The sequence below is a fragment of the Paenibacillus sp. FSL H8-0079 genome (assembly GCF_037991315.1).
GTDB lineage: Bacteria > Bacillota > Bacilli > Paenibacillales > Paenibacillaceae > Paenibacillus.
Genome location: NZ_CP150300.1, coordinates 4554800 through 4670142 on the forward strand (window position 1 = coordinate 4554800; position 115343 = coordinate 4670142).

General features: G+C 46.7%; 99 protein-coding genes and 1 other RNA gene (2 of these 100 running past the window's edge). 13 read left to right on the forward strand and 87 right to left on the reverse strand.

Translation table 11 applies throughout. The features are described 5' to 3' along the window. From murD to MHI06_RS20505, 18 genes are all read right to left on the reverse strand, one after another. Positions 1-892 carry the 5' portion of a UDP-N-acetylmuramoyl-L-alanine--D-glutamate ligase gene (murD, locus tag MHI06_RS20420; protein WP_169481618.1) on the reverse strand. Its footprint begins 530 nt before the window's first position, so the window shows 892 of its 1422 coding nt (coding positions 1-892); it begins with the start codon at positions 890-892; the stop codon falls past the left edge of the window. Positions 893-895: 3 nt separating this feature from the next. Beyond that, positions 896-1864 carry a phospho-N-acetylmuramoyl-pentapeptide-transferase gene (gene mraY, locus MHI06_RS20425; protein ID WP_169481619.1) on the reverse strand — a complete coding sequence of 323 codons (969 nt, stop codon included), beginning with the start codon at positions 1862-1864 and terminating at the stop codon, positions 896-898. A 12-nt stretch (positions 1865-1876) separates the two neighbouring features. Continuing rightward, on the reverse strand, positions 1877-3289 hold the full coding sequence (gene murF / locus MHI06_RS20430; RefSeq protein ID WP_340402156.1) for a UDP-N-acetylmuramoyl-tripeptide--D-alanyl-D-alanine ligase: 1413 nt from the start codon (positions 3287-3289) through the stop codon (positions 1877-1879). Next, the gene (locus tag MHI06_RS20435) at positions 3289-4776 is read right to left on the reverse strand and encodes a UDP-N-acetylmuramoyl-L-alanyl-D-glutamate--2,6-diaminopimelate ligase (protein ID WP_340398918.1); all 1488 of its coding nucleotides are present in this window, start codon (positions 4774-4776) and stop codon (positions 3289-3291) included. The genes murF and MHI06_RS20435 overlap by 1 nt, the downstream gene beginning before the upstream one ends. Before the next feature lie 140 nt (positions 4777-4916). Beyond that, positions 4917-6869, reverse strand: coding sequence for a stage V sporulation protein D (locus MHI06_RS20440; RefSeq protein ID WP_169481621.1), 1953 nt, complete (start codon positions 6867-6869; stop codon positions 4917-4919). A 93-nt stretch (positions 6870-6962) separates the two neighbouring features. Then, a complete protein-coding gene (locus MHI06_RS20445) occupies positions 6963-9296 on the reverse strand; it encodes a penicillin-binding transpeptidase domain-containing protein (RefSeq protein WP_340398919.1) in 2334 nt (777 codons plus the stop codon). A gap of 12 nt (positions 9297-9308) precedes the next feature. Then, entirely contained in the window at positions 9309-9737 is a 429-nt protein-coding gene (locus MHI06_RS20450; protein WP_340398920.1) for a hypothetical protein, read from the reverse strand. Between the two features lie 27 nt (positions 9738-9764). Continuing rightward, positions 9765-10715, reverse strand: a complete 951-nt coding sequence (rsmH, locus tag MHI06_RS20455) for a 16S rRNA (cytosine(1402)-N(4))-methyltransferase RsmH (protein WP_169481624.1) — start codon at positions 10713-10715, stop codon at positions 9765-9767. Between the two features lie 18 nt (positions 10716-10733). After that, positions 10734-11171, reverse strand: coding sequence for a division/cell wall cluster transcriptional repressor MraZ (mraZ, locus tag MHI06_RS20460; RefSeq protein ID WP_017687291.1), 438 nt, complete (start codon positions 11169-11171; stop codon positions 10734-10736). Between the two features lie 272 nt (positions 11172-11443). Next, a complete protein-coding gene (locus MHI06_RS20465; RefSeq protein WP_340398921.1) occupies positions 11444-12709 on the reverse strand; it encodes an adenosylhomocysteinase in 1266 nt (421 codons plus the stop codon). 45 nt (positions 12710-12754) lie between these two features. Further along, complete coding sequence (gene bshC, locus MHI06_RS20470; RefSeq protein WP_340398922.1) at positions 12755-14386, reverse strand: bacillithiol biosynthesis cysteine-adding enzyme BshC; 1632 nt, start codon at positions 14384-14386, stop codon at positions 12755-12757. A 157-nt stretch (positions 14387-14543) separates the two neighbouring features. Beyond that, positions 14544-16313 carry an ABC transporter ATP-binding protein gene (locus MHI06_RS20475; RefSeq protein ID WP_169481627.1) on the reverse strand — a complete coding sequence of 590 codons (1770 nt, stop codon included), beginning with the start codon at positions 16311-16313 and terminating at the stop codon, positions 14544-14546. A 17-nt stretch (positions 16314-16330) separates the two neighbouring features. Next, complete coding sequence (locus MHI06_RS20480; protein ID WP_340398923.1) at positions 16331-17257, reverse strand: ABC transporter permease; 927 nt, start codon at positions 17255-17257, stop codon at positions 16331-16333. Positions 17258-17259: 2 nt separating this feature from the next. After that, positions 17260-18192, reverse strand: a complete 933-nt coding sequence (locus MHI06_RS20485) for an ABC transporter permease (protein ID WP_169481628.1) — start codon at positions 18190-18192, stop codon at positions 17260-17262. Positions 18193-18382: 190 nt separating this feature from the next. Then, positions 18383-20080, reverse strand: a complete 1698-nt coding sequence (locus MHI06_RS20490; RefSeq protein WP_340398924.1) for a peptide ABC transporter substrate-binding protein — start codon at positions 20078-20080, stop codon at positions 18383-18385. A 153-nt stretch (positions 20081-20233) separates the two neighbouring features. Continuing rightward, a complete protein-coding gene (locus MHI06_RS20495; protein WP_169481630.1) occupies positions 20234-20608 on the reverse strand; it encodes a DUF3397 domain-containing protein in 375 nt (124 codons plus the stop codon). Beyond that, a complete protein-coding gene (locus MHI06_RS20500; RefSeq protein WP_340398925.1) occupies positions 20608-21567 on the reverse strand; it encodes a 2-dehydropantoate 2-reductase in 960 nt (319 codons plus the stop codon). The genes MHI06_RS20495 and MHI06_RS20500 overlap by 1 nt, the downstream gene beginning before the upstream one ends. 150 nt (positions 21568-21717) lie before the next feature. After that, positions 21718-22368, reverse strand: a complete 651-nt coding sequence (locus MHI06_RS20505; RefSeq protein WP_017687282.1) for an RsfA family transcriptional regulator — start codon at positions 22366-22368, stop codon at positions 21718-21720. Positions 22369-22683: 315 nt separating this feature from the next. Here MHI06_RS20505 and MHI06_RS20510 point away from each other — a divergent pair, with 315 nt between their 5' ends. Together MHI06_RS20510 and MHI06_RS20515 are read left to right on the forward strand one after the other, a co-directional pair. Then, positions 22684-22920, forward strand: coding sequence for a DUF2626 domain-containing protein (locus MHI06_RS20510; protein ID WP_017687281.1), 237 nt, complete (start codon positions 22684-22686; stop codon positions 22918-22920). Positions 22921-23103: 183 nt separating this feature from the next. Continuing rightward, positions 23104-24183, forward strand: coding sequence for a hypothetical protein (locus tag MHI06_RS20515; RefSeq protein ID WP_340398926.1), 1080 nt, complete (start codon positions 23104-23106; stop codon positions 24181-24183). Positions 24184-24242: 59 nt separating this feature from the next. Here MHI06_RS20515 and MHI06_RS20520 read toward each other — a convergent pair whose 3' ends face one another. Together MHI06_RS20520 and MHI06_RS20525 are read right to left on the reverse strand one after the other, a co-directional pair. Further along, positions 24243-25511 (reverse strand): extracellular solute-binding protein, encoded by a 1269-nt coding sequence (locus MHI06_RS20520; RefSeq protein ID WP_340398927.1) that lies wholly within the window; start codon positions 25509-25511, stop codon positions 24243-24245. Between the two features lie 221 nt (positions 25512-25732). Continuing rightward, positions 25733-27067, reverse strand: a complete 1335-nt coding sequence (locus tag MHI06_RS20525) for a PhoH family protein (protein ID WP_169481635.1) — start codon at positions 27065-27067, stop codon at positions 25733-25735. Positions 27068-27219: 152 nt separating this feature from the next. Between MHI06_RS20525 and MHI06_RS20530 the strand changes: the two genes are divergently transcribed. Then, positions 27220-27915 (forward strand): YhcN/YlaJ family sporulation lipoprotein, encoded by a 696-nt coding sequence (locus MHI06_RS20530; protein ID WP_340398928.1) that lies wholly within the window; start codon positions 27220-27222, stop codon positions 27913-27915. A gap of 7 nt (positions 27916-27922) precedes the next feature. Here the strand turns inward: MHI06_RS20530 and MHI06_RS20535 are convergent, their stop codons facing one another. The 6 genes from MHI06_RS20535 to MHI06_RS20560 form a co-directional block, all read right to left on the reverse strand. Continuing rightward, positions 27923-28375 carry a pyridoxamine 5'-phosphate oxidase family protein gene (locus tag MHI06_RS20535; RefSeq protein ID WP_169481637.1) on the reverse strand — a complete coding sequence of 151 codons (453 nt, stop codon included), beginning with the start codon at positions 28373-28375 and terminating at the stop codon, positions 27923-27925. Between the two features lie 98 nt (positions 28376-28473). Next, the gene (locus tag MHI06_RS20540; RefSeq protein WP_340398929.1) at positions 28474-29535 is read right to left on the reverse strand and encodes an LCP family protein; all 1062 of its coding nucleotides are present in this window, start codon (positions 29533-29535) and stop codon (positions 28474-28476) included. A gap of 90 nt (positions 29536-29625) precedes the next feature. Further along, positions 29626-29922: a YlaH-like family protein gene (locus MHI06_RS20545; protein ID WP_047843765.1), complete on the reverse strand. Its 297-nt coding sequence runs from the start codon at positions 29920-29922 to the stop codon at positions 29626-29628. 304 nt (positions 29923-30226) lie between these two features. After that, positions 30227-32071, reverse strand: coding sequence for a translational GTPase TypA (gene typA, locus MHI06_RS20550; RefSeq protein ID WP_340398930.1), 1845 nt, complete (start codon positions 32069-32071; stop codon positions 30227-30229). 176 nt (positions 32072-32247) lie between these two features. Next, positions 32248-32742, reverse strand: a complete 495-nt coding sequence (locus tag MHI06_RS20555; RefSeq protein ID WP_169481640.1) for a hypothetical protein — start codon at positions 32740-32742, stop codon at positions 32248-32250. Between the two features lie 297 nt (positions 32743-33039). Beyond that, entirely contained in the window at positions 33040-33699 is a 660-nt protein-coding gene (locus MHI06_RS20560) for a TerC family protein (RefSeq protein ID WP_169481641.1), read from the reverse strand. Between the two features lie 87 nt (positions 33700-33786). On the opposite strand from MHI06_RS20560, the gene MHI06_RS20565 reads away from it, so the two are divergent. Further along, positions 33787-34497 (forward strand): TerC family protein, encoded by a 711-nt coding sequence (locus MHI06_RS20565; protein ID WP_062835479.1) that lies wholly within the window; start codon positions 33787-33789, stop codon positions 34495-34497. A gap of 121 nt (positions 34498-34618) precedes the next feature. Here MHI06_RS20565 and thiI read toward each other — a convergent pair whose 3' ends face one another. The 6 genes from thiI to MHI06_RS20595 all read right to left on the reverse strand — a co-directional run bounded on the left by thiI (position 34619) and on the right by MHI06_RS20595 (position 39469). Further along, positions 34619-35860: a tRNA uracil 4-sulfurtransferase ThiI gene (gene thiI, locus MHI06_RS20570; protein ID WP_340402157.1), complete on the reverse strand. Its 1242-nt coding sequence runs from the start codon at positions 35858-35860 to the stop codon at positions 34619-34621. Positions 35861-35866: 6 nt separating this feature from the next. Beyond that, a complete protein-coding gene (locus tag MHI06_RS20575; RefSeq protein ID WP_340398931.1) occupies positions 35867-37015 on the reverse strand; it encodes a cysteine desulfurase family protein in 1149 nt (382 codons plus the stop codon). Between the two features lie 170 nt (positions 37016-37185). Next, entirely contained in the window at positions 37186-37938 is a 753-nt protein-coding gene (locus tag MHI06_RS20580) for a lytic transglycosylase domain-containing protein (protein WP_340398932.1), read from the reverse strand. A gap of 188 nt (positions 37939-38126) precedes the next feature. Further along, on the reverse strand, positions 38127-38468 hold the full coding sequence (locus MHI06_RS20585; RefSeq protein WP_340402158.1) for a hypothetical protein: 342 nt from the start codon (positions 38466-38468) through the stop codon (positions 38127-38129). Positions 38469-38575: 107 nt separating this feature from the next. After that, a complete protein-coding gene (locus MHI06_RS20590; protein WP_076211597.1) occupies positions 38576-38794 on the reverse strand; it encodes a DUF1540 domain-containing protein in 219 nt (72 codons plus the stop codon). Positions 38795-38962: 168 nt separating this feature from the next. Beyond that, positions 38963-39469 carry a YpuI family protein gene (locus tag MHI06_RS20595; protein ID WP_062835484.1) on the reverse strand — a complete coding sequence of 169 codons (507 nt, stop codon included), beginning with the start codon at positions 39467-39469 and terminating at the stop codon, positions 38963-38965. 283 nt (positions 39470-39752) lie between these two features. Between MHI06_RS20595 and MHI06_RS20600 the strand changes: the two genes are divergently transcribed. After that, positions 39753-41627, forward strand: a complete 1875-nt coding sequence (locus tag MHI06_RS20600; protein ID WP_340398933.1) for a S8 family peptidase — start codon at positions 39753-39755, stop codon at positions 41625-41627. A gap of 106 nt (positions 41628-41733) precedes the next feature. Here the strand turns inward: MHI06_RS20600 and MHI06_RS20605 are convergent, their stop codons facing one another. Both MHI06_RS20605 and MHI06_RS20610 read right to left on the reverse strand, forming a co-directional pair. Beyond that, a complete protein-coding gene (locus MHI06_RS20605) occupies positions 41734-41991 on the reverse strand; it encodes a hypothetical protein (RefSeq protein WP_036615016.1) in 258 nt (85 codons plus the stop codon). Between the two features lie 86 nt (positions 41992-42077). Further along, positions 42078-43598, reverse strand: a complete 1521-nt coding sequence (locus MHI06_RS20610) for a PLP-dependent aminotransferase family protein (protein ID WP_340398934.1) — start codon at positions 43596-43598, stop codon at positions 42078-42080. Between the two features lie 107 nt (positions 43599-43705). Here MHI06_RS20610 and MHI06_RS20615 point away from each other — a divergent pair, with 107 nt between their 5' ends. Then, complete coding sequence (locus MHI06_RS20615) at positions 43706-44935, forward strand: PLP-dependent aminotransferase family protein (RefSeq protein WP_340398935.1); 1230 nt, start codon at positions 43706-43708, stop codon at positions 44933-44935. Between the two features lie 247 nt (positions 44936-45182). Here the strand turns inward: MHI06_RS20615 and rnpB are convergent. The 24 genes from rnpB to MHI06_RS20735 form a co-directional block, all read right to left on the reverse strand. After that, an RNA gene (gene rnpB / locus MHI06_RS20620) (RNase P RNA component class A) lies at positions 45183-45592 on the reverse strand. A gap of 82 nt (positions 45593-45674) precedes the next feature. Next, positions 45675-46790: a Nif3-like dinuclear metal center hexameric protein gene (locus MHI06_RS20625; RefSeq protein ID WP_340398936.1), complete on the reverse strand. Its 1116-nt coding sequence runs from the start codon at positions 46788-46790 to the stop codon at positions 45675-45677. Continuing rightward, on the reverse strand, positions 46766-47524 hold the full coding sequence (locus tag MHI06_RS20630; RefSeq protein ID WP_340398937.1) for a class I SAM-dependent methyltransferase: 759 nt from the start codon (positions 47522-47524) through the stop codon (positions 46766-46768). Before MHI06_RS20630 ends, MHI06_RS20625 begins: the two co-directional genes overlap by 25 nt. A 184-nt stretch (positions 47525-47708) precedes the next feature. Beyond that, positions 47709-48848, reverse strand: a complete 1140-nt coding sequence (gene rpoD, locus MHI06_RS20635) for an RNA polymerase sigma factor RpoD (protein WP_017687256.1) — start codon at positions 48846-48848, stop codon at positions 47709-47711. A gap of 43 nt (positions 48849-48891) precedes the next feature. Next, complete coding sequence (gene dnaG, locus MHI06_RS20640; protein WP_036615029.1) at positions 48892-50712, reverse strand: DNA primase; 1821 nt, start codon at positions 50710-50712, stop codon at positions 48892-48894. Between the two features lie 47 nt (positions 50713-50759). Then, entirely contained in the window at positions 50760-51248 is a 489-nt protein-coding gene (locus tag MHI06_RS20645) for a DUF188 domain-containing protein (RefSeq protein ID WP_076332315.1), read from the reverse strand. Positions 51249-51456: 208 nt separating this feature from the next. Next, a complete protein-coding gene (gene glyS, locus MHI06_RS20650) occupies positions 51457-53532 on the reverse strand; it encodes a glycine--tRNA ligase subunit beta (RefSeq protein WP_340398938.1) in 2076 nt (691 codons plus the stop codon). Next, entirely contained in the window at positions 53525-54412 is an 888-nt protein-coding gene (glyQ, locus tag MHI06_RS20655; protein WP_145323243.1) for a glycine--tRNA ligase subunit alpha, read from the reverse strand. The genes glyS and glyQ overlap by 8 nt, the downstream gene beginning before the upstream one ends. 409 nt (positions 54413-54821) lie before the next feature. After that, the gene (gene recO / locus MHI06_RS20660) at positions 54822-55574 is read right to left on the reverse strand and encodes a DNA repair protein RecO (protein WP_036674806.1); all 753 of its coding nucleotides are present in this window, start codon (positions 55572-55574) and stop codon (positions 54822-54824) included. 33 nt (positions 55575-55607) lie between these two features. Further along, positions 55608-55748 carry a YqzL family protein gene (locus MHI06_RS20665; RefSeq protein WP_340398939.1) on the reverse strand — a complete coding sequence of 47 codons (141 nt, stop codon included), beginning with the start codon at positions 55746-55748 and terminating at the stop codon, positions 55608-55610. Positions 55749-55852: 104 nt separating this feature from the next. After that, positions 55853-56752: a GTPase Era gene (era, locus tag MHI06_RS20670; protein ID WP_047843779.1), complete on the reverse strand. Its 900-nt coding sequence runs from the start codon at positions 56750-56752 to the stop codon at positions 55853-55855. 36 nt (positions 56753-56788) lie between these two features. Then, positions 56789-57202: a cytidine deaminase gene (locus MHI06_RS20675; RefSeq protein ID WP_105410375.1), complete on the reverse strand. Its 414-nt coding sequence runs from the start codon at positions 57200-57202 to the stop codon at positions 56789-56791. A gap of 262 nt (positions 57203-57464) precedes the next feature. Next, positions 57465-57836, reverse strand: a complete 372-nt coding sequence (locus MHI06_RS20680) for a diacylglycerol kinase family protein (RefSeq protein ID WP_340398940.1) — start codon at positions 57834-57836, stop codon at positions 57465-57467. Next, on the reverse strand, positions 57836-58333 hold the full coding sequence (gene ybeY / locus MHI06_RS20685) for an rRNA maturation RNase YbeY (protein WP_036674804.1): 498 nt from the start codon (positions 58331-58333) through the stop codon (positions 57836-57838). Before ybeY ends, MHI06_RS20680 begins: the two co-directional genes overlap by 1 nt. Positions 58334-58367: 34 nt before the next feature. Next, positions 58368-60617 carry an HDIG domain-containing metalloprotein gene (locus MHI06_RS20690; protein WP_340398941.1) on the reverse strand — a complete coding sequence of 750 codons (2250 nt, stop codon included), beginning with the start codon at positions 60615-60617 and terminating at the stop codon, positions 58368-58370. 16 nt (positions 60618-60633) lie between these two features. Next, a complete protein-coding gene (locus MHI06_RS20695) occupies positions 60634-61605 on the reverse strand; it encodes a PhoH family protein (RefSeq protein ID WP_169481654.1) in 972 nt (323 codons plus the stop codon). A 6-nt stretch (positions 61606-61611) separates the two neighbouring features. Beyond that, positions 61612-62805: a sporulation protein YqfD gene (yqfD, locus tag MHI06_RS20700; RefSeq protein WP_340398942.1), complete on the reverse strand. Its 1194-nt coding sequence runs from the start codon at positions 62803-62805 to the stop codon at positions 61612-61614. After that, positions 62802-63095: a sporulation protein YqfC gene (yqfC, locus tag MHI06_RS20705; RefSeq protein ID WP_145323259.1), complete on the reverse strand. Its 294-nt coding sequence runs from the start codon at positions 63093-63095 to the stop codon at positions 62802-62804. The genes yqfD and yqfC overlap by 4 nt, the downstream gene beginning before the upstream one ends. A gap of 180 nt (positions 63096-63275) precedes the next feature. Then, complete coding sequence (locus tag MHI06_RS20710) at positions 63276-63875, reverse strand: hypothetical protein (RefSeq protein WP_047843783.1); 600 nt, start codon at positions 63873-63875, stop codon at positions 63276-63278. A 13-nt stretch (positions 63876-63888) separates the two neighbouring features. After that, positions 63889-64899, reverse strand: coding sequence for a flotillin-like protein FloA (gene floA / locus MHI06_RS20715; RefSeq protein WP_169481656.1), 1011 nt, complete (start codon positions 64897-64899; stop codon positions 63889-63891). 162 nt (positions 64900-65061) lie between these two features. After that, positions 65062-66384, reverse strand: coding sequence for an NfeD family protein (locus tag MHI06_RS20720; protein ID WP_169481672.1), 1323 nt, complete (start codon positions 66382-66384; stop codon positions 65062-65064). Positions 66385-66668: 284 nt separating this feature from the next. Continuing rightward, positions 66669-67112, reverse strand: coding sequence for a GatB/YqeY domain-containing protein (locus tag MHI06_RS20725; protein WP_062835503.1), 444 nt, complete (start codon positions 67110-67112; stop codon positions 66669-66671). 15 nt (positions 67113-67127) lie between these two features. Beyond that, positions 67128-67301, reverse strand: a complete 174-nt coding sequence (gene rpsU / locus MHI06_RS20730; protein WP_005547957.1) for a 30S ribosomal protein S21 — start codon at positions 67299-67301, stop codon at positions 67128-67130. Positions 67302-67490: 189 nt separating this feature from the next. Beyond that, a complete protein-coding gene (locus tag MHI06_RS20735) occupies positions 67491-67850 on the reverse strand; it encodes a histidine triad nucleotide-binding protein (protein ID WP_340398943.1) in 360 nt (119 codons plus the stop codon). Between the two features lie 327 nt (positions 67851-68177). On the opposite strand from MHI06_RS20735, the gene MHI06_RS20740 reads away from it, so the two are divergent. From MHI06_RS20740 to MHI06_RS20750, 3 genes are read left to right on the forward strand one after another with little or no spacing between them, the layout of a single operon-like run. Continuing rightward, positions 68178-68822, forward strand: coding sequence for a class I SAM-dependent methyltransferase (locus tag MHI06_RS20740; protein WP_169481658.1), 645 nt, complete (start codon positions 68178-68180; stop codon positions 68820-68822). Between the two features lies 1 nt (position 68823). Beyond that, entirely contained in the window at positions 68824-69747 is a 924-nt protein-coding gene (locus tag MHI06_RS20745) for a cysteine synthase family protein (RefSeq protein ID WP_169481659.1), read from the forward strand. A gap of 1 nt (position 69748) precedes the next feature. After that, positions 69749-70882, forward strand: a complete 1134-nt coding sequence (locus tag MHI06_RS20750) for a bifunctional cystathionine gamma-lyase/homocysteine desulfhydrase (RefSeq protein ID WP_340398944.1) — start codon at positions 69749-69751, stop codon at positions 70880-70882. A 280-nt stretch (positions 70883-71162) separates the two neighbouring features. Here MHI06_RS20750 and MHI06_RS20755 read toward each other — a convergent pair whose 3' ends face one another. The 6 genes from MHI06_RS20755 to MHI06_RS20780 all read right to left on the reverse strand — a co-directional run bounded on the left by MHI06_RS20755 (position 71163) and on the right by MHI06_RS20780 (position 86015). Beyond that, positions 71163-71507 carry a hypothetical protein gene (locus MHI06_RS20755; RefSeq protein ID WP_169481169.1) on the reverse strand — a complete coding sequence of 115 codons (345 nt, stop codon included), beginning with the start codon at positions 71505-71507 and terminating at the stop codon, positions 71163-71165. 358 nt (positions 71508-71865) lie between these two features. Next, a complete protein-coding gene (locus MHI06_RS20760; protein ID WP_340398945.1) occupies positions 71866-75285 on the reverse strand; it encodes an SMC family ATPase in 3420 nt (1139 codons plus the stop codon). Then, entirely contained in the window at positions 75282-76466 is a 1185-nt protein-coding gene (locus MHI06_RS20765) for an exonuclease SbcCD subunit D (RefSeq protein WP_340398946.1), read from the reverse strand. Before MHI06_RS20765 ends, MHI06_RS20760 begins: the two co-directional genes overlap by 4 nt. Positions 76467-76520: 54 nt before the next feature. Beyond that, the gene (addA, locus tag MHI06_RS20770) at positions 76521-80939 is read right to left on the reverse strand and encodes a helicase-exonuclease AddAB subunit AddA (protein WP_340398947.1); all 4419 of its coding nucleotides are present in this window, start codon (positions 80937-80939) and stop codon (positions 76521-76523) included. Next, positions 80936-84439, reverse strand: a complete 3504-nt coding sequence (gene addB / locus MHI06_RS20775; RefSeq protein ID WP_340398948.1) for a helicase-exonuclease AddAB subunit AddB — start codon at positions 84437-84439, stop codon at positions 80936-80938. The genes addA and addB overlap by 4 nt, the downstream gene beginning before the upstream one ends. 199 nt (positions 84440-84638) lie before the next feature. Further along, positions 84639-86015: a class I SAM-dependent rRNA methyltransferase gene (locus MHI06_RS20780; protein ID WP_340398949.1), complete on the reverse strand. Its 1377-nt coding sequence runs from the start codon at positions 86013-86015 to the stop codon at positions 84639-84641. Between the two features lie 695 nt (positions 86016-86710). On the opposite strand from MHI06_RS20780, the gene MHI06_RS20785 reads away from it, so the two are divergent. Continuing rightward, the gene (locus tag MHI06_RS20785; RefSeq protein ID WP_340398950.1) at positions 86711-87712 is read left to right on the forward strand and encodes a Na/Pi symporter; all 1002 of its coding nucleotides are present in this window, start codon (positions 86711-86713) and stop codon (positions 87710-87712) included. Between the two features lie 57 nt (positions 87713-87769). Here the strand turns inward: MHI06_RS20785 and MHI06_RS20790 are convergent, their stop codons facing one another. The 18 genes from MHI06_RS20790 to gpr form a co-directional block, all read right to left on the reverse strand. Next, entirely contained in the window at positions 87770-88204 is a 435-nt protein-coding gene (locus tag MHI06_RS20790) for an NUDIX domain-containing protein (RefSeq protein ID WP_340398951.1), read from the reverse strand. Positions 88205-88310: 106 nt separating this feature from the next. Further along, entirely contained in the window at positions 88311-89657 is a 1347-nt protein-coding gene (mtaB, locus tag MHI06_RS20795; protein WP_340398952.1) for a tRNA (N(6)-L-threonylcarbamoyladenosine(37)-C(2))-methylthiotransferase MtaB, read from the reverse strand. Positions 89658-89659: 2 nt separating this feature from the next. Beyond that, entirely contained in the window at positions 89660-90424 is a 765-nt protein-coding gene (locus MHI06_RS20800; protein WP_169481178.1) for an RsmE family RNA methyltransferase, read from the reverse strand. Between the two features lie 139 nt (positions 90425-90563). Next, positions 90564-91244 carry a site-2 protease family protein gene (locus MHI06_RS20805; protein ID WP_340398953.1) on the reverse strand — a complete coding sequence of 227 codons (681 nt, stop codon included), beginning with the start codon at positions 91242-91244 and terminating at the stop codon, positions 90564-90566. A gap of 3 nt (positions 91245-91247) precedes the next feature. Beyond that, positions 91248-92213, reverse strand: coding sequence for a 50S ribosomal protein L11 methyltransferase (gene prmA / locus MHI06_RS20810; protein ID WP_340398954.1), 966 nt, complete (start codon positions 92211-92213; stop codon positions 91248-91250). A gap of 160 nt (positions 92214-92373) precedes the next feature. Continuing rightward, entirely contained in the window at positions 92374-92766 is a 393-nt protein-coding gene (locus MHI06_RS20815) for a hypothetical protein (RefSeq protein ID WP_169481181.1), read from the reverse strand. After that, on the reverse strand, positions 92759-92938 hold the full coding sequence (locus MHI06_RS20820) for a YfhD family protein (protein ID WP_062835520.1): 180 nt from the start codon (positions 92936-92938) through the stop codon (positions 92759-92761). Before MHI06_RS20820 ends, MHI06_RS20815 begins: the two co-directional genes overlap by 8 nt. Positions 92939-92966: 28 nt before the next feature. Beyond that, positions 92967-93335 (reverse strand): hypothetical protein, encoded by a 369-nt coding sequence (locus MHI06_RS20825; RefSeq protein WP_017687219.1) that lies wholly within the window; start codon positions 93333-93335, stop codon positions 92967-92969. A 243-nt stretch (positions 93336-93578) separates the two neighbouring features. Beyond that, the gene (dnaJ, locus tag MHI06_RS20830) at positions 93579-94703 is read right to left on the reverse strand and encodes a molecular chaperone DnaJ (protein ID WP_062835521.1); all 1125 of its coding nucleotides are present in this window, start codon (positions 94701-94703) and stop codon (positions 93579-93581) included. Positions 94704-94832: 129 nt separating this feature from the next. Continuing rightward, positions 94833-96677: a molecular chaperone DnaK gene (dnaK, locus tag MHI06_RS20835; protein ID WP_340398955.1), complete on the reverse strand. Its 1845-nt coding sequence runs from the start codon at positions 96675-96677 to the stop codon at positions 94833-94835. Between the two features lie 160 nt (positions 96678-96837). After that, a complete protein-coding gene (gene grpE, locus MHI06_RS20840; protein WP_340402159.1) occupies positions 96838-97404 on the reverse strand; it encodes a nucleotide exchange factor GrpE in 567 nt (188 codons plus the stop codon). 41 nt (positions 97405-97445) lie between these two features. Continuing rightward, positions 97446-98477, reverse strand: a complete 1032-nt coding sequence (gene hrcA, locus MHI06_RS20845; RefSeq protein WP_036615092.1) for a heat-inducible transcriptional repressor HrcA — start codon at positions 98475-98477, stop codon at positions 97446-97448. A 254-nt stretch (positions 98478-98731) separates the two neighbouring features. Continuing rightward, the gene (locus MHI06_RS20850; protein ID WP_017687214.1) at positions 98732-99202 is read right to left on the reverse strand and encodes an N-acetyltransferase; all 471 of its coding nucleotides are present in this window, start codon (positions 99200-99202) and stop codon (positions 98732-98734) included. Positions 99203-99320: 118 nt separating this feature from the next. Further along, a complete protein-coding gene (gene hemW, locus MHI06_RS20855) occupies positions 99321-100505 on the reverse strand; it encodes a radical SAM family heme chaperone HemW (protein ID WP_036668565.1) in 1185 nt (394 codons plus the stop codon). A gap of 222 nt (positions 100506-100727) precedes the next feature. Further along, the gene (lepA, locus tag MHI06_RS20860; RefSeq protein ID WP_169481185.1) at positions 100728-102542 is read right to left on the reverse strand and encodes a translation elongation factor 4; all 1815 of its coding nucleotides are present in this window, start codon (positions 102540-102542) and stop codon (positions 100728-100730) included. Positions 102543-102688: 146 nt separating this feature from the next. Further along, entirely contained in the window at positions 102689-103045 is a 357-nt protein-coding gene (locus tag MHI06_RS20865; RefSeq protein ID WP_169481186.1) for a hypothetical protein, read from the reverse strand. 54 nt (positions 103046-103099) lie between these two features. After that, on the reverse strand, positions 103100-104395 hold the full coding sequence (locus MHI06_RS20870; protein WP_340398956.1) for a stage II sporulation protein P: 1296 nt from the start codon (positions 104393-104395) through the stop codon (positions 103100-103102). 144 nt (positions 104396-104539) lie between these two features. Beyond that, on the reverse strand, positions 104540-105541 hold the full coding sequence (gene gpr, locus MHI06_RS20875; protein ID WP_340398957.1) for a GPR endopeptidase: 1002 nt from the start codon (positions 105539-105541) through the stop codon (positions 104540-104542). Between the two features lie 175 nt (positions 105542-105716). Here gpr and rpsT point away from each other — a divergent pair, with 175 nt between their 5' ends. Beyond that, positions 105717-105989 (forward strand): 30S ribosomal protein S20, encoded by a 273-nt coding sequence (gene rpsT / locus MHI06_RS20880; protein ID WP_169481189.1) that lies wholly within the window; start codon positions 105717-105719, stop codon positions 105987-105989. A gap of 188 nt (positions 105990-106177) precedes the next feature. Here the strand turns inward: rpsT and holA are convergent, their stop codons facing one another. The 3 genes from holA to MHI06_RS20895 form a co-directional block, all read right to left on the reverse strand. Beyond that, positions 106178-107194 carry a DNA polymerase III subunit delta gene (gene holA, locus MHI06_RS20885; RefSeq protein WP_169481190.1) on the reverse strand — a complete coding sequence of 339 codons (1017 nt, stop codon included), beginning with the start codon at positions 107192-107194 and terminating at the stop codon, positions 106178-106180. Positions 107195-107450: 256 nt separating this feature from the next. After that, positions 107451-108737, reverse strand: a complete 1287-nt coding sequence (locus MHI06_RS20890; RefSeq protein ID WP_340398958.1) for a zf-HC2 domain-containing protein — start codon at positions 108735-108737, stop codon at positions 107451-107453. Then, on the reverse strand, positions 108734-109282 hold the full coding sequence (locus MHI06_RS20895; RefSeq protein ID WP_017687205.1) for a sigma-70 family RNA polymerase sigma factor: 549 nt from the start codon (positions 109280-109282) through the stop codon (positions 108734-108736). Before MHI06_RS20895 ends, MHI06_RS20890 begins: the two co-directional genes overlap by 4 nt. Before the next feature lie 350 nt (positions 109283-109632). Here MHI06_RS20895 and MHI06_RS20900 point away from each other — a divergent pair, with 350 nt between their 5' ends. Further along, positions 109633-109935 (forward strand): hypothetical protein, encoded by a 303-nt coding sequence (locus tag MHI06_RS20900; RefSeq protein WP_062835531.1) that lies wholly within the window; start codon positions 109633-109635, stop codon positions 109933-109935. A gap of 136 nt (positions 109936-110071) precedes the next feature. Here MHI06_RS20900 and MHI06_RS20905 read toward each other — a convergent pair whose 3' ends face one another. Then, positions 110072-111640, reverse strand: coding sequence for a copper amine oxidase N-terminal domain-containing protein (locus MHI06_RS20905; RefSeq protein ID WP_340398959.1), 1569 nt, complete (start codon positions 111638-111640; stop codon positions 110072-110074). 1176 nt (positions 111641-112816) lie between these two features. Here MHI06_RS20905 and MHI06_RS20910 point away from each other — a divergent pair. After that, on the forward strand, positions 112817-113269 hold the full coding sequence (locus MHI06_RS20910; protein ID WP_340398960.1) for a hypothetical protein: 453 nt from the start codon (positions 112817-112819) through the stop codon (positions 113267-113269). A gap of 15 nt (positions 113270-113284) precedes the next feature. Here the strand turns inward: MHI06_RS20910 and MHI06_RS20915 are convergent, their stop codons facing one another. Further along, positions 113285-115343: the 3' portion of a ComEC/Rec2 family competence protein gene (locus MHI06_RS20915; protein ID WP_340398961.1), read on the reverse strand. It continues 812 nt past the right edge of the window; the window shows 2059 of its 2871 coding nt (coding positions 813-2871); the start codon falls outside the window, past its right edge — the gene reads right to left on this strand; it ends in the stop codon at positions 113285-113287.

The following is a 115343-nucleotide window of genomic DNA, read 5'->3' on the forward strand; positions in this document are numbered from 1 at the left end:
CCACATTGAATCGCCCAGGAAGGCCAATATCCTCAATGTCGATAATGATGTGCAGATTTCCGTTTTCATCCGCGTAGATAACCTGACGCTTCACATCATCCTCTTCTCCATCCACATAAGGAGGATCTGCATACACACCTGTATCCAATTTTTCTGTCACTGAGAAAGGAAGCAATCTGCCTTTGATGTAAGGAACCAGACCACGACATACCGCATCATCCCAATTCAGGATGGCTACGTCATCAGGCTGCTGATTGGCGAACAGTTTAGCTTTGGAAGCCACATAATCATCCATACCCCCATGATAGTCCAGATGCGTCTCTGCAACGTTAAGCAAGCTGGCGATACGCGGACGGAAATCAGCCGTTCCTTTGAGTTGGAAACTGCTAAGCTCGACAACCATCCAGTGTTCTGGAGAAGCTTGCTCTGCCGCTTCACAGAGTGGTGTTCCAATATTACCGGCAACGATCGGCTTGAGACCGGCATGTTCCAACATTTTACCCACCCAAGTGGTCGTTGTTGTTTTCCCGTTGGAGCCTGTAATACCAATCATGGGTGCAGCACATAGATGATAAGCGACCTCAACCTCTGTCACCACTTCAATGCCTAATGCCAAAGCTTGCTGCACAGGAGCAGCATGGTATGGGATACCCGGGTTTTTAACGACCAGCTTCACATCACTGTGAATCAGATCATCCGGATGTCCTCCGCATACAACAGAAATTCCCAAAGCCTCCAATTCGGAAGCTTCGGGACACTGTTCTCTCTCTTTTTTATCATTCACTGTAACCTTCGCTCCGGCACGGTCCAGTACTTTGGCGACTTGTACGCCGCTTTTGGCCAATCCGAGCACGACGACTTGTTGTCCGCGATATGATTCAGGATGGTTCATGATCTACAACCCCTTGTTGAGATAAAGTCCAAGAGCGGCCAAAATTGCGCCTACCGCCCAAAAAGTAATAACAACCCGCCATTCTGACCAACCACTTAATTCAAAGTGATGGTGAATAGGGCTCATTTTGAATACACGTTTGCCGCGAGTCTTGAATGATACCACTTGAATAATAACAGACAGAATCTCGATGACAAAAATACCGCCAATAATGACAAATAGAAGCTCTGTTTTGGTTACAATCGCTACCGCACCAATCGCACCGCCAATACCTAGAGAACCTGTGTCTCCCATAAACACTTTGGCCGGATGCGCGTTATATACCAAGAAACCGAGCACAGCTCCGATCATGGCAGCTGCAGCTACAGCTGCTGGCATCGACGTGGCTTGCATCGCCACAATGGCAAACGCCCCAAAGGCAATGGCACTTACCCCGGACAGCAAACCATCCAAACCATCGGTAAAGTTAACCGCATTGGTAATGGCAAGCATCATGAATACGACAAACGGATAATAGAACCATCCGGTCCAGTCGAACGAGAATGACGTACCCGGAATAGAGATGGCTGTGCTGTGCCCATTCTGGATCAGCAAGAAACACATCACTGCACTGAAGAACAATTGTCCCAGCATTTTTTGTCTGGCCGTGAGTCCCAGTGAGCGTTTGAACACAATTTTGATGTAATCATCCAGGAAACCAATCAACCCGAATCCCAGCGTAGCCACGAGCAAGACATAAAAGTCTGTATTCTTGACTGCTGAAAATTTTAAAAAGGCCAATGTGAACGCAACTAAAATGACGACGCCACCCATTGTAGGTGTTCCGCTTTTTTTCAAATGGCTCTGAGGCCCATCTTCCCTAACCTGCTGTCCGAATTTCATGCGTCGTAACAGCGGAATCAGGAGCGGTGCAGCAATCACCGCCAGAATAAATGAAACGCCGATTGTTAACAGTAATACCTGAAAATCCATGGGTTCACCCCTCTAGTCTACTCGATTCTGTAATGGTGCTATTTGTAGTGCTTCGACCACGTCCTCCAGCTTCATGCCCCTTGAGGCTTTGAACAAGACAACGTCTCTGGGATGTAGTTTTTCCAGAAGATAACGGGTCATTTCTTCTTTATCTATAAAAGCATGCACAGCCTCAGCCGGCATTTGCTTTCTTGCTCCTTCAGCAATATTAGCTGATAGCGGACCATATACCAGCACCATGTCCATTTTGGCAGATGTGATATACTCTCCGATTCCGTAATGCAGATCCTGCTCCTGAGGACCGAGTTCAAGCATATCACCAAGCACAGCCACTTTCATGCGATACCCTTTCAGACCCTCTAATACATCAATGGCGGCCTTCATGGAAGTTGGACTTGCATTGTATGCATCATTCAGCAGGGTCAGACCACTAACGCCTTGCGTAACCTCAATGCGCATGCCTGTCAGTTTCAAGCGGGACAATCCCGCAGCAATCTGTTCCGTAGTCACTCCAAAATGACGGGCTACAGCGAGGGCAGCCAGACAGTTAACGACATTATGCGTTCCCAGCAAGGGGAGCGTAATTGCATGGTCTCCAGACTGTTTCGTGGTGAAAACAACCCCGTTCTGTGCATTCATGAGTCCGGTAGGATAGTCATCATTATCGGTTTGCAGACCAAATGTATACCGCTGCAATCCCTCCGGTTGTTTCGTTGCGGGTTCTTCAAGGACTTGTGCAATTAAAGGCTCGTCTCCGTTGTAGATCAGTAACCCGTCCGGTTTCATTCCCGCTGCAATCTCGGCTTTGGCTCTGGCAATCTCCAATCTCGACCCCAGTTGCAGCAGATGAGATTCACCAATATTGGTAATGATCGCTACATCAGGCCGCGCAATAACCGATAAATCGTTAATTTCCCCGCGACCACTCATACCCATCTCCAAAATGATAATCTCTGTATCCGGGTCCATGCTTAGTACAGTCAATGGTAAACCAATATGGTTGTTGAAGTTTCCTTGTGTCTTGTGCACTTTGAACGTCGTCGAGAGAATCGCATCCACGATGTCCTTCGTTGTCGTCTTGCCGTTACTGCCTGTAATGCCAACAACAGCAGCTTTATTCTCCGTTAGATAGGCAGATGCGAGTGCTTGCAGTGCGACAAGTGTGTCGTCAACAACAATGACAGCTCCTTGTGGCGGAATACCATGATCCTTTTGCCAGATCGCTCCTGCGGCACCCTTCTCTAGACAGGCTTGCACAAATTCGTGTCCGTCAAACCTTTCACCCACTAGCGGGATAAACAAGCTGCCTCCCAGGGGTTTACGCGAATCGGTAAACACCCCTTCGACCATTACATTGCCATGAGCAGCAACGTCACTTAATGTTCCTCCACACATCTCGGCCAATTGTGCCAATGTTCTTTTTATCAATTGGATTTGCCCCTTATCGCTTCTTTGGCTATGATTCGGTCATCAAAATCGGTTTTGGTTGTGCCGATAATCTGATAGGTCTCGTGACCCTTGCCCGCAATCAATACTACATCGGCTGGGCTTGCCATTTCAATAGCTTCATGAATCGCTTGGCGCCGATCCACAATCATCGTATAACGTTCAGCAGGAACGGATTCTTCAATCAGGCCCTGTTCAATGTCTTTGAGAATCAGATCCGGATCTTCTGTCCGTGGATTATCAGATGTGACGAGTACAAAATCACTATACTTCGCAGCAATCTTACCCATGAGAGGTCGTTTGGTACGGTCTCTGTCACCACCACACCCAAACACACAGATTACACGTCCTTCAGCAAATTCCTTCACTGTCCGCAGTACATTCTCCAGTCCATCCGGTGTATGGGCATAATCGACAATAACAGCAAATGGCTGTCCTTCGTCCACTCCTTCAACACGTCCATCCACACCCGGAACCGTCTCCAGACTGCGCTTGATCTCCTCCAGTGGAACGCCTTCCACCAGCGCTGCAGATATTGCTGCCATCGCATTGTACACATTGAATTTACCTACCATGCGCAAGCGGATATCCGTGCTGCCTGCAAATGTATCCACGTGGAAAGAAGTCCCCTGAGAGGTAATTGAGATTTGGGATGCGCGCACATCTGCCTCTTCACCCATGCCATATGTAATCACTTCAGCCGCAGTCACAGAGATGAAATAAGCCGCAGCTGGATCATCTGCATTGATGACAGCGAATTTACGCTGTGAAGCATCTTCGGTATATCCGTTACCCAATCGTGCAAAGAACAACCCTTTGGCCCCGCGATATTCCTCCATGGAATGGTGGTAGTCCAAATGATCCTGCGTCAGGTTAGTGAATACCGCAGTACGGAAATTCGTCCCCTTTACTCGCCCTTGTTCCAGTGCGTGAGAAGAAACTTCCATAACACAGCAGTCCGTCCCCTTCTGAACCATATCATGCAGACTACGCTGCAGATCAAGCGCCTCTGGTGTCGTTCCTGACATCGGGTAGGTGCGACCGTCATACCGCATTTGAATGGTACCAATTAATCCCGTCTTGTGTCCAAAATCGCTCATGATTTTTTCAATCAAATAGGTGGTCGTTGTTTTGCCGTTCGTTCCCGTTACACCAATCATATTCATCTTCTGGCTTGGCGAGTCAAAAAAGAAATCTGCCAGAACAGCCATCGCAAACCGACTGTCCTTCACCAGCAATTGTGGCACAGGCAGATCCAGCTGACGTTCAACCACCAATGCAACTGCACCGGCATTGACGGCTTTTTCTGCATAATCATGACCATCTACCGTATGTCCCGGAAGACAGATAAACAGATCACCCGGTTTTACCTGCCGGGAATCTGTCTGAAGGTTTTGGCATTCTGTATTCAATTCGCCCACGAGACGGGCGGTGGTCAGCATCGATGCAAATTGTTTTAAAAGCACATGAATAACCTCACTTTTCCAATTATACTTCTGTTTTAGCATATGTCTGTATTTATTAATATCGTCAATACAATCAAATAATGAAACGCGTTAGGATGAATTTTGTTGCGCTTGAAGCCACAAACTGCTCCAAAGCCGCATTATTCATCCTTCGTATGATCATGCGCATCGTTCAGAACATCCCCCATGTAAATGCGGATGGTTGAACCCTGATCTACCCTTGCCCCAGGCTTAGGTGCCTGATTAATCACGTATTTGCCACTGCCGGACTTCGCCAGCATAAAATTCATGTTCAGGTCTTCATACAGATCCTCGACTGTTGCTCCTGTCAGATCTGGAACTGTCACGATTTTGGTCTCACCATATTTGTATTCTTTGGCGACCTGATCCTTCCGAACAGGAACATTCATGTAATGCAGCGCATCTTCGAGGATGTTCTGTACAATTGGGGCGGCAACCACACCTCCGAACTGAATTCCTTTGGGATTATCCACTGCGGTATAGACTACAATCTGAGGGTCATCTGCCGGTGCAAATCCGATAAAGGATACGATATGCTCGGTTGAGGAATAACGTCCGTTGATGACCTTCTGGGCTGTACCTGTTTTGCCACCGACCCGGTATCCATCAATGAATGCCGGACGCCCAGTACCTTTCGCGACAACACTCTCGAGTGCTTCACGTACTTGCTTGGATGTATTCTCCGAGATCACCTGACGAACCAGCTCCGGCTTGGCTTCTTCCATCACTTCTCCCGTAACCGGATGGACCCACGCTTTCGTAACATATGGCTTGTAAAGTTTACCCCCATTGATGGCCGCTGACACAGCCGCTACTTGTTGAATAGGCGTAACGGATACACCTTGACCAAAAGCAGTTGTTGCAAGTTCGACAGGTCCTACTCTGGACAGTTTGAACAAAATCCCACTGGCTTCTCCACTGAGGTCAATTCCCGTTTTGGTACCGAAGCCAAAGTCTTTAATATAGGAGAAGAGCGATTCTTTTCCCAGTCTCTGCCCCAGAGCTACAAATCCCGGGTTGCATGAGTTCTCTACAACTTGCAGGAAAGTCTGACTTCCGTGGCCGCCCTTTTTCCAGCAACGCAGACGCGCTCCACCCACCTCAACATATCCGGGATCAAAAAATTGATCCTGTTGCAGATTGACCTTTTTCTCTTCAAGCGCTGCTGCCAAGGTAATGATCTTGAATGTGGAACCCGGTTCGTAGGTCATCCAGATTGGTAAATTCCGATTGTATATCTCCGCGGGATATTGCTGATAATCGGCCGGTTCGTATCCCGGCCTGCTCGACATACCCAAAATTTCACCCGTTTTGGGATTCATCGCTATAGCCAGTGCTGAGTTCGCTTGGAACTTTACCATGGCCTGGTCCAGTTCTCTCTCCATGATGGACTGAATGGATTTATCAATGGTCAGCTTGAGGTTAAGGCCGTCCTTCGGTTCCACATACTTCTCGGATGAGCCCGGCATTAGCCTTCCGGCCGCATCGGACAAGTAGGACACACTGCCATTCAAACCATTCAGCTTATCATCATATTTCTTCTCAACACCCGTTAAGCCTTGATTATCAATCCCCGTAAATCCGAGAATATGGGCTGCCAGATCATCATAGGGATAAAAGCGTTTATTATCCTCAGCAACAACGATACCCGGAAGCTTCAAATCACGGATGCGCTGAGCTTTATCCATCGTAATTTTGCGGCCGCCGGGTTGTAATCGTACAATGAGTTCTCGTTTCTTGATGGTTGCCAGCACTTTCTCTTCCGTCATCCCCAGCAATGGAGCCAGCGCTCTGGCTGTTGTCTCAGCTTCCTTGACTTGTGCCGGGATAGCCATAATGGTCGGTGTTGTCACATTATAGGCCAGAGAGGTTCCATTTCGATCAAGGATCTCTCCTCGCTTGGCAGAGTAAGGAATATTACGACGCCAAGATTCTTCTGCTTTTGCTGACAATTCAGGGCCTTGCCCGAGCTGTACATAAGCAAGCCTGATCACCAAGGCCGAAAATAATAAAACTAAAAATACTAAACTCCATAGCAACCTGCGACGCAGATTTACGCTTGATCCCTTCACGAAAAGATCCCCCCACTCGTCCCAAAATCATGATCTCGTTCCATTCATGAATATTCAGGACAACCGGGGGTTAGAACAAGCTGTCAGAGCTCCCTATGGTAGTGAAGCTCCATTTGTTGCTGGTTCATCAGAGGATTCGGATTCACTGGCAGGAGCCTTATTGTTATCTGTTTCGTCTTTTCCGTCGGTTTTACCTTCTGCTCCCGAAACGTCTGGTTCCTTCTCTTCGGTTTCTGAGGACGGATCAGAAGAGACTGGAGCCTCATCCGCTATGCCGGTGACTGCGGCTTTGGCAGTCTGCAAATTCAACTGTACGGTTCTCTGCTCACCTGCTACTTGCTCAGTTTGCTTCACCACATACCCTTCACCCTTGACCGTTACTCCCACTTTCATGAGAGAAAGCACTTCAAGAGCATCCCGGAGAGATTCACCTGTTAGATCAGGAACCTTCATCTTGCTGCTTTCTTCCGTAAGCAGATAGATTCGTTGACCTGGATTCATGGATGCTCCAGCAACAGGGTACTGCCTAATCACATTATCACCTTGACCAAGAGTTACATAAGCAATACCTGCGCTTAGAAGTTGGCTTCTGGCCTGTTTGGCTGTCTTGCCACTCAGGTCAGGTGCCTTGGCTTGCACGACAGGCACTTCTTTTGACTTTTTGTCAGCGGTTTTAGCTGTATCCTTGGGAACTCCCATATATTGAAGAGTTTGGCTCACGATTTTTTTGAATACCGGGGCAGCCGCAGTTCCTCCCCCAATGTTGGTTCCGTCCGGTTGGTCAATGACAACAAGTATAGCAATCTTCGGATTATTCACGGGTGCAAATCCAATAAACGATACAACGTCTTTCGACTTACTGTACTGCCCGTTAACGACCTTCCTTGCTGTACCCGTCTTACCAGCTACACGGTAACCTTCAATATAGGCGTTACGACCCGTACCAATCGTTTGGTCTGCAACCACTTGTTCCAGATAACCGCTCACCAGTTTGGAAGATTCTTTGGAGATCACCTGACGAACAACTTTGGGTTTGATCACTTCCGTGGTCCCATCATTCGGATTCTTGATCTCCTTCACCAGGTGTGGCTCAAGTAACTTACCGCCGTTAGCAATCGCAGAGATTGCTGCGACCTGTTGAATTGGTGTTACCTGTACAAGACCATGACCGTAAGCTGCGGTAGCAATCTCGGATTTGTAGACCAGTGGCTTGATCGGTGAAGCAGCTTCACTCGGCAGATCAATACCTGTCTTTTTGCCAAAACCGAATTCGTCTATGTAATGACGCAGACGTTCACCACCAAGCATGTTGTAACCCAAGTTAACAAAGGCAATGTTACTTGACCGTTTGACACCCTCGAGATAAGAGATCCAACCATAGGAATGACCGTTATCACTAATCGGGAAACCGCCAATATACATGCGCTTGGACTCAAAACTTGCATTGGGATCGAAGAGTTTTTCTTCCACAGCCCCTGCCAGTGTAACGATTTTGAATGTAGAACCCGGCTCATAGATGGATTGCGTCGCATGATTAATAAAGTTCTTTTGATCAGGTGTGCTCCCATACGTATTAGGGTTAAAGGTTGGCCAGTTCGCCATCCCCAGAATCTCCATCGTGTTCGGGTCCGCGGCAATAACCGTCATGCTCAGTGGGTTATACTTGGCGACCGCTTCTTTCATTGCATCCTCAATGTAGAACTGGATCGTATCATCGATGGTCAGCGTGAGGTTTTTCCCGTTCTGAGGTGGCAGATAGTTATCCTGTGAATCCGGAAGTTTAATGCCTTTGGCATCCTTCTGATAATTCAGATACCCGTCTGTACCTGTCAGTGCTTCATCATAAGAGACTTCGAGTCCATTGACAGCTTTCCCGTCACGGCTCATATATCCCAAGAGATGAGAAGCAAGTGTTTCTTCAGGGTAAAAACGCTTCGACTCTTGAGCCATTACGATTGCATTACGCGCCTTATATTCATCTTGCAGTTCTTCACGCAGCTCATTGACTTTTGCGGCAAGCTCAGGACTGATTTTATATCCTTCACTGCGCACTTCACGTTGCTGATAGAAAATTCCATCTTTATTTTTGGCTGTGACCAGAGCACGCATCTCACTCTCATTTTTCCCTAAAAGGGTAGAGAGTCTCTCCGTGACAACATCCTGTATGCCGAGTTCATCGATCAAGAGGGGATTGACCGAAACCGTGTATGCAGGCGCATCGGTAGCCAAAACGTTACCATTGCGATCCGTAATCGTACCACGCGCAGCCTTAATCGTCTGTTCCCGCTCTACCAGACCAGCCGCCCGTTCCTGCCATACACCGCCATTCACAACTTGAATGAAAAAGATTCGGGTTACGAGTACAAGAAAAAAGAGGGTAATACATCCCCCTATTAGCAACGTGCGCATCTTTATTCTTTTTATCATCGGAACACCTCTTTACTTACTGCTTGCTGTATTCGAGGACGATTCAGTACCTGTTGATTTCGTACTTGTTGAGCGAGGTACAAAAATGACATCCTTACCTGAAGCTTCAACGTACCCAAGTTGTTTTGCATTTTCGATGACCTGGTTATTCAAAGTTTCTTTTTCCACTTGCAGGTCTGCAATCGTCTTCTCATACCCCTTGATATCCGAAATAGTGGACTGTGCCTGCTTGTTCAGATCATAGATATGAGCATAACGAGACATCAAAGCTCCTCCAACAAGGATCACTGCAACCAAGGTAATCAGATATAAGACCTTCTCGCGTGCCGGAAGACCCGTACGACGGGTCACCACTTTGGTGGTTTCTTTGTATCGTTGCTGGGTCACACGTTCCTGGGACGCTTTTTCTTTTACAGCGAGATTACCACGTGTATATGCCATACTCCGATTCTCTCCTCCACTCTTGATCTACAATTTCTCGGCTACGCGCAGCTTGGCTGAACGAGCACGTGAATTTTCGGCCAATTCCGTTTCCGTTGGAATCAGCGGTTTTCTGTTAATTAAACGCAGGGACCCCTTGCCCCCACATACACACAATGGAAAATCGGGTGGACATGTACATTTCTCCAGATAACTGCTTAAAATCTGTTTACATATCCGATCCTCAAGGGAGTGGAAGGTAATAACAGATACACGTCCTCCTGGTGCCAGACAACGAACAGCCTGATGTAGGCCTTCTTCAAACGCCCCCAACTCATCGTTGACGGCAATCCGTAATGCCTGGAAGCTGCGTTTGGCAGGATGTCCACCGGTACGGCGAGCTGCGGCCGGTATGCCTTCCTTGATCAGTTCCACTAGTTCACCAGTCGTCTCAATGGTAGCCTGAGCTCGTTTTCCGACGATAACACGAGCAATTCTTCTCGAAAACTTCTCTTCGCCATAGCGATACAAAATTCGAGCAATCTCTTCTTCTGGCCATTCATTCACAATCTCTTTGGCCGTCAGCATTGCATCCTGGTCCATTCGCATATCGAGCGGAGCATCGTGATTGTAGCTGAATCCACGTTCTCCTTCATCAAATTGCGGAGATGACACACCCAAGTCGTACAAGATACCATCGACCTGTGGTACGCCATCCTTCATCGGTACATCCAGATCCTTGAGTACCTGTTCCAGATCTCTAAAATTGGTTTTCACCAATGTTACACGTTCTCCATAGGCAGCGAGCTTCTCGCGAGCATTATCCAAAGCCCAATCATCCTGATCAAGTGCGATCAGACGTCCCCCTGGACCGAGCTTGGAAGCAATCACGGAGCTATGTCCGCCACCGCCTAAAGTGCAGTCCACGTATATACCGTCCTGCTTGATGTTTAATCCCTCTGTTGCCTCTTCTTTGAGTACGGTTATGTGGTGAAACAACCTGCACCCCTCCTGACTTTATAAATCAAAATTAAAATCGACCAGCTTTTCGGCAATGTCGTTGAATGCTTCTTCGGATTGATTGAAATAACTCTCCCATATGCCTTTGCTCCAAATCTCCACCCGGTTCGACACGCCAAGAACTACACAATCCTTGTCCAGCTTGGCATACTCTCTTAAATTGCCCGGCAGATTTACCCTGCCCTGTTTGTCCAGTTCACATTCGGTTGCACCCGAGAAAAAAAATCGGGTAAACGCACGTGCATCAGATTTCATCAATGGCAGTGCTTTGAGCTTCTGTTCCATGACCCCCCACTCCTCCATGGGGTACACGAAAAGACACTGGTCCAAACCCCGTGTGACAACGAAAGAAGGTCCCAGAGATTCGCGGAATTTAGCCGGAATGATAACCCGACCCTTATCATCAATGCTATGTTGGAACTCCCCCATAAACATTGGCCCACTCACTCCTCACCTGTTTCTCCCACTTTGCCCCACTTTCCACCACCTAAGCATAATAGATTCGCACAAAAAAATCAAAACCCTTCTTGCATTCTTTGATTTTTTGTTTTTTTAGCATAAAAAAACGTCTTTGATCCTGTCACTCAGGATCAAAGACGTTTCCCGTATACGGGCAATCGTATGTCTACCGCACATGAGCCATATCATCAATAAACCATTCTATACCTTTTGAATCATTTCATCAGCTTGTAATTATTGGATAGTGCTTAAAATTTCCAGCTATCCAGGTATCTTTCCTGTTCTGCTGACAAGGAATCAATGCCAATATTCAGGCTTTCAAGTTTATAGCTGGCAACCTGTTGGTCGATATCATAAGGTACATTAACAACGTTTTTACCTAGTTCAGCATAATTTTCACTCACATAACGCAGACCAAGCGCCTGTAGAGCAAACGTCGTATCCATGATTTCGGCAGGGTGACCATCTGCTGCACCCAGGTTCACCAGACGACCCTCTGCAAGAAGGTACATTTTACGACCATCTTTGAAACGATATTCCTCAATATTGCGGCGAACTGTGCGAATTGATTCCGAACGTCTAGCCAGTTCAGGTTTATTCACTTCAACATCAAAGTGACCTGCATTGCTCAGGATTGCTCCGTCCTTCATCACATCGTAATGTTCACCCGTGATAACATCCTTATTACCTGTAACTGCGATAAAGAAATCGCCCAACTTGGCAGCTTCCACCATCGTCATGACCCGGAATCCGTCCATGTGTGCTTCTACCGCTTTGATTGGATCAATCTCGGTTACGATCACATTTGCTCCAAGACCTTTGGCGCGCATTGCTACCCCTTTACCACACCAGCCATATCCGGCTACTACTACATTTTTCCCTGCTATAACCAGATTGGTTGTACGAATAATACCGTCAAATGCGGATTGACCTGTGCCATAACGATTATCAAACAGATATTTGCAGTATGCGTCATTAACTGCCACCATCGGGAATTTCAATTGGCCTTCTTTCGCCAACGCTTTCAAACGAATAATGCCCGTTGTCGTTTCTTCTGCTCCTCCGCGAATCGTCGCTGCGAGGTCAGGACGCTCGGATGCAATAATGGTTGCGAAGTCTCCGCCATCATCAATAATGAGATCAGGTTTCACCTCAAGTGCACGAAGCTGCAGTGATTTGAATTCCGCAGGTTCCGGGTTGTACTTCGCATATACGGTAACGCCATCCTCTACCAATGCTGCGCATACATCATCTTGTGTAGACAATGGGTTACTGTGCGTAATCGTTACTTCTGCCCCGCCGGCTTGGATCACTTTTGCCAAGTAAGCTGTTTTTGCCTCCAGATGAAGACAAATAGCAACCTTCAAACCTTTAAAAGGAAGATCCTGTTCAAACTGGCGACGAATACGGTTCAATACCGGCATGTGCGCCTCTACCCAATCAATTTTCAAATGACCCTCTGAAGCGAGTCCCATATCTTTAACAATACTGTTTTGCAATGCAGGTGTAGTCATTTCACGTCCTCCTCGTTTATGTGTTTCTTCTATTATAAAGGGTCTCTACAGTGCAATAACCTTGTGCTCTCCACGGAATTCGCTTGAAGCCTTAATCAGTTCATCGATCCACTCGGTGCCATAACGATTCAGGTAAAAGAGTGCATTATGTACTCTTTCCTGCGGTTTGCCCGTCGGGAATAGAGAGTTTTGAATGCCGTTCCAATGCCTTAGACTTACATTATGTTTATCTTCAATGGCTTTGTGAGTCTGCTGCTTGAGATACTGCATTTGCTCGTTAATTTTACTCAAGTTGGTATCTCCAATTCGTTCCAACCCCGGATGAATCTCCGATATCTCATCCAACAATGGACCATACAGATCCAAAAACGCTTCTTGAGCCTTGGAAAATTGTTCCTCTACCTGGAATGTCTCCTGCTGTGCGAGCCACTGTTCCTTCTTGTCTTCCATATGATATTGAACATCCTGAAAAGAAAGTCCATATTGCTTCATATGTTTATCATGAATATCTTCCATAACGGTGAAAGACAAGCGTGGCAACAAAATAGGCATTTGCAGTCCGAACTGACGGAACGCTTCGCGAGTCAAACCCCAATATGAAATTTCACCTTGACCCAAAATAACAGCGGCTACTGGTAGAACGGAATCCTGCATCAATGGCCGCGTCAATACGTTGTTACTGAAGCGCTCGGGATGTTCTTCCAGTTCCTGAAGCAGACGCTCCTCTGTGAAAGAAACCAGCCCTTTACGATCACCATACAAGCCATCCTTAAGCAGCAAAAGCAAACGTGTGCCTTCATGAATATAAAACAGATTGGCTCCATCCTCAGCCACTTCGGCAGGCATAGCATAACCAGCTTGTTGTACCAACGAAGATCCTTGTGTGTAAGCGTTACGTAACACTTCATTTTGTCGGATGAGCCGTTCAAATACGGGCTGTTCCAGCCTGCGTAAGTCCGGATCTGATGCATCCATTAGTACAAGTCCACTGCTGGCAAACAAAGCGGATATCATGCGGGCAAAGGCATCACTCAGATTCGAACTGGATTGATGGATCTCAGTAATGCATTTCATCAATCCTGGTTTATGTATCGTATCAGGCAACAGATGTTCAACCTGCTCGAGTACACTCATCCACTGCTGCGTATCCACATGAACATTACTCACAGAATCCCTTCCTGTGAATCGTCCTTGCAACTTGACTTTCTTCATGTCTCCCTGGTGATCAGGCAGATACGTATGGTTAACTTCATCCCAGTCATGGTCTTCACCCGCGATCCAGAATACTGGAACTACCGGGCGTTGAAGTCTTTCTTCGGCTTCACGCGCAGCTGCCACTACGCTGGCGGCTTTGTATATGACAAACAGTGGTCCGGTTAGCAAACCACTTTGCTGTCCTCCTGTAACCACCAATGCACCTTGTTCTGCAAGACGTGTGATAGACGCATGAACCTCTCCATGGTCGTTCACCCGTTTATTATATATACGTAAATACTCTGCCAGATCAAGACGATCAATACGTGTGTTTTCCGATTGGTCCAGCCACTCGGCACGTGCCTGAAGTCCTGATTCCCAGCGAATGTCATACTCGTAAAGGACACGCGCAGCATCTCTTGAACAGATATAATCTTCTGCAAGTCTTGATCCGCTGCGGAGTGCCTCGGTAATACCGTTCATGAGGTCTGCCTCCTATTCTGCTTCAAAGAGCCTTTCTTGATTGTACCGAATTCAGGGGCGCTTCGTCAAAAGAAAGTAATTAAAAAACGAAAAAAACCGCCGAACGAGTCGGCGGCACATAATACATCAATAATAGCATATCACTTTAATATTTCTATTATACGTAAGGTTCTGCAACCCAGTGACCTTTGGAAACCTCAATCAATTGAGCATTTTCCAGGTTGTACGGGTCATTTGCAGGACCGCCAGATCCATTCTGAATCGGACTCATATGCTCATCCGGCAGCAAAATGCGACGTTTGTTCGCTTCCACTTCCGGATCAGGCACAGGGATCGCAGAAAGCAATGTTTTGGTATAAGGGTGAATAGGGTTCGCATACAATTCTTCACTTTCTGCGAGTTCAACCACTTTACCCATGTACATTACAGCTACACGGTCACTGATATGTTTAACCATGGACAAGTCATGCGCAATAAACAGGTATGTCAAGCCGAGACGTTGCTGAAGTTCTTCAAGCAATTTAACGACCTGCGCCTGAATGGATACATCCAGTGCAGACAATGGCTCATCACAGATGATGAATTTAGGGTCTACAGCAAGTGCACGCGCAATCCCGATCCGTTGTCTTTGACCACCAGAGAATTCATGTGGATAACGAAGTGCATGACTTGGATTCAAACCTACCAGATCAAGCAACTCTTCCACTCGTCTCTTACGCTCTTTAGAGCTGGAAGCCAGACCATGAATATCAAGGGACTCCCCGATAATATCCATAACGTTGAAACGCGGGTTAAGGGATGCATATGGATCTTGGAAGATCATCTGCATATCTTTACGCATTTCTTTCATTTTACGCGGGGACAACTTGTAGATATCCGTTCCGTTAAAGTTAACATTTCCACCAGTTGGCTCATAAAGACGCAGAATAGTACGACCTGTTGTGGATTTACCACAGCCGGACTCGCCTACAACGCCAAGTGTTTCACCTTCAAAGATATCAAAGCTTACATCATTGACCGCTTTGAGAATGTTACCTTTGCCCAAATTAAAGTATTGTTTCAAGTTTTTCACTTGCACCAGAGGCTTATTGCTGCCTTTGATAATACCAGCTGGAGCTGGTTTTTCCTTTTTGGGCTCGTCCAGGCGAGGTAAAGCATTCAGCAATTTAATCGTATATGGATGTTGAGGATTACTAAAGATTTCAGCAGTTGTTCCTGTTTCAACAACTTCGCCTTCTTTCATAACAACAACACGGTCACACATACCTGCTACAACACCAAGGTCATGCGTAATGAGCATGATTGATGTTCCAAGCTTTTGCTGCATATCTTTCATTACATCCAGAATTTGAGCCTGGATTGTAACGTCAAGTGCAGTTGTCGGCTCATCCGCAATCAGAAGGGATGGACGACAAGCAAGCGCAATCGCAATCATGGCACGCTGACGCATACCACCAGAGAATTGGTGTGGGTAATGATTCATGCGAATAGCCGCATTTTTGATACCTACAAGTTCCAACATCTCCAACGCAGCTTTATCCGCTGCTTGTTTGGACATGTTTTGGTGCTTGCGCAATACTTCAGTAATTTGTTTACCAATTTTAATGGTAGGATTCAAAGAAGTCATTGGATCTTGGAAGATCATACCGATATCTTTACCACGAATCGCTTCCATTTGTTTGTCTGTCTTATTCAGCAGGTCTTGCCCGTGAAAAGTAATTTCTCCGCTTTTGACCTTCGAAGGCGGGGAGGGAATCAATTTCATGATGGTTTGGGCGGTAACACTCTTACCACTACCAGATTCACCTACGATCCCCAGCGTCTCTCCTTTGCCAATTTCAAAACTCACATTTTTAACGGCATCAAATTCACCAGAGCGCGTTGAGAATGACACGCTCAAGTCCTTGACTGTTAAAATCGGCTCCATAATCCCACCTCCTATTTCTATTTACGTAATTTCGGATCGAGTGCGTCGCGCAGACCGTCACCGAGCAAGTTAAATGCAAGCATAGTCAGAACCATCAGACCTGCCGGGAACCACATCCGCCAAGGATACAGCGTCCAGCCTGTGAGTGCGTCATTGATCATGGATCCTAGGGATGATCTCGGTGCAGATACACCAAGTCCGAGGAAGCTCAGAAACGCCTCAGCAAAGATTGCGTTAGGAATAGACAATGTCAAAGTTACGATAATCGGACCCACTGCATTTGGCAACAAGTGACGGAACAATTGACGTCCTGTACTTGCACCCATGGAGCGTGCCGCGAGAATGAAGTCTCTGTTTTTGAGTTGCATAATCTCACCACGTACAATCCAAGACATACTGATCCAGCCTGTAATGGTGAGGGCAATGATGATGGTTGTCAGACTTGGTTCCAATACAACCAGCAATAAGATAACAACGAGCATGTAAGGCAGGGAATACAAGATTTCGGAGAACTTGTTCATGATACCATCAACACGTCCGCCATAGTAACCCATAATAGCACCATAGATCACACCAATAACAAGGTCAATCAGAGCTGCTGCCAAACCTACAGTAAGGGATACACGTGCACCAACCCATGTTCTTACCCATACATCACGACCAAGTTCATCCGTACCGAACCAATGCTCGGCACTAGGCCCTGCGTTGGCATTCATCAAATCATTTGAATAGTAGTTATAACTTGTAAACAAAGAAGTTGGACCAATCAAAGAGAAAATCACGACAAGAACCAATACACCCAGACTTATCATAGCAGCCTTATTGGTTGCAAGTCTGTACATGGCATCTTTAAAAAGGGATACACTTTCTTGCGGTTTAACCGCTGCCTGACTAGTCAGGTTAGTGTTCGCCGTTTCATTCTTTTTATTATTCGTGCCAGACAACGTTATGCCCCCTTCCGGCTTTCCAGCTTAATTCTAGGATCGATCAGCACGTAAGCAATATCTGTTAGGAAACGTGCCAACATGAGGAGAATACCATAGAAAATCGTGATTCCCATAATCATGGTGTAATCCCGGTTTGTGATACTTTCTACGAATACTTTACCAATTCCCCCGATGTTAAAGATCTGTTCAATTACAACGGAACCTGTGATGATATTCGCTGTCATTGGACCAACATAAGTTACTACCGGTAGAATACCGTTTCTTACAACGTGTTTAAACATAATCGCTGGCCATTTCAAACCTTTGGCTTTAGCTGTTTTGATATAATCTGCATGTAAAACTTCCAGCATGCTTGAACGCGTCAAACGTGCGATAAAGGCAATTGGTGATGCAGACAATGCTGCAACTGGGAGAACATAGTCAAGTGGTCCGTCGAAGCCCATAACGTTGAACCATCCCAATTTGAAGGCAAATAGATACTGTAGTAATGATGCGAGCAAGAAGCTCGGAACAGCAATACCTATGACAGCTATGACCATTGTGACATCATCAATTAATTTGCGATGATAGACTGCTGCGAGAAGACCAAGCAATACACCAACAACAATGGAGATAATGATCGCAAAGATACCAAGCTTCAGTGAAGCAGTGAATGTTTCAGCAATCATACTGGACACATCGCGATTCAAATATTTCATTGAAACCCCGAAATCTCCTTTGACAATTCCACCCATATACTTCAGGTATTGTTCATACATCGGCTTATCCAGTCCATACTTGGTTTCCAAGAGTGCACGGATTTCAGGTGATACTTTTTTCTCGGATGTAAAAGGGTCACCAGGAATGGCCTTCATCAGGAAGAAAGTCATCGATGCGAGTATGAAAAGCGATAGCAGCATAAATAGTAGTTTTTTCAAAACGTACTTAACCAACCCTTGCACACCTCCACAAACAATATTTTGTATACAAATCGATTGTAGAATTAGACAGAAATAAAGTCCAATCCATTTATCGGAAATTTCAAGAATTATAAGGAAAATCGGTGCACATACAAAAAAATCGGGATATATATGGAATTCCACATATATATCCCGAAGTAATCATATTAGACTTCAGAACAACTTATTTCTCTTCCAGATATGCACGAGTGAAGTCAATAGCTCCACTGAAATCAAGTTGTACGTCTTTCAGGTAAGGCTTAGTCAAAGATACGTTAGTGTAGTAATAGATTGGCATAACGCCCATTTCATCTTGAATCAGGATTTTCTCAGCGTCAGCAAATGCAGCCATACGTGCAGCTGGATCAGCAGATTTCACAGTGTCTTTAACATCTTTGTCATACTGTTCGTTGCTGAATTTGGAATCATTGTTTGTGTTTCCAGTAGTCCACATTTCCAAGAAGTTGTATGGATCGTTGTAGTCAGCAGACCAGCCTGCACGAGCTACTTGGAAGTTTTGGTTTTGACGATTCTCAAGGAATACGCCCCACTCTTGGTTTTCTGATTTCACGTCAACACCAAGATTTTGTTTCCACATATCAGCAATTGCCAACGCAATTTTCGCGTGACCGTCACTTGTGTTGTAGATCAAAGTAACAGCTGGCAATGTTGTGTAACCTTCTTCTTTCATACCTTCAGCAAGCAATGCTTTAGCTTCTTCTACATTTTCAGTGAAGTAATCGTCTTTGTGCTCATCACGGAACTCGCCGTTTTCACCACGGATACCTGGAGGTACAAAGCCGAATGCTGGAATTTGTCCACCTTGTGTTACTTTGTCAACGATCAGTTGACGGTTAATGGACATTGCAAATGCTTTACGGATTTTAACGTTGTTGAATGGTGCTTCATTTACGTTGAACTGATAGTAGTACGTACTTGCAATACCAGTAGCTTTGAACTCGTCCGGCAATTCCGCTTTTACAGAAGGAATTTGGTCGGATGGGATTTCACCGTTAGGTGCACCAGTGTAGTCCAATTGTCCTGATTTGTAAGCTTGCAGTTCAGAAGCACTGCTGTTAGTCAGGGACATATCGATTTGAGCCAATTTGATGTCGGCAGCTGCATGATAGCCATCGTTTTTCTTCACAACAATTTTTTGACCTTTAGCGTATTGATCCATTACGAATGGTCCGTTAACGATCATGTTTTTGTAGTCTGTGAAGAATTTGTCATTCGTGTCAGCAGATGCATGTACTGGGTAGTACGTGTAGAATGCTGTCAGACCCAAGAAGTAAGGTGTTGGGTTTTCCAACGTTACTTCCAGTGTGTTCGCATCAGTAGCTTTAACGCCTACTTGTGAGAAATCTGTGATTTTAGTACCAGTGTATGTTTCGTCTTTGCTGAGGTTGTAACCTTCAGCGCCTTTGATGTAGTACAATTGGTAAGCATATGGAGAAGCTGTTTCCGGTTTCAAAGCACGTTCCCAAGAACGAACAAAGTCTTCGGCAGTGATTGCATCACCGTTGCTCCATTTAGCTTCCGGGTTCAGGTTGAAAACATATTTCAAACCATCTTCGGAGATTGTCCAGTCTTTAGCTACGCCTGCTTGTTCTTTACCATCAGCATCGATGCGTACAAGACCTTCATACAAGAATTTCAAAACTGTGTTGGTTTGGCTGTCTTTTGCTTGAGCCGGGTCCAACGTAGGAGGTTCAGCTGACAGGTTGATTTTCAAGATTTGATCTTTAGCAAGACCATTTCCTTCGTTTGCAGAACCAGTATCGGTGTTACCTGTGCCTTCGTTTTTCGATCCGCACGCTGCAAGTACGGTACCGAACGCCAAAATCAGCGTCAAAAGGACTAATAGACTTTTCCTTTTCATCTAACACGTTCCCCCTAAATTGATATGGTTTATATGTTTATAGATTATACAACCACCGGTCAAAAAAATCTACATTACTTTTTCAGAAAGTAATGTTTTTTTCAGTTTTCGACAAAATCGACACATTTTTTAGCCCTTTTGCGTTATGTATCCTCACATCTGTTGCATGAAGTATCTAAATAATCCAAATAAAGTAAACAAAATATACCCGAAACTCATGATGACGAAAGACATGCGCCATACGGCCCGGAACATTCTACCCCTATCGACCTTCCCTTTTAGTCGATTTTGCGCACCCCCGATGAATCCAAGTGCTACTAGTATGAGTATTAATGTCAGATAAAAACCAAAATTCGAGTCAAATGTTAAGTTGAATAACGCTGAAACTGAAAATACAAGAAAAAAAGTGGTTACATCCATTGCCATTCGCAACGCTGTGCGTTTGTCTTTTTTCCAAATGTACATTCCCCAATATACAAGAAAGAACGGAAAAAAAGGTAGTATGCTCAATACAATAAAAAGTCCCATTAACTCACTCCTTCCGGTTGCATTCCTTCAATCAGATGAAGCAGTATTTCATGTGTAGGTGCAGCAAGGCCTGACTTTTGTGCCATCCTTACAATATGTCCGTTGATTGATCCGACTTCTGTGCCACGTCCTTGGAGAACATCTGCAAGCATCGAGGAAGTATTCGTGGCTGTGGAATGACAGACACCGATCAGTTGCTCCCACATATCCTGATCTAGCCTTATTCCACTGGCTGAGTAGATTACCAGTGTTTCATCATATAACTGTCGCATAAGCTTCTTGCGATCTTCCTTAATGATCAATTCACCATTGGAAATTCGCCATAATGCCGTAAGCGGGTTAATGACCGCGTTGATCAACAGTTTCCTGTATATCAGCTTATCGATTTCATTCGACACTGTACAGTCAAATCCTGCCTGCTGCAGAAGTCTCGAAAGAGTAAATGTTCTCTCCTCCTCTATTGAGGTAGGAGCTTCGATAGGTATGTTACGCCTTCCCAGTCTGGTTTCACCTGCACCCGCCCGAGTGACCTGATACTGGGCACGCTTCGCACCCTCTGTTGTAATCGCGCTGCATATAAGGGAATGCGGCAAAGCAGCTTGTAATTTCTCCAGATGGCCCATCCCATTTTGGAAGCACGCGATGTTTATCACATGATCTTTCAATGGACCAACCTCATGAATGAACTCGTCAATGCTTGTTTGCTTAACCATGAGCAATAACCACTCTCCAGGCGTGCGCTCCCATGTGTCCGACAGCTCGTTTATCGGTTTTGCCTGTATCTGATCTGGTTGAATATGTATCTTCCCGTCTTGTTCCACGATCGTTACTCCATCACGACTTAGTAAATCTGCCTGAGCGGATGTTCTGGTCCAAAATCGAACTTCGTTACCTGCTGCCAGCAGTTTTCCGCCATACAAAAGTCCCAGTGACCCCGCTCCTACGATGTCAATGATCATATGATGCACTCCTCTCCGCTTCAGTAGTTGCTCTTCTCTTATCTATAATAGAACAAAATCACCAAACTAAAAACCCGTCATACCTGCCGTTACGTAACGGAGGTGTGGCGGGTCTATATCTGACTTTTGCAAATCAAAGGCCTGTTCTTGCTATTCAATTCGTTCCAGGTTCCCGTTGGCATCCATCTTGAAACGTGTTTTGAGTTCCTCTTCTTCTTCAGACAAAAATGCGAGTCTGCGAGCCCGATCCATAATCTGAATCAAAGCTTTGTAATCATCATTCACCACACGGTAGTCCGTCTGCACTTCATTTACTTCCTTGGAGAGACGGTCATTCTCACACCGTAGTTCAAGCAATTCATCTTCTTTCTCCCGAAGCTCCTTCTCGAGCATCTTGAGCTGACGACTGCTCTCCTGCACTGTTCCTTTCCATTGTCGCAGGAAGCGGATTACAGCATCCATAGATAATGAATCGTCCGAGATCCCATCTGATTTATACAGATGTTCTTCGGTATCCAGTGTAGACAGAGCTGCAACCTGCGGTCCCAGCATAGCCGGCTGCTTTCTGAGATAACTACGTTTTTGCCGTTGTGCCTTGGCGTTACTGATAGCAGACTCATACTTTTTACGTACACAGCTGTTCCAGCGAAAACCGCATGCGGCAGAAGTTCTGCCTATTTTTTCGCCTACCTCTTCAAAAGCGGCCAGTTGTGTGCTACCTTCCCGAATATGACGCAAAGTAACCTCAGCTAATATCAAATCGTCCTCTGTACTCCAAGCATCCTGTCTCACTGCAGTCATGCTATAATACCCTCCTAACAACATCCTAAAATAACCGTCCGCATTACCGGAAGCCCGGTATGTGAATTAGGTATAAAAGCTGCTTCATTCATTCTTATGCCTCTCATAGAGTTCATAGAATTGATTTCATACTAAAATGTATTTCCACATTTAGGCTTGCTCATACGTAACATATGTAAAACTACTCCCGCTTTACATGCTACAGGGCAAAAAAAGAATTCGCTTTCATATCCAATTTTGTTTACACGTTTTTCCTTTCCCGGTATAATGTTGTGTAGACAATCTATGATCGCACTTAGGAGAGGAGGATTTACCGTGGCACGCATGTTTCGGGTACTCGGGTTTTTCACGCTTGCGATTGGCCTGATGGCTTTTGCGGGAGATCTGGTCGAAATGGCTTTGCTTTTTTTCCTGCAGACTGCGTTTTTTGTCATTTTGGGATACTTGAAATTTACTGAACGAACGTACATATTGCTCTTCTGGGGTTATATGATCGTGACATTCACGGGGTTCAGCTACTGGACTGTATTCGAAATGGGGTTGCCGCTCTAATCCACCTGCAGCATCAAAGTGATCCGGCATCAGTCGGGTTGCTTTTTTGTTATGTTCAGATTAAATGATGGTTCGTGGTGTTATGTAACCACTAAGGATATTTCACGTATTTGTTTCATATATTGTCTGGAAGACAACAAGCCTGTACTATTGTCATTTAAGAAGTAGAAAGGAGAATGATCAGTGAAACGTCAATACGGCATCGTTGCCTTTATACTATGCATCATTGTATTCCTACAGCTCCCTTCAACCTATGCCCATGGAGAGTCTTCACCCGAGGATACACGTGAAATATTGCAAAAAAGTCTATCCATCGTCGAAATCGATCATGAAATCGAACGCATCGCAGAAAGGCAGAAGCAGCTGGCTCAACAATACGAGACATTATCCGTCCAGCTTCAGGAACAGGAACAACAGATACATATTCAGCAAGATCGGGCTGGGGCTGTGGTAAGGTCCTACTATACCGGTGAACGTGACAGTCTTCTCATGACGGTCCTGGGAGCCAGGTCATTCAAAGACCTGTTTGTACTGTATGATTATTATCAAATTATTATAGGACGGGATCAGGCTGTGCTAGACAAATATCAGGACCGTTATCGCACCCTACAACAGACTTCCACTCAGATTCGTCAGACTACAGCAGAATTATCTGAAATGAAGACTAATCTTCAAAACCAGCGGGAACGTGTAGTCGTCCTGCAAAAAGAAGTGGACGCCCAAATAGCCACCAGCGGAGATGCGGCAGCGATTCAAAAACTGATGGATGAACTGACTCTCTATTGGGAGAACATCGGCATCTATGAGGTGAAACGATATTTCAAAGCTTTGGCATCTGCCATGCAGAACCTTCCAGACTTTATTCAAGAGCAAAACGGAGGCATATCTACAACCGGAACAACGTATACAATTCGAATTGGCCAGGATGAGCTTAATGCGTTTCTTCGTTCCCAGAATTCCATCTTTGAAGACTTTGCTTTTAAGTTCAATCAGGATAAGATTACAGCTTCCGGTCAGCGGGATCAATTGCAACTAAGCATTGAAGGACATTATACGGTAGAAAATGAACCTCAAAACTCCATACGTTTTCATGTGGACAAACTTGTATTCAATCAGCTTGAATTACCAGACACTACTCGCCGAATGCTGGAAAGAGAATTTGACCTTGGATTCTATCCACAGAAAATTCTGTCCTTTGTCAAAGCCACTGATGTATCAACAAGTGAGGGTGTACTGGAAGTAAAACTGGCTATATCTTTTTAGAGGGCTTCATTCCATCTTCTCGGTACTGAAAACCAAACTTTTTGAACACGAACTTAAAGTTAATTTTTCGCTCTAATACTATCTACGTATTGATTAGCTGTGATTTCTCCCTTTAAGAATTGCTGCACATTTTTATGAAAATGGGTTATCACAGCATGACTTTCGGCCGTTGAAGCGGGGACATCTTCGGTTGAAAACCAGGATTGTCCCTTGGTCATGTCATAACGTCCAGCAAGCTTCTCAGACTCCAAGTCCAGTTCCTGTTGCTTTGCAGGCAATCGATTAACCTGTTGGTACCATTTCAACTGTGTCGTAGCAGACGTCATGCCTTCAATCCATCTGCTGGCTTCCTCAGCCTCAACCGAACCGGCAGTAATAACAAGACTTCTGGACTCCACAGATTCCAAAGTTTCGAAAGTAATGTGCTCAAAAGAACCTTTATCAACTGCACTCTCTTGCTCTGTACTTAATAATTGCGATAACAATGTTACAACCATCGGTGTTCCGTTCTGGTCAGCAGTTGGAGAGAACTCGGGATTGGTAGATTGGCCCCTAATATAGGGCTGAATCTGATCCATTAACTGAATGCCCTGCTCAAGACCACTTATTTGCGGAGAAGTTTGCGAACGTTTAACTTGATCAGGTGCCATCCCCGGTTCAAAATGATTCAACCACGCACTCGTCCCGTACATATCACTCATGTTCATTGCAATTAACGGAATTCCTTCTGCCATGGATTGTTGAGTGAGTTTGGTCCATTGATCTTTACTGTGAGGTAACATCTCCAGACCAGCTTTCTTCAGAAATGAAGATTTTGCCGCCAGAATGTACGGGTCAAAATCAAATGGCATCCCCCATTGATAACCATTCCACTCTGTCATTCCACGTAGCCTGGCTACCGTCTCTCCAAGCGACTTTGATAATGTCGTACCGTTTAACGGATACAGATGCCCTTTTTTGGCATAGTATTGCACTTCCTCACTATCAAGCAGAACCACATCCCCGTTCTCCCCCAGTGAAAACTCAAGATCCAAAACACGCTTATATGTATCCGGCTTCTCATTCCGAAGATTAATCTCTACTAACTGTGAAGCAGCAACTTCTTTGGCTATCTTTTGAAATGCTTGAAACTCTTCATCCGACATGGCGACTACAATCTCCAGTGGGGCTTGAGCATCCTCATTACGGGAAGAAGAACCCGGAAAGGTATCCTTTTCCTGGTCTCGTTCCTGGTTGAGTTGTGAACCTCTGAAGTCAAAACTTGGAGACAGGATCGTTAACGAAAGCAGCAATACCGCGAACAAAACAACCTGATGTCTACGCTTCATTAACTCCCCTCCTTGTTCACCTAGTTTTTTCCTGCAGCAATTATTGTAACAAATAAGTAGTACTCTTGTCCTACCCTGCCGAAAAACACTTTTTCGGATTTTTGCATAATAAGAGCATACAGAGTTCTGTGCAATAACGCTTTCTTATTTTTTCAGCAAAAAGCCGACTCCAAGAGCCGGCTTTAATAGCAACATTTTCCGGGAAATAAATCCCCTGAATTTTACAATAAATCAGCTGCAAGCTGTGCCAGCTTGGATCGTTCTCCTTTTTCGAGCATAATATGTCCGCTAATCCCCTCTTGTTTGAACCTTTCAACGATATACGTCAGACCGTTACTTGCAGAATCGAGATACGGATGGTCTATTTGCTCAGGGTCTCCCATCAAGATGATTTTACTGCCTTCACCGACCCTTGATACGATCGTTTTCACTTCATGGCGGGACAGGTTCTGTGCTTCATCAATAATGATAAACTGTCCAGGTATCGATCTTCCACGAATATATGTTAGAGCCTCCACCTGAATACTGCCAAGCCCCATTAGAATTTTATCGATATCTCCGGATTTTTTGGTGTCAAACAAGAACTCTAAATTATCATAAATCGGTTGCATCCATGGCCGGAGCTTTTCTTCCTTCTCACCAGGCAAGTAACCGATATCTTTCCCCATCGGAACGACAGGACGAGCGATCAACAGTTTCTTGTATTTATGATCATCCTCTACCTTAAGCAGACCTGCTGCAAGTGCCAGCAAGGTTTTTCCTGTTCCAGCTTTACCAGTGATGGTAACCAGCGGGATGTCATCATTCAAAAGCAGTTCCAGTGCCATGCGTTGTTGCGCGTTACGAGCGCTAATGCCCCAGACATTATCATTACTGAGGAAAAGCGGCTCCAGCTTCGTTCCCTCTGTATTCACTTTGAGCAAAGCCGATTTATTGGTTCCCATCTCATCCTTGAGAATGACGAATTCATTCGGATACAGCGAATAAGACAACTGTAACGGTTTGATCGGTAAAAAACGATATGTGTAAAACTCATCAATCACTGACGGGTGAACTTTTAGGGCCGTATAACCTGGATATAACTCACTGAGTCCTGCCGTCCGATCTGATAAGTAATCCTGTGTGAACAGACCAAGTACATCCGCTTTGATACGCACCAGTACATCTTTACTGACCAGCACCACCTGACGTTCGACTACTTCCTTCTCATTCTCCTCAATCTGATAATTCAGTGCGACGGCCAAAATGCGATTATCATTGGACACTTCACCAAACATTTCCTGAACTTTCACGAAACTCCGATGATTCAGCTCTACTTTCAGATTACCTCCATTAGCCAAAGGCACCCCACTGTGCAGGTGACCCAGCTCACGTAATCCATCCAAAAGTCTGGATACATTACGGGCATTACGCCCAATCTCATCGGCATTTCTTTTTTTGGAGTCGATCTCCTCCAGTACAACCGCGGGAATGATTACCTCATGTTCCTCAAAGGCAAATATGGCATTGGGGTCATGCAGAAGCACGTTGGTATCCAATACAAAAATCTTTTTCATTCAATCCCCTCCAAAGCGGCGTCGTTAAAGGCATGGATAGTGTGATCTTTCAGCAGCGGCATGGACAATCATGATCCCATACATAAATGTATTCGACTAGGGCAAAATAATTGTCAACCATTCTGAAAAACTCCAAGAAAGGATGAACATTTATGAAAATATGGGTATGCACACTGCTTCTGATCTTTATACTTACAGGTTGCAACAGTCCCACACGCAACGCTTCGCCGAATCAGGGTACACATGCAAAAGGTTACGGAGGAAATGTAACAACTCAGCAAGATCAAAGGAAAGGATCTCACATGCTCAATGCACAGGAAGATCGGATGAACCCTTCACGTCTGAACCGTCTCAATGAAAATACGGGTGAAGTCCATGATACCAACATTGCGGATGATGCAGAGAATAGCCGGATGCCAAATGAAAAACGGATTAATCATCTTAAAGCCCTTGCCAAGCAAGTCGAAGGTGTTGAAGATGCGAACTGCGTCATACTCGGTAATACAGCCGTAGTTGGCATTGATGTTGATGGTGAACTGGAACGTGCTCGAGTAGGTACCATTAAGTACTCTGTAGCCGAGGCACTTCGCAAAGACCCCGAAGGCGTAGATTCCATTGTTACTGCAGATGCGGATGTCACTGAACGAATTAAAGAAATTGGTGAACATATTCGTCAAGGACACCCGATCTCCGGTTTTGCTTCAGAACTCGCTGACATGGTGGGACGCATTATTCCCCAACTACCAAAAGACGTCAAAGTCCGTCAAAATCCGGATGAACATGAGAATCCAGAACAACAAATGCAGCAGCTGCATTCATCGGACAAAAAACAACAAAAAGCCCAGTGATCTCTCACTAGGCTTTTTTCATGGCAGCAAAAACCTGCTCATCTAATTTCTCAGCAGCACGCTGATCATATATTTTGACATATTGAGGCACAGAAGACAGTTGAGCGCCGTAAAACAGAGCATTCCTCACCGCTTCAATCGTAATGTCGAAACAGCACATATTAAATGGAACATCCTGCAGCGGATCTTGTCGTACCGCAGCACGTCCGTTCACTGCGTACACCGTCTCTTCTCCAAAGACAGTAACTGTAATGAGCGGATTCTTAATCATGTTGTTTACTAAGCGTGAACGATGATCGATCGCTACACGAAACGTAGAAGCATTCTCCGCATAAATCCAGGAGATGGCTGTTGAAGTCGGACCTCCGGATTCTACATCCACTGTGCTCAGAAGCACAAAGGTCTCATTCTTGAATTGCTGTAAAAGAGAATCAGTTAATTGTGTGACGGCTTCGGACATTCAACCAGCCCCCTAACCTTCTTTATGCAATTCTTAAACTTGGTTTATGTTATTATAGCATACCAATTAGCGTGCTTCCAATCCCAAAAGAATGAAGGTTATTCGGCTGAAGGTGAAGTCGTTACTTTACCTGAAAGTGTATCTTGCAAAGCCTGCTTTGCATTGGCGAGTTCCGTCTCATTAATATACACATATGGACTTCTCCACTCTCCGGTAACCGGAGTATAATGCACATCCGAGGTAGATATGTTCCAATACGTCGAGATAAAGTTTTTCATTTGTTCCGATTCCACATCTGTCGTCATGTTATCATCCACTGCACCAATCACTTTGCTAATCTTCGTAATGCCTCCAAGAGATTTCATCTGATCCAGCATAGAGTTCAGCACTTGGTTTTGACGTTTGTTACGATCAAAGTCGTTGGATTCAGCAGTCTTTGGATCACAATTGGATTTCCGGTAACGAACAAAGTCCAGTGCCGCTTTACCATCGAGATGTTGTGCGCCAGCGACCAGATTGATATCCGTACCGTCGGCTGTATCTCTGTAACACATATTTTTATCCACAGTCACATCCACGCCACCTACAGCATTGACAGCATCACGGAACGCCTGGAAATTCAGGACGGTTGTATAATTAATATCTACATCCAAATACTTGCCCATCATTTCTTTCATCTGATCCTCTGCATTTTTGCCGGAGGTTTTTTCCTGTGCTTTGAACCTTGGATAATAGGAGTTCAGCTTGTTGGATTTGTAGCCATCCAATTGAATACGTGTGTCTCGTGGCAAAGATACAATGGTTGCCGTCTTGGTATCCGGATTCAACGAAGCTACCATAACGACATCCGAGAGATACGTACCAGTTTCCGGACGGTTATCCGTACCAAGCAACAACATCGTGATCGGTTTGGTTGTGGCTGACATCCCCGGAGGTACCGGTTTGTCGATGCCTGTATCCACGACTTGATTGTATACCCAATACGCATATCCGCCGCCTACCACAATGGCAATAACCAATAGACTCAAAAAGATTCTGCCAAAAGCATTCATTCTCTTTTTCTTCTTAGGTTGCTTTCCCTTGCCATTCTTCGACCCAGAAGCGCCGGATTGCGTCGGTGCCTGTCTCCGTGGAGGCAGTCCGTTCGAATTCGAGTTCATATCTTCAACACCTTTATCACATCTGTTTTTGTCTAAATAAAAGACAACCGCTTTCCCTAAGGAAAACGGATGGTCTGTACAAGACAGGATTTATGAGTTTCGAGCGGCAGCTTCCGCTTTTTTCTTTTGACGACCTTCAATAAAATAACGCACTCTCACTAATAACATCAAACCAACCGCCACCAACAAACATTGAATGATGGGAAGCTTGTCGATTTGAAAAATAAGAAGCATGAATGTGCCCATCGCCATCAATATATAGAGAACGATTTCCTTACCAAGCGGCAATTTCTGACGTACCCGAAACACCTTGTTATATACGTAAGTAATCAATACAAAGATGACGATGTAGGCTACGATCGGGTTTGACGCGAACCATGCTTGCATGCACAGCCAGCTCCTTTCGTTATCATGCTAGGATATAAGTTAACTGGTTAATGGAGCACCACCAACTACATTAATTACAAAGCTCTGCATGTGACCGTTTCGGATTCGGATCGTTCTTTTGGTCGCTGTTATCCCCAGATTTTTTTGATCCATTTTTCAATGGTAAAATCCGGGGATAAAGGCGAACGCTTCGCTCCTACAGAATCGATTCCGTATCCTCCACTACTTTAGTGGGTTGTAATCAACGCCGATGGTGCATATGTGTTCCATCAAACATTAACTTATATAGTTTATTTTGTTGTTATTAGGATTTTGAAGCCATTTTGCGTTGTTTTTCTGCACGTTCACGCTCGGATTTGTTCAGGATCTTCTTACGAAGACGAATAGATTTTGGTGTAATCTCACAATATTCATCTTCATTCAGATATTCAAGTGCCTGTTCCAACGAGAAGATAATCGGAGTTTTAATTTTAACCGTATCATCTTTACCAGAAGAACGAACGTTAGTCAGTTGTTTTTCTTTGCAGATGTTAACAACGATATCATTGTCACGTGTATGTTCACCAACAATCATACCTTCGTAGATTTCAGTACCCGGCTCCAAGAAGAGCGTACCACGATCCTCAACGCCCATCATTCCATAGAACGTAGATGTACCAGTTTCAGTTGAGATCAGTACACCTTGGTGACGTCCACCCACTTGACCGGACACTACTGGAGCGTAGCTGTCAAATGCATGGTTCATAACACCGTAACCACGAGTCAAAGTCAGGAAGTTGGTGCTATATCCGATCAAACCACGTGCTGGAATCAGGAACTCCAGACGTACTTGTCCACTACCAGTGTTGACCATGTTAACCATCTCTGCTTTACGTGCGCCCAGGCTCTCCATTACGGAACCCATGCTCTCTTCAGGGATATCAATCAACAAGCGCTCAACCGGTTCCATTTTCTTACCGTCAACTTCTCTTACGATAACTTCTGGTTTGGATACTTGAAGCTCATATCCTTCACGACGCATATTTTCAATCAGGATACCCAAGTGAAGCTCACCACGTCCGGAAACGACAAATGCATCCGGGCTATCCGTTTCGTCAACACGAAGGGAAACGTCTGTTTCCAACTCTTTGAACAAACGCTCACGAAGTTTACGGGAAGTTACCCATTTACCTTCACGACCTGCGAATGGACTGTTGTTCACGAGGAACGTCATTTGCAGTGTAGGCTCATCAATTTTCAAAACTGGAAGTGCTTCTGGGTTATTCGGATCAGCGATGGTTTCACCAATGTTGATGTCCTTGATTCCTGCAATCGCAACGATGTCGCCTGCTCCTGCTTCTTCTGTCTCCACACGCTTGAGACCTTGGAAACCAAACAGTTTCTCGATACGTGCAGTTTTGCTTTTACCATCACGCATAATAACCGTTACCGATTGTCCTTGACGGATCACACCGCGGTTAACACGACCAATGGCAATACGGCCAAGGTATTCATTGTAGTCCATCAAAGTAACGAGGAATTGAAGTGGCTCTTCAACATTCTCTGTTGGGTGAGGGATATGACTAACGATCGTATTGTAGATCGCCATCATGTTGTCGTCCTGTTTCGCAGGATCATTATCCATGCTGGATGTTCCGTTCAATGCGGAAGCATATACAACAGGGAATTCAAGTTGTTGATCGTTGGCACCCAGTTCAATGAACAGGTCCAGTACTTCATCAATAACCTCAGTCGGACGAGCCGCTGGACGGTCAATTTTATTTACAACAACGATTGGTGTCAGGTTGTGCTCCAGTGCTTTACGAAGTACGAACTTCGTTTGTGGCATACAGCCTTCATATGCATCAACAACGAGCAATACGCCGTCAACCATTTTCATGATACGTTCCACTTCACCACCGAAGTCGGCGTGTCCTGGTGTATCCACAATGTTGATCAGGTAATCTTTATAAGTTATAGCCGTGTTTTTGGCCAAAATCGTAATACCGCGTTCACGCTCCAAATCGTTGGAGTCCATTGCGCGCTCCTGTACCGTTTCGTGATCACGGAAAGTACCGGATTGCTGGAGCAACTTGTCGACGAGCGTAGTTTTCCCGTGGTCGACGTGGGCAATAATCGCAATATTGCGAATGTGTTCTCTTGAATGCATGGTTTGTATCCATATCCTTTCCAATTTCAATTCTTATCTACTAAACTTCCCGCAATTTCGCAGGTTACTCACAAAATAAGCGTCGGTGATATCCCGACGCATGTCTATATCCCTTATATTATAGTTGATCATAGGTAAAAATCAAGATATTTCGCATGAAAAGACCACTGGGAATGTTACCAGCCTCTCCCTTGACGCCCTCGACCAAGCAATAACCAGGCTCCGCCCAAGATCAAAAGGACGGCCAACACATAGATTATTCCCGTTTGAAGCAAGGTAAATCCGAATAATATGATCGACACCGCACCAAGGATCAGAGCTGCAGGTAACACAAATTCCGGTCTTCGCCGCTCAGCCATTCCATATTCGAGTAGACCTATGGCGATCCCCAGCAAGAACGCTGGCCACAGCCTGCTCATAAGTCCTGCACCCCACGTATTCGTTATACTGAATAAAACACCATACACCGTTAGTATGCCGCCAGGAACAAGTGACCACGATGGTGAAATACGCGCATAGTATAACGCATGAAGGGCGATACCTGGCAGCAGAATTAGCAAAGGCCAGAAATTACGACCAATGAATCCAAACACACCAAACTTGCCAAGCAGAATAATAATCCCCGCAACCACAATAAATAGTCCAATCGCTTTTTCATTTCTCATCCTCATCTGCATTCACCTCTTATACCATTGGCTATGTATTTTCACTCTTATAAAGGATGCGCATTCCATGATGTCATTGGTTTTCAATCCTGTAATCCTGCTTCTAGTGTATCCGATGTTTCGCCAAAAAACTATACTTTATGTCGCACTTTGCTTGCTCCCTTTACCTGTATTACCCTAAAATGTGCAACTTATGACTAGCCCAATGGGACATGTATTGACAAGAGGATTTCTCGCCACACAAAACCGCCTAAACCAGACGGTTCAGACGGCCATATGTCCAAGCTTTTACCCGATACCAAACTATGCGTTCTTCCGCACAAATTTATGCGCGCCACCAACCGCGACCACAAGACAAGCCATTGCTGCGGGTAGCAGCGTATGCACCTCTGATGCCATTCCTCCCAGCCATTCTCCTAACTTTGGATCTTTCATTACCATCTCACCTGCTGTGAAGGCCAGAATGCCTGAGCCGACGAATACCAGAATCGGAAATCGCTTCAACAAACCAACAATTAACCCACTCCCCCATACGACAATAGGGATACTGATCGCAATCCCGATGACGATCAAAGCCAAATCTCCATCAGCCAATGCTGCTATGGCCAAGACATTATCCAGACTCATTACAAAATCGGCAATCAGAATCGTTTGAATGGCTTTCCAGGTCGTGGAAGCTTCTCGGATATGTACTTCATCATCATTTTGAAGCAGCAGCTTCACTGCAATCCAGAGTAACAATAGACCACCTGCGGCCTGAATAAAGGGAATTCCCAGCAATAATACTGCTACGAAGGTTAATACGCAGCGTAACAGTACCGCACCAAAAGCCCCCCACCATACCGCCTTTTTACGTTGTATTGGTGGCAGATCCTTGCTGGCAAGCGCAATAACAACCGCATTATCTCCACTCAATACCAGATTGATCATTAAAATCTCAGTTAACAGCCATAGTGTATCCATGTCCTCATCCCCCCACATTAACTTGTATGTCAGAGTTGTCCATGCTATTCTTAATGATTGAACAGTATATAAGGAGTGACATATCCCATGGAGCTATTTAGTCCCACATTCTGGCTGGCTTTGTTGAACGTTGTCTTTATTGATCTCATTCTGGCTGGAGATAATGCCATCGTCATTGGCCTTGCAGCTCGAAATTTGCATCCCTCCGTGCAGAAAAAGGCGATTCTATACGGAACCGGCGGCGCACTTCTGATTCGAATTTTGGCAACGGTTGTTGTTTTATGGTTGCTTAAGGTGCCTTGGCTCTTGCTTGTGGGAGGCATACTTCTGATCTGGATTGCCTATAAATTATTGGCTGATCAGGGGGATGAACACAATGATATTCAGGCGGGAACTTCCCTGTGGACCGCTATTCGAACCATCGTAATCGCGGATGCAGCCATGGGATTAGATAACGTGATTGCAGTCGCCGGAGCTGCGCAGCAGCATCTCGTGCTTGTCATTCTCGGACTCTTAATCAGCGTACCCATCATCGTCTGGGGTAGTACCCTGTTTATCAAGCTCATCAATCACTTCCCTTGGATCATCTATGTCGGAGCCATTGTTCTCGGGTATACAGCTTCCAATATGATTACTGAGGAGCAGCGACTCTTGCCTTACTTTACTGAACATCCGGCATTGCGCATTCTCTTCATCGTTGTTGTTATTGCAGGCGTAGTCTTTGCGGGTTATCGCAAACGCTCCAGTAGCTCCAGCAACAAGGGTTCTGGCGGGGAGCAGCAACGCTCCTACTCATAGGAACATCTAATCTTAAAATGTCTTCTGAATACAGCAAAGGACTGAACGATATTTCATCGTACAGTCCTTTTTTTCAGTTTACATAGCCCTTATTATGTCAGTCGTGCTAATTTTTATTGAATTAGAACCAATCATCCTTCAATCCATTATCACCTGTCTGATTGGATACCATGGAAGTTTCACCGGCATGAAGTGTGATCGTTTCTGTCTGCTCTACTGCCTGATCCAGCCATTCGGGCAACTGGCTCATTGTTGATTCTATTTTATCCACAATTCGAAGATTTGGATTGGTTGAAGGTGACTTTGGCACGAAGAGAGTACAGCAATCCTCATATGGCAAAATAGATATGTCATACGTTCCGATCTGTTTGGACAGGGTGATGATCTCCTGCTTATCCATCATAACCAGTGGCCGCAGCAGCGGCAGATCCGTCGCACGACCAATGACATTCATACTCGGAAGAGTCTGACTCGCTACTTGGCCCAGGCTATCTCCGGTAATCAATGCAAGTGCACGCTCACGCTCGGCAAGTTTGGAGGCAATTCGCAGCATTGAACGTCTCATCAAGGTAATGATCAGGTTATCCTGACCCAGTTGGGTAAATGCCGTTTGAATCTCTGTAAATGGAACCAGATGCAGCTTGATTGTTCCTGCATGATCAGCAAGGGCACGCGCCAAATCAATGACTTTCTCTTTGGCACGCTCGCTTGTGAACGGGTAGCTGTAGAAATGGACACATTCCACTTCCAGTCCACGGCGCATGGAAGACCATGCTGCAACGGGACTATCTATTCCACCTGACAGCAGTACCATCGCTTTTCCATTCGTACCCAGCGGGAAACCTCCTACTGCTGGAATGGTTTCGTTGAAAATATAGGTGCCCTGATCCCGAATTTCCACTCGAAGTTCAATATCAGGTTGACGAACATCAACACTCAGTTGCTGAAACTTCCGTAGGATCGGGGAACCAACCAGATGATTCATTTCATGCGAAGAGTTCGGGAACTCTTTCCATACTCGCCTTACATTTACCTTGAATGTGGTGCCTTCCTTAAATTCGTCTTGTCTTTCGTCCATAAACGCGACTGCTGTTTTCACAATCTCATCAAGCTCGGATGGGGTGACTTTAACCGGACTAATCGACATCACACCGAATACCCGCTTCAGTACCTTAATCAGTTCAGTATGTGATTCACCGCCAAGATCCACATAGACACGGCCATATTCTTTGCGAAGGCTCGCTCCTGGATAAGGTTTAAGCAAAGCTTTCACCTGTGTAATGATTGTTTTTTCAAATCGTGCACGATTCTTCCCTTTTAACATAAACTCTCCGAAACGGAGAAGCAGCATATCATATTTCATATCCATTCACATCCGCCTTTCAAGGGGTCGCAACTGCGCCACCATCTGATGTAAAGCCTGCTCAAGCAAGGCTACATCTTCTTCTGTATGTTCATCTCCAAGACTAATACGCAATCCGCCAGCAGCACAAGCTGCATCTCTGCCCATCGCGAGTAGAGCCCGACTCGGTTCAGCCGAACGCGAAGAACAGGCCGATTGGGTGGATATCGTTACGCCAAGTTGCTCCAACGTGTGCAGCGCCACTTCTGCCTTCATCCCGGGATAGGAGAAGTGCACAATATGAGGGGCCCCCTCTTTGCGACTGTTCAATTCAAATTCAGGAATGGAATGTACCGTTTCCATCAATCGATCACGAAGCACCGTTGTACGCCGAGCAAAATCAACCTGATCCTCTGCTGCCATTCGCATGGCCTTGGCCATGCCTACCAGCAAAGCCACGTTCTCTGTGCCTGCTCTTAGGCCCTGCTCCTGTGATCCCCCTGACAATAGTGGCGTAAGCTCCACTCCACTTCGCACATACAGGAGACCTGCTCCCTTCGGTCCACGGATCTTGTGAGCAGACAGACTGTACAAATCTGCATTCCAAGCGGCAGGTATAGCCTTCATTTTCCCAAAGCCCTGAACACCATCCACATGGAAAAGCACGCGTGGTGCTTTCTTTTTAAGCTGTTTGCCGATCTCTGTAATCGGATGGATAGCTCCTGTTTCATTATTTACATGCATCAGACTCACAAGCATCGTATCCGGTCTGATCGCGTCTACAACCTGTTGAGCGTCTACCACACCATCGGAATTGACAGGAATTAGCGTTACATCCCATCCCCACTGCTGCAATTGCATAAAACTTTCATACACCGAAGCATGCTCGGTAGCCGTTGTTATGATGTGTCTGCCTCGTGACTGATAACGTAATGCCGCACCTTTTATTGCGAGATTGTTACTCTCAGTCGCACCGGAAGTAAATACAATCTCTTCAGGCTTAACACCTATTGCCGCAGCACATCCGGATCGAGCACGACGCAGCAATTGATGAGCACGCTCTCCATACCCGTGAATGGAGGACGGATTTCCGAATTGTGTCTCCATAATTTCGGCCATCGTACGAATCACATCGGGATGGGGAGGTGTGGTTGCAGCATAATCAAAATATTTCAAATGAGGTTAAACCTCCCTTATCTCTTCGTTCATGAATCTACAGTGAGCATTGTAACACGATACCCATACAACACAAAAAGACCAACCGGGAACAAGCGTTTCAAGCGCTGCTGCTCCCACATTTGATCTTGTCCTGCAATGATGTGTTTTCGCAATGTCTTTCTGTGAATTTAGATCACATATTTCGACTGTGCCTTTTCCACCTTGGAAATATAATTCTGAGTTTCTGAAGGCAGACGGTTAAGTACACTCATCAGTTCACTATCACTCGACACGCCCAGACGTGAAACACGACCCGGTCCTGCATTATAAGCAGCCAGCGCCATCTTCACTTCTCCACCGAAACGCTGAAGCTGAAGGGAAAGATACTTCGTACCTGCATCAATGTTCTGGGCAGGATCAAACGAATTACTCACACCCAGCCCTGCAGCCGTGCCATCCATTAATTGCATAAGCCCCTTGGCACCTGCGGAGGACACTACATTTGGGTCAAAATTGGATTCTGTGTCAATGACGGCCTTGATCAATGATTCAGGCACACCATACTTGGCACTTGCCTCTGTAATCAATGATTCATAATCCGTAGGTACAGATGCACCGGAATCCACGATTCCTGTATTGGATAAAGATAATAAAGACTCAGCGATGTTATTGGAGACAGAGGACGATCCTGCAGTAATTATATCCGGATTGTACGTGCTTCCGAGTTGCAGCCACAACAGACCATCACTGGATCTTTTGGAGACTGTGGCGCTGGAATTCGTATTGCTTGACGAATTGGCACCCGTGCCTAACAGCCCGTCCATCATGTTGGCGAAATCCACTGTTGAACCAGCATCCGGGTCTGATCCATTGGTTTGGTTGTTCACATTGGACAATTGCAGTTCCAACAACTGCCGCGATCCGCTTGGATCAATCTGCATGAGTTATACCCACTCCCGTATAATAAGCGTATTATGACCTTATTCTACATCGTTTTACAGCAAGGTTCCATTGTTTTCAAAAAAATATATGAATCTCCCCACCTAACCTGCGCATATACGAAAAAAACCTTCTGTAATTCACCGCATGTGGGTGAGAACAGAAGGCTTTTGAATGAATATTTTACACTTTAGCGAGCGAATGGAATCATGAAAAAATAACTCAGCGTGGCTACAACACCTAGTCCAATGGACCAAGCTCCCGCTGTTTTGCGACCATTTACATATGCATAGTAACCGAGTACGGCTGCGGCTGGTCCAAGCACGATTGACCACATGAACAAAGACGCGATCCCGAAGGCAAGCCCCATGTAACCCGCGACCCTGCCTGTTGATTCCATGACCCGGTCTGCCTCATGCTTCTCAGGTACAGGCTCTGCCCGTTCGGTACCTCCAGTTCTTACAACAGTCGGAGGAGCGACCTCTGCCCCGTATTCTTCCCGATGTGCTTTTCTGGGATAATCGACACGCATACGCTGTTTCTCACCGTCAACATTGATTTTAGGACGATCTTGAAAATTAAACTTATTATCGTCATTTTTCATTTAGAAGCACCTCCGTTATGAATAGGGATGACTGCTCACTTGGGTTTGAACGTGTGACAGCATGTTGCTGAGGATGTACGTGCATGATCATGGTGATCGGAGTCAAATGTCTCACCGGCAAATTCCTCATGCAGACGACGGGTGGCATGTTGATCAATGTCAATCATGATGGCATCAGCTTGGCAGAAGTTGTTTTCTCCCCAGAAGTTGCAGTTGGAGACGCTGCATTTGACTATTGGTTTGTCTTGGCTCATTTTTTATCACCTCGACTACTATTGTCTCCCCGCCACAAACCCGATATTCCCCGCCAAAATGCCAGATGATGACATGATCACGCCATAGTCTGATTCTCACCTAGAGACGCAAAAAAAACCGCCACAAGGGCGGTTTCGTCCAATTTCATATTAAGGTTTAAACGTGAATTAAGCGTGATTACGTTGATTTTGCATACGGCGCTGAGTCAAGTAGTCACTTTCATAATATGCCAGATCATCGCGCAATTCTTCGTACGTTTTGGAAACCTCAAGAATGACATCCCGTACTGCACGGATTGGCTTGTCACGGAAACGAATGGCGTCTTGTCCTGTGTAAGCGTATCTTCCGTCTTCGGAATAACATTCATTTTTCGGATAGAAAAAGCTATTTACGCATTGGTGATACGTATTATAAAGAGCCTTTTCGGCAAAATCGACATCAAAGTTGGCACGACGCAGCACAACGCCAAGTTTTTCGTAAGAAACTTCAGAAAAAACAAGCAAATGACGGAGATCTGAAAGAAATCCTTTGTAGAAGGCTGTTGATTCTTCCGTCTGATTCTGATCCAGTTCAGGCAAGGCATTTTCATTCAAAAATTTTTCAATCCGATCGATAGCCGGTTTTAACTTTTCCCTAGTTGACTCACATGTTTTCTGTACATTGGCTGCTGACATAAAGGTAGCTCCCCCTTAAATAAGTCCTTACATATAGGTCGGCCAACGGTGGTTTTCCCCTGACCTTTGAATTCTCAGCTATAATCCTACCATAAAAAGATGACGAGCGGTATCCCTTAATCATGCTTTCCGTTTCTGTCATTAAACATGCCTATTATACGCAGTTAGACTCGAACTCGTCTGCATAAAAATATCCGCTTTTTCTAACGATAGATATAACCAGTGACAACGATGAAGCACTGTTAATGATTGTCCAAAATGAACGAAGGAGGTTCCATCCACCATGTCCAGACCGAAATGGATTAACTGGGCCCTTGCAGCTGGTGCGGGAGCACTCGCCCTGACACTCCTGCTTCCAACATCCAATCGTCCCGAACCTAAGCCAGGTGCCCTGCCTGATTCAGCTCATGAAGAGCACACGAACAAGCAGCGTCTGAAAGTGCAGGATGTCAAAGCAACAGATCTCCTGACTCGCATGGATGCCAAGCAACATCTCAGTATCATGCTGGAGAAAACCTCAACAATGAATGACACACAGATTAGTCGATACGTGAATGATCTCCAAAGTTCACATGGACATATCAAATCCATTCATCTTATGGATACCAATGGCTCATTGGGCAAGCCATTTGATCAGGCATCCCCGCAAGGCAGCAAGCTAGAACGACAGAAGCTTGATCATGCGCTGAACCTTGCCAAAAAAGCAGTAAACAAACGTCAAAGCTTCGAATCCTCTTCTTTTCCTTTGGGAAAAGAAAAATATTTTGTAATGGGGCAACCCTCGAAAGATGGTAAAAGAGCTGTGATTGCCTTGTTTAGCCAGAACGTATTGAATGCTGTTGAACAACATCAGCGCAAAAATCTGCGCATGATCCCTTATCCGCGTGAAGGCAAATTTAAAATTGAGTCAGTTCACCCGGATACGCTGAACGAAATCACGGTGAAAACCGGGCATGATAATGCCAATGCCAGTCATTTCTACGAAAATGAAATCGTCATCCGTTTTCGGCAAGATCCCGGTGAACGGGATATGCGTATCATTAAATCTGATCTAAGAGCGCAATCTGCGCGTAAGCTGGGATACACGTATGTTTTTCGGTCAGAACACATGAATTACAAGCAATTGCATAGCTATTTCGAAGGTAAATGGAATCCACTCTATATGGAACCCCACTACATGTATTTAACCAATGACACCACAGCTGAACAAACCGATGTAACGATCCCCAACGACATTTTGTTCTCCGATTATCAGTGGAACTTGCCTGCGATAGAGACGAACAGAGGTTGGAATATTACAAAGGGAAACAAAGATGTCATCGTTGCAGTGGTCGACACGGGTGTGGATATGAATCACCCTGACCTGAAGGGCAAGCTCCTTGAGGGTTATAATGTGGTCGAACCGGGAAGCCAACCAATGGATGATGTGGGACATGGCACACACGTCGCAGGCATTATCGGCGCCATTGTCAACAATAATGAAGGCGTGGCGGGCATGAGCTGGTATAACAAGGTACTGCCGGTTAAAGTGCTCGACAACTCGGGGTCTGGAACCACGTATGCCGTTGCCGAAGGTATCATCTGGGCAGCCGATCATGGAGCCAAAGTCATCAATATGAGTCTCGGCAACTATGCTGATGCGCAATTTCTTCATGATGCCATTAAATATGCTTTTGACCGCGATATCGTGTTGATTGCAGCCACGGGGAACGATAATACCGAGCGTCCTGGCTACCCTGCTGCCTATCCGGAAGTATTTGCCGTATCTGCTACGGACCCGGATATGAGCAAAGCATCCTATTCCAACTACGGGGATTATGTGGATGTGATGGCCCCGGGGTCCAGTATTGCAAGTACGTACCCGGACAATCAGTATGCAGCGTTGTCTGGTACATCCATGGCTAGCCCACATGTAGCCGCGCTTGCAGGGTTGATTCGTTCCTTGAACCCGGACTTAACCAACACGGAAGTCATGGATCTGATGCGCCAAAGTGTCATCGACCTCGGCGATCCGGGCCACGATAAGTATTTCGGCTATGGGCAGATCGATGTCTATAAAGCACTGCAAGCCGCATCAGGCAACAGCGCTCCTCTGCAGTTTTGGCCCCAGCATGTCAGACAACAAATGGATAATACGATGAAAAAGTATACCCAGTAGTCGTCATGACTCTATTCTGTAAAAACACAAAAGCAGCTGCGCCCCGGGGCGTACGCTGCTCTTTGGTTTATATCCAAATTCCAATTCCCCGGGGCACCCGCTGCGATTACCGTTTGCGAGAAGTTGTGCGGGCTTTGCTTGATTTTTTCACGGATTTTTTCTTCGGATTATGGCTGGATACGTAGCAAGGGTCTTCTTCTTTAACAACAACAGGGTACATGTGGTGGTGGATCGGAACACAGTGATGTTTTTTGATCACTTCAATCGGGTGGATTACAGGTACGATTTGCGGAATGTAATAATCCTCAACAACCTGGATCGGGTCACAAACAATCGGACAAAGCGGTGGACAGTAATGGTTCATTTCAAAACCAACTCCCTTTCTGGTGATACTATAACCTATTGCATTAAGTCGAAAGTGGATTGGATGTATGTCCATACTCCTAAAAATTATATGAGCGGTAGCCTGTCCGCAACTGCCCCACCCTGCTGAGGTGTTACTCTGTCAATGACTCCGCAAAGTACACGAAGCCCTTCACACAAAAGCTCGACGCTCGTTACCGTGAAGCAGATGCGCAGACTGGAAGTATCCGTCTCCCCCACATAACAGGCGGAACCTGGGAGGAATGAGACCCCTGCGGCAAGTGACTGATGATGCAGTTCACGCATATCCAGGCTACTCGGAAGTTGAAGCCACAGATTAAGTCCTCCCTCTGGCAAGCGCCAGTGTATATCCTTAGTAGCATGCTCTTCCAACACTTCAGATGCCGCACACAAACGAGAATACAATTCATCCCTCAAGCGGGATACATAGGCCCCATACTGATTCTGAATAAAGGATTGCAATGCCTTCTGTGTAAGCAGTGGGCTCCCCAAATCTGCCGTAGATTTCGCAGCCACAAGCCGGGTCAGTACGCTTCCGTCTGCAATGGCGCAGGCTATACGGCAACCGGGAGACAGCACCTTGCTGAAGCTTTTGATGTACACCACATGACCTGTGCCATCCATGGATTTAATGGAAGCCGGGGGAGGATCACGAAAATAAAGATCGGCAAACGGGTCATCCTCCAGAATGAGGCAGTGGTAACTTTGCGCAAGATTCAGAAGTTGTGCTCGCCTTCTTGCACTCATCGTAATACCAGTCGGATTGTGATAGGTCGGGATCGTATAGATCAGCTTGGGCGGATAGGTGTCACATAAGCGGGTTAACAGATCAATACGCATACCTTCGTCGTCCATCGGAACCGTAATGATCTTGGCACCTCTGCTTGTAAACACATCAATGGCTCCAGTATAGCTTGGCGCCTCCATATACACGACATCCCCGGGTCCAACAAAAGTCCGTGCCACAAGATCAATTCCCTGTTGAGCACCGCTTGTAATTAGCATGCGTTCAGGTGCCACCTGTAGGCCACGCTCGGCAAAATGTTCCGCAAAAATCTGTCTAAGTTCCCGATCTCCCTGAAAAGATCCATACGCCGCCATACGCTCTGCATGATCTGAGGAAAGCCGGTAGGCACTGTCAATAATCTCGCGTGTAGGTAACAGTTCAGGCTGAATCGCTGACATATGAAGTTCATAACGTACTTGAGGTGACGTATCAAAATGTCTCCAGAGCTGTGCTCGCGGTAAATAATCTACCAGTGCCATCTGCCAATTCCATGGCGTACTGGATTCACTATTGCTATTTTTCCGCTGCGCTCGGTCCACATCCTCCCTCTGATCCGTGTGTAACGCCCCTCTGACATAACAACCTTTACCCTGGGAGCAGGTAATCAATTGAATCGCTTCGAGTTCAGCATAGGCCTTCGATACGGTGACCAGGCTGACACCCAGATCCGTGGTCATTTTACGAACAGAAGGAAGTCGGGTTCCGGGTTCAATCAGTCCTGATCTGATACGGTCCGCAATCGTTAGCGCAATTTGCACGTACAATTTGGTACTGCTTCCCCTTTTTAATTCGATATGCATGTGTGCTCCCCCAACTGTTATGATCTTCATTTTACTGTTATAGTGCAGTCCGTCTATTATAGTTTATAATATCAGTATAACAGTGAATAACAGGAGATGAGAATAACATGAGTATCCCTTGGTCCAAAATGGCACAAAACACCCCGTCCTCTGTCGTTCGCGACATGCTCCAGGCCGCTCAGGCACCTGGAATGATCTCACTAGCCGGTGGATTACCAGCGCAGACTTCATTCCCGCTGGAAGCTATCCGCGTTGCATATGAAAAAGTATTTATGAGCGGAGCAGCCGCTCTTCAATATGCGGAGACTGAAGGTTACCGTCCTCTCCGCGCCAAAATCGCCGAGCGTCTTGAATCCAAGGGCATTCCCGCTTCACCCGACCATATGCTCCTCACGACGGGTTCACAACAATCCATCGACCTGGTCTGTCGTATCCTTCTTGATCCGGGTGACCGCGTACTGGTTGAATCACCTACCTACCTCGCTGCCCTGCAAGTTATTCATTCCTATCAAGCTGAATCTCACGGCGTAGCCTGTGATGATCACGGCATGTTGCCTGAGTCTCTGGAGGAACAGCTCCAGCTACATCGTCCAAAGCTCGTCTATATCAACCCAACGTTCTCCAATCCTACGGGTAAAGTATGGTCACGAGAAAGAAGACAGCAGGCTGTGGATCTGTGCCACAAGTATGGTGTACTCATTCTGGAAGATGATCCCTATGGTGAAATTCGGTTTAATCCGGAGCAATTGGATGTCCCTGCTCTTGCAGAACTGGATGCAGTATCCTATGACGGCCCTTCCAACGTTATCTACACCAGTACATTCTCCAAAACGGTAGCACCTGGCCTTCGTACGGGATGGATTCTGGCCGCTCCCGATATTGTCAAAATGGCAGCACGGGCTAAACAGGGTGCAGACTTGCATTCCAGCAGTATCGACCAAAGAGCTCTTCACGCACTGCTTGAATCCTTCGATTTGGATGCGCATATCCGCCATATTTCAGAGGATTACGAAAAACGCATGAAAACACTGACGACTCTTATGGCAGCCAAAGCATGGGAAGGCATCTCGTGGAATTCACCCCAAGGTGGCATGTTCTTGTGGCTGCAATTGCCTGAAGGCATGCTTGCAAGCAATCTGTTCACTTACGGTATTCAGGAGAAAGTGTGCATTGTGCCAGGTGATTCCTTCTATGCGGGTACACCGGAGCTCAACCGCATGCGGATCAACTTCACGCATACAGATCCCGAGCTACTCCCGGAGGCTGTAGAACGAATGGATCGCGCCATTCAACGCTGGCATGCTTCGTTAACATCGGATAGTGTCGTTACACTGTAATGAACTGTCATAAACGTTTCCCTATGTATGAAGGTTGAATAGCTTGATATGAGAAATAAAAATAAGGCGGCAGGCCCGAGAATCTCGGAACTGCCGCCTTATTTTTATAGAACCTGTTTCAACAGGAGTTATGTTTTTCGGATGTTCATGGGTCCTTCTGATCAGTCAGGCCATCGGATGATTCATACGGGTTGTCCTCGACTGATAGGTGGACTACATTATGTTGCTATGGTGTTGTTGTTGCAGTTAGGAAAGCTTACCGTAAGCCGGGTTCTGTGCTCTTCGTGGTTCATACGGGAACTACCCTCCCACCAGAAGCGACAATCATCTATCTAGGCCATACATTGCTGCACAGCTCAAGCGACCAACCTAGACACACCTCGGGCTAAGGTTGCCTCCTCCGAAAAGGCGGCTGTGTCCCATTAGGTCTTGCTCCAGATGGGGTTTACCAGGAACGAAGTCACCAGCGTTCCTCGGGGTCTCTTACACCTCGGTTCCATCCTTGCCTGTGCCGGAAAATCCGGCCATCGGCGGTCCATTTCTGTGGCACTATCCTTCAACTCGCGCTGACTGGACGTTATCCAGCATCCTGCCCTGTGGAGCCCGGACTTTCCTCTCGTGGCAACAAAGGCCACCAGCGATTGTCTGTCAAACTTTCCGAACAACATTACATAGTATACAGGCATTTAGGTTCCCAGACAAGCTTAATATTACTGGGAATCACACAGCAACTGTCTTTTTAGATAAACTGGAATACTTCCGTGTTTACCTCTGAAGCTGTAACTTGCGTATCATATCGTTTATCTTGCAAACGCGAACGAAGCCAATCGGCTGTTTTCGGTTTCATAATCTTTTCGGAATTATGTCCCGGGTCGATGATGCACATGCCTGCCATTAACGCATCATGAGCCGTGTGATAATCGATGTCCCCGGTCACAATAACATCCGCACCTTTGAAGCGAGCCGTGAGCGCGTAACGGCTGCCAGATCCGCCAAGAACCGCTGCTTTTTTGATTGTTTTGTTCAGATCCCCTACTACACGCACATGAGGCACATTGAATTGGGTCTTCACGACCTCCACGAGCTCACCTAATGTCTTAGGCTCCCTAAGAGGTCCCAAGCGTCCCAGGCCGAGCGTACGGCCTTTTAAATCCATTGCATAGAGGTCGTAGGCCACTTCTTCATACGGGTGAGCCTTAAGCATCGCCTGAACGACCTTACTACGCAGGCTTTGAGGCACAATGGTCTCAATACGCATTTCTTCCACACGTTCCATCTGCCCTTGAGTACCAATAAACGGTTGTGTCCCTTCACCTGGTACAAAAGTTCCTGTACCTTCCGTGTTGAAGCTGCACTTGTTGTATTGACCGATACTCCCCGCTCCGGCTTCCAGAATGGCTTGAAGAACCTGTTCATGATGCGTACGAGGCACAAATACAGCGAGTTTGTACAAATGATCTGTATGTACATCCTCCAGCGATTCCTTACTCTCGATGCCAAGTGCTTCGGCCATCCAGTCATTCATGCCACCTTCGGCTACGTCCAGGTTCGTATGACTGATATAGACAGCAATATCATGCTTAATCAGCTTTTCATACAGTTTACCCATAGGCGTATCCGTACTCAGTGACTTAACCGGTCGGAAAATAATGGCATGATGGGCGATAATCAAATTGGCACCGATACGAATCGCTTCGTCCACCACTTCATCCGTCACATCCAAAGCAACTAACACGTGACTGATTTCTTTTTGCAAACTGCCCAGCTGCAGACCAATGCGATCATCTGGTACAGCCAGATGTTTCGGAGCAAGTTGCTCCATCAGTTGAATTACAGATTGACCTTTGGCAAACATGCCAAAACCTCCTTCAAGTTTGCGATAAGACGCTCTACCTCAGCCGCCTTGTCCCGGGAAGAATCCTGATCGGATTTGGAGATGGAGTTAACAACCCCTTGCAGTTTGACGATCTCACTTTCCCACTTGGCAAAAAATACATCCGTCGGTCGATCAACCAAATAAGGCCCCATCCGTAGCAGCAAATCTTCCGTCAATTCTGTCCCGCCTTGAAGCGGACGTGCACGATACACCTCAACATTGGCAATCGGGCTTACGGATTGTGGCATCGCCGTTATAATTTCATAGATCTTACCGTCTTCTTCGAGCAACTGTTCTGCTACAACTACCCAATTATGCTCCAACAACCAGCGTCTGAGGATATCCTCTCCCACATTCGGTTGCAAAATAAGGAGCTGGACTCCTTCCAGTTTGGATAAGCCTCGGTCCAAAATAGACGCGATCAGAGCACCACCCATACCCGCAATGGTGATGACTTCCACTTCTCCCGCAGAAATCACATCAAGCCCGTCTCCACGACGCACTGTGATTTTCTCTTTCAGGCCAGCATCGCTGACTTGTTTGCATGCAGCATCATAAGGGCCAGGATTGACTTCCCCGGCTACTGCACTTGCAGCTTTCCCACTGCGGATCGCGGCTACTGGTAACAACGCGTGGTCTGAACCGATATCAGCCATGCGGCTGCCATCGGGAATTTGATCATGTATTCGCTGTAATCGATTCGAAAGTTTCATGAAGCACCTACACCATTCATTTAATTTATTGATTTGCATTGAACAAGGAAAAGCGATAAAATAAAATCCAATCAAACATTTCAAGGATGAATTTCCAAAACCAAGAAATCAAGACGTTTAAATTAAAAATAAAGGAGACCCCGCCGCCGCTAAAGCGTCTTGCGGAAAGTCTCCCATAGTTCGATTATTCGAGGAAATCCTTGAGTCGTTTACTACGACTCGGGTGACGCAACTTACGAAGAGCCTTGGCTTCGATCTGACGAATACGCTCACGCGTAACACCAAATACCTTGCCGACTTCCTCCAGCGTTCTCGTCCGTCCATCGTCCAGACCAAAACGTAGACGAAGAACATTCTCTTCACGCTCAGTCAATGTATCAAGTACATCTTCGAGCTGTTCTTTCAGCAACTCATATGCAGCAGCATCCGCCGGAGCAAGTGCTTCCTGATCCTCAATGAAGTCACCCAGATGGGAATCATCTTCCTCACCAATCGGTGTCTCCAGAGAAACCGGTTCCTGTGCAATCTTCGTAATTTCACGAACTTTCTCCACACTCAGATCCATCTCAGCAGCGATTTCTTCTGGTGTCGGTTCACGCCCAAGTTCCTGCAACAGCTGACGGGAAACCCGGATCAGCTTATTAATCGTCTCCACCATGTGCACAGGGATACGAATGGTACGCGCCTGGTCAGCTATAGCACGAGTGATCGCTTGACGAATCCACCATGTGGCATACGTACTGAACTTGTATCCTTTTTTGTGGTCGAACTTCTCAACCGCTTTGATCAGACCCATATTACCTTCCTGAATCAAATCAAGGAACAACATTCCACGTCCAACGTACCGCTTGGCGATACTGACTACGAGACGCAGGTTCGCTTCAGCCAGACGACGCTTGGCTTCTTCATCCCCGTTCTCAATCCGTTTGGCCAGCTGTACTTCATCATCTGCCGACAACAATGGCACACGACCAATTTCCTTGAGATACATACGGACAGGGTCATTGATTTTGATACCTGGCGGCAAGCTCAGATCATCATCAAAGTGGAATTCGTCCTCTCCCTCTCTGGTGTTGTTCTCGGAATCTTCACTAGGACGAAGTGTAACCTCTTCATTATTTTCATTCACTACATCGATACCCAGATCGCTCAGTTGCTCATAGAACTCATCCATTTGCTCTGCATCTTGCTCAAAAGGAGAGAGTTTCTCTATAATTTCCTTGTAATTCAGCGAAGCTCTTTTCTTACCTGATTCAATCAATTGATCTTTAACCTGATCCAGTGTCAATTCTGTTTCTAGTTCAGTATGCTGATCATTCGCCATAACTCGACTCCCTCCTCCCTAGAAACATCCAATAATCAGACGTTCACTGTCTCTCTAGGGCAATCATTTCAATTGCAATCTGTGCCGCGCGTACAGAATCACCTGCCCGCTCTGCAGCAATCATTTCTTCTTTTTTCAAATCGTACTCTTTCTTACGCGGATGCTTCAGCACTTCCCTGATGCAATCATCGAGCATTTGAATACTCCATTCACCTGGACCATCCATCATCGAGATTGAACTGACCGTTTTTTCCAGGCGATCGTCATGCAGTGAAGACATAAAACGGCTTGTATCCGACGGCTTGCCTTGCGCATAGTAGGCATATAGATAAGCAGCAATAGCTGCATGATCATCCAAGTTAAAAGCTTCACCAAGATGCTCATTCACGTACTGGGCAGCCTCATCATCCTGCAACATCCAGGCAATCAGTTTGCGTTCGGCAGCGTGATAAGCCGGCAACAGATTGGGTGTAGGCACCTGCCTATTTTGTTGCCTACCATTATTCCACCTTTTCGGGTTATTATCCCCAAACTGGAGGTTATTTTTCATCGCCTCCCGTTCTTCATTACACTCCTGCTTCAATGTTTCGAACGATACGTCCACTTCTGCAGCCAGTTCACGAAGATACACTTCCCTTTCTGTTGGAGAAGGTAAGGGTGCAATCAATTTTACTGCTTCTTTCGAATAGGCGATTTGTCCGCCACCCTCTAGCAGTATATGGCTTTTTTTTAGGTTTATAAGTTTAAATTTTGTAGTTGTCACGGCACCGTCCACAATCTGGTTTCGGAACCGTTCACCACCATGCTTCCGGATAAAATCATCCGGGTCAAGTCCCTCAGGAATGAGAGCCACTTTGACCTGCAATCCGGCTTCCTCAAGAATGGGAAAATTTTTGAGTGCAGCAGCTTGTCCTGCTCGGTCGCCGTCATAACATATGATGACCTCGTCGCACATCCCCTTGAGCATCAGTGCCTGATTCTCGGTTAAAGCCGTACCCATTGCCGCTACACCATTCTGGATATCCTGATCCCATGCGGATATGACATCACCATATCCCTCGAACAAAATGGCTTGCCGTTGTTTGCGAATTGCATTTTTGGCATGATGCAGATTATAGAGAACACGGCTTTTGTTAAATAACCGGGTTTCCGGTGAATTTAGATACTTCGGTTGCCCATCTCCCAATATGCGCCCTGCAAATGCAATCGGCTTACCGCTCCTGCCATTGATCGGGAACATAATCCGGTCTCGGAATCGGTCCACATATCCTTGACCTTCATTTCGCGGTGACAGAAGTCCACCCTTTTCCATCTCTTCAAGTGGATAGTTACGTTTTTCGAGAAATTGTACCAGGGTGTCCCAACGATTCGGTGCGAACCCAATCTGGAACTGGTCGATCAACTTGTCGCCAAAACCTCGTGAGCGTAAATACTCCATGGCTGACTTGCCGTGCTCTGTATTTTTCAACAAAAAATGATACAGCTTCGCGGTAAGCTCATAAGCCTCCAACAGACGTTCCGTCTCCGGATTCACATGAGCAGATTCACGCCCTTGCCAGTCGCCCATAGAGATATGGCTTTCTTCTGCCATCGTCTTGACAGCCTCGGGAAAGGATAACCCTTCGATTTCCATCCTGAATTTGATGGCATTTCCACCCGTGCCGCAACCGTAGCAGTAGAAAATTTGTTTCTCAGGTGTAACGGTGAACGAAGGCGTCTTCTCGGAATGAAAAGGACAGAGGCCCTTCATATACTTCCCCTGCTTGGTCAGATGCACAAATCGGCTCACCGTATCGACAATATCATTCTGCTGTAACACCGATTCAATAATACTTTCGGGTATACCGCCTTGTCCGGTACTCATCTCTGGCCACCTTCATCTCTTCAACACGTAAATATAATTCGATAAACTTACACATTCTCCTGCAAATCTTTTAAAAGTTTTGTCAGTTTATGTTGAAAAATTTCTCGATCCTGCTCTGTGAAAGGCTTTGGGCCTTTCCCATAATGCCCTCTTTTTCGCGCTTTGGCCGCAGTGTGACGAGAATCCAACATGAAATCAATGTCACGATCGTTAAACTCACGACCACGAAAGGATAAAACATAACAACGTTTACCGAGCGCAAGTGCCGCAAGTCCATAGTCCTGAGTGATAACCACATCGTATGGCTTAATATGATTAGCAATATACAGGTCTGCGCTCTGATCACTGCGATCCACTTGCACGGTTCGCACCCCTTCTCCTCCTTGAAGCAAATGATCAAATGAAGAGACTAACAGTACAGGGATGTTGAAAAGGCGAGCGGTTTGCGCAATCTCAGTTTTGACCGGACAAGCATCACCATCCACAACAATATGGCGTATATTTAACTCACTCAATCCCAGACCACCCGGTTTCATAAAATAGCTGCATATTGTAATATACGACCCCGGCCAGGCAAAATCCTTCTGCCAGAGCAAGGGAAATCAAAGGCTAAAATACGGAGCGATTGTAAAAAATACATTTCACAACCCGTTCCGTATATTTATACCCTCATATATCCTTCTTTAATACTGAATTTTAGCATTGCTTCAAGTCTGTGGAAAAGGACTCATGAAATACGCCCAATTACCAAACCAACTTGGAAAAATCAGCAAATCCTTTCAAGTCACGATCAATAGCCGCGAGCAGTGCAAGTCGGTTCGCACGAACAGCATCATCTTCAGCCATAACCATGACCGAATCGAAGAATGAAGTAATACCATCCTTCCAAGCGGATGCAATAGCCAGCGCTTCAGCAGCATCGTGCTGAGTCAATGCCTGACGGTACTCTGCATTTGTTCTGCTCCATGCCTCGTGCAACTGACGCTCTCCATCTTCTGTGAACAGTTCCGGATGTACGGAAGCATTGGATGCTTTAGCAGCCAGATTACCCACACGGTTAAACGATTCAACCGTTGTTTTGAATGCGTCTCCTGTCAGAACAGCCGCCATCAACGCTTCACCTTTTGGAACCACAGCGCTGATATCATCGAATCCGGAAGAAATCACGGCATCCACAACGTCGTAACGGACGGTTTCGGACAACAATTTTTTCACACGAAGCCCGAAGAAGTCTTGCAGATCTTTACGAACCTCTTCATCTGCACGTTTCAACAGGTTCATCTGGGCATGCACTTGAAGCGCTACTCCGAACACATCTGACAATGTCAACGGTAGCTTATGATCCAGCAAAATCTGTACAATACCTGCAGCCTGACGGCGCAGCGCATACGGATCTTGAGATCCCGTAGGAATGATGTTGATGGAGAAGCAACCCACGATTGTGTCCATTTTATCCGCAGCACTCACAATGGCACCGACAAGCGAAGCAGGAGATTGATCTCCGGCGAAACGTGGCTGATAGTGTTCGAATACAGCTTTGGCCACTTCTTCTTTTTCGCCCGCTTTACGAGCGTAATCTTCACCCATAACACCTTGCAGTTCCGGGAATTCACCTACCATCAGTGTCACCAGATCGAATTTGCAGATATCTGCTGAGCGGCTAACGGATTCGGCAACATCACCCGATACTTGCAGTTTGGCAGCAAGCCCATCGGCAATCTTGCGAATACGACGTACTTTATCTCCAACCGTTCCCAGCTCTTCCTGGAAGACGATACTTTCAAGCTTCGACAGTGCATCCTTAATCTGTAGCTTCTGATCTTCCTCATAGAAGAACTTGGCATCAGACAAACGTGCACGCAGAACTTTTTCATTCCCTTTGGCAATAACATCCAGTGAATCACTTCCACCGTTACGTACCGTTACGAAGAATGGCAACAATTGTCCCTCGCTGTCCAATACAGGGAAATAACGCTGATGCTCACGCATGGAAGTAATCAATACTTCTTGTGGAATATTCAAAAATGAAGAGTCGAATGTCCCGAACAATACCGTAGGTGTTTCCACCAGGAACAGCACTTCTTCCAACAAGTCTTCCTTAATCGCAATATCCCATTTTTTCTCAGCAGCCAGAGCCTGAATTTGGGATACAATGATCTGTTCACGTTCCTGGATATCTGCAATGACATGTTCAGAACGCAACACTTCCACGTACGAAGACGGATTGGAAATCACGGCCTCCTTACCGAGGAAACGATGTCCGCGAGTTACATTACCCGACTTGACGCCTGTTACTTCCAGGTCGATAACATCACTGCCGAGCATAGCCACGATCCAGCGGATTGGACGTACAAATTTGAAATCATAAGAAGCCCAACGCATGAATTTCGGGAACGTCATGGCTTGTAATACAGATAACAAGCCTTCGCCAACCACAGAAGCCGTTTCCACACCTTTGCTGCTCTTCGTTGCATAGATATATTCGACACCGTTCAATTCTTTGAACGTGAACTGGTCCGGTTCAACACCTTGACTGCGAGCGAATCCGAGTGCAGCTTTGCTCCAATTGCCACTGTCGTCCAGTGCAATTTTGCGTGAAGGGCCTTTCACTTCTTCCTCGATATCTTCCTGCTTTTCAGCCACATTCTGAATCAAAACAGCCAGTCGGCGTGGTGTAGCATACGCATTCACTTCACCATAAGCAATGCGGGATGCATCAAGCCATTTCACGACACGCTCTTGTAGCTGCGCAATTGCTGCGCGCATGAAGCGTGCAGGTACTTCTTCCAGCCCGATTTCAAACAACAGATCCTTAGACATGCTCGGCTCCCCCTTTCTTGATCAGCGGGAAGCCTAGCTTCTCACGCTCTTCCATATATGTTGCAGCGACTTGGCGAGCCAGATTACGGACACGTGTGATGTAGCCCGTTCGTTCCGTTACACTGATGGCTCCACGTGCATCCAACAGGTTGAACGTGTGGGAACATTTCAGCACATAGTCATATGCCGGGAATACCAGGTGCTGTGCCATGGCTTTGTTTGCTTCTTCTTCATGCATGTTGAAGAGTGTAAACAACATTTTCACATCAGATACTTCAAACGTATATTTAGAGTGTTCGAATTCTGGTTGACGGAATACATCACCATAAGTGATACCTTCCACCCATTCCAGATCAAACACATTCTCTTTTTCCTGAATGTACGAAGCCAAACGCTCCATACCATACGTAATTTCAACGGCTACGGGATTCGTCTCGATTCCACCAACTTGTTGGAAATACGTGAATTGTGTAATTTCCATTCCGTCCAACCATACTTCCCAACCAAGACCTGCACAACCAAGGGAAGGGTTCTCCCAGTTATCTTCAACAAATCGAATATCATGTTTGAGCGGATCAATGCCCAGACGCTTCAGACTTTCCAGGTAAATTTCCTGAATATTGTCCGGAGAAGGCTTGATGATCACCTGGAACTGATGATGCTGGTACAGCCGGTTAGGGTTCTCACCATAACGTCCGTCCGAAGGACGACGGGAAGGCTCCACATAGGCCACTTTCCAAGGTTCGGGTCCAAGCGAACGTAAAAAGGTCATCGGGTTCATCGTACCTGCCCCTTTTTCCGTATCGTATGGCTGGACAATAATACAGTTATGCTCGGCCCAGAATTGTTGCAGCGTTAGAATCATCTGCTGAAAATTCATAATCATGCTCCTTTTCAATGGTTTGTTAGCAAGCTTAGAACGGAGCAGACAACAATAAATAGCCCCCGTCCTACGCCTGTTGTACAGACGTAGGGACGAGAGCTATTCCCGCGGTTCCACCCTACTTGGCTTGGATCAAACAGGATGATCCTGTTCGTTCCAGCCCACTTTTCCGTGTCCATTCATGCTCCCGAGTGCCGTTTCAAAGATCGATTTAGCCCGGCTTCCACCATCCCCGGCTCGCTCATTCATGTTTCACAAGTGTCTACAACAACTTGCCCCCACAAATGCAATAAATCCATTCTTTTACTTTCTCGTTCAATGCATGTCTCATAAAGAGAAATTATATTTCATAATATATAAAATCTAGTATGAAGTCAAGATATAGTTTCACTTCCACCAAAACGCCTCAAATCCCGTACTTCTCCATCTGATCGAGGAAAGAACGGGATTTAAGATTCAGACCAAGCTGATGATCCATGAAGGCACGCATCAGTTTTTTGATCTCATCACGGGTAGATTCACTCACTGATATATTTCCCAAGCGCTGCAGATCCAACTGCGCGAACAAACGCAACAACTTCAGAGCCTTTGGACTGACTGACATCGCCGGAGGATCGAAATGTTTGCATGCACGACACAGGACGCCACCAAGTCTGGGACTTATAAACAACTGCTCATCCGGTCGCTCCTGATTACAGGAGATACACTCATCGAACTGTGGACCATAACCGGATGCCTGTAATATTTTCATTTCGTACAGACTGGTAATAACAACCGGATCTTTTTCTTCCTTCAACGCCTGCAGACACGCCTTTAACTGTTTGAACCAAAATGTACCTGTCTCTTCATCTTGAAGCACGCGATCCAATAGTTCACACGCATAAGAGGCATAAGAGGCCTTGACCAGATCTTCACGCAACTCATGATAGGATTCAACAATTTCTCCAGCATTCAGTGTACCTAGACCTGTATTGCGAAAATATACATATTGACCAAACGTAAACGGCTGCACCAGTGCAGCATGTCGGCTCTTGGGCTTTTTGGCACCGCGGACGAGTACGCCTACTTTCCCGCCGCTTTCGGTGCAAAGCGTAATGATTTTGTTCCCTTCGCCGTAGTCCATGCTGCGGATGACAATCCCTTCCACCCTGTATAGCATGCCTCGTCACCTAACCATTCCCGAATCAGCCAGTTATCCCTCGGCTTCTTCATCTTCAATCACTTCCCTTGCAAGTTCCGACTCCTGTCCTAACGAGTTACACTCCTCGGTATATAACAAATAGGACTCCACGTCCCCCGTCATCGCAAAAACCTTCCACGAAAAATCTCGCATCGGAATTTCATCCTCTCTTCGGAAATGACGTCTGCATCTACCAAATAGGATGGAGTCTTGCAAGGTAAACTATGTGTTGCAATTACTGGATACAATTCCGACGATCAATCACGGCCAAAGCCAAGGTCACGCAGAACTCGATCCTGATTTCTCCAGTCTTTTTTCACTTTAACCCACAGATCCATGAAGATTTTGGAGCCAAGCAAATTCTGAATGTCATGTCGAGCTCGTTTACCCACTTCTTTCAGAAGGGCACCTTGCTTCCCGATAATGATTCCTTTTTGGGAATCCCGTTCCACAAAAATGACGGCTGAGATATAAACGACACCATTATCCTGAACTTTCATATCTTCGATCGTTACAGCAATGGAGTGAGGCACTTCTTCACGAGTCATTTGCAGAATTTTCTCACGAATCAACTCGGCACATACAAACTGCTCCGGATGGTCAGTAACCTGGTCATCAGGATAGTACTGTGGACCTTCAGGCAAATACTTGCCGAGCTGTTCCAGCAACGTGCTGACATTGCTGCCAAGCATGGCAGAGACAGGAACGATTTCAGCGAAATCGTGAAGCTTGCGATACGTCTCTATGAGTGGCAACAGCGCTTCCGGCTCAATTTTGTCAATTTTATTCATGACGAGAATGACAGGCGTACGGATATTTTTCAACTGTTCCGCAATATAACGGTCACCGCCACCCAAGCCTTCCGAAGCGTCAATCAGAAACAGTGCGGCTTCTACTTCTCCTAGCGTGTTCAAAGCAGTCTGGTTCATGTAATCGCCAAGTTTGGATTGACGTTTGTGAATCCCTGGTGTGTCTAAGAAAACGATTTGCTGATGTTCGGATGTATACACACCATGAATCTTATTACGGGTAGTTTGTGGCTTGTCCGACATAATGGCAATTTTCTGTCCAATAACTTGGTTCATCAGTGTGGATTTACCTACGTTTGGACGTCCAATAATGGCTACAAAACCGGATTTGAATGCTTGTTTTTTCATATGTTCCTCCTCAGGCGCCTAGGCCTGGAATATTGTTTATTTTTTTGCAGAATTCAGATCAGAAGGCCCAAAAGCCCAAGGTAACAGTTCAGCAACGGTGGTCTCTTGCAGATCACCTTTCATGTTTCCCAAGATGACTTTCATATCGGGTTCACACAGTTCGTACATGACTTGACGACATACGCCACATGGAGCAATCGGACCATCGGTGTCTCCCACAATGGCAATCGCTTTGAAGCTACGTGGCTGCTGTCCACCTGCAATGGCACTGAACATCGCTGTACGCTCAGCACAGTTACCTGGGGTATACGCAGCATTCTCAATATTACAACCATGATGCACATGCCCTTCACTGTCAAGCAAAGCTGCACCTACACCAAAATGGGAGTAAGGCGTGTACGCCTTCGTACGTGCCTTAATTGCTTCTTGCATTAGCAAACTGTTATCCATTGATATTCTCTCCCTTAGGGTGCAATATAAAATCAAACTAGTGCATTTACACTGGACACTCCGCTGTCAGAACAACCTTCCGAGCGCTGTTATCCCCAGATTTTTTTGATCCCTTTTAATAAGGGAAAATCCGGGGATAAAGGCGCACACTCCGTTTCTTCAGGTTTCTTCTGACCTCTCCGTTATCGTGTTTGCATCAAGTAAATTTATATTAGTGTGTGGTATTAAAATCAAAACGAATCAAAACAAAGTTAATACAAAATCAGTGAAAACCCAGCCAGCTCATCGCCGGCTTAATGAAAACGATACAACCGATGATGACGGCGAATACCGCAGCCAGCAGAACTGCCCCGGCCGCGGTATCCTTCGCCGCTTTTGCCAGCGGATGGATATGGGGATGTGCCAGATCAACTGCAGCCTCTACAGCCGTGTTCATCAATTCAGTCACCAGGACCAAAAAGACAGCGGTCAGCACAAACATCCAATCTATTCTTGAGATTTTGAAAAAAAAGCCGGCTACACACATCAAAACAGCCACTCCCGTGTGAACTCTCACATTACGCTGAGTCCGCAACCCATATGCGATTCCTTCCGCAGCATTGCGGAATACCAGACCCCAGGAGCGCCTTTTCATTATCGTGTCAACCCGGCCTGGGCCAATACCGCTTCTTGTTTACCCATCATTTCAGCCTCGCTAGCTTCATCCTGATGGTCATATCCGAGCAGGTGCAAGAAGCCATGGACAAACAAAAAACCAAGCTCACGTTCAAAAGAGTGTCCATACTCCTCACTTTGCAGGATGGTCCGTGGTACGGAAATGATGATGTCTCCAAGAACATCCGGCATTTCTTCCATTTCTTCATCTTCATCCAGCTCATAGATAATGTCGAGTTCTTCATCCACCGTCTCATTCATCGCAAAAGACAATACATCCGTAGGACGGTCAATACCGCGATAGTCACGGTTCAACTCGTGGATCTGCTCATCGTTTACAAAAGTCAGAGCCACTTCTCCGTCTGCCACACCTTCCGCTTCTCCAGCTAGATTCAGCAACTGTTCCAGCATTGCAATCATCGGTTCTGTAATTTCTTTATCCTGTTGTTCATTATTCCATGCCAGATTAAGACTCATTCCTTCATAACTCCTGTCTACTAATAATATTAAATTAGCCTGCTTCGGGTGAAGTCGGCTTTGGTTTCTTGATCTCCTCCGGATATTCTATCCTGGAGTGGAAGATACCCATCACCGTTTCCTTCAATGTTCTGGCGACGATGTCCAGTTCACGCATCGTAAGATCACAATCATTGAACTGATGATCATCCAATCGACCTTTAATAATCTTCTCTATCATGGACTCCACTTGCTCCACTGTCGGTTTGCGTAAAGATCTCACAGCAGCTTCTACACTATCGGCAATGCCAACAATAGCAGATTCCTTGGACTGAGCCTTCGGCCCAGGGTAACGGAAATCTTCTTCCGTGAAATCAGGTTCAACTCCTGCTTCTTCCGCTTGGCGCAGCGCTTTGTGATAGAAATAATGGAGAAATGTCGTGCCGTGATGCTGTTCCGCAATATCCCGAATAGGTCTGGGTAGTTTGTAATCCTTCTGCATTTCCACACCATCACGGGCATGGGCAACGATAATGGATTTGCTCAGTTTCGGATCGATCGAATCATGCGGATTCTCCATGTTATTCTGATTCTCAATAAAATAGATGGGGCGCTTCGTCTTGCCAATATCATGATAATACGATCCCACTCGACAGAGCAATCCGTTAGCTCCAATGGCCTCTGCCGCAGCCTCCGACAGATTGCCTACCATAACGCTGTGATGATAGGTACCCGGTGTCTCCGTGAGCAACTTGCGCAAAAGCGGATGGTTGGGATTAGACAGTTCCACCAGTTTGAGCGCTGACAAGATGCCAAATGAAGTTTCGAAAAATGGCATCAGCCCAATGACCAATATGGCAGTCAATACGCCACCAGCAAATGCAAAACCAACACCATACAGTGTTGTGGTTCGGTTCCAATCTCCTGAGTCAATCAAAGCCAGGGTGAAGACGGCTATGGACCCGAACAAGCAGACCATAATGGCCCCTTTCAGGATCGTTGATCGTTGGCTAGCCTTATGCGTTGCGAAGATCGCAACAAATGAAACCAATACAGCGAAGAAGCCCAGTTCAAAGTCAAACAGCTGACCCTGATGCGTGTTCAAAATAATACTGGACAATATACCGATCAAAATCGAACATACAAAGGCAAGCGAGGTATCCAGCAGAAGCGCAATTAACATCGCCCCTACCGCAACTGGCGCAAGGAAACCTACATAAGACCTCTCATTGGTCTGGATAATCGCCGTCACATGCATAACCACAATCGTAATAATAAAAATGAGAACAAGCATCAACAGCTGCGCATTATTATATTTGAAATGCGTTCCGCTGCATTGCTGAATATACATCAGAATTGCTGCCGACAACAGACAGGAAAACATAAGAAGCCCAAGCTGCGGCCAGTAGTTCACTTCATTTTTCAGCAAGTCATTCTCATCCAGGAGCGCATACATTTCCGGGGTGATCATTTCACCCTTGGCAACTAATGTGTCCCCTTGCTTGATAAAGACGGTTTGCGTGTTCTCACGTGCCTGAACTTTCGCTTCCTTGGTTCCCTCTTCGTCGTAGAAGCGGTTAGCGGTCACCACGAGGCGAGCAAGCTCCTGCACCACCTCACGTTGCGTACGCTTACTAAGAGAGCTGACACTCACCATCTCGGCTACTTTCGCACGTGCGGTGGTTGCATCGCTGATCTGATCCGTCATTAACCGGGAAACAATATCCCTCGCAACTGGTTTCATCTCTTGGATATCATCCGATGTCAGACGTGAGATTTTGATGTAGGTCTCTTCGGGAATACGGTAGCTTTGCTCCTGTACCACATTTCGGATCTCTTCCAACAGCGTCTCGGAGTATGTACCGGCTTTCCGATTATTATTGATATAGTTGGTCACAAAATCCTTCTGGCGTTGCGGAATTTCATCCCGATAAATATCAATCTTATCCTGACTTGAAATCTGATCATCCTGATTTAATCGATCTACACGATCAAGCAGGGTTGTCATCAAATTTTCGTTCCGCATCTGCACGATCTGAAATATTGGTTGTACGCGTTCAGCCGCTTCTTCCTGTGCTTTGAGTGTGGCCTTGTTATTCGGAATCTGCATGGGCGCAGCAATATCCACTTCACTCCGTGTACCTTCCTGAATATCATACCGCTCGGGGAGCAACTTGGAAGCCAGACTCACGTAGAAAAGAATCACCAGAAACAAAAACAGAAGATAGCGTGCCCACACGCTATACTTCCATCCTGTAGCCTTATTCTGAAAAGATTTGCCTTTTGACGGTTCCTTCGAGGTCACTTTAGACAATCCCTTTCTATGCTTGATTTTCTGCGGCGTGGTTGTAAGCCACGATAATTTTCTGGACGAGGGAATGCCGCACAACATCTTGCTCGGCAAAATAGACAAACCCAATCTCGTTAACTTCGTTCAAGATCGAATTCGCTTCCACAAGCCCGGATTTCTTACCACGCGGTAAATCAATCTGTGTCACGTCTCCGGTGATGACCATTTTGGAGCCAAAACCAAGACGGGTCAGGAACATCTTCATCTGTTCCGGTGTTGTGTTCTGTGCTTCATCAAGAATGATGAATGAGTCATCCAGCGTACGACCCCGCATGTAGGCGAGTGGCGCGATTTCGATTAACCCTCGCTCCAGTGCCTTCGCGGTCTGTTCCTGTCCCATAACGTCATACAGGGCATCGTACAGCGGTCTCAGATACGGGTCTACCTTCTCCTGAAGATCACCTGGCAAAAACCCAAGACTCTCTCCTGCTTCAACAGCAGGTCGTGTCAGCACAATGCGTTTGACGCTGCCTTCTTTAATTGCGGCAACAGCCAGTACAACAGCAAGGTAGGTTTTACCCGTACCGGCAGGACCAATGCCAAATACAATATCACGTTTTTTAATTGTAGTTACATAGTGCTTCTGTCCAATGGTTTTAACACGGATTGGTTTACCTCGGTATGTCGTCGTAATCTCGCCCTTGAACAGATCCAACAGTTGGTCTGCCCGCATATCCTTGGCAAGTTCAATCGCATACTTCACATCTCTTTCGGTTAACACGTATCCGTTGCGTATCAATTGCAGTAACACATCAAATAATTGTTCAAGCGATTCCACCTGTTGTGCATTGCCGAAAATCACAATCTCAGCTTCACGGGATGCAATCTGGGCGGGAATCTCGGATTCAATCAGTTTAAGAAAAGTATCTTGGGGTCCAAAAAGAGATTGACCCTCTCCCGCACTCTGGAGGGAGATTTGTATGCTGCGTGTTTGCTCTGACAAATATCCTCATTCTCCTTGACTATGGACTAGCGGAAGTTCCTCCGCAATGCTTTCTTCTACCTCAAATAAGACTTTCATATAAACTTTACCATTCTCTTTCTTCTCATGCAAAATTTTTTCACTTATAATTTTCGTTCCTTTGCCATTTTTGGCAATAATATCGTTCCTTGCTCCTTCCAATCCTTTCGTTCTGGCCCACTCTATCGTCTGTTGTTCCTCATGCTCTCGGGTCTCCAGATCCTTCTCTGTCAGCCAGCCCATGGGAAGTGTAAAGGATCGCCAGGTCAGGGGTCTATGATTACTCTCGGTATCAAAAGAACTGAACGGTGTATTTCCGTATCCCCATAGTTGGATCGCCCATTTTCCCAGCACCATGTAAAAACGTTCTTTGCTCTCACCCGTCATCGTGTTATGTTTTTGCACAAGCGGGACTTCTACCTGATACTCACGCCATACCAGACCACGTACTTCCCCTTTGGCAACGATCGTCTTGGTGTTCTCCTCATCTCCGAGAATACCCGAGATCAATACCTGACCCTTTTTGACACGCATGTCCTTCTGAACAACAGGACGTCCCTGCTCTGCATAGATTTGAGTGACGACAGCATCCGCTTTGCTGATCAGATGTCTGGGATTCAGTAACGGCTCGCGCTTTGGTTGCGCCGATTCCACGACCTGAATGGTAATGGTTGTCCCCTCTTTGCTCACGCCAATCCAGGTGACATCCGGCAGGGCGAGGGCGAGCTGTCTGGAGAGCTTGTCTTGGCTTTGCAAGCGAAACCCCCATTGGAAAGGGTACACCCCCTCTTTCTTCGCTGCTGCGAGCACCTCGTCCGTGGGAATGGTAACGTTACCCTTGACCTCCACATTCCACACCATAGACGACAAAGCAAACAAAGCTGCCACAAAAAACAACATTCCCCCGAGAAAAAACTTCCTTCGCAATAATCGGGCCGCAAAAAAAGGAAAACCGCTGCGATGGGTCACTTTCACTCTGCAGCCTGTCCGTTTCAACATCGGACGCAGCCTGAAAAAATGCGGCAGCAGAATGTTCATCTCTGCCACGCGTCCTTCCTGAGCACGCAGGTTCCAAACCTCCAGTCCCTGCTCTGCCACCATGTTGATCAATGCTTCAATGTCTCCCCCAGTGACCGTGATTCGGACTGCTCCCCGCAGTTTGTACAGACTGGGCTGCTTCATGCGTTCCCCTCCACTCCATTCATATGAATATCCAGAATCGTTCCTTCAACCGCTACTTCATCCGGCAAAATGTTGCGTATCACCAAGGCAGTCCCTTTGATCTCCAACTGGCCTTGGGAAAGAGCCAGAACGATGCGATCCGGTGTGAAATGGATAACACCGCGATGATTCTCTATATACAGTTGCTTACTGCCAATCAGGGTTAACCGTGGCATATCATAAAGCACATCCTGCGGCAGATCCAACACTTCACTGGTCCATCTGCGCAGCTTGCGGCTGATCCGGGTCATTCGAAGGTCTTCCCCCTTCCTCTACAGTTCAACTTATGCGCAGATTCATGAATTTATGAAAATTCCGGGGCGTGTTAGATACGAATGTTGAGAAAAAAGGTTAGAACACAGAAAAAGCCGTCTCTGGCGGCTTTATGCTCACCAGAGACGGCTCTATTTCCGTCCAATAAATTGACTTGTTTACAGTTTTCCTCTTGTACCAAACGGTTGCTTGGAACGAGGGGAACCCAGTACTTCTGCCCACAGGACACCTGTACGAATATCAGCAGGACGAAGTGGAGACGCTCCCGATTCATCGGTGCTGGTCTCATCCCAACTGGAATCAGACACAACTGGCCGATTCGCAGAAGAGATGCGATTCAAGCGTTCTTCAATCAAGCGCTGCTGTTCTTCCATGCCTCTCATCTGTTCCTCAAGTGAATTTGCCATCGCACTCATCGTGCCCTCACTTCTGTAGTCAGTTGCGGGGCGAGAAGATGCAGCAGGCTCCGAATACGGCTCATCATACTGATTCTCATATTGCACGTCATCATACCGATCGTCATACTGTTCATCATAGCGGGGGTCTGTAGGTCCGGAAGACTGCTGCGGAGATGAGTTATCTCTTGAACGTTCATCCCGGCCTGAATCACCGCTGCCTCCAAATGTAGGCATCCCGTTGGCAGGACGCTTTTTGTTCGGATCAGCCGATTTGGCAGCTTTCCCCAAGAAGGAGAAGAGCGCAAAACCGATGACGGCCACAATATACAGATTATCAAAAATCCATTCAAATAGGCCCATATGCACTCACCGCCTATCTTCCGTTTTTGGAATCACCCTGATCGTTGGAATTCGAACCTTCACCAGGTTTTCCCAATGTGTTACGCATTTGAGTATCTGCTTCAATATTCTTCAGGTTCATGTAATCCATGACACCGATTTTACCACTACGCAGTGCCTCAGCCATTGCCAAAGGTACTTGGGATTCGGATTCAACAACGCGCGCTCTCATTTCCACTACGCGTGCTTTCATCTCTTGCTCTTGGGCTACGGCCATTGCGCGACGTTCTTCCGCTTTCGCTTGTGCGATACGTTTGTCAGCTTCTGCTTGCTCAGTCTGCAAGAAGGCACCAATGTTTTTACCTACATCAACGTCCGCAATATCAATGGACAGGATTTCAAAGGCAGTACCTGCATCCAGACCTTTAGACAATACGGTACGGGAGATCAGATCCGGATTTTCCAGGACGTCTTTGTGAGAATTGGAGGAACCGTTTGTACTTACGATACCTTCGCCGACACGGGCGATGATCGTTTCTTCACCAGCACCACCGACGAGACGGTCAATATTGGCACGAACCGTAACTCGTGCTCTAACTTTAACTTCGATACCATCTTTGGCTACCGCAGAGACAATAGGTGTTTCGATAACACGTGGGTTAACGCTCATTTGTACGGCTTGCAATACGTCACGACCTGCGAGGTCAATGGCAGCAGCACGTTCAAATTCGAGTGGAATGTTCGCACGTTGTGCAGCAATCAGAGCGTTTACAACACGGTCAACGTTACCACCGGCCAGGAAGTGACTCTCCAGTTGGTTCATTGAAAGTTTAAGACCCGCTTTAGTTGCTTTAATCATCGGATTTACGATACGGCTAGGCGTTACACGTCTCAGTCTCATCGCAACCAATGTAATAATACTTACGCGTACGCCGGATGCAATCGCTGAAACCCAGAGCATAACCGGGAAAAAGCTGAAGAATACGCTCAATACGATAATACCTACTACCGCAATGAGCAAAATCGTAATCATAGATGTGTCCATTGTTTAATTTCCTCCATTTGCAATTTGAATTTGATAAAAACATTTGAGAAGACATTCATGAGTCCGCTGCTCAATTAAAGAATGCACCCACCTCGCTGGCAGCTTCAGCTACGTGGTTATGTACATTGCCGAAGCGTTGATCCGCTTCGACAACAGAGCGAGTTACACCGGCAAAGCTTGCTGAACCACAATCCGGGTACCTTCCGCTTTGATCACAATAATCGGTGTATCAATGGGAATGAAGTCTCCGTCAGTCACAACGTCAATTCGTTCCCCTTCAAACATCGCTGTTCCAGAAGGACGAAGTGGTGTCAGACTGATTCCTTGCAGACCAATCAACTCTTTGCGTTCTGTGGCTGATGAATATCCACGGTCCGCTGACATACTGTCACTCAGTATGAACCGATTCCAGATCCCTCGATCCTTAAAGATGATTGAGATGATCGCAATGACTACCAGTGCTGCTCCAAAAGCGATACCCAGAGATACAAATGCATCACTCGTATCATAAGCAGCCCTTACGACACCGGCCACAAGCGCAATCGATCCCAAAATCCCCAGAATACCGAAGCTCGGAATAAACATCTCCAGAATCATCATGATGAGTCCGACAGTAAATAGTACCCATGTCTCGGCTCCGGCAAATCCCGCAATGTAATTACCAGAGAAATATAAGACGAAACACACGATACCCACAATACCAGGAACTCCAAAACCAGGAACAATCAATTCAATGATCACACCCGCGATTCCGAGGAACAATAATACAGTCATGACAACAGGATTGGTAAGAAAAGATGAAATATTCTCTGCTGTCGTCCGTTCTACCTTGAATACATCATCCAGACTGTAACCGAGCCAAGTCGCTGCTTCTTCTGGTGTGTTGCTGATGTGGTCGGCATAACCGACTTTCAGCGCTTCTTCAGCCGAGAGAGCAATAATTTCACCTTTTTGCTTGGTTTTATTGATCTCTGGCATTTCCACGACCATGTTAACATCCGTCATTCCAGCTGCAATCTTACCATCACGGCCACTGATTTCAGCCGCTCCCTGCATTTTGCTCTTCCAGAATGCAACAAGCTTCGGATCATCAACATGTTTGCCCGAACTATCCACCATTGCCGCCGCACCAATCATACTGCCTGGTGACATTACGATCTTATCTGCATTCAGGGCCAGAAAACTTCCAGCTGAAGCAGCATCTCCACGGACAAATGCAACCGTCTCTATCGGACTGTCCTTAATCAGGGTACCCAATGCTTCCGCAGTGTCGACACGGCCTCCCGGCGTATTGATATCAAGAACGATCAGGCCAGCGTTCATCTTTTCCGCTTCCCTGAAACCGCGTTCCATGAACTTGCCAAGCCCCTGCTCGATTGGTTTGTCAACCGGAATAATATATACGGCACCACTCTTCTCAGCTGCATGCGCTGACGGTGATCCAATCCAGACAGGAAGCAACAGCGTCAGCAGCATTAAGAGCATCAATGGCCCCGTAAGCTTCTTCCGGCGCTTTCCCTTCACAATAGTCCCCCCTTTTCCAATAATGTTATACTGTCCAGCTTATGGTATTTATTACGTGCAATGCAACATTTCGTTTCAAAATCTTAAAATTATATTTGAAAACAGGAGCAATTGCAAGAATATAAATCCATAATAATATATATTAACCATTAAAAAGAAACTCTTACTGGTCACGAGCACATCATGTGGTCTTGTACATGGAAAAAACACCCCCTGACAAGTCAGGAGGTGTTTATTGATTTGCTTTATTGCAGAAATTGTTGAACTGCTTGATTTACCAGTTTGCCGTCCGCTTTGCCTTTAACTTTTGGCATAAGGGCCGCCATGACTTTCCCCATCTCGGCTTTCGAAGAAGCACCGGTTTCCTGGATGGTCTGCTGTACAATAACTTTAATTTCTTCTTCGGAAAGCTGTGCGGGAAGGTACTGGATGAGTACTTCAATTTCCGCTTTTGCATTTGCCGCGAGGTCTTCACGGCCCGCTTTGTCAAATTCTTGGAGGGCATCTTTGCGCTGTTTGATTTCACGACTCAGGATATCAAGCACTTCGTTGTCATCCAAATCTCTTTTCAAATCTATTTCAAGATTCTTGATCGTCGAACGAATCAACCGAATGTTGGAGAGTCTGAACTTGTCCTTACTCTTCATCGCTTGCTTCATATCTTCGTTCAATCGTTCGCTAAGATTCATGTAGTTAAAATCCTCCTAAAACTTTCTCTTACGAGCAGCCTCGGACTTTTTCTTGCGCTTTACGCTTGGCTTCTCATAATGCTTACGTTTCTTCACCTCAGCCAATACGCCATCTTTAGCGATGGAGCGTTTAAAACGACGAAGTGCAGCATCAATAGTCTCGTTTTTGCGAACTTTAGTTTCAGACACCAGTTTTCCCTCCCTCCGACCAGACCGTCCAAGAGCAATAACACGGTTCATCATCTTTCATTATAGGCGAAAGGTAATAAAGGTGTCAACCTCAATGTAATGATCACTTATTTATTATGAGCTTTGGTCACATATTCATGAAGTTAATGCATATGCATAATGACCCAATATTAGCACACGTTAGCTCGTTTATTTGTGAGAATCAGACAGACTTGTCAATGCGCCAAGTCTGGTACCACCCAGCAAATGATAATGCAGATGATGTACGGTTTGTTCTCCATCCTTACCACAGTTGTTGATTAAGCGATACCCTGTTTCCTCCACCCCAAGACGCTTGGCCGCTTCTTGAGCAGCCAGATGAATCTCGCCGATCAAAGGTATATCTTCTGCAGTCACTTCATTCATCGAAGCAATATGTTTCTTCGGAATGACGAGCACATGTGTCGGTGCTGCGGGCTGGATGTCATGAAACACGATAACATGGTCATTCTCCAGTACTTTATTGGAGGGAATGCTGCCCTCTACAATTTTGCAAAATAAGCAATCCATAGTTCATACCCTCCTTTGTAAACCAATATATGTATTCCCTCCTATCATACTAGAAGTAAAAACCCACGTCCAATCTCTAGACACACAGCCAGCCAGTCTAAACAATCTTTTCGTTCCTCTTCCTTTCAGAGATCCATATCCATGGCTTTCAGGTGGAGAAATAACTCAAAAAAAGTCACGGAAATCAGTCAATTAAAGAGGTACAGAGGTGATGATTTAAAGCCATAAAATTCCATATTTTTCTTTTAAATCACACTTTTATAGTATATAATCCCCATTGATATAGTTGCTTTTACTTTTGGCAATACCAAGGAGGATATTAAGGTAATGGGCAGAGAGTTTGTGGCTTTATTTGACCAATGGTCAAATGATTATGATCAAACCGTAATGGGACATGACCAACAATATCAGGAAGTATTTGAGCATTATGAAGAAATTCTTCATACAGTAGTCTCAGAGGTGAGCGGAACGATTTTGGAATTTGGCGTTGGAACGGGAAATCTTACAGAAAAGTTGATAGCCGCAGGTCATAAAGTATACGGGGTTGAACCTTCACAAGGGATGATCAATCAAGTGCAAAAGCGGAATCTGAATTTCGAATTGGTTGAAGGAGACTTTCTGGAGTTCCCTCCTCTCGCTGAGCCAATAGACGCCATCGTGAGCACATATGCTTTCCATCATTTAACGGATGCAGAGAAAGAACACGCGATTTCAATATATGCCAAACTGCTCAGCCCCAATGGAAAAATTGTGTTTGCAGATACCGTCTTTCAGGATCAGGAGAGTCGTCGTCAGATTGAGGATGAGGTAACCTCTCAAGGCTATACTGAACTGCTGGCAGATCTACGGACCGAATACTATACAACAATCGATGTATTACAAACCATTTTATCGAAATATGGTTTTATCACGCACTTTTCCCGACTAAACAAATATGTATGGTTAATGAACGCAAAAAAGGAGATTGGTTAATTTGCCCATTTATCAACATGTACAGGAACTTATAGGTAATACGCCACTGCTTGAATTAACTCGTTATCCATTACCGGAAGGAATCCGTCTATTCGCCAAATTGGAATTCATGAATCCTGGGGGAAGTGTGAAGGATCGGATCGGCAAGTTTTTATTGGAGCAAGCATTGGCAAGAGGAGACGTTAAGCCAGGTGGAACGGTGATCGAAGCTACCGCAGGCAATACAGGAATTGGGCTTGCGATGGCGGCTGTTGGCCTGAATTTAAAAGTCATTTTCACAGTGCCTCAGAAGTTCAGCGTCGAGAAGCAGCAATTGATGAAAGCCCTTGGGGCTACGGTTGTGAACACACCGACATCAGAAGGAATGACGGGTGCCATACGCAAGGCGGAATCGCTGGCGAAAGAAATACCCGGCTCGTATGTTCCAGGTCAGTTCTCCAATGCGGATAACCCACTCGCACATTATCAACATCTTGGCCCTGAGATTTGGCGTGATCTGAACGGACAGGTGCATGTATATGTCGCCGGAGCCGGGTCTGGCGGAACTTTCATGGGAGGATCTCGCTATTTGAAGGAGCAGAACCCGTTAATCAAAACATGTATCGTAGAACCCGAAGGTTCGATTCTCGCAGGAGGACCCTCGGGCCCCCATCGCACAGAAGGAATAGGCGTCGAAACGTTATCTTCTTTTATGGATGTGAGTTATTTCGATGCCATTCATACGATCTCAGATGAAGATGCCTTTGAGCGGGTCAAAGATCTAGCCCTGTTGGAAGGTCTACTGGTAGGAAGCTCCTCAGGAGCAGCTATGCAAGCCGCATTAAACGAAGCCGGCCACGCAGCCCCCGGGAGTAACATCGTCGTTATTTTCCCGGATAGCAGCGAACGGTATTTAAGCCAAAACATCTATAATGGAGGACAATAACATGAGACCAAAAACAAAGCTGATTCATGCAGGTATTGTTGGTGATCCACACACTGGAGCAGTGAGTGTACCGATCTATCAAGTAAGTACGTACGAGCAAGAATCGGTTGGCGTACACAAAGGATACGAGTATTCACGTACGGGCAACCCTACCCGTCATGCGTTGGAAGAAGTCATTAAAGAGTTGGAGGATGGTGTTCGCGGTTTTGCTTTTAGTTCGGGAATGGCTGCAATTCACGCTGTACTTTCTTTGTTGAAGACAGGCGACCACGTCATTCTGACGGATGACGTCTACGGCGGGACTTATCGCATTTTCACCAAAGTACTGAATCGTCTGGGGATCGAGTCTACCTTTGTAGATACCACCTCACTACAAGCACTGGAGCAAGCTTTGCAACCTAATACGAAGGCCATTTATGTAGAAACACCAACCAATCCTTTACTCAAGGTCACCGATATTACTGCTGTAGCGAAATGGTCGAAACAACATGAGTTGCTGTTCATCGTGGATAACACGTTTAGTACACCTTATTGGCAAACTCCGCTAGCTCTTGGGGCAGATATTGTACTGCATTCTGCAACGAAATATATCGGTGGTCATAGTGATGTCGTGGCAGGGCTTGCGGTTGTCAACAGCGAGAAACTTGGAGAAGACCTGCATTTTATGCAAAATGCCATTGGGGCAGTCCTGGGACCCATGGATTCCTGGTTGTTAATGCGCGGTCTAAAAACATTGGGATTGCGGATGGAAGCGCAAGAACGCAATACAGAGCAGATTGTGGCATTTTTAAATCAGCATCAGACTGTGAGCAAAGTCTATTATCCCGGGTTGCCCGACCATCCACAGCATAAGCTCGCGTCCACGCAAGCGAGCGGATATGGCGGTATGGTTTCCTTTGATGTAGGCAGTGCTGAAAAAGTAGATGAGGTATTAAGCAAAGTCCGTTATTTCACATTGGCTGAAAGTCTAGGTGCGGTGGAGAGTTTAATTTCTGTACCTGCCCGAATGACACATGCTTCCATTCCTTATGAACGGCGGCAAGAATTGGGGATCACGGATGGTTTGATTCGTATCTCCGTCGGGATCGAGGATGTTGAGGATTTACTTGAGGATTTGAAATCTGCATTAAGTTAAGGGCATTTTGATTTGAATAAAGTCTATGCTGGCCATCAATCGATTCTTACACTAATTAGGTTCAAAAAAAGGTCATGCCTTACAGAAGTTCGCTTCTGCACAGGCATGACCTTTTTGGATGTTCAGTATGTTGCCAGTTGTATTGCAATGACTATGCGATACATCAGGCTGAGACTCTATATGTGATAAGACCGCTCTATTTCAACTCTACGGTGTCCATGAATGAAACAACATATCCATCATCAACTTGTTCACTGTAGTTATACCTGATTTTCTAATTTCAATAGTACGGTAAAAGGGTTAACGCCGTAAGCGCAAATAACGGGAGCACCAGTCGGTTAAACCGTCTACGGCCATAACCATAATACGGATAAGGAGTAGGGTACCCGTATCCTGGATAAAATCCGCGGGTATGACCTATTGGATAGTTCGCTCCCGGCATTGCATTTGGAGCCCAGTTTGCATGATTCACCATGGCTTCTGGTCCAACGGGAACGGCCAAATAAATCATTTCATCATCCACGTTTTCCATAATGCCATCATAGTGCATGCCATCATTCATCTGCACACATACATAACGGTGCATGTGTTCCTTGCATACTTTCTTCGCTTCCACCTTTTCCACTTGCCAACGCCTCCTCGATTCTGCTCTTGATCACCTTTTCATGGTATTCAGAACTGGGCGAATTGACACTACGGGGAAAAAGTCAAAAAAAGAAGCACCCCGTGAGCGGCTTCCTTGGAAGGCTGCTGCGCGGACATCTATTCAGGAAACGTCCTGATCAGATGTCCGCCGGGGTACTTAAATAAAGTTTGTCGGCTTAACTGTAGTATAACAGCGGGATGAACCTGTATCTGTGATGTAACTCACTCCGCTATGTTATAAAAGCAAGAAAAGAAATATTTTTACAATAATCATATTACGTGATAGTGCGTTTCAAAGAGGGCGGTTTCTATGATTTATATTGCTTACACCTTTCCCTCTATAGGGTCTCCAAGACCACACGTGAGCCGTTTCCGGCCTCACCTGCCGGAATCACCACAAGTTTGCGCGGCAAGCGTGCGCGCAGTTCAGGCACGTGACTGATTACACCGACAGCCAATCGGTCGTCATGCAGTTTTTCCAGCGACGTAATGACGGTATCCAACAACTCCGGGTCAAGTGTACCGAATCCTTCATCCAGGAAGAAGAATTGAAGCGGGTACTGACCTCGTAGCTGAATCTGGGCCGACAGCGCCAACGCCAGTGACAATGAAGTCAAAAACGTCTCGCCACCGGACAACGTTGATACCGGTCGTTTGACTCCCCCGTTAGCATCATCACAGATCACAAAACCACCACCGGAGTCCACCTCCAGTGAATAACGCTGTTTGGTCAGGAAGCGCAGACGCTGAGATGCCGCGTGACTAACCTGCATCAGTTGTTCTTCGGCAATATACTCGACAAAAGCATTGCCTCTGAACGCGGATTGAAGTTTGCTGAGCAGTTCACCTTGACGGCTTACCTCCACCCGCTTGTTCTCCAGTTCGGTCCAGCGAACATGTCGCTGCTCCACATCTTCCAGATCACGTTCTGCGCGTGCTTTGGCACGAAGGGCAGCTTCATCCTCAATCCGGACCTGCCGCAAACGTTCAGTGCAGGCTAACCACTGTTCCTCCGATACGATAGCTCCATCCAGCTTTTGTTCCAGTTCACGCAATTGGGATGCCAGTTCACGCTCACGTTCACGGTGCTGCTGGATCTGCTCTGCCAGTCGTTCTGCTTCCTGGGAAGGAATCGCCGCAGACACAACGGCATCATCTGAGTCGAACGGGGATTGTTCTAGCAATTGCTTCCACCGTTCCTGTGCCTGTTGCAGATGTTCTGTGGCCGAGACGGCTGCCTGCTGAGCCATAACGTCTTTCTTGGCTGATTCCTGCTTCAGCGTGTCCGCTTCTTTGAATCGTTGTGCCAAGTCCGCAGCTGCTTTTCGCAGTCCATTCAGACGAGCCTGAGCCGCAGTAATCAGATCTTCTACCCGCTGCTCCCCGACCCACTGGCGCAAGCGTTCTTCCTTCTCGGCCAGCTGTTTGCTATTGCCCTGCCACTCCGTTTGCCACTGGATCAGTTGTTTGTCCAATTCAACCAGCTTCTGCTGGAGAGATTGAATGATCTGGTCTTTTTCCTCAAGGAACGTTACGCTTTTGTTCAGACGTTCCTTGATGTCTTCGGCGCGCGCATCGCGCTCCTGCATCGCCTGATAGAGGGCCTTGGCCTCCTCCTGAGCGATGCCCGGCAGTTCTGTGGCCCAGCGGCCCTGCAAAGCAGCCGCTGCGGCCTCGCTCTCGGCCAGCTTGCGCTCCGCCTGGGCGAGCCCGGCACGGCCGGCCTCCTGCGCAGCTGCCGCTTCCATGCGGCGCTGCTGTGCGCCCACAGCAGCCTGCTGCAACGCGGCGGCTTCGGTCTGGAGCGGCGCTGCTGCGGCAGCCAGCGCCTGCGCGGCTTCGCGCAGCGCAGCGGCACGCGATGCCCAGCCTGCCGGGGAGCGCCCGTGTTCGGGCGACCCGGCGGGCTCGGGCTCCGCTGCCGCAGGCGCGGCCTCGGCTGCGGCCGGAGCTTCGCCGGCCGCAGCGCCAAGCTGCGTCAGCAGGCTGCGACGTTCGTGCAGCTGCTGGCGCAGCCCAAAGCGCAGCTCCTGCAGCTCCGCGTGCAGGCTGCGCAGCAGTTCCAGGTCCGCATCGCCTGCCTGCGGACCTTCTCCCAGCGGCGCAGCCGGGAGCGGGTGATGCGGCGAGCCGCACACCGGGCATGGCTCGCCGTCACGCAGCTCGGCGCGCAAGGCGGAGGAAAGCCGGTGCAGCTCCTGCTCCCGCATCGTGCCACGCAGCTGTTCCTCCGCAAGAGCAAGCAGGCTCTGTTCGCGGCTAATATCATGCTCACAGGCAAGCAAGGCCTCAAGACCTGCTGACGCCTTTTCTACCAGATGCTGACGCTGATCACTCAGGTGTGTTTCTTCCTCAGCCGCCGCCTTCAGCTTGTCGGCTCCCTGTTCTGCCGACTGCTTATAGGCTTGCATGTCAGCCTTGTTTTGCTGCAGCTGCTCCGCGGCAGTATCCACACGATGCTTCAGTTCAAGCGCAGCCTGAATCTGCCTGCGTTCTTCTGACTTCACTTCATTCGGCTTGAGGCTCTCCTGTAGTTCTTCACGCCGTTTGCGCCCGCGCTGCTGCAACTCCTTTTCTTTCTCAAGCTGCTGTGCCAGCGCAGTCTGTTCGCCCTGTCCCTGTTCCAGAAGCTGCGCGAGGCGCGAGCAATCGGCTTGAAGTCCGTCCCGTTCCCGTTGCAGCTCTTTCGCTTGTTCGAGTTGCTCCAGGCGCAGCAGCAGTTTCGGTTCTTCCTCGGCCATTTGCGCACGTGCCGTCTCGGCTTTCTCCGCTTCCTGAACGGACAGACGCTCATGTTCCAATGCTTGCTGATGAGCTGACTCCGCGGTATCCTGCCGCTGCTTCTGCGTAGCCTTGGCGTCTCGAACCGTCTGCAACGCAGGCAGTATTGCATCTGCCGCAACGGATTGTTTCAGCCGTTGTTCCCCTGCCTCTATCTGTGGTTCCAGTGCTTTCAGCTTCTGCTGCTCATCTGTCCGTGCCTGCCGTTCATTACTTAACTCACGGATTTTACCCAGCTGATCAGCTTCCTTCACAGCTTCATCCAGCGCTTTGCGGGACAATTCAGACTGCTGAACAGCGGTTTGAAGAAGACGTTTCGTTTCTTCCAGCGTCTCCTTGCTAGCATTGCCCAGTCCCTGTTGCTCCGCAGCAAGAGATTGGTGAACCATATCATTATCCTTGACCCGCCGACTTAATTTGATGGCCAACTGGTCCCCATACTTCTCCAGATGGAACAATCGTTGCAGCATCTGGCGACGTTCACTGCCTTTGAGTGACAAAAACTCGGCAAACTTCCCTTGCGGAAGTACCACTGCCCGTGTAAAATCATCCATTTTCAAACCGATCACATCTTCAACGCAGCGATTCACATCTGCCAATTTATCGGCAAGTACCTGTTCTTCGCCATTGACCGTCTCTATGAATTTGCTGATCGTGTTACTCACCGACACTTCATTATTTCGTTTGAAACGTCGCTCTACGCGAAACCTTCGAGTGCCCTCGGCTGACATCAGTTCGAATGTAAAAGCAACCGACAACGAATCTTCTGCGTGATTCATAATGCCTTGCGTGCCGTTCACCGCACGTTCCACTTTTCCATACATGGCGAGTGTGATGGCATCGAGCAAAGAAGATTTACCACTGCCCGTTGGACCGAAAATACCGAATAGACCCGTTTCCGTCAAGACGGTAAAATCAATTTCCTGCATCTCCCGATAGCTTTGTAGTCCGGCAACTTTTAATAGAATGGGCTTCATCTTTCCTCAACCTCCTCACGCACACCCGGCTCGTCTTCATCTACAAGTTCCAGGAAAAGCTTCACCAGGCTGTCTTCCGGTTGTGCACCACCCGTCTGACGCTGATAGAATTTGCGGAACAGTTCGTGGACAGGCAGCTCGGATCGTTGCTCCAAAAGTCCTGCTGCAGCCATCTCGGGGTACACGGGGCGAATATGAATAATACCCTCATGTGATTTTCGCAGCTGCTGAATCTCCTTCAGGGACATCGCCTCATCCAGCCACACTTCCATGTCGATAAAAGCCTGCGGATCACGTCCCTCATCCAGCCAGCGATATACTTCTGCCAGACCACCACGTGCCTGCCAACGTACAAGCGGACGCCCGGACGTTAACAAAACTTCCTCTACCTGTGCAGCTCCGCCCGGTGCCAGATCAACCATCGTGACAGACTTGCTCTGCCCCGCTTCCGAGAAGCTGTAGGCCAGCGGAGAACCGCTATATCGAATCACACCGTCTCCTTTGACAGCCTGTGCACGATGAAGATGCCCAAGCGCCGTGTATTGCGCACCAGTCGATAATGACGAAGGGTCTACCGTGTAGGCCCCACCGATCTGAATCGGACGTTCCGAATCACTCTCAAGTCCACCGAGCACATAGATATGGCTCATGGCCAAGTTCACGGTATCCGGGCGAAAAGAAGCTGCCAGACGCTGCATTAACATGCCCACCCGGTGACTGTATGCCTGACGAAGCACATTTTCGTCCCCATCTGTTGTCAGCAATTCATTCAATCTGGCTTCAGAAGGATAAGGTAATGCAGCAATCTGTGCAGTCTCTCCGGTTCTCTTTGCATGGATGGTTACCGCTTCTGAAGTAGGCATCCCTACGAGTGTAATGCCCTGTCTGTTCACAAGTGGAGTTACAGAAGCCACCCGCTCTGGCTGATCATGATTCCCTGCAATCACCACGAGAGGTCTTCCATGCTCCGTCAGACGTGCTGCCGCTTCATAAAAAAGTTGTTCCGCCGCTGCGGGAGGATTCACGGAATCATACACATCTCCGGCCATCAATATGGCATCCGCCTGCTGCTCATCAGCGACCCTGACGAGTTCATCAACGAAATCTTCCTGTTCACGCAGTCGGCTTCGTCCTTCCAGCGTTTTTCCCAAATGCCAGTCCCCTGTATGCAAAATACGCATCGTCCGTTCCACCCCTCTCCCATGTGATATCCATGGTATTGAATTCCGATATTTTTACAATTTCACTGCATGTCCACCATCAAAAAAGTACAGCCACTTCCGGTCAACTTTCCGTCCCAATATATCTTCAATGGCCCGTCCATACAGCTCCAGCTGGAAGCCATAATTGTCTGTAAGTGTACGCAGTCCACCGCGATGCTCCAAAACCCGATCTGTCTTGTAATCGAGCAACACAAGCTCACCGTCCACCTCATACAGACAGTCAATAATTCCCCGGACCAACACCGTTTCATTTTCAATGGTGGCCTGCATTTTATTTTCTTCATCCACAGTCTGAATTTCTGAGTTCGTAGACTGCGCATGTAGCCATTCCACAGGGGACTGATGTGCCGGAAGTCCATACACAAACGGAATCTCCCGTTTTACCCACGCTGCACGCAACAGCTCTTTCCCTGGTTCTGTATCGAAAAATCCGACCAGTTCTTCAAGTTCGATAGCCTCCACGTGGTGTGGCAGCAAAATCTGAAGCTCCACCAATCGCTGAATGGTCTGCTCAATAAGCTGTGAATCAATGACTGATCCATCTACAGGAAGATGTTGCATCAACGTATGATACACGGTCCCCCGCTCTGTCCCTGTCAATTGCTTTTCTCCCATAAATTTGGGACGACGCAGATGCAATTTGAACGATGTACCCGCAGATCCCGCATCCGAAACGTTCATCGTACCGTTTGAATCTGACCCTAACCCAGCCTCATGCTTGATAGATTCACTGGATGCATCACGATGAGAATGGCTTGTTTCATCCTTGATGTTATTGATTCCTGGGGTGTTCTGATCCAATAATGTCTCGGACTGCTCGCCCAGTTTCTCCATCACCTCTACGGACTGGATGTCCTGCATCGCAAGTAACGTTTTCAACTCAGTAACAGATGTGCTGGCTGCCACTTGAGTTGCTGCTTCATAGGGGTATGTCCATGAAAGCCGTTGATCAACCTCGTGGATCAGCCGAGCCTCTTCTTCTTGATTAACGAATTTATTTCCATCTTCATCTCCAAAGTTTTGGTTAACTGCATCTTGTGCACTCTTCGTCAGCTCTTCTACAGTTGAAGATGTAACCAACTTCACGGGTTGGACGGCTTTTAGTGCAGCAATTCGTTCTTTCCGTACCTCATTTATCCCGTCTTCTTCTCCGAGTGTCTGATCCACCACATGGTCACGGGATACCTGATCGGCGGAAATAATAGAGATCGCCCATCGTGATTGATCATCTGCAAGACAAGCTGAGAACGAATCATTGCTTCCAGCAAGTTCACGCAGCACAGCCGCATCTGGATGTCTCATCAGGGATGGTCCAATCCAGTCCAGGTAACTCCGTCCGGCAGCCAGCAGATAGTCTGGCAATGCCAGTTCAGGGCTATCTTTGACCTGAGACCACGCCAGTGCTTTTTTCGATGCATCTTTTACGGTACCTAGCAGAATCATTTTCTCTTTGGGACGAGTCAACGCAACATACAGCACACGCATCTCTTCAGCAAGCAGTTCAAATTGCGCCCGACGACGAATCGCCAGATTGGCTAATGTAGGATAGGCAACCCGGTTCTCACGATCCACAAACCTCGGGCCAAATCCCAGTTCCTTATGCATTAGAAACGGTGCGTTCAGATCCTGCTGATTGAACATCTTAGATATGCCACCGACAAAGACAATTGGAAACTCCAAACCTTTACTCCGGTGAATCGTCATAATCCGTACGGCGTTGTCTTGCTCACCAGAACTACCTGCTACAGTTCCAAGATCTCCCCCATTTTCCCGCAGTCTGGAGACATAAGTCAGGAAACGGAACAAGCCACGATTCGCAGTTGATTCCTCATATTGTCGTGCGCGATCGTACAATGCCTTAAGATTGCTTTGACGTTGTAGTCCTCCTTGAAGACCACCAACCCAGTCCAAATACCCGGTTTCCCGATACATACGCCAGATCAGTTCACTTAGACTGCCTTGTCTTGCCTCAAGCCTCCACTGCTGCAATTGAAGCATAAAGCGAATTAACTTTTGCTGCAGCTCCGAGCCTGAAATCTCCGTTATTCCCATATCCTCGCTTGCCTGTCCAGTAACACCAGCATCTTGAATTCCATCTCTATGCACATCAAATTCGTATACATCGTCCAAAATCTCTGCCTCAACAGAAGCTGCTGTCTCCCGCTGTCCCTGTTCCATCTCTGACCAGGCTTCCGGCCACTGCAACTGGACCATATTGGAATCAGGATCGTTATCCTGCCGAGATTGTTGTACAGCATTAGTGGAGGAATCGCTCCAATCTCCCGCAGCCGATATAACCGCATCATAGAATGATTGTCTTTTGTCACCAAGCCGAATCTGTGCCAGTTCCTCTTCATCCAGTCCGACAATCGGGGAACGAAGCACGGAAGCGAGAGGAATATCCTGTCTTGGATTATCAACAAGCTGAAGCAGAGACATCATGATTTCCACTTCTGTAGCCTGAAAATAGCCCTTGCTCTGTTCTCCTCCAGCAGGAATTCCCTGCTGTCTGAACTCCTCAATCATGAGCGGAGCCCACATCAAGGTCGAACGCAGCAAGATGACCATGTCACCATAACGTGCCGGGCGCATCGTTTGCAGGGATTTGTCATATACATGGAGGGCAGGTTTGTCCGTATCCCCAACCATCTCACGAATACGCCTCGCGATCGCCCGCGCTTCCAACTGGGCCGTTTCAAGTTCGGCACTCTCCAGTTCTGCGGAGACCGATGAATCCCCGTTCTCATCCGTACTCTCTGTCAGATCAGGACCACCGCCCTGACGATCAATCAGCATGAGTTCAGGTGTATACGCCTCATCGCCAAGCGTCTCAGACGGGAACGTAGCCCCATATGCCAATTGAGCTCGTTCATCGTAAGCAATCTCTGCCACACCTTCGTTCATCAGTTGGCGGAATATCATATTGACTGAATGCACGACTTCCGCACGACTGCGGAAATTCCGTGCAAGATCAATACGTTGACCCGTTCGATTCATGCGATCTTCATCGTTTCCGTCCTCACGCGTGCTCGCCCCATACTGGCGATACTTGTTCATAAACAGACCCGGCTCGGCTAACCGGAAACGGTAGATACTCTGTTTGACATCACCTACCATGAAACGGTTACCCGGGTTTTCTCTGGAGATCAGTTTCACGATATCTTCCTGAACCGTATTGGTATCCTGATATTCATCAAGCAACACTTCATCGAATCGCGAACGGTACTCCATAGCCGCATCGGAAGGCATCGACAGTTCAGGCGTTGAATCCTCATGTCGCAAAATGTGAAGACAGTAATGCTCCAGATCACTGAAGTCAACTTGCCCACGTTCCTGTTTGGCCTGTCGATAACGTTCTCCAAATGTACTAACCAACCTCGACAACTCCTGCATGAGTGGTGCCGCTTGCTCCAACTCCTGCCAGAACGCAAACGCACCTCTTCCGAACAATGAACCTTTCAGGTCGGTAACTGCCTTTTTCGCAGCCTCACGGAGTTCCTTCACCTGATCTTGTAAAGCAGGGTCTGTCTGATCTTTTTTGCAGGGTTTCAATTTGCCAAATGTAGCGGGTTGAAACACTTCAGGCAACCTCTCCCACGGCATAACCTGGGCCGCAGACAACAGTTCTTCTACCATCACCAGATCTTCTTTTAACGTATCTGCATAAGGTGCCGGACCTTCGGGCTGCATGGAAATATGAATGCCTTGACGGAGCAGTCCTGCTGCACCGCTTAAAGCAAGAGCCGCGTCACGCAAAATACTCTGAACCCATGCTGAATGTCCAAGTGCCTCCACACTTTCCACCTGAAAAGCAGATGCCATCTCTGAGAGCCAATGATCCGGCCAGGAATGACTGCGGGAGAAATCATACAATCGTTGCACCAGTCGATGCATCGCATCATCATTTCGTTCTCCACTGAACCAGTCCACCAATTCACGGAATGTACTCCCTTCATCTTCTTCGCCATACTTTTCCTCAAATAGTTCTTCAAGTAGTTCCTGGCGCATGATTTCCGCTTCATTTTCATTCAGGATACGGAAAGCCGGGTTCAACGGAATTTGCTGATAATAACGGCGTATGACTTCCATACAGAATGAATGCAGCGTTGTAATAGATGCCCGTCCAAGCAGCGACAGCTGCTTACGCAGATGCTCTTCTCCAGGCTGTTCTTCCAGCGCTCGTTCCAACGCTTCCCGAATCCGTTGTTTCATCTCGGCGGCGGCGGCTTTGGTAAACGTAGCTACAAGCAAGCGATCCACACTGAATCCTTGGGAGGGATCGGCGATCTTGCGAATAATTCGTTCAACCAGTACGGCTGTCTTGCCTGATCCCGCCGCAGCCGCAACCAGGATATCTTCTCCGCTTTCGGAGATCGCACTCCACTGGTCATCACTCCAGAAGCTGCCTTCCGGTTTTGGCATATTCGTCATGATGTTTCCCCTCCCTTGGTGTGAGATAACATATCCCAGATTTGCTGTTTGCCCGGTTTGGACAACAGGTTGTATTCATTTCCTTCTATATTCTCATCAAACTGACAAACAGGTTTATACGGACAGAACGTACACGCCACTTCCTGCTGAATACGATAAGGCTCAATGGCCACATCCCCATCTGTAATCCGGGTACCAATCTCGCGGATATTACTGCGAACCGAAGCAAGCAGCGTATCCCATTGCTCTGGCGTAGCTACAGCGGCACTGCTATAAAAGCTTCCGTCCGCCTTAAGAGCAACTGGAATAATAGCTGAATACCCCTTATCCAGGGTGTTGTCCATTTGTGCGATTGCATCCCGGTCCGCCAGCAGCAAACCTTTCATTTTGAACCGTTTCAGCAGTTCTTGTCCTGCCTGCTCTGATGTCATGCCGTTTGCGGATTGCAACAGCGGGTTATGCACATGGAAATACAGCGTTCCTCCCGGCATCGCCGTTTCCCCAAGCCATTCCTCTGCAGCACTAAGCAGCACCTCCAAATAGGTGAGCATCTGCAATGACAGACCATAGTACACTTCATGTAACTTGAGGTCCGTCTGGCTTGATTTATAGTCAATGACACGCAAGAGCAGACCATTCTCTCCTTCTGCCACATCCACACGGTCAATCCGACCCACGATCTCCATCACACAACCGTTCTCCAGTTCAAAACGTAGTGGCGGCAGTGTTTTATCCGGTCCGAAATCAAGCTCCAATCCAATCGGTTCAAAACTTCCACGTCTGGACTGTTCACCAAGAATAACGGATGCCCGGCTAACAATGTCCTTCAATTTGCGGAAAATATAACCGTATCGCTTGGTGCTTAGCAAAATCTCCCCTTGCAGCTGTGGTGCAATCTGCTCCACGGTTTGCTCGGCTTCCTTACGGCATTGGTCTGGAGTCAAGCTGCCCCAACTACGATTTTCTTCACGCAACCGCATAGCCAGTTGGCTAAGTGCAGCATGAAACAGTTGTCCGATATCAGGAGCCTGAAGACGGTACAATTGCCGTTCTTTGAGACGCAACCCGTGCGAAGCAAAATGGGAGAACGGACAAGCTACGAAACGCTCCATTCGCGAAACACTCGTCCTCACCTCTGTGCCATACAATCTGCGACTGGTAGCTGTGCGTAGTGGTAATGCCCGATTACGATAAAAAATCGATCTCATCAACCGCTCCAGCTGAGGTCTGCTTGTCTCCCGAGTTACATGCCAATTGTAGACCGCCCACCACATTTCAGGAATGTCTTCTCCACGGCGCCATTTGCGCAATTGTCCAATGAGCGCAGACAGACTTTGACCCGGATGGGTGACATAGGACCAATGAGCTTCTTCCGAGTTCGCAACCGGTGGTTGAGCCAGCAATGGCTGTTCTTGTAGACCAAACATTTTCCGTACATGACGGACAATCTCGGAAGGAAGCAGTGCTTTCCCCTCATCATCAGCAACTGGATAACTCAGCCACAACTGGCTGCTTGCCGCTGTAAGTGCCGTATAGATTAGAAAACGTTCATCCAGCATCTGCCTTGTTGCACCTGGTCCAAGCGCCACGCCTCTTTCTGTCAGCAACGATCTTTCCAGTTCCGTTAATACGCCATCATCCTGAGGTACAGCAGGTAATTCACCATCAACGGCGCCAAGGACAAATACGTATTTGATGTCCTGAAGACGTGTACGGTCCATGGAACCGACCAATACCTGATCAAGTGCTGGTGGTACCAGACCCAGCTTCAGTTCCGTCAATCCGGTCTCAATCATCCCGGCAAACAGCGTGATATCCAGCCGTTCATTCCCCATCATATCGACCATCTGATCCAATAGATCCAACACAGCTCCCCACATCTGCCGATGTTCTCTCGACCGTTCGGGGTCACCTTGCGCCTTAGCTTCAGTAGACATGTTCTCCAGCTTCCATGGGATCTCAGCATCTTCCAGCAGTCTGTATAGTGCCTCGCACTGGGCTTTGGCTGTCTTTGCCTTCTTCATTCGTTTCTCAAAAACACCCAAGGAATCTGTAATGACCGTTCGGCAGCTCTCCATTAAAGAAAGCATCTGGTCCCGTCCTCGACTACGTCCATCCTGACCGTTGTCTTCCAGCGATAAGCTAGGAACATACTTCCACGGTTTGCCGTCAGTCCAGCGATATCCATGAATACCACAGGCCAGTGCATAATTCTCAAGCTGGTCCATATCTTCACGGGTGATGGAACCATCACGCGGAAGCAGCAGGTCCGTTTTGACACAGCGAAATACATCCTCGTAACGCCAGTGGCGCCGAACAATATCCAGTGCGGAACGGATAAACTCAGATAATGGATGATGAAGTTCATTTCTTCTGCGGTCCAGAAAGACGGGTACGCCATAATCCCTGAATAACGGTTCAGCTATATCAGCGTAGGTATCCAACTGACGGACAAGTACCGCCATATCCCGATAACGCGCACCTTCGTTTTGCGCCAGACGCCGCATCTCACGCAGTGCTCCCTCCATCTCAGCTCGTCGGTTCTCCGCTGCAACCAGTCGGATTCCGGAATCAAGGCCTTCACTTTTCCAACGAATTCGGCGGTCGAAGCCAGCTTCCAGATGAGCAAGTCCCGGACGATCCCTGTATCTCGGTGGAATCTCTGAATCTAGCAAGGTTATATCGCTCGGTACACCCAACTCTTCAGCCATTCCTTTTAGGCGCGCATATGCACTCGCCGTGGGATAGAACAGTTCCAGTTCTCCAGGCAGTGCGCCGTGATCATATGGACGATCCAATGTCAGTGCAATCGTCACGGAAGAGGATTGCAACATGAGCCGACCAATCACACTCATCTCCTGTGGTGTGAATCCCTGAAAACCATCAATCCATATCTGGGCATCCTGTAGCAATGCACTTTCCGACAAACGCTCTGTTAGTTCGGTCAACGTGTCTTCATCATCAATATATAATTCGGTCAGTTCCTGTTCATAGTCACGATATATTAGATTCAAGTCATGCAACTTGTCCTCCAGAATTGGCGAAGAGGATGAGGTATTCCATCCAGACAGCCCTTCTTCCAGCGATGATGGATCAACTTCATAACGTTTAAATTCACTATATAAGTCATTTAATTCCCCTATAAAACCCAGCTGGCTGCCGGATGCACCAAACAGCTTTAATTCTTCCTTACGACGCTGGATTACTTTGTAAAGCAACATCTTTTTGCCTTCGGCTCCGATCGGAATACGAGCTGAACCGCCGGCTTCCTGCATTACGCGGTAGGCTAACCGGCGAAAGCCGAGCACTTCTGCGCGCATCGTACCTTTAATTGCTCCAGAAGACACCAATGCCTGCTCTGTTCGAAAAGAACTCTGTTCCGGAACGAGTAAAATCAAAGGTTTACCTTGCGGTTCCTTTTGAAGCAGGGATGTAATTTCCCGGGTAATCAGCAAGCTTTTGCCGCTGCCTGCCCGGCCAATAACAAAACGAACGGACATGTCTAATCCTCCAAACCACACGTACAAGATTTTAATTCCCAGTATAACATATCTGACTTGGTTCGGAACATACGTTTGCCACTATCCGGTAAAACCGGAGATCATCTCCGTTAACACAGCAAAACAGCAAAAAGCCCGCAGCTATCACACTGTGGACTTTTGACTTGATCTATACTTAATTGAAACGGAAATCATACGATTAATTCTTTTTACTGCGCACTTCGAAAATAGCAAATTTCAGATAATGTCCTTCATCCACGCCCAAAATTTGCGGGTGGTCCTTACCGGCTGCCTTCCAGTCAATTAGACGCAGCACTTTGCCTGCATCTTCTGCTGCATCAGCAATCGTATCCAGGAAGAGGTCTGGACGCATGTGGTACGAACAGCTGGCTGTTACCAAATATCCGCCCTCATTAACCAGTTTCATTCCTTGCAGGTTGATATCTTTATATCCACGGCATGCACCTTTGACTGCTGATTTCGTTTTGGCAAATGCAGGAGGATCAAGGATGACCACATCAAATGTTTTACCGCCAGCTGCCAGCGCTTTGGATGTATCCACTTTCTGTTCGCCTGCACGTGCACGTGCAGTACGTTCATCCAGTCCCTTCACTTGTTCACGCAAGTACTGGAATGCATCAGCAACTACGAATTCGACCCGGTCGGTAAAACCGTTCAACTCCACATTTGTTCGTGCACTCTCAATGGCATGCTCCGAAATATCAAGACAAGTCACTTTTTTAGCTCCATACTTGCAAGCATTCAACGTAAAGCTGCCCGTGTGTGAGAAACACTCCAGTACAGTCGCACCATCCCAATAAGGGAATGTAACTACCTTACCGCTTTTATTCACAGGCAAGAGCTGCTCTGTTCCATCCTGCTCGGTCGTTTGAAGTGTGATTCCACTCTTGTAGCCCCAACCCTTCATAAGCGGTTCGATCGCTGCACGATTCTCACGTTGGTCGAAGAAGTAACCTGTCTTCTGTCCTTCCACGATATCCACTTTAATAAGTAGTCCATTTTCTGTAACTGTGACATGCCGTGGGCACTCTCCGTACAGCCGACCTTTGGTCTGCTCCAAACCTTCCAGTTCACGAATCGAGACATCACTGCGCTCATATATGCCTTCCGGCTGCATTACTTCAATGAGTGCCTGTACAATGGCTTCACGGCAACGATCCATGCCAAGTGTAAGCAACTGTACAACGAGGATGCTACCGAAACGGTCAACGATCAATCCTGGTAGAAAATCTGCTTCGCCGTAAACGAGACGGTATGCCTCTCCATCCTGGATAAAACGTTCCCGGTGACGCAAGCAATCGCGGAAACGCGCTGCAAAAAACGCGGTGTCCATCTGTTCGGACTCCAAGGGTTGATACGCTACAACTCTTACTGTGATTTGAGATGCGGGATTGTAATATCCTGTCGCCAGATAGCGACCTTGATGATTCAATACATTGACCAGATCTCCCGGTTCCGGGTTTCCGTCAACAGAAGCAATTTCATTGTTAAATATCCATGGATGTGCATGTTCAAGCCGCTTTTTGCGACTGCGTTCGAGTGTAACTGATGGCAAGGTAGATCCACTTCTTTCATAGTTAGTTGAAAAGATAGGTTTGGTGCGGCGCGCAGGTGGCGTTCCGGGTTCGAATCGATCTTCCGATCGCTGTTGTCTCCAGATTTTTTTGATTCCCTTTCTTAAAGGGGAAAATCCGGAGACAAAGGCGCACGCTTCGCTTCTTCAGATTCGATTTCGTCCCCTCCACTACGCTTGCACGAATCACCGTATCTTTCGAATTGGGGTGCGGCAGTTAAGAGACGTTTCGGTTACGAATCGATCTTCCGATCGCTGTTGTCTCCAGATTTTTTTGATTCCCTTTTTTAAAGGGAAAATCCGGAGACAAAGGCGCACGCTTCGCTTCTTCAGATTCGATTTCGTCCCCTCCACTACGCTTGCACGAATCACCGTATCTTTCGAATTGGGGTGCAGCAGTTAAGTGACGTTCCGGTTACGAATCGATCTTCCGATCGCTGTTGTCTCCAGATTTTTTGATTCCCTTTCTTAAAGGGAAAATCCGGAGACAAAGGCGCACGCTTCGCTTCTTCAGATTTGATTCGTCCCTCCGCTACGTTTACACGAATCACCGTATCTTTCGAATTGGGGTGGGGGAATTTAGGTCACTTCCCCCTGAATTCCTTTAGGCTTGTCATGGTTGTCTTTTCTTACTCATAGGATGAGTTAAGGAACCGGACGGAAGGAATGATGTTTCTATGTTTAGAGATGTTATATTGCCCTTACTCTATGGGCTTATTATCTTTTTTGGTGGCATGAAGCTGATGGAAACGGCCTTGCAGCGCATGGCTGGACCTATGCTGGCAGGTTGGCTCAATCGCGCTACTTCTGCTCCATGGAAAGGCATGGCTTTCAGTGCGGGTGCAACAGCCCTGTTGCAGAGTAGTACTGCGGTCACCGTACTCACCATTGGACTGGCTAATGCGAGATTGCTTACCTATGGACGCACACTCGGCATCATCCTCGGCACTAACATCGGGACATGTCTGACGACGGAGCTGGTGGGACTGCAGATCGGACGTGCTTCCCTGCCGCTGCTCATCCTGTCGCTGACGGGCTGGGCCATGTTTGTTGTACTTGGTGAACGTAATTTGGCTGCTCCTGAACGCACGCGCCGGACTCTGTTTAACATCCAGTACAGCTTCCTCGCAGCTGCGGGATTTGCACTTGTTATGACAGGCATTCAGGTGATGCAATCCATTGCCTTACCCTTACGGAGCATGGGCGTTTTCCAATGGTTTCTCGACCGCTCGGCCGACAGCTTATGGTGGGGCTTCCTGGCAGGTGCATGTCTTACCGCCCTCATTCACAGCAGCGCTGCTGTCATTAGCATGGCGATTACGCTCGCAGCCACAGGGGTATTGCCTGTGGAGATCGGCATCGCCATTGTGATCGGGTCCAATGTGGGGACCTGCATCACCGCTGTCATTGCTGCCGCGGGCGGAGCATCCGCAGGCAAATTTGTCGCAGCCTCCCATGTTGTATTAAACATTGCGGGAGCGCTGCTGTTTATGCCACTGATCGGCCAGCTGCATGCAGCTTCGGCCTGGCTGTCAGCGGACAACGGAGCACAGATTGCGCATGCCCAGACCCTTTTTAACATCACCAGTTCACTGCTCGCTTTGCCATTCTGTTACTTGCCAATCTGGCACAAAAAACCACCGGTCCACGCCCCCGCGGCGAAGTCACCCGTGGCTTGATGATCTGCCTATCCAGACCCACAGAGCGCGCGGCTAACTGACTCGAACAATAGTGCGTTATACGTTAATGCCTAACTTGTTCAGGGCTACACGCAAGATATCATCGTTATTATCATATCCGCTCTGCTGCTGTAGAGACCATGCTTCTTCCGGAGCATACCAATCCACACCCTTGATTTCTTCAATCTGAGGCTGTAGATCACCACTCTCGGCTTCAACGAGATAATAATGAACTTCCTTGTCCACCGGGCCAAAATCTGCATGTTGGTACGTATAGGCGATGATATCAACTGGCTCCACAATACGGCCCACCATGCCTGTCTCTTCCAGAATCTCACGCAGTGCCGTCTGTTCAATTGTTTCTCCATCTTCCATTTTGCCCTTGGCGAGAGTCGTTTTACCATAACGATCTACGATAAGCTGAATTTGAAGACTTCCGTCTTCCTCTGTTCTATAGACAACTCCGCCTGCTGAAATTTCTTTTTTGTTCATCGTGCTCTCCCCCATCGACTTCAATATCTTATTTTTTGCAAAAGAAGGACCTCATCTCCCGGGTAAGCTCCCCAAGGAAATGAAATCCTTGTTTCTGACGCCTCGATTACATCGCGGCGGACTTAAGATTGTCTTCCAACACACGTACCAGCGTAGCCTGACTTTCGTTGACACCAGCTTCAACCACTTTGACTCGGCACACTTTACCGACCATATCCATCGTTCCCTCAAAGACCAGTTGAATATAGTTGTCGCTATAACCGTGTAGCTTGCCACTTCCCTCGCGGCCTTTGGCTTCACCTTCGGGAATAACATCAAGTACCTGTCCAACAAACTGCTCAGCGTACTCCAGCTGCATCTGCTCGGACAAGTCAATCAGTTCATGCACACGTGCATTTTTGACCTCTTCGTGCACCTGATCTTCCATTCGTGCTGCTGGTGTACCCGTACGCTTGGAATAAGGAAATACGTGCATTTCGGAGAAACCGATTTTCCGCATCAACGCATAGCCATTACGGTACATCTCATCCGTCTCACCCGGAAATCCAACAATAATGTCCGTCGTAATCGCTACATCTGGCATCGCTTCCCGAATGCGAAGCATCTTGTTGTAGAACTCTTCTGTCGTATATTTGCGTCGCATGCGTTTCAATACTGTATCATCACCCGCTTGCAGCGGAATATGGAAGTGACGAACGAGTTTGTCCGAACGTTTGATCACGTCGAGCATGCGGTCATCGATCTGACTCGCTTCAATCGAGCTAATTCGAATACGCTCCAAACCCTCAACTTTATCCAAATCCCACAGCAGATCGGTCAGATCGTAGTTCTCCATGTCATCCCCATACCCACCTGTATGAATACCAGTCAGAACAATCTCCTTGTATCCGGCGTGTACGAGTTGATGCGCTTGTTGAACAATGCTGTTCGCTTCCCGGCTGCGTGAGAGACCACGAGACCACGGAATAATGCAGAACGTACAGAAGTTGTTGCAACCATCCTGAATCTTCAGGAACGCGCGGGTACGGTCAGCAAAATCCGGTACGTCCATTTCTTCAAATACACGGGTTTTCATAATATTACGCACCGCGTTAACCGGTTGACGGGACTCCTGAATTTCATTAACATATGGCAAAATCTTGTCACGGTCCTGTGTACCGATAACCAGATCCACGCCAGGGATGTTCAGAATCTCTGCCGGAGAAGTCTGCGCATAACAGCCTGTAACGGCCACAATGGCCTCTGGGTTGCGCCGAATGGCACGACGAATAATTTGACGGCTCTTTTTGTCGCCGGTATTGGTTACTGTACAAGTATTAATCAAGTATACATCCGCTGTCTGTTCATCAAAGTCCACTTGATCGTATCCTTCGTTTTTGAACAATTGCCAAATCGCCTCTGTATCATAGAAATTAACTTTGCAGCCTAAGGTGTAAAACGCCACGGATGGCACAATTACATTCCTCCCATTTCTCCGGATTCATATAGCACACAAGTTAGTGCTGCCATCCCTGCTGTCTCAGCACGCAAAATGCGTTTGCCCAGTCCAACAGATACAGCACCTGCCTGATCAGCTTCTGCCGTCTCCTTCTCAGAAAATCCACCTTCCGGTCCAACAACGATCAATACTTCTGCACTTGCACCAGGTGCAAGCTGCTCAACAAACGGTTTCAGCGCATCTCTCAGCTGTTTACCGTTTTCTTTCTCATAACAATAACATACCAGGCTATAGCCCTCAAAAGAAGATAACAGCCCTTTCCAAGAGAGTGGCTGCTCGACGGATGGAATGCGATTCCGGTGACTCTGCTCGGCAGCTTCCTTGGCAATTTTCCGCCACCGCTCCAACCGTTTGCCTTCTTTCTTGGCATCATATTGTACAATCGTACGTTCTGATAGGAAGGGTACAAATGATACCGCCCCGATCTCAGTACATCTCTGGATAACGGTCTCCATCTTGTCGCCTTTGGGCAAACTCTGTGCCACGGTTACGCGAATCCGCGCTTCATGGTCCATAACCAAAGGTTCTACAATATTGGCCGTAACTTGGCCAGCTTCAATCGTCTCAATCTCCACGAGTGCTTCTCTGGAGTTTCCGTCACTGACAATCAGTTTATCTCCAGGTTTACCACGCATAACCTTGCCGATATGGCGTGCATCATCACCTGTGATGATCACAGCGTGTTCATTAAACTGTTCTGCAGATACAAAATATCGCTGCATAAGTCAATCCACCCATTCTGTCCTGTTATGACTGGAATTCACCCCGCCTGTTGGCAGGCGTGAATCCAATCGCCACAGATGATCATACAACTTTTACGTGTTTCTGACCAGTATATCCGTTCAAATTGCTGACCGCTCACTAGCGGTATAACTCGATAATCAGACCTACCAGATCCATATACATGTTATTTGCAAATACATATAACGGTTGAATCGTTACAGCCTGCAATGGTGGGATAACTAGAATCAACAGGAAAACAAAGATGGACCATTGTTCAACACCCTGCAGCTTGCGACTGAGGGACGTTGGCAATACATCTTCAAGAATACGATAACCATCCAATGGCGGAAGAGGAATTAGATTAAACATAAATAGGAAAAAGTTCGTTATGCTGAACATAGGTAAAAACGTCATCAGTGCTGTAACCACCCGCTCATTCTCGATGGTGCCCAGTACGCCTGATCCAAACAGACAACCATACACAATGGCACCAATAATGGCGAGCACCAGATTACTCAGAGGACCTACGACAGACACGATAGTCCCCATCAATCTTGGTTTGTCAAAATTCGCACGGTTTACAGGAACCGGACGCGCCCAACCGAAGCCTGCAATAACAAGTAGTAGCACACCGAGCAGATCAAAGTGCACGACCGGATTCAACGTAACTCTTCCTAACAGCTTCGCCGTTGGATCACCAAATTTGTTGGCAAAATACGCATGTGAGAATTCGTGAACTGTAAATGCGATCAGGATGGTCAACAGGAAGAATGGTAACTGATCAATCGGAAGGCGAAAGAACCGATCCAGAAAGTCCATACGTTACCTCTTTCTGGCTTCAAACGCCAGCCAGTCTTCTTCACGGTGGATCGCACTCACTTCAAACCCGGAGGCTACCAGTGCATCATGTACAACCTGCTCTTTGTTCTTCCAAATGCCTGATACAATATAGGTGCCACCCGACTCAAGCGCATTATAGACATCGTCTACGAACAACAAAATGATCTCAGCCAGAATGTTCGCCACGACAACCTTAACTGGCAGTTGCACACCAAGCGCAGGGTCCTGACTCCCAAGGACGGACAACAGATCACTCTCTTTAACCGTAATTTGTTGCTCCAGCCCATTCAGTTCCACATTCTCCCTGGCGCTGATTACTGCAACCGGATCAAGATCCAGCGCCAGTACATGTTTTGCCCCAAGTTTTATAGCTCCGATAGCCAAAATACCCGAACCTGTACCTACGTCAATAACTTCCTCGCCGCCTTGAATAACCGTTTCCAGTGTGCGCAAGCAGAGGGAGGTCGTTGGGTGGGTTCCTGTACCAAAAGCCATGCCTGGATCAAGCTCAATTATTTTCTCATCCGGACTTTCTGGCGTATACTCTTCCCACGTTGGTTTGATCGTCAGACGTTCCGATACACGTACCGGCTTGAAATATTGCTTCCAGGCCGTTGCCCAGTCATCCTCGTCGACTGTACGCGTCTCATAACGAACCTCACCTGTATCAATTCCGAATTCGGAGAGTTCCTCGATTCTCGGATGAACTTCTGACTGTAATTCAGCCATATCTGTACCTTCGGAAAAGTACCCTTTGATGACAGCAAAGCCTTCAGGAATATCATTCAAAGGAACGTCGTATAACTCACCATACGTTGTGTCCCGTTTTTTATTTAAAGTACCGGACTCTTCAATCGAAACCCCTCCAGCACCCGCTTCATGTAAAAAATTCGAAATCATCTCCACAGCTTCTTCTGTGGTATGTATTGTTAGTTCATGCCATAACATACTTGGTTTTTCCTCCTCATTTTTCAAACATCCCAACTATTGTACTACACAAGCGAGCCGGAGCACAAAGCCGACCACTAAAAGAAAAACAAAACAGGATATCCGCAGTCTAACTGCTCGAATATCCTGTCAACTATTCAACCATATCTATTTCATTTACTTAACAAAAACGCCCACCGTTTTGTGTGATCATCTCTGCGGCTTGCGGGAGTGAATCGTTAGATACGGACACGGTCAGCAAAATTTCTTGTTTTAGCCTGTTGGCCGAATCCTCTTTGGGCGTATCATACACCTGACCATTGGATAACATTTCCGTTTCATCACTAATCAGGGCAAGTACATTCAGTTCGCCACTAAACCCTCCGACAACAGCGGTTGGAGAATTATCGGAGCCCGTAACATCGTGTGAGTCCAATGCAGAAGCTTCATTGCCAAGGCTCTCGATACTCAATTGGTTCGGGTGTAACAATTCCAAGGCTCTGCGTGCAGACTCGGCCTCAGTCCAGCTTGTAAATACAGCTTCGAGGGTCACTGCCGAGCGATCTTCAGTCATGAAGCTCCCGTCCCTGACGTCGATCAGCCGCTTCACTGCGGCGTAGTGCTTCTATATCTTCATGATCCGCAGCTTCAGCGCTGAATTCCACGTCCTCATTTTTCGCGGACTGCAATCGTTTCATCTTTTCCGTTTTCGTTAGAATCTTGCCTGGACGTTCATGTTCTGCCATTGTAATGCTCCTCCTTCATATTGGGAAACTAGATCATTCCACCGGCTTGTTCGATTATGGACATAGCGCGGTGATGTACCGATTCATCTACGATGACCGTTAGTAATACATCCCTTCCCGTAGGTCCACCCTGTCCACCATCACTCATGCCGCTTGCAGAAGGGTCCGCCGCAGCCATGATTCCAGCACTGGCATTCGTCTGCATCGAATCGGGCACCCATGATGAAAAACTGCCGGAAACGCCCGGCTTGTAGGAAGCCCCGCTTGGTCCTACACCCGCATATCGGCTGAATCGATTAATCGACAGGTCCTCCACTCGCAATGCCTCCAGTTTTTTGGCTGCCCCTTGAGCTTGCTCCGGGCTATGAAAGTACGCCAAAATATTTTTCTCGGTCATCCGCTTCACCTGCTTCCCTAATTTCTCGCATATCAGCTATGCATATCATTCTCGCCATGCTATCTTTCCGCAAGTTTGCTCAGAATATACCGAAATGCTCCCACAAATTGCTGTCGTGCTTTGTAGCATAAATCCATGGATTTGCGAAAACCACTGAACCACTAAAAAAAGGCGTACAAAAAAAAAGGACACCCCACGGTAAAAACCGCAGTGGTGTCCTTTTGGGATTGCTATATTTTATTCTCAGTCGCCGCGGAAGGCGCGTTTCACTCTGTCAAAGAAGGATTGTTCATGCTCATGTGTTTGCTCTCCATCCAGCGCAGCAATTTGGCGAAGCAGATCTTTCTGCTCGTCATTCAGCTTACTAGGGGTAACTACAACCACTTTCACATGTTGATCCCCTTGCCCCATACCGCGCAGGCGTGGTACACCTTTGCCTTTGAGACGGAAATACGTTCCCGTTTGTGTACCGGCTGGTACTTTCAACTTCACTTTCTCGGTCAACGTCGGGATTTCAACTTCATCTCCCAGAGCTGCCTGAGCAAAGGTAAGTGGGATTTCGCAATAAATATCGTCGCCTTCGCGCTCGAAGAAATCATGTGATTTCACGCGAATGACAATATACAGATCTCCCGCTGGTCCGCCACGCAGACCGCCCTCGCCTTCACCTGTCATACGAAGTTGCGCGCCATCATCTACACCCGCTGGAATGCGGACATGGATTTTGCGTTGCTTGCGAACTTTACCGCTGCCACTGCACGTAGTACATTTTTCTTTGATAATTTGGCCCGAACCGCTACAGTTCGAACATGCACGACGATTAACCATACGACCGAACGGTGTATTTTGCACGACTTCCTGCTGACCGCTACCTTGGCAGACCGAGCAGGTTTCCGGTTTCGTTCCAGGTTTGGCACCTGAGCCATGACAGGTATCACAGCCTTCGGTACGTGGAATCGTAATATCGGTTTCTTTGCCGAATACGGCTTCCTTGAACTCAATCGTCATCGTGTACTGCAGATCATTCCCCCGTTGCGGAGCATTTGGATCACGTCGTCCACCGCCACCACCGCCAAAGAACATGTCGAAGATGTCGCCAAATCCGCCGCCGCCAAAATCACCGCCACCACCGAATCCACCTTGATTCGGATCGACATGACCATATTGATCATACTGCGCACGCTTCTGACCGTCACTCACGACATCATAAGCTTCTTTAACTTCTTTAAATTTAGCTTCCGCATCAGCAGCCTTGTTTACGTCAGGGTGATACTGACGGGCAAGCTTACGGTAAGCCTTTTTAATCTCATCGTCGTTAGCCGTTTTACTAACGCCAAGCACCTCATAATAATCACGCTTTTCAGCCACTCTTCCACCCCCATATCATTCACCATATCGCACATCGTGACAAAAGGAAAGCCAAAGCACGGGAGCCCCGGCTATGACTTTCCCTCTAATTCGAACGTCACCGATGATTAATTCGCGTAGAACTACGAATTAGTTTTGTTTTTTATCTTCGTCCACAACTTCGTAATCAGCGTCTACGACGTTATCACGTTTTGCAGAACCTTGTTGCTCTTCAGTACCTTGTGCTTCTTGCTCTTGCGCCTGTGCTTGCTCATACAGTTTCACAGACAGTTGTTGAACGATCTCTGTCAGTTCTTCTGTAGCAGCTTTGATATCCTCCAGGTTGTCGGAAGCCAGAACGCCTTGCAGTTTTTCTTTGGCAGCATTCGCTTTTTCAACTTCGCCAGCGTCTGCTTTTTCGCCAAGATCTTTGATCGTTTTGTCAACAGAGTAGATCAGTTGATCTGCACTGTTTTTCGTTTCAACGAGTTCTCTGCGTTTTTTATCTTCTTCAGCGTGCAGCTCAGCATCTTTCATCATTTGCTCAACTTCAGCATCGCTCAAACCGCTGGAAGAAGTGATTGTGATTTTTTGAGTTTTGTTTGTACCTTTATCTGTTGCAGATACGTTAACGATACCGTTGGCATCAATATCGAAGCTAACTTCGATCTGTGGAACGCCACGTGGAGCTGGCGGAATATCACCCAACATGAAACGTCCAAGTGATTTGTTACCCGCTGCCATCTCACGCTCACCTTGCAGAACATGAATCTCAACGCTTGGTTGATTGTCTGCATATGTGGAGAACACTTGAGATTTGCTTGTAGGGATCGTTGTGTTACGCTCGATCATTTTCGTGAATACGCCACCCGCTGTTTCGATACCCAGGGACAATGGAGTTACGTCGAGCAATACAACGTCTTTCACATCACCAGTCAGTACGCCCGCTTGTACAGCAGCACCCAAAGCTACAACTTCATCCGGGTTAACGCCTTTGTGAGGGTCTTTACCAGTCAGTTTTTTGATCGCTTCTTGTACTGCAGGAATCCGTGTAGAACCACCAACCAATACGATCTTGTCGATATCGTTAGCTGTCATACCCGCATCGCTCAATGCACGACGAGTTGGTTCAAGCGTACGCTCAACCAGACCTTCAGAGATTTCTTCAAATTTCGCACGGCTCAGGTTCAACTCCAAATGCTGAGGAACGCCATCAGCAACCGTGATGAACGGCAACGAGATCGTTGTAGTCAATACGCCGGAAAGTTCTTTTTTCGCTTTTTCCGCTGCATCTTTCAAACGTTGAACCGCTGCTTTATCTTTGCTCAAGTCAATGCCTTGATCTTTTTTGAATTCACTTACGAGGTAATCGATGATCACTTGGTCAAAGTCATCGCCGCCCAATTGGTTGTCCCCGCTAGTTGCTTTAACTTCGAAGAAGCCATCACCCAGTTCAAGAATGGATACGTCGAACGTACCGCCACCCAAGTCATATACGAGGATCGTTTGGTCTTCGGATTTCTCCATACCGTATGCCAAAGCTGCTGCTGTTGGCTCGTTGACGATACGCAAAACTTCCAAACCTGCAATTTTACCCGCATCTTTAGTCGCTTGACGCTGACTGTCATTGAAGTAAGCTGGTACAGTGATAACTGCTTGAGTTACCGTTTGACCCAGATAAGCTTCAGCATCGGATTTCAATTTTTGCAGGATGATTGCAGAGATCTCTTGTGCAGAGTAGTCTTTGCTATCGATTGTTTCCTTGTGGGAAGTACCCATGTGACGTTTGATCGACATGATGGTACGATCCGGATTCGTGATGGCTTGACGTTTTGCTGTTTCACCGACAACGCGCTCTCCATCTTTTTTGAAACCTACTACGGATGGAGTTGTACGTGCGCCCTCCGGATTTGGAATTACGACAGCCTCGCCGCCTTCCATTACTGCTACGCATGAGTTTGTTGTTCCTAAGTCAATACCGATTACTTTGCTCATCCGAAAATTTCCTCCCTCAATAATTTAAAATGAATGGGTCTGATATGACCCTTATTAGATGTTCATGTTGCTAATCGTGCTCTATGTGTACAAACTTTTATATTAAACTTCGCCCACATTGTTCAACCAAGGAGCCGACTCATTCTTTCCAATACGGAAATTATGAGCTGACTTTAACCATAGCTGGACGAAGCACTTTATCTTTCAGCATGTAGCCTCTTTGGACTTCCTCAACAACGATACCTTCTTCATATTCGTCGCTCTCCACTTGCATAATTGCTTGGTGGAATTCAGGATTGAACGGTTGTCCTACCGATTCCATTGCTGTCAGTCCTTCATTCGTCATCACAGTTTCCAATTGACGGAAAATCATTTGGATGCCTTTGGAGAAAGATTCGGACTCTGTTCCTTCCGGTACAGTAGCCATGGCGCGCTCGAAGTTATCAATAACCGGTACCAGTTCGGTGACCAGCTTCATCGAAGCGTATTTAGCCAATTCCTCTTTTTCCTTCTGTGTACGACGACGGAAGTTGTCAAAATCAGCTTGTGCACGGACATAACGCTGCTGTTGCTCCTCAGCTTCTGCCTTCAGACGTGCAAGCTCATCCTGCTCCTGATCAGCGATCTCTTCAGCTTGCGCTTCTGCAGCGCCAGCTTCATTGACAGGCTCCTGCTCAGCTGCTGTTACCTCTTGTTCTTCTGTAAATGATTGCTCCTCTTTCAAGATGTTCACCTCCTTATACGAATGAAATGGTTCATTCCCGTCTCTTATTTGAAACGATGCGTCAGCATCGCCGTCAAATCACGGGATAGTGTATTTAAAATATGAATGACACGTGCGTAATCCATCCGTGTGGGTCCCAGAATACCGATGGAACCCAAAGCCTCACCGTCCAATGAATAGGAGGCTGTAATCAGGCTGCAGTTAGCAAAGGCTTCATGATCATTCTCGGTGCCTATTCGCACCTGAATACCAGATCCACCCGGCACGGGCATCATCAATTTCATGAGTGTTGGTGTCTCTTCCAGCAGGTCAAGAATATCTTTTACCTTTTCGATATCTTTAAACTCCGGTTGAGTCAACATGTTGGTGGCACCACTGAGGAACAGACGATTATCATGTTCATTGTCAAAGGCACTATTCAGCACCTGCATAACTTCCTCATAACGTGTAATATGCCGTTCCATCTCTTGCCCAAGTTCGGTATAGAGACGGGATTTCAATTTGTAAATTGGCACGCCCACAAGCTTGGTATTTAACAGGCGAACCACATTCTCCATCTCGGCTACCGAGATTTCTGGTGGAATCTGGACCGTCTTATTCTCTACCTGACCTGTGTTGGTCACGATGATTGCTACAGCTTCACTCTCGTTCAGCGGAAGCAACTGGAAGTGACGAAGGGACGTATGGAATACTTCCGGTCCAAGCAGGATCGAAGTATAATTCGTCATATGTGACAAAATATTGGATGCATGCTGAATAACTTGTTCCATGACGTTCAGCTTTTCGGCGAAGAACGACTTCAGATCATCCAACTCTTGAGGCTCCACCTGATTCCAGGGAACCAAATGATCGACATAATATCGATAGCCTTTATGGGATGGAATACGTCCTGCCGATGTGTGCGGTTGTTCCAAGAAACCCATATCTTCAAGGTCCGCCATTTCATTACGGATCGTCGCCGGACTGTATCCAACATCTCCCCTTTTGGAAATGCTCCGGGACCCTACGGGCTCAGCTGAACGGATATAGTCATCCACTATAGCGTTCAGAATCATTCGTTGACGCTCTGTTAACATGGTGAGTATTCCCTCCTTCTGACTGTACTGTCCCATGTCGTTAGCACTCCGGTTAGATGAGTGCTAAGCGGTAATACAAAAATACCAAACTGACGTGAACATTGTCAAGTGAGTTTGATGAGTGGGCTCATCTATTTATAGTATAGACCAATGTCGGCGAGTACTAACAACTTTATTGAACATCCTTTGAAGTAAAAAGGACTGCATGTAGGGCAGAGGTTGACTCGGCTCGATCCATGCAGTCCATTCAGTTGTTAGGCCGAAACGTTAAGCTCTTTTAATACCGCGATCTCATCACAACAATCCTGCTTGCTGCAATGAACACAGTCGGTCCATACTTTCTCGGGGAAAATCTCTTTCTCCACCACGGCAAAGCCGTTTTTGAGGAAAAAGGATACTTCATAGGTCAACGCCATAACCTTAGGAATTTGTTGTTTCTCGGCTTCTTCTACCAGTCTGTCCAGCAATCGGGAGCCAATACCGAGCCCTTTATGCCCTTCCGAGATACCGAGTGATCTGACTTCCACCAAATCATTCCCCAAACGACAAAGCGACCCGCAACCCACCACTTCACCATCGACTTCGGCTACAACAAAGTGCTCCAGCTGTCGGTGCAGTATTTCCCGTGATCGCGGAAGCATGATCCCACGCTCTGCATAGCCCTTAATCATTTCATACAGTGGTTCAACATCTTCCGGCACGGCTTTTCTGCATATTACCGACATCCTGCTCTCCTCCTATTACCAAGCTTTCCAGAGGAAAGCTGACTTCGTAGTTGTTAAAATAACACGCTCTGTAAAATCAATATGAATAAATATACAACATAGCGTATAGAATTTCAAGCTACGAATTCAGCGATATGGACCCGATAAACTCCGCAAAAACGTCATTTCCGAACAGGATACCCTGCTCGCTCAGTCGGAAGCCGTCTGCCGTGCGCTCAAGCAATCCTGCGTTAAGCATTTTGCCCAAAGGCTTCGCAAACACTTCTTCCATGGACTCTCCGAACTGTTCGCTAAACCGTGAGGCCGAAGCTCCCTCCAACATTCTCAGTCCAACCATCAGATAATCTTCCATGGCCTCCGGCCGAGCGATCTCGAAATGATCCAGACGAGGCAGTCCTGCTCGCGAAGCTTCAACATAAGGATTTATACCTTTAATATTCATATGCCGTTCGCGGCCTACATATCCATGTGCACCTGCACCCAGACCATAGTAGTCCTCATTACGCCAGTAGGTAATATTGTGACGACTCTCGAAGCCTGGCTTGGCAAAGTTACTGATCTCGTATTGTCCATAGCCCGCTTCTTTCATACGTCTCATTAATAGAAGATACATCTCGAGCTCGTCATCTTCATGAGGAAGAGGTAACTGGTTCTTCTGATACAGTGTATGGAAAAGCGTATTCTCTTCTACTTTCAGGCTGTAGATGGAGTAATGCGGCAGATCCAGTTCCAGCGCTTTGTCGATGCTCTCATTCAACATTTCAACGGTCTGATTCGGCAACCCGAACATCAGGTCAATGGACAGGTTATTCAAGCCTGCTTTGCGAGCATTCTCCAGACTACGATATACATCATCCGTATTATGAATACGACCAATGCCTGTCAGCAGATCATTCTGGAAAGCCTGCACGCCAAAACTGACGCGATTGACGCCGCCTTCTTTCATGGCAGCGAGCTTCTCCGCATCCGTTGTTCCCGGGTTGGCTTCCATCGAAAATTCAATGTCGTCCGCCCAATTTGGGAAATACGTCTTCACGGAACGAAGAAACACTGCCATCTCATCTGGTTTCAGAGCTGTTGGCGTACCGCCACCTACAAATATGGTCTTGATCTCACCCGGTGGATTGGCCTTAACTGTATGTTCCATCTCCCGTTCCAGCGCTTCGAGATATTGCATCACGGGCTGATCTTTCAGAACGTAGGAGTTAAAGTCGCAATAAAAACATTTATTCGTGCAAAAGGGAATGTGAAGATACACCGCTTGGGGCGCACCTGTCTTCCGGCTGTGTGCTGCCAATGTCATGGCAAGTCCCCCTCTATTTGAAAAAAGGAAAGCCATCCGGCTTCCCTTTCAGCTTAGTTATTTAATATTCTGTGTTGTAACCATGTTTGCAAGCAAACGTCCTACAATTCAATTTCGATACACACATTCTGTGATGTACCCGAGACAAACTTTCGTTTATCCTTTCATACACAAATTATTGATGTACCAAAAGGATTCACGTGACGTTTGCAAGCAAACGTCCTAGTCATCAATTTTCAGTACCGCCATGAATGCCTCTTGTGGCACCTCGACGTTACCAACCTGCTTCATCCGCTTCTTACCTTCTTTCTGCTTCTCAAGCAGTTTCCGTTTCCGCGAGATGTCACCACCATAACACTTGGCAAGTACGTTTTTACGCATTGCTTTTACCGTTTCACGAGCAACAACCTTGGTACCCACAGATGCCTGAATCGGCACCTCGAACATTTGCCGTGGAATCAGCTCTCGCAACTTCTCACAGATAATGCGTCCGCGGTTATACGCACGGTCACGGTGAACGATAAAGGACAAGGCATCGACTTGTTCGCCATTGAGCACGATGTCCATTTTTGCCAGATTGGACTGACGATAACCAGACAGCTCATAGTCCAGGGATGCATATCCTTTGGTACTGGATTTCAACTGGTCGAAGAAGTCATATACAATCTCAGACAACGGGATCTGATAAGTAATGGTAACCCGGGTTGTGTCCAAATATTCCATATTCACATATTCGCCGCGTTTATTCTGACACAGCTCCATAATGGTACCTACATAATCATTCGGTACGATAATGTTTGCCTTAACGTATGGTTCCTCGACATAATCAATCCGTCCTACTTCAGGATAGTTGGATGGGTTGTCAATTTTCATCACATCACCGTTCGTCAAGGTAACGTGATAGATTACACTTGGTGCAGTCGTGATCAACGGAATGTTGAATTCACGCTCAATACGCTCCTGGATAACGTCCATATGAAGCAGTCCAAGGAATCCGCAACGGAATCCAAAACCGAGTGCACTGGATGTTTCCGGCTCAAAGCTGAGCGAAGCATCGTTTAATTGCAATTTCTCCAACGCTTCACGCAAATCAACATAGTCCGATGTTTCGATCGGATAGAGACCGCAGTATACCATTGGATTAATTTTGCGATAACCCGGCAAAGGTTCAGGTGTTGGATTTTTGGCGTCAGTCACCGTATCTCCGACTTGTGTATCGCCTACATGCCGAATACCAGCAACGATAAATCCAACATCACCCACGTTCAGTTCGTCCACGATGGACATGCGAGGTTTGAACGCTCCAACTTCAATGACTTCAAATGTTTTACCTGTTGCCATCATTTTGATTTTGGAACCGGATTTGATTTTACCGTCAACAACACGTACATATACGATTACACCTTTGTACGGGTCATAATGCGAGTCGAAAATCAGCGCTTTCAGCGGTTGATCCGGGTCGCCAGTCGGTGCTGGTACACTTTGCACCACTTGCTCCAGAATCTCTTTGATTCCAATACCTGCCTTGGCCGAAGCTAGAACAGCGTTGCTCGTATCCAAACCAATAACATCTTCTACTTCCTGCTTCACCCGATCAGGATCAGCGCTTGGAAGGTCAATTTTGTTGATAACCGGTAAAATTTCAAGATTATTGTCCAATGCCAGATACACGTTGGCGAGTGTCTGGGCTTCAATTCCCTGAGCCGCATCCACAACGAGTAGAGCGCCTTCACATGCTGCAAGGCTCCGTGATACTTCATACGTGAAGTCTACGTGTCCAGGTGTATCGATCAGATTCAATAGATACTCTTCACCGTCATCCGCTTTGTAAGTCAAGGCTACTGCTTGTAGCTTGATCGTAATTCCACGTTCACGTTCGAGATCCATCTGATCCAGTACTTGTTCTTGCATTTCTCGTGTTGTCAGCGCACCTGTGTACTCCAAGATCCGGTCCGCAAGTGTTGATTTGCCGTGATCTATATGTGCAATAATAGAAAAGTTACGAATTTTACGTTGTCTTGCCCGAATATCAGTCATTCCTTACCCCCAGAAACAGCCTAGTGTCAATCACTTCATTATAACAGTTGATGCAGAGTGCATCAATCCCGTGATGTCTTAACTTTATAATAAAGTGTGATTATCAAACTCCCAGAGGTTATATTGTACCTTTAAATCATGGTATTTTATTCAGCAACTCCGCTAAAAAGAGAGACCACCCACTTGATTCCACTATGAGAGAGATTTTGCAATAGTCCAGCTGTTTTGTCTGCCAACACATCAACCGGAGCTTTACTCTGATCTGCCCCAAGCACTTGGCTTGGTGACTGAACAGGTACAAATGTTTCTTTGACTTCCTTTTGGACAGGAGCAGTAGGAACAGATTCGGTAACTGATGAAGTTGGCTCTGTTGTCACAGCGGTTGACGTGCCGCCTGATGGATTACCCATATGAAAGTTGCTGCCGGCCAGCTGCATTCCAAACAGAACACCCAGCAACATTAATACAGCGATGGATAACAGTCTTTTACCGAATCTGGACATATTCTTTGCCTCCTGTCACTCTCTACTATTTTCATCTTCATACATATATAGTCCCTATCCACCCTGTGACGAGGTTTTTACACTGGCTTTGTCTACCTTCTGATCTTCCCAGTACACTTGCGCAATCATATCAGCGAGAATTTTGGATGTCCGTTGTAGTTCAGCCCCAGTATTATCAATCCCACCAATCTCAATCAAAATGCTGTTGGGTGAAAGGGTTTGGTTATACTCTCCGTTGTTGGCTCCTCCGCCGTCCTTGCCCCAGACACCACGGGATACCCCAGGATACTTAGCTTCCAGTTTCTTATGAATTTTCGCTGCAAAAGCTTCATTCTGCTGCCAATTCGGATTTTCATGTCCAATGATGAAATACACTTTGGCGTAGCCCAAGTCATTAATAGTAGTCGTTGTTTTGCCATGACGCTGTGAATCACGATGAATGTCTATGAGATACGTCAGGTCGTCATTTTGAGCGAGTGCCGCTTTTACCGTTTGACGGGAGTATTTATAGGAATAGTTCCAGTTATAGTCCTTTACTTTGGTAGGATAATCATCTTTGGCGTGCTCTACGCCGATTCCCAGCTTCTCCAAACTGTCTGAGAGGTAGGTTCCCACTTGAAATACATTGCCTGTTGATTTGCCTGATGATGGATTGTCACTCTTCGTACCTAGTAGCGGATTGTAGCCTTCCCTTGGATGAGAATGATAGATGAGAACTGATTTTTTGCCTGTTGTCGGTGAGCCGCTATTGTCTTTCTCGCCATCCTTCGCTGGGGGGTCTCCTTTAACTTCTCCATCTCCAGGCTCGCTCGAATCAGGTGGATCCGTGTTGTCCTGACCTGGTGGAACATGCAGCTCACTACCGGGTTTTCCTCCACCCGCTGACGTCGTATCCGTAAGACCAGGACCGGGCTGATAATCTTCGGGAGCTTCGGCTTTTTCATTACCTGAGCCAGGTCGGAGCAGTACAGGTTGGTTGGAACCCATGCCCGGCATTTCTCTCGCAATCAGGCTCTTGGGATCTTGAGGGTTAACATTCGTCAGCAATTGGAAAATAAAAGAGGTGAGATTCTCACCGGATATGGCAGAGGTCTGTTCTTTCTGGGTGAGATGAGGCATCTCCATACCCAGCATATCGACGAAAAAGCGACTTGATACAGCGCTCGCAAATCCTTTCATGGAAGAAACGGGTGAATTATTCAAGCGCTTCTCTGCCATGCCTCCCAGACCAAGTACGACAAAAAACAAGGCAGATATGATCATAAGCAACAACAACGTACGGCCCATGGCCAGCACGTGCAGACATCTTTTTTTCCACTTCCCAATATTCCAGGCCAATATCTTGTTCATTCTGCTGTCTCCTTCCCTGCTGGACAACTCTTATACTTCAACTCTATGAGCCGGCCCAATTTGATAGAACAGGAAAATGAAAGATTCCATGAACAAAAAAAGAAAGTCCGATAGATTCGGACCTTCTTCTCAGCAGTTTAAGTTTTAGTGTGTATAGGCGGCTACGTTATCCGGATTCACTGCATCATGGAGTGCGGCGTTAAGTCCTGTAGCGATAACATTGGCAATTCCCTCAATAAACTCATCAATTTCTTTGGGAGTAACAATGAGGTCATGACCCAGTGGCTCCAGTACCTCTTTCACCAGACTCAAGCGATCTTGCTCACCGATGTCGTCCAGCATGCCCATGATCTGTTTCGTCTGATCCGTTTCCTGGCGGAAGTGTGAGCGCATCATCTCAATGACATTGTTCACAATGGTAGACGCATAACATACGGTTGGTACTCCGATGGCAATGCAGGGAACCCCCAATATTTCACGGGTCAAACCACGCCGTTTGTTCCCAATGCCGGAACCAGGATGGATACCAATATCCGCGACCTGAATCGTTGTATTTACACGTTCCAAGGACCGGGAGGCCAGCGCATCAATCGCAATAATGGCATCCGGCTTGGTCCGGTCTACAATCCCCTGTACGATGTCACTGGATTCAATGCCCGTTGTACCTAAAACCCCTGGAGCAATCGCACTGACTTCCCGATACCCTGGCGCAACCTGATCTGGCACCAATTCGAAATACTGACGGGTCACCATCAGATTTTCCACAACAAGTGGACCGAGTGAATCCGGGGTGACATTTAAGTTACCCAAGCCAACAATCAAGACCTTGGATGTTTTGTTGATCCCAGCCTTAATCATAAAATTTTCCATCTCACGTGTGAACTCGGCGGCAACACGCTCCTGTAACTCCGTATCACCATTCCGTAGTGACGGCACCTCCAAAGTGACATAGTGGCCCTTCACTCGACCAATGGCTTTGGCCGCTTCATCATTAAGTACATCAATACGTGTGATTGTAATACCCTCTTTTTTCTCCACATCTTCCCGTAGTCCGGGAATGGTCTGTTTCTGTCCACCTTGTGCCATTTCCTTGGAGTCGATTGCCAAATCGGTACGAACTGTATAGTTTTGCAAATCCAGTGTCATTCTGTCCCTGCCTCCCTTACCGCATTTGAGCATATTGTGTGGGAAAAAGAGTTTCTTTATGCAGCATGTCGAACATCGAAGGAATATCTGTTGCATTTTACATGCTAGCGTGATAGAATATTTTAAGTTGTGAAACGTTTGTATTCATGCAAATGCCTTACAGGAGGTGAATGTAATGCCAAACATCAAATCCGCTGTTAAACGCGTAAAAACGAGCGACAAGCGCCGCGCACTCAACGCTTCCCAGAAGTCTGCACTCCGTACAGCTGTTAAAGCTGCTGATGCTGCTCTGGTAAGTAACGAAGTTGATACTGCAAAATCTGCGATTCAAGCTGCTTCCAAAAAGCTGGACAAGGCTGTAACTAAAGGTCTGGTTCATAAAAATGCTGCAGCACGCAAAAAGTCTCGCTTGGCGAAAAAACTGAACGCTCTTTCCGCACAAGCGTAAGAAGCGTTACTTATACGATCCAATGGAAAAATCCTGAACAGCATAGGCTTTCAGGATTTTTTAGTATCTGATTCGATAAGTATAAGACACAGACAAAAGCGACCTTTATTCCGATGATCTAACCATCATGGAGCAAAGGTCGCTTTGTTTTTTATCATACTATTATTCTATCAGGTTTACGTGTTCATTCACGCACCAAGTCTTAATAAGAACAGCTCCAGACCAAGCACTTTATCCACCGCTCCTGTTTTCATCTGGTAATCCAGTTCACTGAGGTGACTCAATATCGTTCTCAGACGTTCCGCCTGAAATTTACGGGCTTGTTCCCCCGCAATCTTAACGGCATATGGATGCAGACCAAGCTGACTGGCGATCTGCTGCTGGGAGTAACTTTGTTGGCCCAACTCTTTCACCTGGATCATGATCCGAAACTGACGTGCAATTAAAGCCGCAATTTTAATTGGTTCTTCGCGCTGCTTCAGCAACTCATAGAAAAGAGCCAACGCTTTTTCCAGTCGCAAATTGGCGAGTTCTTCCACCAGTGAAAATACATTCTGCTCTGTACTGCGGGCAACCAGCGACTCGATATCAGCACGCTTGATTGTTCCCCCATTACCCGCAAACAAACATAACTTGTCTACTTCAGCAGATAACGTCTGCAGACCTGTTCCCGCGTAACTGATCAATGTGTCCGCCGCTCCTGTCTCAAAAGAGACATCCCGCTGCTTCGCCAGTTTCACAATCCAATTCAACAGTTCATCTCCACTCAGTGGAGCAAAAGCAAGAACTACCGCCTGTTTCTTGACAGCCTTCACCAGTTTCTTCCGCTCATCCAGCTTATCCCCTTGGGCCAGGAAAACAATTGTACTGTAATCTGCCGGATTTTCCATATATGTAAGCAGACGATCAACCTGGTGTTCAATCTTGGATTCTTTACCTGCGGTAAATAGACTTGCATCCCTTACAATAATCAATTTGCGGGGTACCAGAAATGGTACGGTCTCTGCTTCTTCAATAACGACCTCCACAGCCGTTTCAGACAAATCATATGGAATAATCGCAAAATCACGATGTTCTTCTTCAATCACCTGTTCTTTTAACATATCCGTAAATTGCTGTATCTGATACTTTTCCGTTCCATACAGCACATAGATCGGAGCCGGTTCTCCACTACGTATTGCCTTTGTTGCACTTTTTACATCCATTCACGGTGCCTCCTTATCCCTCTTATCCTACCAGAAAAAGCGCAAGACAACAAAGGGACCTTACATCCAGTTGTGGATGAAGGTCCCCTGTCCTACATCTATATAAACGCAGACACCAGCAGTTCTAGAAAAAGCTGGTGCGCGGTCATACGACGTCAGTTGTTTGAACTGAGATAGGACGTTTTGTTACTTCCAATATATGCTTGTCATACTGAAAATGTTCTTTCGTTTAGAGGCGTTGAATCCCCAATTCCACTTATTTCGCAGAAGCTCCACCTGAAACAGAAGGTACGTTAAACGAGTTCTTCGCCGTTGTTCCGTCCTTGTCCGTTTCGTAGTTAAATAGGGTACCATCTTTCGACCAACTTGCTGACTTCAGCGTTCCCTCTATATTGCGCTGCTCAACCAGATTCAGAACATCCGGTTCATTGGCAGGTTTGGAGTATATGCTGATTTGATCACCAAGAAGCATAACTACATAGGAGCCGTCAGGTGATTTCCATTCTTTTGGCGCTGCCGTTGTAGCCATTCCTTGATCTGGTCCTGCAAATCCTTTGTTTCCTCCAGAGGTGTCCGCACCTGTACCTGAATCAGGAACAGCATCGCCTTCTACCGGTGCATCTTCATTTGTATTCGGTGTGATGGTCTGAGAAGTGAAGGATTTCTCATCTGCGTTGCCCGGTTCATTTGCTCCATCCTCTTCTCCATCTGCAGAAGATGTAGGAGCAGTTCCTGATTCTTGATTTCTCTGCTCAGCGTCTTGGTTCTGAACCTCACTCTTCTGACTATCGGTCGAAGGAGAACTGGACGAATGATCCTGAGTTCCTTTATTCGGAGCAGGCGTTGATTCAGTAGCCGGTTGTTGAGGTGTCGGATCTGTCTGAACTTCAGGCTCCTGCACCTGATCTCCACCATCCTCTTCAGGCATGGTTTCTGATCCCGGGTTATCCCCTTCCGTTGAGGAAGCATTAGATTCACTCACAAATACATCGTTGCTGCTTGGTTGGGATGAAGTTGAAGGATCATAATTCTCAATATTCTTACTCAAGGCATTCTGATCCACATTGCCGCTCTCTTGAGTAGCTCCAGAGCTCAGCATCATGGAATCGGCATTCTCAATCTGTTCAGGCTCATATCCCCAGATGGCAAATCCCAATACAACTGCAGCAGCCGCTGCCCCCATGGACATTCGTCCTGCCATCGAGTTAAGCCATTTTTGTTTTTGCTTCGTTTTCCGCTCACTTGAACGTTGTAAATTCTCAAATGCAGCGGGGACAGGATTCATTTCCTGTATGGTGCTACTTTGCTCCCTACGCGCTTCGTCTATAGCATCAAGCTGTGGCATAATCGCATCAACCAGACTAAACTTCGGGCTTACTTGCGGTAATTCTTCCAGTTCTCTGGAAAGAGCTCTGAGTAAACTAAAATTCTCGGCGCACTCCGGACACTTGGCCACATGCTGTAGCATCTGCGCGGTTTCCGCTTCGCCCAGATCATGATCCAGATAGCGGTGCATCCATTCCACCACCTCTTCGCATTTCATCCTGTCACACCACCTTTCTGATATTCCTGTAGTAGATTCTGTAATTGCTGTCTGGCTCTAAATAAATAAGATTTCACCGTATTCAACGGAAGATCGAGACAATCCGCAATTTCATTGTAGGATAAGTCCTGCAAATATCTTAGAACAATAACGGTACGATGATGCTCGGGAAGCTTGTTGATCGCATCCTGAATGTCTTGGGCCACGTATGTAGACATGACCTCGTACTCCACATCCTGATTATCCTGAAAAACCATATCATGTTCGTCAATGGAGACGGACGGCTTGGTTCTTCTGAATTTATCAATACAGATGTTCGTGACGATGCGTTGTACCCATGTTTTGAATTGGGCCTTTTCTTCGTATGAATTGATTTTGGTGTAAATTCGGATCAACGCTTCCTGAGCAGCATCCAAAGCGTCCTGTTCATTATTTAGAATGTAATATGCGGTCCGATAGACGTGTTGTTCAATCTCCCGCAATAGGGTAATTAGAGCGTCGCGATCGCCCGATTGAGCGGCTCTGATGAGTTCCGGCTCTACCACAAAGGATCCCCCTCTCCCTGCAACCTTACAGACGTGATCATCAATAAAATTGTTGCAAAGTTAAGTATTTTTTTAATTTGCCATAACAAAATAACGGCGTATGTATTAGGGCCGCTGAAATCTTCTCTTAGAATAACAGAAATCGCATAACGAGTCACCAAACGAGTCTAAAAGGATTCCATTACTTACACGACTCAATTCAAATGCAATGGCATACATTATAGCTAACCACTTTTTTGGTCCTTAAAATAAAAAAAGTCGAAATTTGTCCAAATTTAAGCTATTTTTAATGCAATTTTCATGAAAATAGTGTATTGTAAATTTACATTCATAAACACGAGGTGATGAGCATGCCAGCTCTTGCGAAAATTCAAGCTTTAAAAGAACAAATGCCCAAAGAATACCAAAGTATTTCCCATTTTGTGGAACATGCATTGGAGTCCATTGATACTCTGGTCGAGGAACATCGGAAGTACGTAGCTGCACAGGCATTATACGGCGATAAAATCGTTGGATCGGAAGAACGCTTGTACAGAGAAACCGTACTTGATGTTAGAGCACAGTTGTTGATGACTCTCGAGAAAACGGTAGAAGATCTGTTGCACAAAGGCGACAAACACTGGAACAAACACTTTAAGGACGGCGTGGAGTAGTACTTATATTTCTTCCACAGTTTGAAAAAATGGCCCGTTTTCCGATATTCTCCCTCGTGGAGTGTAACGGAAAGCGGGCTTTTTTTGTGCTGTGCTGTAATTTGCAATCAGTTGAAGTGATTAATTAGTATATTCATCAGTAAATCGCCATCAGTTTGCCATTGAGAAACCCTAAAGCTCTTATGCCTGCGGAGCTGGCATACACCCAAACCTCGATTTTGCCTTTTGAACTCGTTTCATACGTAATGCTCGATGGATCTCCCCATGCAAGGTGCACCTGAGTTATGTTCATTCCTAAAGCTACTTCTCCAGCAATGATTTTATTCCAAGTGGACTTGGACCAATTGTATTTCTTATACGGATCAGAAGAGAAGAATTGGTTGGAATCGGCAAGCATCTCCGTCACACTGGAAGGTGCACCTCCTGCGTAAGCAGAAACGGTTTTTCCTTTTGCATTACGGAAGATAATAGAGTAACTTCGATCACCGTATTTAATCTTCTCAATTTTGATATCTAATATGGTCACTTTACTGAAACGTTGCCCTAAACTCGTATCACTGTTGATCCAGTAGGACTTGCCAATGAAGCGAGCAAGATTCCCCAGCTCTTTTTTCTTGATCAGTGCAAGTGTATCCTTCGATTCCACCAGAATAGAAGAATTTCCAACCAGTACCTTGGCCTGCTTTAGCTCAGCATCCCATCGAACCTGAATACCCGCAGCCTGTCTTAACAAGTCCGCAGGAAATACAGTTTGTCCTCCAATGGTTTGTACTTTCCCTTTCAACTTCAACTCTTTGTTGTTTAATCGCGCAACAGCACTCCCTTTTTTCAAAGTAATACTGTCATCTCCAAATTGAATTTCAAAAGATGAGCCTTTGACATCAATTTTGGCTCCCAAAGTTTTGAACACAGACTGTACTGGCAAGTATACATTTCCATCCAACAAAGTGGCGCCTGTTAACTTTTGCTGTGAATCCACGTTCAGTTGAAGACTTGAAGCCAAATCTCCTATCTTCAGTGCCACTTTGGTTGTTCCCATGCCCGTAACCTTCAGTTTGCCTCCTGCCTGAATCTGTGCAACTTGCGGTTGCTCCACTATAAGTTCTTCAGGCAATGGCGCACGTTTGTTCTTGAAACCATTACTATAATTCTCCTGAACGGTAAGGGTAATCGTATCCCCAATATTAGCTTCCTTGGAAGATGCCGTAAGTGTCACTTGATTTAAGGCGGGAGCTGATAGAGGAGTTAACTTTCCATTATCATATGTAGCCCATGATCCATCTTGTAACTGTGCATATAGCTCATCCAGATTAGGCGCATACACCATCCGCGATACGTTACTTAAACCCGGCAGTTGCTCGCCCTTATATTTGGCAGTTCGATCGTAGCTCCAGACGGTTCCATCCTGTTTCACCGTGAGCAGCTTATGCGTCCCACCCCACCAAATCAAAGATTGCACATTATTCGCAACCGTGATGTAGTCATCCTCATACAGCATACTTACAATCACTACCGAGCCATCATTTTTCAGCACTGCTGCGTAAACACCATTCGTTGCAATCGCTATACCATCAGGTACATTTCCTGCTCTACGTATTTTGTTGTATTTGTCATAATATATATCTCCTGATGAAGATAATGCGCTATAAGAAGAATCGCTTCCAGTACTACTCCAATAAGAATCCGCATCGATAATCGATTCCAAAACCTTAGCCTGATCATCAAAATTATAAAGGTTCCCATCCTGAAGCTGAATCCATCCATGGCCATATACCTTAATCACACCATTGAATTGTTTCGTTACTGGTATATGTGCATTGTTCTTATCCCACCGAATGACTTGGCCATCGGCAGTCCAACCATAGATGGAATGGTCGTCTGATTTTGAAATACCGATCAGTTTTCGATTTTGTGTCCATACTCCACTTACGGTCCCTTTAGACCAAAGTGTACCATCATCGAGTAAATAATCATTCCGGTCAAGAACTGAAATGATGGAGCTACCCGATCCAGATGATGCCTAAGCGGAGGACTGTCCTGCGATCAAACCGATAACTAAAAGTCCAATGCATAGAGCTATCGCCTTTCTAATCCATTTCACTCTAAACTTCTGAGTTGCATTACTGTTACTTTTACTTTGTGCCATTTCTACAAGTTCCATTTTCTTGATCCCCTCATTATTATGTATAGTGCTACGATCACTAGGTATTTCTAGCCCTTCTTCAAGGTGGGCCTAACTAACACTCAGTAAAAATAACCATAATCCTGCAACAAAAATCACATAACATTAATCAAATCCGTAACTAAAAACATATTTTTACATATATATAATAAACCAAAAACAAATGATTGCATTTAATAATCTAAAATAGAAAACATATTACAAACGAAATAGAACGTGCAACCTTAACAAAACTATAAATGGATATGCGGGAGACTAAATGAATCTAAAAATATTTTTCAAATACTTCCTGGGATTCTTTCTACTCAGTAGTGCTTTATTCATTGCATTTAATATGATAATAGGTCATAAAAGTTGGGATCAAATTGATCACATACTCAATTTATTCAGCGCAACTATAATTAGCTTGCCGATTAGTATCTCAAAAGCAAGAGAGTAATTCCTTCCTAGTCACCTTCCCTAAGAGACAGCCGAAGTATCCTGACAGCGCATAACGATTGGAATATGTTATTATCATGCAATTCAAGAAGAAGTCGTTCGCAGCGGAACGACTTTTTTTCTGTTATCGGTCAAACAAGTACTTACCCGATCAATGTCCCTCACTAATTATTTCTCAGTCTGTGTATGCTAAAATATAGTAGTTACCTTAGCCTATCTGTTGTTAAATATAATTATTCAAGATGGAGGTTAATGCTCATAATGACAAAAAACCATAGAATCATTAGGCCACGTGGAAAAATACTTGCAGCTGTATTAACTGCAGTGTTCATTTCACTTGCAATGGGGATATATCACTATGTCCCTATAGATGAAAGATTAGAAAATACTTACTATTATTCATTCGGGTATAAATTTGCGGTTGGATTATTGATTAACCTTGCTATTTTACTTTTCTTACTTACGCCCCTTTCTATATTGGTGGATGGATTACTTTTATACAGAAAAAAAGATAATACGTATATGAGATTGCTCGTTGCTATTGCCGCATATGGTCTATTAGGCTTCATAGGTGGGATCATCTACTCGATATTTACACGTAACTTCAATACTTTTTCTGCTCAAACTATCCACATTGTTGTATGTTCTCTTGTCTTTTTAACCTTCCAGTTGGTATTAAATCGGAGTTTTCTTCACTCATCTTCACACCGATAAATAGATTGCCTGCCGTCACTCAACTCCAACCAACTTGTACCGAATATCAATCTTTCCATCTTTCACTCTCATCTGAACCTCACCCATCTGATCCGTCCGATAGATCTCTGACCCGGTAGCTTCCAAACGTTCCATCACTCCCGGATTGGGATGCCCATATGTGTTATTAACACCGGCAGATATCACGGCGGTTTTGGCATTCCAGTATTGGAGCCAAGCTTCGGTGGACGACGTTTTACTACCATGATGAGCGACCTTTAACACGTCAATGGAGATAGATGATGCTGAAGAATCATTTGAATTGTCCCACAACAGGCCTGTAAGTACCCTTTGCACAACTCCCTCTGTAACTCCAATATCTACACCTTTCTGTTCAAACTGGGCCGCCAATGAGCCATCCTGAATCATATAGAGCAGGTCCTGCTCGGCCGCAGCATCCATATCGCCAGTAAACAACATGGAAGTGCCAGCCATGTCTAGCAAAAAGACAACTGAATCATGATTCTGGTGTTCAGACACAGGCAAACTGCCTGAAGCTTCTACTTCCATATGCGCCAGATCTGGAGCTATAAAATGTAGACTCGTCTCCTTATCAGCCTTATAGGACATTCCCTGCTGAATGGCGTATAGAGGAATTTTCCGTTCCATGGCTGTGTCCAGTAATTTATCAAATTTTTCTTTACCACTGGTTGTGCCATTAAACATGAAACGTTTAACCGGAATCTGTTCCAGCACAGCCTGTAGTCCTCCGGCATGATCCTGATCGGCATGCGTTACAATGACAGCGTCCAATTGATGGATGCCTCTCTTTTTCAATAGAGGAACCACGACCTTCGCTCCCACTTCATACGGATCACGCCTTGTTTTCCAGGATTGTTCGGTGTTTCCAAAGCTCACCGTGCCTCCGCCATCCACCAAAATATGTTTGCCTTCCGGCGTTGTAATCAACGTGCTATCCCCTTGTCCAATATCCAAAAACTGCACGATACCAGTTCCAGCAGGCTGGGGAGTCTGATATGCCCACCACAATCCAGCAACAAAGCTGAGCGCAAGCAGCCCGCACATCCATCGCTGAACTTTACTCATTCGTTCATGTGCATAATATCCTGCACCACGTGCAGTAAATGCACTTGTATATTCCGGCCAGACAATACTGGCTCCTAATGTCGTTAATGAAATTTCTTTTCCATCTACACGCTTCTTACCTTGATCCTGTGCCACCCTAGATATTGAAGAGCGAATGCCCATATTTCTGATTGCAACAGAAGGTTGTCGCCTCACAAGAGGAGCCGTATCCTCCTCAATAAACGTTGTTTCTCGTTGCTCACCATTGCCACGATGCAACAGGTAAAGTAAGGCATACAGCACGGCATAATATGCGGAAATCCACAACAAGGAAGGTGTTGCCCAGATCAACACAAAACCTGGCAGGCTGTTCATCCACTCTACACTTACAAATGTCAGTTGGTTCAGTTGAATCGCAATCCATGCGAGAGGTCTCGCCAAGGGAATCCATATGAATGACAATAGCATGGCGACCGTCCCAAGAGGTAATACAATGGCACTGATCAAAGAAACCAGCAGAAAGTTAGCTACAAATGAGAGTAAGGAAAACTGGTTGAAGTACAGAATGGTTACTGGAAAAGAAATCAGCTGAGCGGTCACCGTAACCGAGGCCGTTGCAGCCAGAGATTTAGGCCAGCTTCTGAACAGCCGGTTAATCAATGGCATATAGATCATCAAACCTGCGGTCACGAGAAAGGATAACTGGAAGCTGACGCTTAGCAAAAAGTACGGATCCCACCACATCATCAATAATGCTGCTGCACTGATCATCTGAAGGCCGTCTCTGGCGAGGCCACGACGTGCCATATACAACCCAATCATGGACATAATTCCTGCCCGAATCACTGAAGGTGAACCACCGGATAACAGTACATAAGCTGGCACCAGGATCAGAACAATCGTGAGTGCCGTTTCTCTGGTAAGCCTTAGCCAAGATAGAATAAGGAGCAGCGAAGCAACATATACAGCGACATGGGTTCCGGAGATTGCCAGAATATGCGTTAAACCT

Coding starts and splice junctions, on each gene's coding strand:
- MHI06_RS20565 (WP_062835479.1), top strand. CDS start 33,787: ATGGAGCTATTTAGTCCCACATTCTGGCTGGCTTTGTTGAACGTTGTC.
- MHI06_RS20520 (WP_340398927.1), bottom strand. CDS start 25,511: ATGAAGCGTAGACATCAGGTTGTTTTGTTCGCGGTATTGCTGCTTTCG.
- hemW (WP_036668565.1), bottom strand. CDS start 100,505: ATGACATTGGCAGCACACAGCCGGAAGACAGGTGCGCCCCAAGCGGTG.
- MHI06_RS20630 (WP_340398937.1), bottom strand. CDS start 47,524: ATGAAACTTTCGAATCGATTACAGCGAATACATGATCAAATTCCCGAT.
- MHI06_RS20600 (WP_340398933.1), top strand. CDS start 39,753: ATGTCCAGACCGAAATGGATTAACTGGGCCCTTGCAGCTGGTGCGGGA.
- MHI06_RS20615 (WP_340398935.1), top strand. CDS start 43,706: ATGAGTATCCCTTGGTCCAAAATGGCACAAAACACCCCGTCCTCTGTC.
- MHI06_RS20710 (WP_047843783.1), bottom strand. CDS start 63,875: ATGGGCCTATTTGAATGGATTTTTGATAATCTGTATATTGTGGCCGTC.
- MHI06_RS20680 (WP_340398940.1), bottom strand. CDS start 57,836: ATGAAAAGGCGCTCCTGGGGTCTGGTATTCCGCAATGCTGCGGAAGGA.
- MHI06_RS20560 (WP_169481641.1), bottom strand. CDS start 33,699: ATGGATACACTATGGCTGTTAACTGAGATTTTAATGATCAATCTGGTA.
- gpr (WP_340398957.1), bottom strand. CDS start 105,541: ATGACACTGGATTTGCAAAACTATACAGTTCGTACCGATTTGGCAATC.
- MHI06_RS20850 (WP_017687214.1), bottom strand. CDS start 99,202: ATGTCGGTAATATGCAGAAAAGCCGTGCCGGAAGATGTTGAACCACTG.
- MHI06_RS20475 (WP_169481627.1), bottom strand. CDS start 16,313: ATGGAGCCGATTTTAACAGTCAAGGACTTGAGCGTGTCATTCTCAACG.
- MHI06_RS20500 (WP_340398925.1), bottom strand. CDS start 21,567: ATGATCATTGACATCGTAGGAGCGGGGTCACTGGGACTTTTGTATGGC.
- MHI06_RS20865 (WP_169481186.1), bottom strand. CDS start 103,045: ATGTCCAGATTCGGTAAAAGACTGTTATCCATCGCTGTATTAATGTTG.
- mraZ (WP_017687291.1), bottom strand. CDS start 11,171: ATGTTTATGGGGGAGTTCCAACATAGCATTGATGATAAGGGTCGGGTT.
- holA (WP_169481190.1), bottom strand. CDS start 107,194: ATGGATGTAAAAAGTGCAACAAAGGCAATACGTAGTGGAGAACCGGCT.
- MHI06_RS20800 (WP_169481178.1), bottom strand. CDS start 90,424: ATGCAGCGATATTTTGTATCTGCAGAACAGTTTAATGAACACGCTGTG.
- MHI06_RS20505 (WP_017687282.1), bottom strand. CDS start 22,368: ATGACTGCAGTGAGACAGGATGCTTGGAGTACAGAGGACGATTTGATA.
- MHI06_RS20870 (WP_340398956.1), bottom strand. CDS start 104,395: ATGAACAAGATATTGGCCTGGAATATTGGGAAGTGGAAAAAAAGATGT.
- MHI06_RS20590 (WP_076211597.1), bottom strand. CDS start 38,794: ATGAGCCAAGACAAACCAATAGTCAAATGCAGCGTCTCCAACTGCAAC.
- hrcA (WP_036615092.1), bottom strand. CDS start 98,477: ATGTTAACAGAGCGTCAACGAATGATTCTGAACGCTATAGTGGATGAC.
- glyS (WP_340398938.1), bottom strand. CDS start 53,532: ATGTCTAAGGATCTGTTGTTTGAAATCGGGCTGGAAGAAGTACCTGCA.
- thiI (WP_340402157.1), bottom strand. CDS start 35,860: ATGAAATATGATATGCTGCTTCTCCGTTTCGGAGAGTTTATGTTAAAA.
- MHI06_RS20825 (WP_017687219.1), bottom strand. CDS start 93,335: ATGACCGAGAAAAATATTTTGGCGTACTTTCATAGCCCGGAGCAAGCT.
- MHI06_RS20675 (WP_105410375.1), bottom strand. CDS start 57,202: ATGGATAACAGTTTGCTAATGCAAGAAGCAATTAAGGCACGTACGAAG.
- floA (WP_169481656.1), bottom strand. CDS start 64,899: ATGGACACATCTATGATTACGATTTTGCTCATTGCGGTAGTAGGTATT.
- dnaK (WP_340398955.1), bottom strand. CDS start 96,677: ATGAGCAAAGTAATCGGTATTGACTTAGGAACAACAAACTCATGCGTA.
- MHI06_RS20585 (WP_340402158.1), bottom strand. CDS start 38,468: ATGCGTGTCGATTATCCCAGAAAAGCACATCGGGAAGAATACGGGGCA.
- MHI06_RS20735 (WP_340398943.1), bottom strand. CDS start 67,850: ATGGATTGCTTATTTTGCAAAATTGTAGAGGGCAGCATTCCCTCCAAT.
- rpoD (WP_017687256.1), bottom strand. CDS start 48,848: ATGGCGAATGATCAGCATACTGAACTAGAAACAGAATTGACACTGGAT.
- MHI06_RS20765 (WP_340398946.1), bottom strand. CDS start 76,466: ATGCGTATTTTGCATACAGGGGACTGGCATTTGGGAAAAACGCTGGAA.
- MHI06_RS20545 (WP_047843765.1), bottom strand. CDS start 29,922: ATGCAAGCATGGTTCGCGTCAAACCCGATCGTAGCCTACATCGTCATC.
- MHI06_RS20890 (WP_340398958.1), bottom strand. CDS start 108,737: ATGAAATGCGAAGAGGTGGTGGAATGGATGCACCGCTATCTGGATCAT.
- addB (WP_340398948.1), bottom strand. CDS start 84,439: ATGTCCGTTCGTTTTGTTATTGGCCGGGCAGGCAGCGGCAAAAGCTTG.
- MHI06_RS20815 (WP_169481181.1), bottom strand. CDS start 92,766: ATGACTGAAGATCGCTCGGCAGTGACCCTCGAAGCTGTATTTACAAGC.
- lepA (WP_169481185.1), bottom strand. CDS start 102,542: ATGACTGATATTCGGGCAAGACAACGTAAAATTCGTAACTTTTCTATT.
- MHI06_RS20530 (WP_340398928.1), top strand. CDS start 27,220: ATGAAAATATGGGTATGCACACTGCTTCTGATCTTTATACTTACAGGT.
- MHI06_RS20580 (WP_340398932.1), bottom strand. CDS start 37,938: ATGCAGATTGATCCAAGCGGATCGCGGCAGTTGTTGGAACTGCAATTG.
- MHI06_RS20910 (WP_340398960.1), top strand. CDS start 112,817: ATGACAAAAAACCATAGAATCATTAGGCCACGTGGAAAAATACTTGCA.
- era (WP_047843779.1), bottom strand. CDS start 56,752: ATGAAAAAACAAGCATTCAAATCCGGTTTTGTAGCCATTATTGGACGT.
- ybeY (WP_036674804.1), bottom strand. CDS start 58,333: ATGAGTCTTAATCTGGCATGGAATAATGAACAACAGGATAAAGAAATT.
- MHI06_RS20605 (WP_036615016.1), bottom strand. CDS start 41,991: ATGAACCATTACTGTCCACCGCTTTGTCCGATTGTTTGTGACCCGATC.
- mraY (WP_169481619.1), bottom strand. CDS start 1,864: ATGGATTTTCAGGTATTACTGTTAACAATCGGCGTTTCATTTATTCTG.
- MHI06_RS20805 (WP_340398953.1), bottom strand. CDS start 91,244: ATGGACTTTCTGGATCGGTTCTTTCGCCTTCCGATTGATCAGTTACCA.
- MHI06_RS20535 (WP_169481637.1), bottom strand. CDS start 28,375: ATGTCCGAAGCCGTCACACAATTAACTGATTCTCTTTTACAGCAATTC.
- MHI06_RS20445 (WP_340398919.1), bottom strand. CDS start 9,296: ATGATAAAAAGAATAAAGATGCGCACGTTGCTAATAGGGGGATGTATT.
- rpsT (WP_169481189.1), top strand. CDS start 105,717: ATGCCAAACATCAAATCCGCTGTTAAACGCGTAAAAACGAGCGACAAG.
- MHI06_RS20790 (WP_340398951.1), bottom strand. CDS start 88,204: ATGAACAAAAAAGAAATTTCAGCAGGCGGAGTTGTCTATAGAACAGAG.
- MHI06_RS20740 (WP_169481658.1), top strand. CDS start 68,178: ATGGGCAGAGAGTTTGTGGCTTTATTTGACCAATGGTCAAATGATTAT.
- MHI06_RS20750 (WP_340398944.1), top strand. CDS start 69,749: ATGAGACCAAAAACAAAGCTGATTCATGCAGGTATTGTTGGTGATCCA.
- MHI06_RS20450 (WP_340398920.1), bottom strand. CDS start 9,737: ATGGCATATACACGTGGTAATCTCGCTGTAAAAGAAAAAGCGTCCCAG.
- MHI06_RS20625 (WP_340398936.1), bottom strand. CDS start 46,790: ATGTTTGCCAAAGGTCAATCTGTAATTCAACTGATGGAGCAACTTGCT.
- addA (WP_340398947.1), bottom strand. CDS start 80,939: ATGACGAATATGCCAAAACCGGAAGGCAGCTTCTGGAGTGATGACCAG.
- typA (WP_340398930.1), bottom strand. CDS start 32,071: ATGCATTCAAGAGAACACATTCGCAATATTGCGATTATTGCCCACGTC.
- MHI06_RS20820 (WP_062835520.1), bottom strand. CDS start 92,938: ATGGCAGAACATGAACGTCCAGGCAAGATTCTAACGAAAACGGAAAAG.
- MHI06_RS20645 (WP_076332315.1), bottom strand. CDS start 51,248: ATGAAACCGGGTGGTCTGGGATTGAGTGAGTTAAATATACGCCATATT.
- MHI06_RS20540 (WP_340398929.1), bottom strand. CDS start 29,535: ATGAACTCGAATTCGAACGGACTGCCTCCACGGAGACAGGCACCGACG.
- MHI06_RS20490 (WP_340398924.1), bottom strand. CDS start 20,080: ATGAAAAGGAAAAGTCTATTAGTCCTTTTGACGCTGATTTTGGCGTTC.
- bshC (WP_340398922.1), bottom strand. CDS start 14,386: ATGAACGGTATTACCGAGGCACTCCGCAGCGGATCAAGACTTGCAGAA.
- MHI06_RS20495 (WP_169481630.1), bottom strand. CDS start 20,608: ATGGGACTTTTTATTGTATTGAGCATACTACCTTTTTTTCCGTTCTTT.
- MHI06_RS20665 (WP_340398939.1), bottom strand. CDS start 55,748: ATGCGAGATTTTTCGTGGAAGGTTTTTGCGATGACGGGGGACGTGGAG.
- MHI06_RS20465 (WP_340398921.1), bottom strand. CDS start 12,709: ATGACTACACCTGCATTGCAAAACAGTATTGTTAAAGATATGGGACTC.
- prmA (WP_340398954.1), bottom strand. CDS start 92,213: ATGTTATGGCATGAACTAACAATACATACCACAGAAGAAGCTGTGGAG.
- MHI06_RS20610 (WP_340398934.1), bottom strand. CDS start 43,598: ATGCATATCGAATTAAAAAGGGGAAGCAGTACCAAATTGTACGTGCAA.
- recO (WP_036674806.1), bottom strand. CDS start 55,574: ATGCTATACAGGGTGGAAGGGATTGTCATCCGCAGCATGGACTACGGC.
- dnaG (WP_036615029.1), bottom strand. CDS start 50,712: ATGAGTACCGGACAAGGCGGTATACCCGAAAGTATTATTGAATCGGTG.
- yqfC (WP_145323259.1), bottom strand. CDS start 63,095: ATGACCCGGATCAGCCGCAAGCTGCGCAGATGGACCAGTGAAGTGTTG.
- MHI06_RS20725 (WP_062835503.1), bottom strand. CDS start 67,112: ATGAATCTTAGCGAACGATTGAACGAAGATATGAAGCAAGCGATGAAG.
- MHI06_RS20760 (WP_340398945.1), bottom strand. CDS start 75,285: ATGAAGCCCATTCTATTAAAAGTTGCCGGACTACAAAGCTATCGGGAG.
- MHI06_RS20555 (WP_169481640.1), bottom strand. CDS start 32,742: ATGAGGATGAGAAATGAAAAAGCGATTGGACTATTTATTGTGGTTGCG.
- MHI06_RS20720 (WP_169481672.1), bottom strand. CDS start 66,384: ATGCTCTTAATGCTGCTGACGCTGTTGCTTCCTGTCTGGATTGGATCA.
- MHI06_RS20785 (WP_340398950.1), top strand. CDS start 86,711: ATGTTTAGAGATGTTATATTGCCCTTACTCTATGGGCTTATTATCTTT.
- glyQ (WP_145323243.1), bottom strand. CDS start 54,412: ATGAATTTTCAGCAGATGATTCTAACGCTGCAACAATTCTGGGCCGAG.
- yqfD (WP_340398942.1), bottom strand. CDS start 62,805: ATGAAGCAGCCCAGTCTGTACAAACTGCGGGGAGCAGTCCGAATCACG.
- MHI06_RS20900 (WP_062835531.1), top strand. CDS start 109,633: ATGCCAGCTCTTGCGAAAATTCAAGCTTTAAAAGAACAAATGCCCAAA.
- MHI06_RS20525 (WP_169481635.1), bottom strand. CDS start 27,067: ATGAAAAAGATTTTTGTATTGGATACCAACGTGCTTCTGCATGACCCC.
- MHI06_RS20595 (WP_062835484.1), bottom strand. CDS start 39,469: ATGTCAGCAGCCAATGTACAGAAAACATGTGAGTCAACTAGGGAAAAG.